This is a genomic window from Pedobacter sp. AC190, from assembly GCF_979258025.1.
The window spans coordinates 1,614,803-1,730,145 of sequence record NZ_OZ409824.1 but is presented as its reverse complement, the minus strand read 5'-3'; the positions used below and the strand labels follow the sequence as shown (position 1 = coordinate 1,730,145).

General features: G+C 39.9%; 92 protein-coding genes, 1 tRNA gene and 2 pseudogenes (1 of these 95 cut by a window edge). 64 read left to right on the top strand and 31 right to left on the bottom strand.

What is annotated here, in order from left to right; genetic code table 11:
- Both ACZZZI_RS07540 and ACZZZI_RS07535 read left to right on the top strand, forming a co-directional pair.
- A protein-coding gene (locus ACZZZI_RS07540; RefSeq protein ID WP_316762479.1) for a RagB/SusD family nutrient uptake outer membrane protein crosses the window boundary here: on the top strand, positions 1-1,163 show its 3' portion. 271 nt of this gene lie to the left of the window's left edge; only the last 1,163 of its 1,434 coding nucleotides appear in the window; its start codon lies off the left edge, out of view; the stop codon is at positions 1,161-1,163.
- Positions 1,164-1,311: 148 nt separating this feature from the next.
- The gene (locus tag ACZZZI_RS07535; protein ID WP_463489072.1) at positions 1,312-3,078 is read left to right on the top strand and encodes a S8 family peptidase; all 1,767 of its coding nucleotides are present in this window, start codon (positions 1,312-1,314) and stop codon (positions 3,076-3,078) included.
- A gap of 25 nt (positions 3,079-3,103) precedes the next feature.
- On the opposite strand, the gene ACZZZI_RS07530 is transcribed toward ACZZZI_RS07535, so the two are convergent.
- From ACZZZI_RS07530 to ACZZZI_RS07515, 4 genes are all read right to left on the bottom strand, one after another.
- Entirely contained in the window at positions 3,104-3,886 is a 783-nt protein-coding gene (locus tag ACZZZI_RS07530; protein WP_463489071.1) for a polysaccharide deacetylase family protein, read from the bottom strand.
- Entirely contained in the window at positions 3,886-4,818 is a 933-nt protein-coding gene (locus ACZZZI_RS07525; protein WP_463489070.1) for a glycosyltransferase family 2 protein, read from the bottom strand. The genes ACZZZI_RS07530 and ACZZZI_RS07525 overlap by 1 nt, the downstream gene beginning before the upstream one ends.
- Complete coding sequence (locus tag ACZZZI_RS07520) at positions 4,815-5,999, bottom strand: glycosyltransferase family 87 protein (RefSeq protein ID WP_463489069.1); 1,185 nt, start codon at positions 5,997-5,999, stop codon at positions 4,815-4,817. The genes ACZZZI_RS07525 and ACZZZI_RS07520 overlap by 4 nt, the downstream gene beginning before the upstream one ends.
- A gap of 82 nt (positions 6,000-6,081) precedes the next feature.
- Complete coding sequence (locus tag ACZZZI_RS07515; RefSeq protein ID WP_344765434.1) at positions 6,082-6,972, bottom strand: LysR family transcriptional regulator; 891 nt, start codon at positions 6,970-6,972, stop codon at positions 6,082-6,084.
- A gap of 75 nt (positions 6,973-7,047) precedes the next feature.
- On the opposite strand from ACZZZI_RS07515, the gene hutH reads away from it, so the two are divergent.
- Both hutH and ACZZZI_RS07505 read left to right on the top strand, forming a co-directional pair.
- Positions 7,048-8,595, top strand: a complete 1,548-nt coding sequence (gene hutH, locus ACZZZI_RS07510; protein WP_463489068.1) for a histidine ammonia-lyase — start codon at positions 7,048-7,050, stop codon at positions 8,593-8,595.
- Positions 8,596-8,606: 11 nt separating this feature from the next.
- On the top strand, positions 8,607-10,610 hold the full coding sequence (locus tag ACZZZI_RS07505; RefSeq protein ID WP_463489067.1) for a urocanate hydratase: 2,004 nt from the start codon (positions 8,607-8,609) through the stop codon (positions 10,608-10,610).
- Between the two features lie 144 nt (positions 10,611-10,754).
- Here ACZZZI_RS07505 and ACZZZI_RS07500 read toward each other — a convergent pair whose 3' ends face one another.
- The 7 genes from ACZZZI_RS07500 to ACZZZI_RS07470 all read right to left on the bottom strand — a co-directional run bounded on the left by ACZZZI_RS07500 (position 10,755) and on the right by ACZZZI_RS07470 (position 20,397).
- Positions 10,755-12,281, bottom strand: a complete 1,527-nt coding sequence (locus ACZZZI_RS07500) for a DUF4394 domain-containing protein (RefSeq protein ID WP_463489066.1) — start codon at positions 12,279-12,281, stop codon at positions 10,755-10,757.
- 44 nt (positions 12,282-12,325) lie between these two features.
- Positions 12,326-12,646: a hypothetical protein gene (locus ACZZZI_RS07495; protein WP_316762462.1), complete on the bottom strand. Its 321-nt coding sequence runs from the start codon at positions 12,644-12,646 to the stop codon at positions 12,326-12,328.
- Positions 12,647-12,758: 112 nt separating this feature from the next.
- Positions 12,759-15,890: an efflux RND transporter permease subunit gene (locus ACZZZI_RS07490; protein ID WP_463489065.1), complete on the bottom strand. Its 3,132-nt coding sequence runs from the start codon at positions 15,888-15,890 to the stop codon at positions 12,759-12,761.
- A gap of 28 nt (positions 15,891-15,918) precedes the next feature.
- Positions 15,919-17,016, bottom strand: a complete 1,098-nt coding sequence (locus ACZZZI_RS07485) for an efflux RND transporter periplasmic adaptor subunit (RefSeq protein ID WP_463489064.1) — start codon at positions 17,014-17,016, stop codon at positions 15,919-15,921.
- 5 nt (positions 17,017-17,021) lie between these two features.
- On the bottom strand, positions 17,022-18,293 hold the full coding sequence (locus tag ACZZZI_RS07480; RefSeq protein ID WP_463489063.1) for a TolC family protein: 1,272 nt from the start codon (positions 18,291-18,293) through the stop codon (positions 17,022-17,024).
- 56 nt (positions 18,294-18,349) lie between these two features.
- On the bottom strand, positions 18,350-19,702 hold the full coding sequence (locus tag ACZZZI_RS07475) for a sensor histidine kinase (protein WP_463489062.1): 1,353 nt from the start codon (positions 19,700-19,702) through the stop codon (positions 18,350-18,352).
- Entirely contained in the window at positions 19,702-20,397 is a 696-nt protein-coding gene (locus ACZZZI_RS07470; protein ID WP_463489061.1) for a response regulator transcription factor, read from the bottom strand. Before ACZZZI_RS07470 ends, ACZZZI_RS07475 begins: the two co-directional genes overlap by 1 nt.
- A 185-nt stretch (positions 20,398-20,582) precedes the next feature.
- On the opposite strand from ACZZZI_RS07470, the gene ACZZZI_RS07465 reads away from it, so the two are divergent.
- Positions 20,583-21,662 (top strand): calcium:cation antiporter, encoded by a 1,080-nt coding sequence (locus ACZZZI_RS07465; RefSeq protein ID WP_316762447.1) that lies wholly within the window; start codon positions 20,583-20,585, stop codon positions 21,660-21,662.
- Between the two features lie 9 nt (positions 21,663-21,671).
- Here the strand turns inward: ACZZZI_RS07465 and ACZZZI_RS07460 are convergent, their stop codons facing one another.
- Positions 21,672-25,727 carry a two-component regulator propeller domain-containing protein gene (locus ACZZZI_RS07460; protein WP_463489060.1) on the bottom strand — a complete coding sequence of 1,352 codons (4,056 nt, stop codon included), beginning with the start codon at positions 25,725-25,727 and terminating at the stop codon, positions 21,672-21,674.
- A gap of 358 nt (positions 25,728-26,085) precedes the next feature.
- Here ACZZZI_RS07460 and ACZZZI_RS07455 point away from each other — a divergent pair, with 358 nt between their 5' ends.
- From ACZZZI_RS07455 to ACZZZI_RS07430, 6 genes are all read left to right on the top strand, one after another.
- Positions 26,086-29,385, top strand: a complete 3,300-nt coding sequence (locus tag ACZZZI_RS07455) for a SusC/RagA family TonB-linked outer membrane protein (RefSeq protein WP_463489059.1) — start codon at positions 26,086-26,088, stop codon at positions 29,383-29,385.
- Between the two features lie 18 nt (positions 29,386-29,403).
- On the top strand, positions 29,404-31,164 hold the full coding sequence (locus tag ACZZZI_RS07450) for a RagB/SusD family nutrient uptake outer membrane protein (RefSeq protein WP_463489058.1): 1,761 nt from the start codon (positions 29,404-29,406) through the stop codon (positions 31,162-31,164).
- Positions 31,165-31,386: 222 nt separating this feature from the next.
- Entirely contained in the window at positions 31,387-33,333 is a 1,947-nt protein-coding gene (locus ACZZZI_RS07445) for a heparinase II/III domain-containing protein (protein ID WP_463489057.1), read from the top strand.
- Between the two features lie 43 nt (positions 33,334-33,376).
- On the top strand, positions 33,377-34,567 hold the full coding sequence (locus ACZZZI_RS07440; RefSeq protein ID WP_463489056.1) for a glycoside hydrolase family 88 protein: 1,191 nt from the start codon (positions 33,377-33,379) through the stop codon (positions 34,565-34,567).
- A gap of 19 nt (positions 34,568-34,586) precedes the next feature.
- Entirely contained in the window at positions 34,587-35,813 is a 1,227-nt protein-coding gene (locus ACZZZI_RS07435; protein WP_463489055.1) for a DUF2264 domain-containing protein, read from the top strand.
- Between the two features lie 94 nt (positions 35,814-35,907).
- On the top strand, positions 35,908-37,791 hold the full coding sequence (locus ACZZZI_RS07430; protein ID WP_463489054.1) for a glycoside hydrolase family 35 protein: 1,884 nt from the start codon (positions 35,908-35,910) through the stop codon (positions 37,789-37,791).
- Between the two features lie 95 nt (positions 37,792-37,886).
- On the opposite strand, the gene ACZZZI_RS07425 is transcribed toward ACZZZI_RS07430, so the two are convergent.
- The gene (locus ACZZZI_RS07425; RefSeq protein WP_344765476.1) at positions 37,887-39,386 is read right to left on the bottom strand and encodes an acyl-CoA dehydrogenase family protein; all 1,500 of its coding nucleotides are present in this window, start codon (positions 39,384-39,386) and stop codon (positions 37,887-37,889) included.
- A 624-nt stretch (positions 39,387-40,010) separates the two neighbouring features.
- Here ACZZZI_RS07425 and ACZZZI_RS07420 point away from each other — a divergent pair.
- From ACZZZI_RS07420 to ACZZZI_RS07405, 4 genes are all read left to right on the top strand, one after another.
- A complete protein-coding gene (locus tag ACZZZI_RS07420) occupies positions 40,011-40,769 on the top strand; it encodes a ThuA domain-containing protein (RefSeq protein WP_463489053.1) in 759 nt (252 codons plus the stop codon).
- A gap of 16 nt (positions 40,770-40,785) precedes the next feature.
- Positions 40,786-42,525 (top strand): glycoside hydrolase family 9 protein, encoded by a 1,740-nt coding sequence (locus tag ACZZZI_RS07415; RefSeq protein WP_463489052.1) that lies wholly within the window; start codon positions 40,786-40,788, stop codon positions 42,523-42,525.
- A gap of 125 nt (positions 42,526-42,650) precedes the next feature.
- Entirely contained in the window at positions 42,651-43,424 is a 774-nt protein-coding gene (locus ACZZZI_RS07410) for a carbonic anhydrase family protein (protein ID WP_463489051.1), read from the top strand.
- Positions 43,425-43,607: 183 nt separating this feature from the next.
- Positions 43,608-44,489: a hypothetical protein gene (locus ACZZZI_RS07405; protein WP_463489050.1), complete on the top strand. Its 882-nt coding sequence runs from the start codon at positions 43,608-43,610 to the stop codon at positions 44,487-44,489.
- A 215-nt stretch (positions 44,490-44,704) separates the two neighbouring features.
- Here ACZZZI_RS07405 and ACZZZI_RS07400 read toward each other — a convergent pair whose 3' ends face one another.
- The gene (locus tag ACZZZI_RS07400) at positions 44,705-45,523 is read right to left on the bottom strand and encodes an SDR family oxidoreductase (RefSeq protein WP_463489049.1); all 819 of its coding nucleotides are present in this window, start codon (positions 45,521-45,523) and stop codon (positions 44,705-44,707) included.
- 73 nt (positions 45,524-45,596) lie between these two features.
- On the opposite strand from ACZZZI_RS07400, the gene ACZZZI_RS07395 reads away from it, so the two are divergent.
- On the top strand, positions 45,597-45,959 hold the full coding sequence (locus ACZZZI_RS07395; protein WP_344765486.1) for a winged helix-turn-helix transcriptional regulator: 363 nt from the start codon (positions 45,597-45,599) through the stop codon (positions 45,957-45,959).
- 109 nt (positions 45,960-46,068) lie between these two features.
- On the opposite strand, the gene ACZZZI_RS07390 is transcribed toward ACZZZI_RS07395, so the two are convergent.
- The 7 genes from ACZZZI_RS07390 to ACZZZI_RS07360 form a co-directional block, all read right to left on the bottom strand.
- A complete protein-coding gene (locus ACZZZI_RS07390; RefSeq protein WP_463489048.1) occupies positions 46,069-47,172 on the bottom strand; it encodes a hypothetical protein in 1,104 nt (367 codons plus the stop codon).
- A 10-nt stretch (positions 47,173-47,182) separates the two neighbouring features.
- The gene (locus ACZZZI_RS07385; protein ID WP_463489047.1) at positions 47,183-47,812 is read right to left on the bottom strand and encodes an ABC transporter ATP-binding protein; all 630 of its coding nucleotides are present in this window, start codon (positions 47,810-47,812) and stop codon (positions 47,183-47,185) included.
- 648 nt (positions 47,813-48,460) lie between these two features.
- The gene (locus ACZZZI_RS07380; protein WP_463489046.1) at positions 48,461-48,934 is read right to left on the bottom strand and encodes a hypothetical protein; all 474 of its coding nucleotides are present in this window, start codon (positions 48,932-48,934) and stop codon (positions 48,461-48,463) included.
- A gap of 1,459 nt (positions 48,935-50,393) precedes the next feature.
- Positions 50,394-50,810, bottom strand: coding sequence for a bleomycin resistance protein (locus tag ACZZZI_RS07375; RefSeq protein WP_231491308.1), 417 nt, complete (start codon positions 50,808-50,810; stop codon positions 50,394-50,396).
- A 59-nt stretch (positions 50,811-50,869) separates the two neighbouring features.
- Positions 50,870-51,094, bottom strand: coding sequence for a GDCCVxC domain-containing (seleno)protein (locus ACZZZI_RS07370; RefSeq protein WP_082018558.1), 225 nt, complete (start codon positions 51,092-51,094; stop codon positions 50,870-50,872).
- Complete coding sequence (gene merTP, locus ACZZZI_RS07365) at positions 51,084-51,692, bottom strand: mercuric transport protein MerTP (RefSeq protein WP_231491309.1); 609 nt, start codon at positions 51,690-51,692, stop codon at positions 51,084-51,086. Before merTP ends, ACZZZI_RS07370 begins: the two co-directional genes overlap by 11 nt.
- Positions 51,689-52,081, bottom strand: a complete 393-nt coding sequence (locus tag ACZZZI_RS07360) for an ArsR/SmtB family transcription factor (protein WP_039474454.1) — start codon at positions 52,079-52,081, stop codon at positions 51,689-51,691. The genes merTP and ACZZZI_RS07360 overlap by 4 nt, the downstream gene beginning before the upstream one ends.
- A gap of 222 nt (positions 52,082-52,303) precedes the next feature.
- Here ACZZZI_RS07360 and ACZZZI_RS07355 point away from each other — a divergent pair, with 222 nt between their 5' ends.
- The 40 genes and pseudogenes from ACZZZI_RS07355 to ACZZZI_RS07160 all read left to right on the top strand — a co-directional run bounded on the left by ACZZZI_RS07355 (position 52,304) and on the right by ACZZZI_RS07160 (position 94,059).
- A complete protein-coding gene (locus ACZZZI_RS07355) occupies positions 52,304-52,687 on the top strand; it encodes an HYC_CC_PP family protein (RefSeq protein WP_425339063.1) in 384 nt (127 codons plus the stop codon).
- Positions 52,688-52,820: 133 nt separating this feature from the next.
- Positions 52,821-53,069: a heavy metal-binding domain-containing protein gene (locus tag ACZZZI_RS07350; RefSeq protein ID WP_039474446.1), complete on the top strand. Its 249-nt coding sequence runs from the start codon at positions 52,821-52,823 to the stop codon at positions 53,067-53,069.
- A gap of 46 nt (positions 53,070-53,115) precedes the next feature.
- Complete coding sequence (locus ACZZZI_RS07345) at positions 53,116-54,390, top strand: efflux RND transporter permease subunit (protein ID WP_039474443.1); 1,275 nt, start codon at positions 53,116-53,118, stop codon at positions 54,388-54,390.
- Positions 54,387-56,279 (top strand): efflux RND transporter permease subunit, encoded by a 1,893-nt coding sequence (locus ACZZZI_RS07340; RefSeq protein ID WP_039474440.1) that lies wholly within the window; start codon positions 54,387-54,389, stop codon positions 56,277-56,279. The genes ACZZZI_RS07345 and ACZZZI_RS07340 overlap by 4 nt, the downstream gene beginning before the upstream one ends.
- A gap of 4 nt (positions 56,280-56,283) precedes the next feature.
- Entirely contained in the window at positions 56,284-57,519 is a 1,236-nt protein-coding gene (locus ACZZZI_RS07335; protein ID WP_463489045.1) for a TolC family protein, read from the top strand.
- Positions 57,494-58,762 carry an efflux RND transporter periplasmic adaptor subunit gene (locus ACZZZI_RS07330; RefSeq protein WP_039474437.1) on the top strand — a complete coding sequence of 423 codons (1,269 nt, stop codon included), beginning with the start codon at positions 57,494-57,496 and terminating at the stop codon, positions 58,760-58,762. The genes ACZZZI_RS07335 and ACZZZI_RS07330 overlap by 26 nt, the downstream gene beginning before the upstream one ends.
- A complete protein-coding gene (locus ACZZZI_RS07325) occupies positions 58,755-59,969 on the top strand; it encodes an efflux RND transporter periplasmic adaptor subunit (RefSeq protein ID WP_052266075.1) in 1,215 nt (404 codons plus the stop codon). The genes ACZZZI_RS07330 and ACZZZI_RS07325 overlap by 8 nt, the downstream gene beginning before the upstream one ends.
- 286 nt (positions 59,970-60,255) lie before the next feature.
- Positions 60,256-60,693, top strand: coding sequence for a hypothetical protein (locus ACZZZI_RS07320; RefSeq protein WP_131538574.1), 438 nt, complete (start codon positions 60,256-60,258; stop codon positions 60,691-60,693).
- 108 nt (positions 60,694-60,801) lie between these two features.
- Entirely contained in the window at positions 60,802-61,290 is a 489-nt protein-coding gene (locus ACZZZI_RS07315) for a DUF3347 domain-containing protein (RefSeq protein WP_039474432.1), read from the top strand.
- A gap of 115 nt (positions 61,291-61,405) precedes the next feature.
- A complete protein-coding gene (locus ACZZZI_RS07310) occupies positions 61,406-61,978 on the top strand; it encodes a DUF3347 domain-containing protein (protein ID WP_231491311.1) in 573 nt (190 codons plus the stop codon).
- 7 nt (positions 61,979-61,985) lie between these two features.
- Positions 61,986-62,462, top strand: a complete 477-nt coding sequence (locus ACZZZI_RS07305; protein ID WP_463489044.1) for a heme-binding domain-containing protein — start codon at positions 61,986-61,988, stop codon at positions 62,460-62,462.
- Between the two features lie 12 nt (positions 62,463-62,474).
- On the top strand, positions 62,475-65,258 hold the full coding sequence (locus tag ACZZZI_RS07300; protein WP_082018555.1) for a multicopper oxidase domain-containing protein: 2,784 nt from the start codon (positions 62,475-62,477) through the stop codon (positions 65,256-65,258).
- A gap of 12 nt (positions 65,259-65,270) precedes the next feature.
- Positions 65,271-67,808 (top strand): heavy metal translocating P-type ATPase, encoded by a 2,538-nt coding sequence (locus ACZZZI_RS07295; protein ID WP_039474424.1) that lies wholly within the window; start codon positions 65,271-65,273, stop codon positions 67,806-67,808.
- A gap of 195 nt (positions 67,809-68,003) precedes the next feature.
- Positions 68,004-68,333, top strand: coding sequence for an ArsR/SmtB family transcription factor (locus ACZZZI_RS07290; protein WP_039474421.1), 330 nt, complete (start codon positions 68,004-68,006; stop codon positions 68,331-68,333).
- A 38-nt stretch (positions 68,334-68,371) separates the two neighbouring features.
- Positions 68,372-68,941 (top strand): DUF6428 family protein, encoded by a 570-nt coding sequence (locus ACZZZI_RS07285; protein ID WP_463489043.1) that lies wholly within the window; start codon positions 68,372-68,374, stop codon positions 68,939-68,941.
- 7 nt (positions 68,942-68,948) lie between these two features.
- A complete protein-coding gene (locus tag ACZZZI_RS07280) occupies positions 68,949-69,440 on the top strand; it encodes a GNAT family N-acetyltransferase (protein ID WP_039474415.1) in 492 nt (163 codons plus the stop codon).
- A 4-nt stretch (positions 69,441-69,444) separates the two neighbouring features.
- A complete protein-coding gene (locus ACZZZI_RS07275) occupies positions 69,445-69,864 on the top strand; it encodes an arsenate reductase ArsC (protein WP_039474411.1) in 420 nt (139 codons plus the stop codon).
- A gap of 3 nt (positions 69,865-69,867) precedes the next feature.
- Positions 69,868-70,947, top strand: coding sequence for an ACR3 family arsenite efflux transporter (gene arsB, locus ACZZZI_RS07270; protein WP_131538571.1), 1,080 nt, complete (start codon positions 69,868-69,870; stop codon positions 70,945-70,947).
- A 27-nt stretch (positions 70,948-70,974) separates the two neighbouring features.
- Positions 70,975-71,712 carry a metallophosphoesterase family protein gene (locus ACZZZI_RS07265; RefSeq protein WP_463489042.1) on the top strand — a complete coding sequence of 246 codons (738 nt, stop codon included), beginning with the start codon at positions 70,975-70,977 and terminating at the stop codon, positions 71,710-71,712.
- Between the two features lie 91 nt (positions 71,713-71,803).
- Positions 71,804-72,550 (top strand): annotated as a pseudogene (locus ACZZZI_RS07260) (TonB-dependent receptor domain-containing protein); the annotation flags it as partial.
- The gene (locus ACZZZI_RS07255) at positions 72,522-72,902 is read left to right on the top strand and encodes a type 1 glutamine amidotransferase family protein (RefSeq protein WP_463489041.1); all 381 of its coding nucleotides are present in this window, start codon (positions 72,522-72,524) and stop codon (positions 72,900-72,902) included. The pseudogene ACZZZI_RS07260 and the gene ACZZZI_RS07255, both read left to right, overlap by 29 nt.
- Before the next feature lie 13 nt (positions 72,903-72,915).
- Complete coding sequence (locus tag ACZZZI_RS07250; RefSeq protein ID WP_463489040.1) at positions 72,916-73,479, top strand: DJ-1/PfpI family protein; 564 nt, start codon at positions 72,916-72,918, stop codon at positions 73,477-73,479.
- Between the two features lie 790 nt (positions 73,480-74,269).
- Positions 74,270-74,590, top strand: coding sequence for a DUF6660 family protein (locus ACZZZI_RS07245; protein WP_131538569.1), 321 nt, complete (start codon positions 74,270-74,272; stop codon positions 74,588-74,590).
- Between the two features lie 104 nt (positions 74,591-74,694).
- Positions 74,695-79,076 (top strand): annotated as a pseudogene (locus ACZZZI_RS07240) (CusA/CzcA family heavy metal efflux RND transporter).
- A gap of 10 nt (positions 79,077-79,086) precedes the next feature.
- Positions 79,087-80,319: an efflux RND transporter periplasmic adaptor subunit gene (locus ACZZZI_RS07235; RefSeq protein ID WP_039474397.1), complete on the top strand. Its 1,233-nt coding sequence runs from the start codon at positions 79,087-79,089 to the stop codon at positions 80,317-80,319.
- A 150-nt stretch (positions 80,320-80,469) separates the two neighbouring features.
- Positions 80,470-82,662, top strand: coding sequence for a heavy metal translocating P-type ATPase (locus ACZZZI_RS07230; RefSeq protein ID WP_463489039.1), 2,193 nt, complete (start codon positions 80,470-80,472; stop codon positions 82,660-82,662).
- 3 nt (positions 82,663-82,665) lie between these two features.
- Entirely contained in the window at positions 82,666-83,988 is a 1,323-nt protein-coding gene (locus ACZZZI_RS07225; protein WP_463489038.1) for an NRAMP family divalent metal transporter, read from the top strand.
- Between the two features lie 31 nt (positions 83,989-84,019).
- Positions 84,020-84,673: a phosphatase PAP2 family protein gene (locus tag ACZZZI_RS07220; protein ID WP_039474392.1), complete on the top strand. Its 654-nt coding sequence runs from the start codon at positions 84,020-84,022 to the stop codon at positions 84,671-84,673.
- On the top strand, positions 84,663-85,406 hold the full coding sequence (locus tag ACZZZI_RS07215) for a ZIP family metal transporter (protein WP_039474389.1): 744 nt from the start codon (positions 84,663-84,665) through the stop codon (positions 85,404-85,406). The genes ACZZZI_RS07220 and ACZZZI_RS07215 overlap by 11 nt, the downstream gene beginning before the upstream one ends.
- Before the next feature lie 9 nt (positions 85,407-85,415).
- On the top strand, positions 85,416-86,102 hold the full coding sequence (locus ACZZZI_RS07210; protein ID WP_052266086.1) for a DUF1345 domain-containing protein: 687 nt from the start codon (positions 85,416-85,418) through the stop codon (positions 86,100-86,102).
- 24 nt (positions 86,103-86,126) lie between these two features.
- Positions 86,127-86,303: a DUF2188 domain-containing protein gene (locus tag ACZZZI_RS07205; RefSeq protein ID WP_167335378.1), complete on the top strand. Its 177-nt coding sequence runs from the start codon at positions 86,127-86,129 to the stop codon at positions 86,301-86,303.
- Between the two features lie 82 nt (positions 86,304-86,385).
- Positions 86,386-86,631 carry a hypothetical protein gene (locus ACZZZI_RS07200; protein ID WP_039474385.1) on the top strand — a complete coding sequence of 82 codons (246 nt, stop codon included), beginning with the start codon at positions 86,386-86,388 and terminating at the stop codon, positions 86,629-86,631.
- Entirely contained in the window at positions 86,628-88,580 is a 1,953-nt protein-coding gene (locus tag ACZZZI_RS07195) for an LTA synthase family protein (RefSeq protein WP_039474382.1), read from the top strand. Before ACZZZI_RS07200 ends, ACZZZI_RS07195 begins: the two co-directional genes overlap by 4 nt.
- Positions 88,581-88,587: 7 nt before the next feature.
- Positions 88,588-89,280, top strand: a complete 693-nt coding sequence (locus ACZZZI_RS07190) for an HD domain-containing protein (protein ID WP_052266071.1) — start codon at positions 88,588-88,590, stop codon at positions 89,278-89,280.
- A 9-nt stretch (positions 89,281-89,289) separates the two neighbouring features.
- On the top strand, positions 89,290-89,748 hold the full coding sequence (locus ACZZZI_RS07185) for an MgtC/SapB family protein (RefSeq protein ID WP_231491317.1): 459 nt from the start codon (positions 89,290-89,292) through the stop codon (positions 89,746-89,748).
- 12 nt (positions 89,749-89,760) lie between these two features.
- The gene (locus ACZZZI_RS07180) at positions 89,761-90,552 is read left to right on the top strand and encodes a phosphatase PAP2 family protein (RefSeq protein ID WP_082018554.1); all 792 of its coding nucleotides are present in this window, start codon (positions 89,761-89,763) and stop codon (positions 90,550-90,552) included.
- A 468-nt stretch (positions 90,553-91,020) separates the two neighbouring features.
- Positions 91,021-91,413 carry a hypothetical protein gene (locus ACZZZI_RS07175; protein ID WP_156131433.1) on the top strand — a complete coding sequence of 131 codons (393 nt, stop codon included), beginning with the start codon at positions 91,021-91,023 and terminating at the stop codon, positions 91,411-91,413.
- 115 nt (positions 91,414-91,528) lie between these two features.
- Positions 91,529-93,001 carry an ArnT family glycosyltransferase gene (locus ACZZZI_RS07170; protein WP_039474376.1) on the top strand — a complete coding sequence of 491 codons (1,473 nt, stop codon included), beginning with the start codon at positions 91,529-91,531 and terminating at the stop codon, positions 92,999-93,001.
- Between the two features lie 66 nt (positions 93,002-93,067).
- Positions 93,068-93,862, top strand: a complete 795-nt coding sequence (locus tag ACZZZI_RS07165; protein WP_463489037.1) for a bestrophin family protein — start codon at positions 93,068-93,070, stop codon at positions 93,860-93,862.
- A 32-nt stretch (positions 93,863-93,894) separates the two neighbouring features.
- Positions 93,895-94,059 carry a hypothetical protein gene (locus tag ACZZZI_RS07160; RefSeq protein WP_463489036.1) on the top strand — a complete coding sequence of 55 codons (165 nt, stop codon included), beginning with the start codon at positions 93,895-93,897 and terminating at the stop codon, positions 94,057-94,059.
- A 185-nt stretch (positions 94,060-94,244) separates the two neighbouring features.
- On the opposite strand, the gene ACZZZI_RS07155 is transcribed toward ACZZZI_RS07160, so the two are convergent.
- Positions 94,245-94,439, bottom strand: a complete 195-nt coding sequence (locus ACZZZI_RS07155; RefSeq protein ID WP_463489035.1) for a hypothetical protein — start codon at positions 94,437-94,439, stop codon at positions 94,245-94,247.
- 25 nt (positions 94,440-94,464) lie between these two features.
- Positions 94,465-94,851: a hypothetical protein gene (locus ACZZZI_RS07150; protein ID WP_039474370.1), complete on the bottom strand. Its 387-nt coding sequence runs from the start codon at positions 94,849-94,851 to the stop codon at positions 94,465-94,467.
- 663 nt (positions 94,852-95,514) lie between these two features.
- Here ACZZZI_RS07150 and ACZZZI_RS07145 point away from each other — a divergent pair.
- On the top strand, positions 95,515-97,530 hold the full coding sequence (locus ACZZZI_RS07145) for a heavy metal translocating P-type ATPase (protein WP_082018553.1): 2,016 nt from the start codon (positions 95,515-95,517) through the stop codon (positions 97,528-97,530).
- A gap of 624 nt (positions 97,531-98,154) precedes the next feature.
- Here ACZZZI_RS07145 and ACZZZI_RS07140 read toward each other — a convergent pair.
- The 4 genes from ACZZZI_RS07140 to ACZZZI_RS07125 form a co-directional block, all read right to left on the bottom strand.
- Positions 98,155-99,381: a hypothetical protein gene (locus tag ACZZZI_RS07140; RefSeq protein ID WP_231491320.1), complete on the bottom strand. Its 1,227-nt coding sequence runs from the start codon at positions 99,379-99,381 to the stop codon at positions 98,155-98,157.
- Entirely contained in the window at positions 99,378-99,824 is a 447-nt protein-coding gene (locus ACZZZI_RS07135) for a QcrA and Rieske domain-containing protein (protein ID WP_090985871.1), read from the bottom strand. Before ACZZZI_RS07135 ends, ACZZZI_RS07140 begins: the two co-directional genes overlap by 4 nt.
- 2 nt (positions 99,825-99,826) lie before the next feature.
- Positions 99,827-101,029 carry a di-heme oxidoredictase family protein gene (locus ACZZZI_RS07130; RefSeq protein WP_463489034.1) on the bottom strand — a complete coding sequence of 401 codons (1,203 nt, stop codon included), beginning with the start codon at positions 101,027-101,029 and terminating at the stop codon, positions 99,827-99,829.
- A gap of 596 nt (positions 101,030-101,625) precedes the next feature.
- Complete coding sequence (locus ACZZZI_RS07125) at positions 101,626-101,844, bottom strand: hypothetical protein (RefSeq protein ID WP_231491322.1); 219 nt, start codon at positions 101,842-101,844, stop codon at positions 101,626-101,628.
- A gap of 397 nt (positions 101,845-102,241) precedes the next feature.
- On the opposite strand from ACZZZI_RS07125, the gene ACZZZI_RS07120 reads away from it, so the two are divergent.
- Together ACZZZI_RS07120 and ACZZZI_RS07115 are read left to right on the top strand one after the other, a co-directional pair.
- Positions 102,242-103,696: a recombinase family protein gene (locus ACZZZI_RS07120; protein ID WP_231491323.1), complete on the top strand. Its 1,455-nt coding sequence runs from the start codon at positions 102,242-102,244 to the stop codon at positions 103,694-103,696.
- Between the two features lie 17 nt (positions 103,697-103,713).
- Positions 103,714-103,917 carry a hypothetical protein gene (locus tag ACZZZI_RS07115; RefSeq protein WP_231491324.1) on the top strand — a complete coding sequence of 68 codons (204 nt, stop codon included), beginning with the start codon at positions 103,714-103,716 and terminating at the stop codon, positions 103,915-103,917.
- Positions 103,918-104,071: 154 nt separating this feature from the next.
- Here ACZZZI_RS07115 and ACZZZI_RS07110 read toward each other — a convergent pair.
- Positions 104,072-104,145: transfer RNA gene (locus tag ACZZZI_RS07110), tRNA-Met, on the bottom strand.
- Positions 104,146-104,435: 290 nt separating this feature from the next.
- The gene (locus tag ACZZZI_RS07105) at positions 104,436-104,909 is read right to left on the bottom strand and encodes a VOC family protein (protein ID WP_463489033.1); all 474 of its coding nucleotides are present in this window, start codon (positions 104,907-104,909) and stop codon (positions 104,436-104,438) included.
- 304 nt (positions 104,910-105,213) lie between these two features.
- Between ACZZZI_RS07105 and ACZZZI_RS07100 the strand changes: the two genes are divergently transcribed.
- The 3 genes from ACZZZI_RS07100 (at position 105,214) to ACZZZI_RS07090 (ending at position 108,414) form a co-directional block, all read left to right on the top strand.
- The gene (locus ACZZZI_RS07100; protein ID WP_316761967.1) at positions 105,214-105,594 is read left to right on the top strand and encodes an START-like domain-containing protein; all 381 of its coding nucleotides are present in this window, start codon (positions 105,214-105,216) and stop codon (positions 105,592-105,594) included.
- Positions 105,595-105,624: 30 nt separating this feature from the next.
- Entirely contained in the window at positions 105,625-107,052 is a 1,428-nt protein-coding gene (locus ACZZZI_RS07095; protein WP_344765499.1) for an LptF/LptG family permease, read from the top strand.
- A 150-nt stretch (positions 107,053-107,202) separates the two neighbouring features.
- Positions 107,203-108,414, top strand: coding sequence for a bifunctional 3,4-dihydroxy-2-butanone-4-phosphate synthase/GTP cyclohydrolase II (locus ACZZZI_RS07090; RefSeq protein WP_316761961.1), 1,212 nt, complete (start codon positions 107,203-107,205; stop codon positions 108,412-108,414).
- Positions 108,415-108,469: 55 nt separating this feature from the next.
- Here the strand turns inward: ACZZZI_RS07090 and ACZZZI_RS07085 are convergent, their stop codons facing one another.
- Positions 108,470-112,858 carry a translocation/assembly module TamB domain-containing protein gene (locus ACZZZI_RS07085; protein WP_463489032.1) on the bottom strand — a complete coding sequence of 1,463 codons (4,389 nt, stop codon included), beginning with the start codon at positions 112,856-112,858 and terminating at the stop codon, positions 108,470-108,472.
- A 116-nt stretch (positions 112,859-112,974) separates the two neighbouring features.
- Between ACZZZI_RS07085 and tsaD the strand changes: the two genes are divergently transcribed.
- Positions 112,975-113,976 carry a tRNA (adenosine(37)-N6)-threonylcarbamoyltransferase complex transferase subunit TsaD gene (tsaD, locus tag ACZZZI_RS07080; RefSeq protein ID WP_463489031.1) on the top strand — a complete coding sequence of 334 codons (1,002 nt, stop codon included), beginning with the start codon at positions 112,975-112,977 and terminating at the stop codon, positions 113,974-113,976.
- 64 nt (positions 113,977-114,040) lie between these two features.
- Positions 114,041-114,244, top strand: coding sequence for a hypothetical protein (locus tag ACZZZI_RS07075; RefSeq protein ID WP_316761953.1), 204 nt, complete (start codon positions 114,041-114,043; stop codon positions 114,242-114,244).
- A gap of 71 nt (positions 114,245-114,315) precedes the next feature.
- Here the strand turns inward: ACZZZI_RS07075 and recA are convergent, their stop codons facing one another.
- A complete protein-coding gene (gene recA, locus ACZZZI_RS07070) occupies positions 114,316-115,329 on the bottom strand; it encodes a recombinase RecA (RefSeq protein ID WP_056094982.1) in 1,014 nt (337 codons plus the stop codon).
- Positions 115,330-115,343 lie beyond the last annotated feature (14 nt).

Below are 115,343 nucleotides of genomic sequence, written 5' to 3'. Positions count from 1 at the left end.
ATGGTTATCAATTTATCGAAAACTCAAGTTCTTCTGAGCCATTGGATTATTGGACATCAAATTATAGGGTAATTGCTAATGCAAATCAGTTTGAACTAAATATTCCTACATCTGCGCTTACTGATGTTCAAAAAAGCGGTTATTTGGCAGAAACCAGAGCCCTAAGAGCAGAGGCTTACTTTTGGTTAGTACAATGGTATGGTAAGCCATATACGCTAGATCCAGAAGCCTTAGGTGTACCTTTAGTTTTGGCGCCGCTTGGTCCAAACGATGCCTTATCTGGAAGAGCAAAGGTTAAAGATGTTTATGCTCAAATATTGTCTGACTTTTTATATGCGGAGGCAAACATTCCAGCTACAAAAACAAGTGTTTATAGAATGACTAAAGGTGCTATTCAGGGCTTCTTGGCCAGGGTTTATCTTACCATGGGCGATTATCCAAATGCCAGTAAATATGCAAAATTAGCTCGGGCGGGTAAACCACTTGGAACTGGTGCATCTTTATTGACGGGTTACATCAACCCATCATCAGAATGGATTTATGCTTTAAATTCAAGAACAGATGATAACTCTGGGTTTTTAACCGTAAACTCGTTTTATGATCCTTTCGATATTGGTTATTCTAGTTTCAGAGCTGCAGATAACTTCTTTAATTCATTTGCAGCAAACGACATCCGTTTACAGCAATTTAAAGTAAATGGTGTAATTGGTGCAAGAAGAGGGCAGGAAGGATTTTTAATTAATAAATTCGATTTCTCTACTACTCCAGCGCAAAATCAAGTGATCATCAGATCTTCTGAAATGTATCTGATCGAGGCAGAAGCCGAAGCTAGACAAGGCGTAGCAAATGAAGCAGCAGCTAAAACTGCTTTACTGGCTATTCAACAAAGAGCGGGCGTGGCAACAGCACCATCAGCAAATACTGGCCAGGCATTAATTAACGAAATTTTGGTTGAAAGAGGTAAAGAACTTTATGGCGAAGGATTTAAATTCTTCGATTTACTCAGAACCAAAACTCCTGTAGTTAGAACAGCAGGAAACGGACACTGGGCAATTGTGAATTTCCAGCCAGGTGACAATAAATTGGTATTACCTTTACCACAAAGTGAGTTAAATGCAAATCCGATTTTAAAAGGACAACAAAATCCTGGATATAGTAACTAATTTATCATGCTTTAATTATAAAAAGGGTTATCTCATTTTGAGATAACCCTTTTGTGTTTTGTAAATTTTTCAGTCTGTTAAAAAATGCTAAATTTTTCAAGCCAAAGGCAATAAAACCGTATTATTGTAGTACCACGTATATATTGCTATGATGAATATTGGCCTGAAAAAGATTGTTTTAATTGCGTTTTTAATAGGTGTAAACACCGCAAGTTTTGCACAAAATAAAAACGTTAAACTGCCAGCTAACTGGTTTAATCTGGACTTGGCTGAAAATGGTTTTTTCGGCATTAGCACAGATAAGGCATATCGCGAAATTCTTAAAGATAAGCAGCCTAAGCAAAAGATAATTGTAGCGGTAATCGATGGTGGAGTTGATACCAATCATGAGGATTTAAAAGATGTTTTGTGGACCAATAAAAAGGAGATTCCAGGTAACGGAATTGACGATGATGGTAACGGTTACATAGATGATATTCATGGATGGAATTTCATTGGTTCTAAGAAGGGTAATTTAGAATTTGATAATCTCGAACTTGTAAGATTACTTCGGATTTATACACCAAAATATCAGTCTACAACAAATTTAACCCCTCTGGATAGCGGACAAAAAGAAGAGTTTAGGCTTTATAAAAAAATGGTTGGCGATTTCGGCAAAAAATATGATGATGCAAGTCAAACGTTTTCCGTATTGATAAAAATTAAAAAAGTTATTGATTCTGTAGCTAAAATAAATAAGGTAGAGATTCCGACTTTAGAAAACATAAGTAATTATAAAGCTGATGATGAAGAAGAGGAACAGGTAAAAAAGATCATTTTCAGAGGATCAAAAGACGATGGGGGTTTTGAAAAGTTTTATAAGAATATTAAAGACGGTTACAAGCAGTATGATGCCATGCTGAAATATAACCTGAACCCCAAATATGACATGCGTGCTGAATTGGTCGGGGATGATTACGCCAATTCTAAGCAGCGAGATTACGGAAATAATGATGTAAAAGGCCCTGATGCACAGCACGGAACACATGTTTCGGGCATAATTGGTGCAAATCGGGGCAATAGCCTGGGTATTATGGGCGTAGCGAATCATGTAAGCATTATGGCCATTAGAGTTGTGCCTACGGGTGATGAACGCGATAAAGATGTTGCAAATGGAATTCGTTATGCAGTTGATAATGGTGCTAAAGTAGTAAATATGAGCTTTGGTAAAGCTTACAAATGGGATAAGAAAGCCGTAGATGAGGCGATAAAGTATGCCGAAAGTAAAGATGTTTTATTAGTGCACGCTGCAGGGAATGATGCAAAAAATAATGATGTAGAGGAGAATTACCCGAATAAATATTACGATAGTCCAGAAGCTGAAGCATATAAAATAGCCAACAAAAAACCAGTTTTGGCTGATTTTACACCACCAAAGCCAATGGCTGGAAATGGCATGGGGATGAGACCAGGTATGGATAGAACGCCTGTTGTAAAACCAGTTCCTTTAGATTCTGCTAAATACAAACTTCCACATGCAACGAATTGGATAGAGGTTGGGGCGAGCGCCTATAAGGATGATGAAAGCTTAAAAGCCGAATTTTCTAATTATGGGAAGTATAATGTAGATGTTTTTGCGCCAGGCTTTTTGATTAATTCTACGGTTCCAAATAATCAATACGAGGAGTTGGATGGAACAAGTATGGCTTCTCCAGTTGTTTCGGGTTTAGCGGCTTTAATTTTAAGCTATTATCCACAATTAAAACCTGCTCAGGTTAGAGAAATTATAATTAATTCGGTTACCAAGGTATTGCACAAAGTAAAAAACACAAACGACAAAGGGCAAAATGTACGAGTACCTTTTAGTGAACTTTGTATAAGCGGTGGCATTGTAAATGCTTACAATGCGCTAAAACTTGCAGAAACTTATAAGTAGCTTTCAGTTAAAGTGTTAGATGCAATTATTTTGCTGTTATTGTTTCAATAAAATTTTGAAAGGTACCAAAGGGATAATTTTTAGATTTCATCCAACTGATTAAATTATCCATTCTTTGAATCATTTTAACGCCAGTGTTTTTTCTCACATAAGCAGGAAAGCCAAAACGTTCAAAATCATCTAAATCTGTAAATTCCCAAGGGTGAAAATACACGTTAAGGTATCGATCTTTTTTATAGGTCCAGCTGACTAAGAATTTATAAATGCTAAGGGGTAGATTATGGAACGATAACCAAAATAAAGGGAATCGAACTAATGGACTAACAGATGCTGGAATTTGAAGCACATTTTCCTTTGTGAAAAAGGTTCGAGATATATTAAAGTTGTTGTATCTGCCTGGTAAATAAGTTGGATTGATGGAGGTGTTGTAAGTATAGCCTGCTTTTTCAATTTCTTGCTCATCAACAGGCATCATTCTGGCCATTCGGTAACCTGTAATTTCCTTACCAGAAAGTTCTTCTAATTTAAGTTTAGATTGTAAAAGATGCTCTGGTTTAAAATCAGAATGGTAATAACCATGTGAAGCTAATTCATGGCCTGTTTCTGTAATTCGCTTAATTAAATCAGGAATGTTTTCTGCGAAAGTTACGGTGCAAAAAAATGTTGCTTTAACCTGGTGTTTATCTAATAAGTCTAAAATAGCAATTGTTCCTGCTCTGGAAATCGCAATCTGATCAGCAAAGGCGATGTCCTTTCCATACTCAAAAGGCATGTCGAATTCTTCGATATCAAAACTTAAAAGAACCATTATCTAACTGGAATATTTGTTGAACGAATAATATAATTTGGTCGGTTTTTAGATTGCATAAACATTTTCCCTACATAGATACCAATAATGCCTAAAATGATTAATTGTAATCCACCAAAGAAAACAATTGTCATAATTACAGAAGCCCAACCCGAAACTTCTACATTATTAGCAAATGCATAAATAATATACGGAACATAAAGCACCGATGCCATCGATAATATAAAGCCTAAATAAACAGCTGTGTACAATGGCTTGATACTGAAAGAAGTAACGCCATGCAAGGCAAGATTAACCATTTTTTTGAATGTGTACTTGCTTTTGCCAGAAAAACGGGCCGCAGGATTATAATGAATTGCAATCTGTTTAAAACCTAACCATTTAACGAGGCCCCTTAAAAAAGGTTCGTTCTCATGGAAATTACGGAATACATTAACAACCTTTTGATCCAGTAAACGAAAATCTGCCGCACCTGGTTCTAATTCGATATCGGATAACCAGTTTAAAGTTTTGTAAAATAAACTGGATGAACTTCTTTTACCTTTTGATAAATTTTTATCTTCTGCTCTTATGGTGTACACCACTTCAAAGCCTTCTTCCCATTTTTTTAGCATATCAGGAATCAACTCAGGTGGATGTTGCATATCGCAATCCATAGAAATTACACAGTCGCCATAGGCATGATCCATCCCTGCTTTTACGGCTAACTGATGGCCGAAGTTTTTAGAAAACTCGAGAAAAAATACGTTATCTGTAGTTGCTGCATACGCTCTTATTTTTTCGAGTGTATGATCTGCGCTGCCATCATCTACTAAAATAATTTCATAGTTATAATTTAAGCTAGAAAATACGCTTTTAATGCTTTCTGCAATTACAAAAACATTGTCGGCTTCATTGTAAGCAGGAATAACGATGGAAACTAATTTCTTCATTTATCGGAAATCAAATAAGATTCAAAATCTTGTTTCATCATTTGATAGATAATAGTTAGCCAAATGATGGTGCAAGGTAGAGCTTTGAGTGAATATAGACGAATAAATTCTTTAACAGGTTTTGGGAAAATATCTGTTGGCGATAGGCTGGTAAGCAATAACGCAAATACAAATAATGCAATTACCCAAGGTCGCTTTGGATTTTGCTGAACGATAAACCAAATGGCTACACCTGCAAATGCGATGATGTAGGTTGGTGATTCTGATCCACTACTAAAAATTACCGTAAAAATTAACGTTGATGCCAGCAGCATTAAGCGAAAAGCAAGATTTTTATATTGTTTAATTCTTAGATAAGGTAAAGCAAACAGCAATAATCCGCCTATTAAAAATGGCCCGTTTGGCATGTTAATATTGCCTGAAATCCTCCGTGCCATGCCCATAACTGAAATGTCTTGAAACGAAGTTAAGGAAGCGTTTAAATCATTTTTATGAACTAAAGAGTTATACCAATCTCCATAAGATTGAATGATAAAGGCGGGAGAAGAAATTGCCATTGGTAATGCGAAAAGAACGGTAAAGGCAATTATTCCTGAAATGATAAATTTCACTTTGTTTTTGGTGAAAAAGAAGAAGGCCAGACCTACAATTCCATATAATTTAACAAGGGTGCCAAAGGCGATAAAAAATGCTGATTGGATTTCTTTTTTCTTTAACAGGTATGAAAAACTGAGTATGATAACACCAGTTAAGGCGATATTAAACTGAAAACTAAATAAAGCTGTTAAGGTTTCGTGAGCGCAAATCCAGGCGATAACAGCCCGTTTATTTAAGGATATTGGCAAACTGTAAATTCCCCAAAGTAATATTGATATGTTGGCGACATTCCAGAGTACCATCCCTAATCCATCGGGTAATAGCGCAAATGGCGCTATAAAAACCGAAAACAACGGGCCGTAATGGTTGCTGTCTAAATATTGAGGGTAATTATTATATAAATTCTGAAAATCTATTGTATGCCAGTAAACATATTTAAAAATGAGGTAATTATTAAAAGTATGGTGTACATATTGCTTACAGCCAGCTATAATTGCCAGTAGGAGATAAACGATAGCGATGCATTCTTTTTTTAAGAGAAACGCACCAATAGATTTAATATTGATGTTTTTAGCAGGGTTCATTATGATTAGTGTTGCAATATAAGAATTTTAAAATTGCAGGTGTAGATATGAAAAGCGCTGGTAAACAGATGATGATTACAACTTATCCTTTGTTAACGAACAAATCCAAAACATTTTTTAAAACAGGATTTCGGTTTGAGTCTTTCCAAATCATATATAATTCTGTTCGTTGAGGAATGTGGGTAAGCTCTACAAACTTAACATTTTCCTTATAACCATATTGTAGTGCTGTTGGTACAATGGCAATTCCCAGTCCTTCTTCCACTAATTTATAAATGGTTAATGCATTTACCGATTTATGGAAAGTTTTAGGTTGAAAGCCATGGTCTTCGCAAATTCCCATAATCAAATCATAATAAAAAGGACTATCATCACTAGAAAAGAAAATAAAGGGTTCGTTAGCGATCTTTTTTACGGCTTCAAAACTGGCCTTATTCATTGGGTGGTGTTTTGGAAGAACCAAAGAAAATGTATCCTGATGAATGAGGTGCTTGGAAATTCCAGTTTTGAACTGGTGAATTCTTACGAAACCCAAATCAATCATATCTTTATCCAAAAGCTCGATTTGCAGTTTATTAGGCATTTCATCGAGATTCGTTCTCACACCAGGGAGTGTTTTGTTCAGCTTAAAAATTAATTCGGGTATTATTTTTTGTGCGGCAGAACCTAAAAAGCCAATTCTAAGTTCACCTTGATTACCAGCCTCAATATTTGTGAGTTCCTTTTTAATATTTTCTACATGACTGAACAAAAGATCTACTTCTTGTTTTAAGTAAATGCCAGCTCTGGTCAGTTCAACCTTTTTCTTGGTGCGATCAAAAAGCTCAACATTCAGCAATTCTTCCATCTGCTTAATTTGCCTGCTCAATCCAGGTTGAGATATAAAAAGCTTATCCGCAGCCTTTCTAAACCTTAATTCTTCTGCAAGTACCTGGAAATATTTTAAATGTCTAAGCTCTAATTGATAACTCATGGTTATTGAACGTTGATTAAATTGGTATTTATAGGTATCAAATATAGATGTTATTTTTGTTTAAATCTTTGCTATATGAATGTAAACCAGTTTTTTAATTACGGAATAGATAAATTAACATCGGCAACTGCACTTGCAATTTGCAGAGGCGAATTATCGGGTGTTTTAAACGATGATACCAGAGCGAAAGTAATAGAAAGCAGTAAGGTTGTGGAGCGGATTGCAGGGGCTGGAGCAGCTGTGTATGGCGTAAATACTGGCTTTGGGCCACTTTGTACTTCCATGATTTCGGAGGGTGATACTCGTAAACTTCAGGAGAATATACTCAAAAGCCACGCCGTGGGTGTAGGTGAACCGATAAGTACAGAAATTTCTCGCTTAATGCTTATTTTGAAACTTCAGGCTTTGGCTCAGGGCTATTCTGGGATTAGACTAGAAACTTTAGAACGGATGATCTGGTTTTTGGAAATTGGTGCTACTCCAGTTGTCCCAAAACAAGGTTCAGTTGGCGCATCTGGCGATTTAGCGCCGCTATCTCATTTATTTCTACCATTAATCGGACTTGGAAAAGTAACCTATAAAGAAAAGGTAATTTCGACAGCAGAACTGCTAAAAGAACATGATTTGTTGCCCATAGCGCTTGGTCCGAAAGAGGGTTTAGCCCTAATAAACGGAACCCAGTTTATTGCGGCACATGCTGTAATGGTTGTCGATCGGATGTATAATTTGCTGATCTCTGCTGATGTGATTTCAGCTATGATGATTGAGGGCTTGTTAGGCTCTAAAAAACCTTTCCATCCAAAACTCCATCAGTTAAGACCTTATTTTGGAAATATCAAAGTTGCAGAAAGAATCAGCACACTTTTAGAGGGATCGGAAATTGCCGCATCGCATTTAAATTGTGCAAAAGTTCAGGATCCATATTCTTTAAGGTGTATTCCTCAGGTGCACGGTGCTTCCTGGAATGCGTGGACACATTTAAATGAAGTGCTCGAAATAGAACTTAACTCGGTAACGGATAATCCAGTAATATTTAGTGATGACTTAACCATTAGCGGAGGTAATTTCCATGGTCAGCCGCTGGCAATGCCTTTGGATTACGCCTGTTTAGCGGCTTCAGAAATCGGAAATATCAGCGATCGCAGAATTTATTTATCCTTAGAGGGAAATACGGATAATGTACCGAAATTGTTGATGAAAGAAACAGGCTTAAATTCAGGATTTATGATTGTGCAATATACTTCTGCAGCTTTGGCGAGCGAAAATAAAGGACTTTGTTTCCCTGCAAGTGCAGATAGTATTCCAACTTCGCTGGGGCAGGAAGATCACGTGAGTATGGGCTCCATCAGCGGCCGTAAGGCCTTACAGGTTATTGAAAATGTGCAGAAAATATTAGGCATAGAACTTTTCTGTGCTGCCCAGGCTGTAGATTATCACCAACCTATGAAACAAGGTAAAATATTAGCGGCTGTACATGATTTTGTAAGAATGAAGATTGAACACCTTGAGCAGGATCAGATTATGTACGATATGATGGAAACTTCGATAAACATGGTTAAAGATGACGAGATTGTAAAAGTGGCAGAAAAGGCAGCGAAAGAAAATAACATATCCTTTCTATAAAATAGACTCAAATGAATTTTAAAGAGCAGATATTAAACGGTATCCCATCGGTTTTACCGAATAAGAAAATAAGAGATTCGAAACTTAGCCATGCACCAGTAAGAAAGGCGGTATTAAATGAAACCGAAAAAAAGCTGAGTTTACGTAATGCTTTGCGCTATTTTCCCCAACAATGGCATTCGGAATTGGCAGCCGAGTTTCTGGAAGAACTGAACAGTTTGGGGCATATCTACATGTATAGGTTTATGCCTGATTACGAAATGTACGCAAGGCCAATTGAAGAATATCCTTGTAATTGTAAGCATGCGGCTGCAATTATGCTTATGATTCAAAATAATTTAGACCCAGCAATAGCACAACATCCACAAGAGTTAATTACTTATGGAGGAAATGGCAGTGTGTTTCAAAATTGGGCGCAATATTTAATCGCCATGCAATACCTGGCCATCATGACTGATGAGCAGACGCTTAATATTTACAGCGGTCATCCGCAAGGCTTATTTCCTTCATCAGCAGCGGCGCCAAGAGTTGTAGTTAGTAATGGCATGATGATTCCGAATTATTCTTCACCATCAGATTTAGAAAAATTTAGCGCATTAGGTGTAACCCAATATGGACAAATGACCGCAGGTTCGTACATGTATATTGGTCCGCAGGGAATTGTGCATGGAACCGCAATTACCTTGATGAATGCTTTTAGAAAAAAGGGTTTTTATGGTTTAGCTGTTGCTGGAAAAATCTTTTTAACAGCAGGTTTGGGCGGTATGAGCGGTGCGCAAACTAAAGCAGGCAATATTGTAGGTTGTATTACCGTTTGTGCAGAGGTAAATCCGCAAGCTGCAGAAAAAAGAAAACAACAAGGCTGGGTGGATGAATTGGTTGATAATTTAGAAGCTTTGGTTTCTCGTGTTTTACTCGCTCAAAGCAATAAAGAAACCGTTTCCATTGCATACATAGGTAATGTAGTTGATGTTTGGGAAACTTTTTATCAGAAAAACATTGAAGTTACCATTGGTTCAGATCAAACCTCTTTACATAATCCTTTTTCGGGGGGCTATTACCCAACAGGTATAAGTTATGCTGATGCCAATATAATGATGGCCGAAGATGCAGCGTATTTTAAAGTTTTGGTACAGCAATCGTTAAAACAACAAGCGAAAAGTATTGGAGAACATAGTAAACGTGGCACTTACTTTTTCGATTATGGAAATGCCTTTTTATTAGAATGTAGTCGGGCAGGAGCCGATGTTTTGGCTCCGAATAAGGTTGATTTTAAATATCCTTCGTACGTAGAGGATATTCTTGGGCCGATGTGTTTCGACTACGGTTTTGGCCCCTTCAGATGGGTGTGTGCTTCAGGAAAATCAGAAGACCTGGAAATAACTGACCAAATTGCCAGAGATGTTATGGAGGAAATAAAGGTAAATGCGCCTGTAGAAATTCAGCAACAGCTTCAGGATAATATCAACTGGATTATTGGCGCAGCCGAAAACAAACTTGTTGTTGGCTCTAAAAGTAGAATTTTATACGCGGATGCGGAGGGGAGAGCAAAAATTGCCTCTCGCTTTAATGATGCAATAAAAAACGGACAATTATCTGCTGCTGTTATTTTAGGGAGAGATCATCATGATGTAAGCGGAACGGATTCGCCTTTTAGGGAAACCAGTAATATCTATGATGGAAGTCGTTTTACAGCCGACATGGCTATTCAGAATGTAATTGGTGATAGCTTTAGAGGTGCAACCTGGGTTTCCATTCACAATGGTGGTGGTGTAGGTTGGGGCGAAGTTATTAATGGTGGTTTCGGAATGGTGTTGGATGGAACGGCGCAAGCTGCTGCAAAGTTGAAAAATATGCTGTTTTTCGATGTGAACAATGGTATTGCCAGAAGAAGCTGGGCCAGAAATAAAGAAGCTCGTTTCGCCATCGAAAGGGAGATGGAAAGAACACCAACGTTAAGAGTTACACTCCCGAATTTGGTTGAAGATGCTGTAATTGATCAGCTGATCAAATAAGTAAAAAAATAAGACTGCATTATAAATTCAATTTGTAATCCTGAACTTGTTGAATGACTTAAGAAAATATTAAGTGTTTCGATAAGCTCAACAGGATTAGGTTTTTAGAAATTTATAATACAGTCTTTTTAATATATTAATTATTTATAAGCTAATACCTAAGGTAAAGGCTCTGGCTGGAGTTGCAATTGTGCCTAATGCGGTAGCTGCTCCAGTAGTTAAATTCACGGTATAAATTTTCTGAACACCAGCTACAGTAAATAATCCGTAAGCAGTTCCTGATGTTGAGCCAATATCAAAACCATTTGCGGCCTCCACATTAACGCCAAGCGCACCAACATCTACTAAAGTACCTAAGTTCGGCGGATCTTGTTTGTATAGTCTATCCGTTTGCGAATCAATATCAAATAGTACAGTGGTCGTAGCGCCAGCAACGTTATTCGTATAGGCTGCACCCGTAATATTTGCTGTAGCCATCGAAATGTTGCCATCAACAATTACGGTACCATCTGCTGGATTAAAACGTAGATTCTGGCCTGTGTTGCTTACAATTCTAATTCTATCAACTGTTGGATTAAAATCAAATCCAAATGAAGTTCCGGAAAGTAACGTAGTTAGAGGTGCCGTGCCTACCAAAGCAGCAACGCCTGATGATGCGTTAATTGTATAAATTCTGCTGGTACTGCCAAGTGCAAATAACTGACCATTAACCGGGCGCATATCTAAGCCAAGAATAGTTTCTCCTGTTTGAATTCCAGTAATTGGTTTCGAAATTGACGTTGGTGTTGTAGCAAGCGGATTGAAAATTAAAAGATCGTTTGTTGCTGATATGGCGTAAGCCACAGGTTCTGTCGGAATTGCGATTCCAGTAATCTGTTGAGTGAAATTACCAATTTTAGCTGCTTTTCCACTGGTTAAATCTATCGTGAAAAGTGATGAAGTACCTGCAACAGATAATGCCGCAAGCGCAGAAGTTCCATCTGGATTAATATCAAATCCACTCGCATCCTCTACATCAAAACCAAGACTTCCAACTTCAACCAGTTTACCATCATTAGGTGGATCTTGTTTGTGAAGTTTATCATTAGCTACATCAATACCAAATAAAACAGTAGTTGTTGCTCCTGCTTTATTTTGTGTGTAGGCAGAGGCCGTAATTTTTGCATTTGTTACGCCATTAATTGCGCCATCGGTTGCGGCAACAGCGCCTGTTTCTGGATGCAAGCGCAGGTTCTGCCCTGTTGATGTAACCAATCTGATTCGATCAACGGTTGGATTAAAATCAAATCCAACAGAAGTGCCCGTAAGAGCAGGTGTAAATGGCGTTGCAGAAACAGCTCTCGAAATACCTGTTTTCGGATCGATAATATATAAACGGCTGGTGCTCCCCACGCCGTAAAGTTGTCCCGTTGCAGGTCTGAAATCAACACCTAAAATGGTTTCGCCAGTTTGTAAACCCGATAAAGTTACCTGTGAGGTAATACTCGAAGGATTTTTAGCATTAACCAATAGCAATTTGCCATCAGCAGTTAGTGCGTAAACGTTTAAATCAGGACCTGGAACTATCGTTTCCTGGTCGTTATAACCTTTGTCTTTTTTGCAAGATGAGAATATGAAGGTTAAAGATAAGGTACATAGTACCGCTATCAGTGCATGTTTAGTTTTAAGCATTTTTAAAATTTTTTATTTAAGGAATTGTTTAATTATTCGAAAAACTAAAAATTTTTAGGAGGTTGCTGTAAAACTTTTGAATAAGTGGTTGGGAGATTAGGATTGTTTTTAAGGTAGCTGATTTTACTTTGGTGAAGGAAGGCAAAATTGGTAAAGTGAGTTAAAATAAATTCGCCAGGTTTAACTTTACCTTCGTTTCCATTCTTTTCTTCACTTCCAGTTTCTATTTTTTCGCTTTTATCTTTTTCTAAATCTTCTTTTGATGAAATTGAGGTGGCAGGGCTTATTAACGACGATGTTAACTTTGCGCTTACGCAAAGCAAGAGAAAAAATGAAAGCAGAAATAGAAAGGAAAACTTTCCCATAGAGTAGCAGCTTGTAACCATACTTACGACTTTACGGAATAATTGGTTTTCCTGAAGATTATTTTTCCTAAAAAAAAGCCTTGAATAAAATTCAAGGCTTTCAGATAACAATTTATTGAATTGTTGAGGCGTTAAGTTTTTCAACTTTTTTGCGGTACGACCAGTAGAAAACGATCGGATAAACAAAAAGATTAAATATGGTATTGGTTATTAAACCACCGATAACTACAATGGCTAAAGGCTTTGAAGCTTCAGATCCAATTCCAGTTGAAAGTGCTGCGGGCATTAAGCCAATTGCGGCCATCATGGCGGTCATTAATACAGGCCGAAAGCGACTGGCAATTCCATCTTTCATGGCATCAGTAAAAGTCCATGTTGGATGGTGTTTTAAGGTTACGATATTACTTTTAAATCTGGTAATCAGAATAACTCCATTTTGCACACAGATTCCAAATAAGGCAATAAAGCCAATGCCAGCAGAAATGTTAAAGTTTACACCTGCAATTAATAGCGCCATTATACCGCCTATCATTGCAAAAGGAACGTTATTCAGTACAAGCAAGGCATCGCGGACATTCCCGAACAGTACAAATAAAATGAAGAAAATAAGCAATAAACTTACTGGTACGGCCTGAGATAATCTTGCGGTAGCTCGTTGTTGGTTTTCAAAATCGCCTGCCCATTCTAACTTATATTCTTTAGGCAGTTTAATTTTTGCGTTTACCTTTTCCTGTGCTTCCGCAATAACACTACCCATATCTCTACCCCTGATCGAGAATTTTATGGCGCCATAACGTTTGTGCTTATCCCTGTAAATTATGCTTGGGCCTGTAATTTTTCGGATGCTTGATATTTCGCCTAGCTGAACAGTTGAACCAGATATTGTTGGAACCTGCAATTTTGCAATGGCACTTTCATCATTTCTAAAATCTTCGGGATATCGGATGATCAAATCGAATTTTCGTTCTCCCTCATAAATTTTTGTGGCAGCTTTACCGCCGATTGCCATTTCAATTACCGAGTTTGCATCAGACGTGCTTACGCCATACAAGGCCATTTTCTTCTGATCGAGGTTGATTTGTAATTCTGGCTGACCAAGATTTCTTAAAATCCCTAAATCTTCAATTCCATCAACTGTTTTTAGAATCTCTTCGATTTTTTCTTCTTCTTTTTCCATGAATTCGAAATTATCGCCGAATAATTTGACTACAATCGAACCTTTAACACCAGAAACGGCTTCCTCAACATTATCAGAAATAGGCTGTGAGAAATTTAAACTTATTCCAGGGAAACCTTTTAGTTTCTCCTGCATACGTTCGATCAGCTGCTCTTTACTTTGCTTGCGTTTCCATTCTTTTCGGGGATAAATATCTACATGAAATTCCATATTATAGAAGCCTGTAGCATCGGTACCATCGTTCGGCCGGCCTGTTTGCGACATTACCTGTTTAACCTCGTCAAAACTCAAAAAGATTTTACGCATATCATTCGAAAGCTTTTTGGTTTCATTAAGCGATATACTCAATGGCCCCGTTGCCCGAACGTAAATGGAGCCTTCATCCAAACTTGGTAAAAATTCGGTACCCAAAAACTTAAAACTGAAAGCCCCAAAAACTAATATGATAATGGAAATGGCGAAGGTTAATCTTTTCTTACTGAAACAGGCATCGTAAAATTTCAAGGTAATTTTTGTAAGCCATTCTAAAAAGATGTTATGTTTTTCTTTTACATTTTTTTTGAGCAGCAAACTCGCCATTGCAGGAACTAAAGTAAAGGTGAGTATTAAGGCGCCTAAAAGCGCAAAACTTAGTGTCCATGCCAATGGCGAAAACATTTTACCTTCTACTTTTTCGAAGGTAAAAATTGGGAGTAATCCAGTAATAATAATCAGTTTGGCAAATACAATCCCCTTACCATTCTCTAGCGAAGCTTTTTTAATAATGCCTAGTTTACTTATTTTGTTAAATCGCTCCATGCCAATTTTCCTGGCCTGGTGATCGAGAGCAACAAAAATTCCTTCGACCATTACGACTGCACCATCGATAATTATTCCAAAATCTATCGCACCCATCGATAATAAATTCGCAGGCATTCCTTTCAATTTTAAACATATAAAAGCAAAAAGCAATGCCAATGGTATAATGATGGAAACGATTAGAGTTGTTCGCCAGTCGGCCATGAAAAGGAATACAATGAGGGTTACAAATATGATTCCTTCCAACATATTGCCCATCACGGTATGTACCGAATAATTAACCAAATCCTCACGATCGTAAAAGGCATTAATTTTTACATCTCCTGGAAGGATATTGTTATTGATGTCGGCAATTTTATCCTTTAAACGGGCAATTACTTCACTTGGATTACCCCCTTTTCTCATCACCACAATTCCTTCAACCACATCGGGGTCATTATCTCTCCCAACCTGTCCGAGTCTTGGCAAGGCCGATTCGGCAACTTCGGCAATGGTTTTAACATAAACTGGTGTTCCGTTAATGTTGTCAACCACCACATTTCTAATTTCATCGATGTTGTTTAAAACGCCGATCCCCCGAACAACATAAGCCTGGCCGCCTTGTACAATTACATCGCCGCCAACATTAATATTGCTTTTAGATACGGCCTCGAATAATTCGGTAGCACTAACTTTGTACTGTATGGCTTTTTGCGGGTCAACCGTAATCTGATAAGTTTTTACTTCGCCACCGAAACTAACCACATCGGCAATTCCAGAAACAGAAAGCAGTTCGCGTTGAATCGCCCAATCCTGCAAAGTTTTTAACTCCCGAACCGATTTTTTATCGCTACTTAAAGTGTACCTGAAAATTTCACCTGTGGGCCCGTAAGGTGGCTGTACTTCTGGCTGAATGCCTTCGGGTAAATCTGCTTCTTCCAGGTGATTATTTACCTGAACCCTGGCTTCTGCATAATCTACATCATCTTCAAAACTTACTTTTACAATGGATAAACCAAACAGAGAAGAGGAGCGGATACTGGTTCGCTTTTCTGTTGGATTCATGGCAATCTCTAAAGGCCTGCTTACAAATTTCTCTACCTCCTCGGCACTTCTGCCTGGCCATTGTGTAATAATGGTAATGTTGGTATTGGTAACATCTGGAAATGCATCAATTGTAGTGCTTTTAAAACTTAAATAGCCTGCAACAATTAATACAAAGGTGCTAAAGAAAATGAAGTACTTGTTTTTAAGCGCAAAGCCAATAATATTTTTAATGAATTTATTCATTATCTGAAATTTATAGGTTGATGAAAAATTATTGACTTTTAAGGCTTTCGAAAAGAAAAACCTGTTTCGATGCGATAATTAGATCACCAGCATTTACACCACTAGTGATGTACGTTTTATCGGCCGTTTTTCTGCCAATTTGTATTTCCCTAATGCTTACCTTTTTATTTTGATCCAGTACAAGCAAGTAATTTTTGTTTTCATCAAAAATTACGGCGCTGGAGTTTACAACGGGCAAATTGCTGTTTGTACTTGCCGAAACTTTTACTGTACCCAACATGCCTGGTTTTAGCAGAAAATCGGGATTTGATATAACCACTCTGGCGCTCATTACTTTAGTGTCCTGATCGATCAGGTTGTACAGTTTATCGATTTTCCCTGTAAAAACCTGATCAGGATAGGAAAGTGTAGTCAGTTTTACAGCATCACCAGTTTTTATTCTTGAAATATCTGATTCGTAAACATTAATCATGGCCCAAACATTCGATAAATCTGCAATTGTAAAAAGGCTTTTATCATGATCAGGTCGTAATTGCATGTTGGTGGTTACATTTTTTTCGATAACAAAACCTTTAATGGGCGATTTAATGGCGTAAAATCCATTTTTGCTGCCGCCATTTAACTTTAGTACAGCAGTTGAACGTTTAGCTTCTGCTTTTTTAACCTGATAATCGTTTTTTGCATCTTCCAATTCCTTGGCAGAAGAAAGTCCGCTTTCATATAATTGTTCGGCTTGTTTCATGGAACGTTCTGCGCCCTTTAATTCTGCATTGGCTGCAATAACCTCTTTGTCGAAACCTGCCATTTCCGAGCTGTTAACCGTAGCCAATAACTGCCCGCCCGAAACTTCATCGCCCAATCGAACCGCAACCTGGTTAACTATTCCGCTCACCATAGGGAAAAGCTCAGAACGACGCTCTTCATTTGCCGTAATTTTAGCCGAAAACATCAGGTCGGTTTTATTATTCGCCTGTTCAACCGTATCAATAACCAGGCGGTTGAGAAGTGAATCGGTTATGGCAAATTTTTCGACTGGAGTTTCGGTTTTGTGCTCGCTGCAGGCAAAAAATAAGGCAGTTGAAGAAATAAGAATGCCTTTAACGATGTTTTTATGGAGGATTTGCATTTTGATTATTTAAAGATGTTTGAACCTGTAACGAAATTGATTTCTGCCCTCGAACTCATCAGTTCGTATTGAAGTTTATTAAGCTGAAGTGTGTTGTCTTTGTAGGATTCGTACAAATCGAGAAATTCAATTAAGCTGATGTTTCTTTCCCTGAAATTTTTAATTAAACCTGTGATTAGTTTGTTGAAATCGGAACTAAAATCTGGATCAATTTCCTGTAAACTCTGCTCATTTCTAACGGCGGTTTTATAGCTGTTAAAAACTTCGTTTTCGAGGATTAATTCTTGCCTTTTGATACTTGTATTTGCCGCATCTATTCCAATTTTAGCTTTCTTGATTTCACCCTGATTTCTATTGAAAAGGGGGATTGGAATTTTTAAACCTAAGCCAGTATATTTTTCGGGATAGTTACCCTTCAAATCGTAGCTTAAAGAAAGTTCGATATCGGGAATAGCCATTGCTTTTTGAAGTTTGAGATTGGCTTCATTATATAATAAATCTGTTTTAGCTAATTTTAAATCCGAACGGTTATTTCGTGCCGAATCTAACAGATTGTTGTAACTGATGTGGGTAATTAACGACTGATTATGATTAACTGCCTGCAACATTAATGTTATTGGAGTAGCAGGCTGAAGGCCACACATTAACCTTAAATCCTTAAAATTATCTTCCAGTTCGTTCAATAATTCGGTGCGTTCTGCTTTTAAACCAATTAATAATGATTTAATTCGGATCACATCTTTTAAGGCAATATTGCCAACCTTTAACTGAATGTTGTAGGCTTCTAAAAGTTGATCGGTAGATGCGATTTGATTCTCGTAAACTTTAAGCGATTGCGAGGCAAAATAGCTTTTGTAAAAAGTATTTTGAAGCTCAAATTTAAGCGTTCGCATTAAATCGAAATACTCAAATTCGGCTAACTGTAAGCCAGTTTTTGCCAGTTTAATGTTTTTATTTCGTTTACCTGCCAGTTTAACGAGCTGAGAAATTGAAGCTGCATATTGTCCGCTTTCGTAAGAAGTTTGCAGGAATTTTTTGGTTTCATGGTTATAGAATAAATTCTCATATTCTAATTGCGGGTTATCGAAAAGTTTGGCCGTAATAATTTCTGCTCTGGCACTTTCAATTTGATAATTGCGAAGTAAAAGTTCGTAGTTATTTTTCAGGAAGAGCTTTTCAGCCTGAATTAAATCTAAATGTAAAGTGTCGTTTTGTGCAAAAATATTGCTCGCCGATGTAGCGAAAAGAAATAAAAGCAGGAATTGTATTCTTCTCATTCGGCAAAGCTATTTTTACCGAATTAAAGTGGAATTAAATCGAAATTAAAAGCAGATTAAACTTGAGGTAGTGTGATGGTAAATGTTGTACGGCCTTGCTCAGAACGCGTAACGTTTAGATTTCCCTTAAAAAGGTGGATAATTTTTTGCGCCATGTATAAGCCCATTCCTTCTCCTTTTTTGCCGCTTTCTTTTGATGTTGTGTAAAATGGCTTAAATATTTCTTCCTGTTTTGTAGCTGATATGCCTATGCCCTGATCTGTTATGTGAATGGCGCAGGTAGAATCTGTATGGTTAAGTTCGCAGATCACGGCTTGGTTATCTGAAAACTTAAATGCGTTAGAAATAATATTATCAATTGCAATTTGAAGTAAAACAGGATTTGCAGAAACCTTAAGCGCCCCTGGAGTAGTACCTTTATCGGTAAAAGTAAATGGAAACATTTTTGAATCCCGCCATTCTAACTCAATATCTTTAAGTAGCTTATTTAAACTAACTGGAAATAGCTGAGCATTAATTAATTCTACATCCATTTTTGCCAGAGTTAACAGACCAGTAATTATATCGTCCATTTTCTCTGCATCTTCCAGCATATCTGCAATTGCTTTTTTGTATGATGTGTTTTCCCTTTCTTTCGAAAGGGTTAATTCAGCGTTCATCATCATTCTGGTAATCGGCGTTTTAAGCTCATGCGAGGCATTGGCTACGAATGTTTTTTGGAGGATAAAGGCTTGTTCCAGTTCTTCCATTAAATGGTTAAAGCTTTGGGCAATTAAATTAATTTCATCTTTATTTTCAGTTTCCCGAACCCTGAAAGCCATATTTTTTGAACCAATCTGTTTTACTTCGAGCATAAAAAGATTTAAGGGTTTGAGCATTTTTTCGGCTACCCACCTGCTTAACAATAATACCAGAATGGAGATGAGCAGAAAGGTAAAAATCATAATTTTCAATAGCTTGCTTAACCTGTTTTGCGAACCTTGATCTGCTGCGGAAGCAAGAATTACAAAATCGCCCTGGTTATCTTTATAGAAAATTCCAACCACCTGGCGGTTCCCATCGCTATATTTTAAACGCCCATTTTTCCGAACTTTGTTAATGGTTGATGTGGTCCAGTACTGGGCAGAATCACTAATAAATGTTGCCCGATTTTTTTCGTCGTAAATACGGATCACCTCGCCGTTTAGTTTTTGCAGGTATTTATGTCGAATGGTATTTAAAGCATCTCGGCTTATTTCGTCGGCTTCTAAATACAGTTTGGCGGTAACCATTGTTCGGTCGGTTAAGCGCTCAAAAAAATCTGCCTGCAAAAATTTCATAAAAGTGAAATACACCATACACAAAACCGCAAAGAGCATAGATGTGCTAATTAGGGTAAAGTACAATGCAATTCGGTCTTTTATTTTCATTATTTAAGAATATAGCCCATATTAATTTTAGTATGAATTAATTTCCGTTCGAAATCTTTATCGATTTTCTTTCTTAGAAAGTTAATGTAAACATCGATAACATTGGTGCCTGTATCGAAGTTAATATCCCAGGCTTGTTCAGCAATAAATTGACGCGATAACAAACGGTTTGGATTGCGAAGAAAGAGTTCGAGTAAGATAAATTCCTTTGCGCTAAGGTTTATTAACTTTCCCGCCCGGGTTACTTCTTTGCTGTAAGTATCCAGGCATAAATCCTGATAAAACAGTTTGTGTGTTTCGGTACTTGCTGGCGAAGCATTACGGCGAAGTAAAGCAGCAACCCTAATCAGCAGCTCTTTTAAATGGAAGGGTTTAACCAGATAGTCATCAGCCCCAGCTTCAAATCCAATCACTTTATCGTCAATTGTACCCATTGCGGTAAGCATTAAAACAGGCTTGTTTATTTGATTATCGCGTAATTGTTTACAAAGCTGGATACCGTTAATTCCAGGCATCATGATATCGATAATGAATAAGTCGAAGTCTTTTTCTAAGAACAATTCAAGCGCTTCAATTCCGTTAAAAGCAAAATCCGCTTCATAATCATTTTCCTCGAAGGCAGTTTTTAGCAGTTCAGCAATTTTTTGATCATCTTCTGCAATTCCTATTCTTGGCATAAAAACAAAAGTAATCATCTGATTTTAAAAGACGATGTGTAAGTTTTTTGATCGCGTATAATTAAAATAAAGTTTGCGATATGCTACAAATTCTATAAATCGCTAAATCAATTTGTTTACATTACATATTTTACCGACTTTATCTTTCAAGAATAGTAAAAACCTTAATGCACTTTTAGTGTTAAGACTGAAACTTATAGCTTATGACCAATAAGATTACTTTACCCATTTGGACCATGTTAATTCCTGTTTTGGGGATTGTTGTATACCTGTTAACTAACCTGGATTTGGGTGTTTTTATAAAAGTTGTTTTGGCCTTTATGTTAATTGGTAGTGTTTTGGCTTCGGTTCATCATGCAGAAGTTATAGCCCATAAAGTTGGCGAACCTTTCGGAACAATAATACTAGCAATAGCCATAACAACTATTGAGGTTGCGCTTATTGTTTCTTTGATGCTTAGCGGAGGAGATGCCGTAAAGGAGTTGGCAAGAGATACTGTTTTTGCCGCTGTGATGATTATTATTACGGCAATTGTTGGTATTTGCCTTTTAAAGGGAGGCATAAAATTTAAGGAACAAGTTTACCAGTTGCAAGGTGTAAATGCGGCTTTAATAACGCTTATGGCTATTGTTGTGCTCACGCTAATATTACCAAACTTCACCATTAGTGGCCCAATAGGCGAGTACAATACCAACCAGCTTATCTTTGTTTCGGTAATATCATTAGTTCTTTATGGTGGTTTTATTTTTGTGCAAACCCACCGTCATCGCGATTATTTTCTGCCAAAAGATTCGAAATCAGAAGATGATCATGCACCAGAGCCAAATAGAAAAACGGCAACAGTTAGCTTAATTTTTTTATTACTTAGTCTGGTTTTAGTGGTGTTAATGGCTAAATACCTGTCTTACGATTTAGAAAACATTGTAATCAGTGTAGGTGCTCCAAAATCTTTAGTAGGTGTAATAATTGCGGCCATTGTACTTTTGCCCGAAGGCCTTGCAGCTTATCGTGCAGTTAAAATGAATCGTTTACAAACCAGTCTTAATCTTGCCCTGGGTTCTGCATTAGCCAGTATTGGTTTAACCATTCCAGCTGTAGCCATTGTTTCTATTTTTATGAATATGCCTTTAGTATTGGGTGTTGATGCAAGATCTACTGTACTACTTTTACTTTCGATGATTACACTTGTTTTTACACTGGCAACAGGAAAAACGAATGTGCAGCAAGGGATTGTATTGCTCGTAATATTTGCCTCCTATTTATTTTATACTATTGTGCCTTAAGGAAATTAACTAGTTCGGGTTATTTGTTTTCTGCAAAAACTCACTTGGGGTTTTTCCAAACTGCTTCTTAAACTCGAGGCTAAAGTATTTTCTGTCGTTAAAGCCAACAGCATAGGCAATTTCAGAAATGTTTCCAGCATTTTGCTCTAATAGCTGTGCGGCTCTTTTTAACCTTATAAATTTTATAAAGTCGTTTACCGATAAATCGGTTAGTGCCCTTATTTTTTTATATAGAATTGGTTGGCTCATCCCGATTTCAAAAGCTAAGGCAGGTACGTCGAAATTCGGATTGGCAATCTGATTTTCAATAATGTTAATGATCTTTTCTACAAAGTTTTGCTCTGTTTTATTGATAATCATATTTTTAGGTTCGAGCATTACAACCTGCCCAAATTTTTGCCTTATTGTTTCTCTGGTAATTAACAGATTATGAATATTTAATTCTAAAATTTTTAAATTAAAAGGCTTCATAATGTAGGCATCGGCGCCATTTTCGAAGCCATTTAATTGATGTACATAAGCCGAACGGGCAGTTAAAAGCATAACAGGTATATGGCTTGTTCTTTCGTCTGTTTTTAATCTTCTGCACAGCTCAAGCCCGTCCATATTTGGCATCATTACATCACTCAAAATCAAATCAGGAATTAACTCTAAAGCAGCAGCTAAACCTTGTTGTCCATCTTCACTTTCGTAAATATTATAGGTTTTATTTAGGGCATTTTTAATAAAGTTCCGAACATCAATGTTATCCTCAACTAATAAAACACTGTATTTCTTTTGCGTTTCCGAAACTACAGGATCTGAAGAATGGATTGATAAATCTTCGGAAACAATAGGACTAATATTTATGGCGTAATTTTTAGCATCATCATAATAAACATAATCAGACATTAATTCTGACTGTTTAAAGTGTTTTACACCTTTTCTTAGTTTAATATTAAAACAAGTACGGCCGTGTTTTACATCTGTTTCGGTTTCGCTTTCAATTTTAATTTCGCCGTGATGTAACTCTGTTATGCTCTTTGATAGTGACAAGCCTAAACCAGTTCCAATATTTGTACTTGGATTAGCCTGATAGAAATTTTCAAATAAGTTTCCCTGTTTATCCAGCGGGATTCCTTTGCCATTATCGCTAATTTCTAAATAAACATTATCGGTATCCTGTTTAATTTTTAAATTAATCTCGCCGTTTTTTTGTGTAAACTTAAAAGCATTCGACAATAAATTAAACAACACCTTTTCTAATTGAATTTTATCGAAATAAAGCACTATTTCTTCATCATCTGCCGAAAAATTATAGTCTATTTGATTTGTTATGGCCCAGTTTTGAAAAGCGAGAAAGATTTCCTTGCAAAATTTAACAATATTTCCAGGGCTAACCTGTAAAGTCATTTTTCCACTTTCAGCCTTTCTAAAATCCAATAATTCGGTAATAAGATTCATTAGCCGATCTGCATTATTCTTTATAGGCTGCAAATCTCTGCTTAATTCTGGGTTATCTACAGCGCTGTCGATTAGCTTTTCTAACGGGCCAATAATTAGTGTTAAAGGAGTTCTGATTTCGTGAGAGATATTGGTGAAGAATTCCAATTTATGCTCATTAATTTCTTTTTCTTTTGATAAAACTGCTCTTATTAATAAATACCTAACCAGTACAAAGAGTATGGCCGCAATAAAAAGTAAATAAATTAAATATGCCCACCAGGTTTGGTAAAATGGTGGCAAAACTTCAATCTTAAGTTGGGCGGGCTTTGAAGTCCAAACGCCATCGTTATTACTCCCTTTAACTAATAATGTATAATTACCTGGTGATAAGTTGGTATAACTTGCCGAAGGCGTATTTACGTAATTCCAGTTTTTTTCGAAGCCAGTTAGTTTATAAGCATAAAGGTTTTTATTGGGTTTTATAAAATTTAATACCGTAAAATCAACCGAGAAAACATTTTGATCAGATTTAAAAGTGATGGATTGCGTATCGCTGATATTTGTTTTAAGCAAACCATCATCATCATTTAGTTTGATAGATCTATTAAACAATTTTAAATCAGTAAAAACGGCTATTGGTACTTCTTTGTTTTGCTTTACCGCCTTCGGGAAAAAACTAATCAAGCCATTTAGGCTGCCGAAGAAATATTCCCCATAACTATCTTTAAATAATGATTTGTAATTAAACTCATTTCCTGGCAAACCATCTTTGATGTTATAAATATCAAATGTTTTTTTTTGCTGATTGTACTTACAAAGACCATTATCTGTACTGATCCATAAATTATTGTCTTCATCCTCTAAAACGCCTACAATATTATTACTTGGTAAACCATCAACTGCTTTAATTTGAGTATAAATATGCTTTTTTGTATCCAGCTTGAACAAACCGTTTCTAAAGGTGCCGAGCCAAAAGAAACCTTTCTGATCTTCGGTGATACAGCTTATATTACCGTAAGGAAGTACAGCTGGATGATCTGCCCTTCGTGAAATAAATTTACTGGATTTGTTTTTAAGTTGATGTAAGCCAGAATTTGTAGCCACCCAAATGGTTTGCATTGAATCTTCATAAATAAAAAAGACAGCATCGTGTCGACCATTTAGCCTGTTTCTAATAAACTTTCCCGTTTCGGTATTAAAGCTATTTAGGCCGTTATTTGTACCTACCCAAAATCGGCCCTGGCTATCTTCGAAAATTGAGGTTATTTCATCGTTACTTATTGATGATGTATCATTTCTCTTGCTGGTAAATCGGGTAAAAGTATTGGTTTCAGGATTAAAAAGATTTAAACCACCGAGATGTGTACCAATCCATATTCTGCCCTTTTTATCCTTAATAATTGATTTAACAAGGTTTGAACTTAAACTATTCGGGTTATTGGGACTATATATATAATGAGTGAAGGTATTGGTTTGCCTGTTTAAATAATTAAGCCCTTCACCTTCGGTACCAATCCATAAATTGTGTTTATTATCTTCTGTTATAGAACTTACTACATTACTATTTAAACCTGCTTTCGAGCTACTGTACACCTTAAATGGCGTGTAGTTTGGATAAACCAGATTCACGCCGCCATAATAGGTTCCAACCCAGATAATCCCTTGTTTATCCTGAAAAATGTCGTACACAGAATTCTGGCTTAAGCTGGAACTATTACCAGGCTCATTCTGTATATTACTGAAAATCCTGGTCGCTGGATCGTAAATATTAATACCATGTAAAGTGCCAATCCAAAGCTTGCCTGTTTTATCTACAATAATTTTTCTAATGTTATTACTGCTGATACCAGCAGAATTAAGGCTGTTGTAGGAGTAAGTAACGATGTTTCCAGTTTTGAGATCAAGCTTATTTAAGCCAGTTTGTTTTGTTCCAATCCACAAATTATTCTCCCAATCTTGGATAATACTGGTTATATGGTTATCGATCGCTTTATTAATCTGATCGCTGAAAGATTTAAAATATTTAAACTTAGCTTTTCCTTTTTCAAATGTTATGTTCATTAAGCCATCAGTTGCACTTAGCCAGATTGTTCCTGTGTTATCTTCAGTAATCGCGTAAATTTGCTGCGGATGGTTTTTGTCGTTAAGAAACCTCGTGAAAAGTGAATTTTTTTTAGATTTTAGAAGATTTAATCCATTCGCGGTGCCCACCCACAAACGGTTCTTACTATCCTCGTAAATGCAGTTTATTTTTGAGTTACTTATGCTGCTTTGATTATTTTCCTGATAAATAAAATGATCGAAATTGTCTGCTGATTCGTTGTATTTGTTTAGTCCATAAGGTGTTCCAATCCATAAAGTGCCGTCTTTAGAGCGTGTAATTGAAGAAATATACTCCGAGTGGCTAAGGCTTTTTTCCTCATTAGTTTCTTTTTTATAAATTTTGAAATTTCTGGAGTCGTATTTATTCAAGCCAAAACGCGTTCCGAACCAGATAAAACCTTTAGAATCTTGCGCTATTGCGAGGACTGAACTCTGGGATAATCCATTTTCTACATTAAGGTATTTAAAGGCAACAGGTTTTTGGGCACGCGTAATACAAAGACAGAATAAGAATAATAGGGTTATATGAAATCGCATGCCTTTGAGGTAAGGTAGGTTAGTTAAACTGAATAAAATTACAATTATGTTTTTATTAATAAAATGAATTAACAAAGGGAAAGACGTTTTAACGTTTTAGCCATCCATTTTCCCTAATTGTAAGGCATTAATATTTCGTGTTTAGAATTTTACCCCTATTCTTTTAGGATTTTACCCCCTCCATTAAGCCTTAAAGCCACAAATTTGAACCAACCAAATATTTTGAAGCAACCAAACTTCTAAGCTTATATCATTTTTTTGTAGCGAGTAAATATAAATTCGAGCCGTTTCTTTTAGAGTTGTGCCAAAAATTTTGCGATCAAAACTTCAATAAACCATATAACCAAGTAAACAAAAAATGAATAAACTTTACAAAAATCTCAAAATTGGAGAAGCAAAATCGAGTCGTTTTTACGGCTCTGCAAAACTATTCTCTTTAATTATGCTTTTGAGTTTTATGGCATTTACGGCCTCTGCTCAATCCATAAAAATTTCTGGAACAGTAAAAGATTCGAAAGGGGAGATCATCCCTGGAGTAAGTGTAAAAGTAAAAGGAACTTCAACGGCCACAGTAACATCTAGCGATGGTAAATTTTCATTAGCTGTACCATCATCGCAAAGCATACTTATATTTTCTTTCATCGGTTACGATACAAAGGAAGTAACTGTTGGTAACTCTACCAATTTGGTGGTTACCATACAAGATCAGAATAATAGTTTGAATGATGTTGTGGTTGTGGGTTATGGGGTGCAAAAGAAAGTAAATGTTATTGGTTCGGTAGCAACGATCGATGCTAAAGCGATAGAAAATCGTCCAGTAACCAATCTTTCCTCTTCTCTAGGCGGTTTAAGTTCTGGTGTTTCTGTAAGGCAGGCATCTGGTAAGCCTGGTGCTGATGGGGCAACTATAAGGATTCGGGGAACGGGAACACTAAACAGTAACAATGCATTAATTATTGTAGATGGTATAGTAGGCAGTATGGATGCTGTAAACCCTAATGATGTAGAAACCATTTCTATTTTAAAAGATGCAGCAGCAGCTTCTATTTATGGGTCGCTTGCCGCTAATGGCGTAATTTTAATTACAACAAAAAAAGGTAAGCAGGGAAAAACGACTGTAACCTACAGTGGTCTTGGTTCGGTTGCGAAACCTGCTAATTTACCAACCTTTGTTACGGATTACATTACCCATATGAATTTGGTTAACGAAGGTTACAGGAATTTAGGGCAAACACCAATTTATACAGACGCAACAATTGCACTTTGGGCGGCGGCAAATGCAAATCCTGATGGCTTGACAGCCCAAGGGATTCCAAATTATATCGCTTATCCAAATACCGACTGGGGTAAAACTATTTTTGAAAATAATTTTGCTCAACAGCACAACCTTTCTTTAAATGGAGGTAATGAAAATACACAATACTTATTGTCTGCTTTCTACATCAACAATCCTGGTACTATGGCTAATACGGGTTCGGATAAATATAACCTGCGTATTAACCTTCAATCGAAAGTAGCTAGTTTTTTAACCGTTGGAACGCAAACTTTTGCATCAAACCAAACTTTCGGTCTGGCAAGTACAGATAACGCATTTAACTTTTTGCGCCAAACTACGCCCGGTGTTTACCCTGTTTACAATGGTAGATATGGTTTTCCTGCAGCTGCAGAAGAATCTTCAACAGCGAATAATATATCTCAATATTTGTATAGTAATGGTGGAGCCGATAACGAAACCAGAATAAACACAACCGTTTTTGCAAGATTTGATATTGTAAAAGGCTTAAACTTTGAAACCCGATTCAATTATCAAACCCGTCAGGAAGAATCTAACTCACACTCAAATACATTTGAAAAATGGAATTTTGCGACAAATACATTAAAGCAAGCGGCAACAACTCCAGATCAATTAAGTACCAGCTATAATTTTAACAAAAACTATTCATACACGATTGATAACATTTTAAATTACAAAACTACAATAGCAAAAGTTCATGATTTAGGTGTTTTGGCTGGTTACAATCAGTATTATTATAACTATTATAACTTTGGGGCAAGTAAAAAAGGCTTAATTGATGAAACCATAACCACCCTCGGTTCTGCAACAACATTAACTTCTGCAGCAGGCGATGAATATGACTATGCATTGCGTTCTTATTTCGGAAGATTAAATTATGCCTTTAAAAACAGGTATTTATTAGAGGGTGTTTTTAGATATGATGGTTCATCAAGATTCTCAGCTGAAAACAGATGGGGGTTCTTCCCTGCATTATCTGCAGGATGGCGTATTTCTGAAGAGCCGTTTATGGAAGGCCTTAACAAATACATAGGTAATCTTAAATTAAGAGCATCATGGGGTAAAACAGGTAACAATGCATCTGGTAATTACGATTATCAGGCCGTATACGGTGCTACGAATTACTCTTTCAATGCCATCCAGTCAACTGGTTTGGTATCAACCAAATTTGCCAACAACGATTTAAAATGGGAAACCACAACCACAACTAACATCGGTTTAGATGGTAACCTGTTTAAAGGTGCGCTAACCTTCGAAATCGATTTGTATAAAAAATATACGGATGGGATTTTATTTACCCCAACAATTCCTTTAACTACGGGTAACGCAACTGCAGCAACGCAAAATATTGCCGAAGTATCTAACAAAGGTGTCGAAATAACACTTGGCTATAATGGTAAACTGGGCGAATTTAGATACGGTGTTTCTGGAAACTTTGCCTACAATTTTAACAGAGTTGCTAAATATAAAGGTTTGCTCAATGCAGGTTATACAACTGATGCATCAGGCACTAGAGTTTACACTTCAAATTTAGGGAACATTTCTAGCGGAGGAACAAACAGAATTTTAGAAGGACACGAAATAAATGAATATTACCTGCAAACTGTTTACAAAGGAACGGGTAACTATTTTACCGATGGAAAAGTTAATGTAAATGGTGGTCCGAAAGATGGTATGATCCGTACACCAGGCGATATGGATTGGTTAAATGCCATGATTGCTGCTGGTTATAAATTTCAACCAACCGATGGCGTGAGCAAAACAAAAACTTATTACGGCGATTTAATTTATGCGGATAACAATGGCGATGGATTGTATGGAAATTCTTTTGATGCGCAGTTTCTAAATAAATCTTCAACACCAAGATATAACTATGGTTTTAATCTAAATATGTCGTACAAAAATATCGACCTGTCTATGTTATGGTCTGGTAGTGCAGGTATGTGGTACTACTGGAATGCAACGGGTTACAACAACTCAATCGTATCATTGGGTAATGCCGTGAGTACATTAATTGCCAATGATCATTATTATTATAATGATGCTAATCCAAATGATCCCGCTAATAACATTACGGCGCACTACCCTCGTTTAAAAAATACGACTGATGCCCAAAACGCTGCGGTGAGTAGTGATTTCTATTTATACAACGCATCTTATTTAAAATTGAAAAATTTACAGATTGGTTATACCATTCCTGAAAAGATTTCAAAAAAAGCCTTAATCAGCAGAGCTAGAATTTACGTGTCGGGAGAAAACCTTTGGACGATCACCAATTATCCTGGTTTAGATCCAGAGATCGGAGCAGGCGTAGGTTACCCAACGATGCGCCAGTATTCTGTAGGATTAAATGTTACTTTTTAACGATTTAGAAAGAAGAAAATGAAAAAGATATTAACTATAATATTTGCAATTGCTGTGCTAACAGGTTGCAAGAAAAATTTACTAAATACAGCACCATATTCTCAGGTTGCATCAGAAACGATGTGGACAACCGATAATTTAACCGATCAGGGAATAACTGGTGTTTACGCAATCTTAAGATACGGTTGGACTAGCGGTGGTGCTTCAGGTTTAGAGCTTTATCAAATGGATGCCTTAGGTATGACAGGGCAAACTAGTGGTGCCGAATCCCTGCTTTCTGGAACAATTACGCCAGCGAACGGATATTTTAGCTCCCATTGGCAAAACTTGTACGAAGGAATTCAACGAGCAAATGATGCCCTTAAAAATATTCCTTTAAAATCACCTTCCTCGCCAGAAAAAAAGGCAAGATATATCGCGGAATGTAAATTTTTGAGAGCTTATTTTTATTTGAGATTAAATCAGCTTTACAAAGGCGTGCCCATTTATCTAGAACCTTTTAACGCAGCCGAGGCAACAAAGGCACGTTCAAGCGAGGCCGAGGTTTGGGCACAGGTTGTTAACGATCTTAATGCCGCCATTGCGGAACCAAATTTACCTGATCGATATACTAGTGGTAATGCGCAATATGGCCATATCACAAAAGGAGCAGCTTATGCTTTACGCGGTAAAGCTTATTTGTACACTCAAAAATGGGATCTGGCTGCTGCCGATTTCAGCAAGGTTAAAGATGCTGGTTACACATTGTTCGCCAACTATTCTAACTTATTTAAAACAGCCAATGAACAATCTAGTGAAATGATATTTTCAATTCAAAATATCGGTGTTACGGGTTTTGGATCAGATACACAGTTTTATTGTGGTACCCGCTCTTCTTTCGGCTCTTGCTGGAATACCTATCATGTTTCGCCTAATTTGGTTGATTTGTACGAAAATGCCGATGGTTCTAAATTCGATTGGGAAGTTGCCATTCCTGGTTATTCGGCTTTAAGTGTAGCAGAACGTGAAGTTTACTTCTTAAGAAATAATTTAACTACTGCAGAAATTGCTGCGGCTACGGTTAGAGGTGCAAAAATGAGCCTTTATTTGCCTGCAGGTAACGAAGCTCGGTTGATTAAAGCTTATACAAACCGCGATCCACGATTGGCTGCGAACGTAATTACGCCTTATTCTACATACGTAGGTGTGTTTAGTGGCGCTAATGCGGTTGTAACTTCGAGGTGGCCATATCGTGCGGAAGCAGCAACCAATGGCGATTTACGTACCGATACCCAAAGCCTACTTTATTACCTATACAGAAAATATGTTTACGAAGGTACAGCAGAAACACCTGCAAGAGATTACGGACCAACGGACCTGGTTTTAATAAGATATGCAGATGTGCTTTTAATGTGGGCTGAAGCACTTAACGAACAAGGTTTGATTTCAGAATCAATTTCAAAGGTTAACGAAGTTAGGAGCCGTGCTGGCGTAGCATTACTTCAAAATACAAATGGTGCTTTACCTACATATGTTACTTCGCAGGCTGATTTAAGAGAACGCATTCGCAATGAAAGAAGAGTTGAATTCCCGAACGAAGGAATTAACTTCTTTGATGAAATGAGATGGAAAACCTGGAAAGAAAAAGTGTTTTATGCAGGTAATGGTGTAAAACAAGCCTGGGGAAAAGTGGTATATGCTTACTCGTTTAAGGGAGATTACCTTTACAATTGGGCAATTCCAGCTGTAGAGATAGAAAGAAATCCCAACCTGACTCAAAACCCAGGTTGGATAAATTAAGTTGGTTAGTTTGAGGTCGTCATTTGGTGATGACGGCCTTTTTTTAATTTTTAAAATGCACTAATAAAAATATTTACCTTTCATTTTTTACGGCTTGCAGTAAATTTTTTGCTTAAAAAAACTTTGCTATGAGGGTTTTCTCATCTGAGTTAAATGCTAACTGGCCGAATTGGGTTTATAATTTAAAATCAAAAGAATAATAGCTGATCAATCCCTTTGAATATGAAGATTTTTAAAAATAAATATACTTGGTTGCTTATCTTTTCGCTCTCTTTCCTTATAAATGCTAAAGCTCAGAATCAAGTAAAAAGAGATTGGTTAATTCAAACATATAATAAAGTTTATCCCAACGGAAATGCTTTTCCAAACTTGCCCGAATGGCAAAAACAACAAGCCATAAATTCATTAAAAACAATTCAGGCGCTGCCCGATAGCGTTAAAGACAAACTTATAAAGCAAGCAGAAAAGGCCATTGCTTATAATTGGCCATCACTTCCTGCTTCATTATATCTCGATTATAAATTGACAGGCACAAGGGTTAATTATGAAAACTTACAAAATGAACGTAGAAAAATATTATCGAATTTAGTTGCTGGAGAACTTATCCAAGACAAAGGAAAATACATCCCTCAAATTGTAAATGGCCTTTGGCTTATTCTGGAAGAAAGCACATGGGTAGCTCCCGCCCATATTGTGGTGCAAAAAGAAGGCGCTGATCTGGCAAATATCGAAAATCCTTATATCGATTTAAACGCATCAAAAACTGCCTTAACAGTGGCGGCTATTTACGGTGTACTCGCACCAAAGCTGGCGAACTATTCTAAAGTGATCAACCGAAGAATTTTATATGAACTTAATCGTCGAATTTTCGAGCCATACTTAAAATATGATAATTTTTGGTGGATGGGTTTTAAAGGAAATTCAGTAAACAACTGGAACACTTATGTAAACGCAAATTGTTTACAGGCGGCATTATTCGTTCTTGCTCCAGGCGATCAGCTGGATGCTTTAACCGTAAAACTTTTAAAGAGTACCGATAATTTTATAAATCAGTATCCAGAAGATGGAGGTTGCGATGAAGGCCCTTCTTATTGGGATATGGCTGGCGGAAGACTGATATGGTTGATAACCACACTTAATCAGGCATCCGACCATAAACTGAACTGGAACGATAAAGAGCTGATCCACAAAATTGGTGCTTATACATATAAGATGCAGATTGCAGATCGATATGTTGTAAATTTTGCCGATGCGTTTTCAAAATACGGACAAAATCCAGAAAGTGTTTATCAATATGGTTTAATGTTTAATGATGAAAAACTAAAAAATTATGCCGCCTTTCTGTTTAACTCCGAAAATAAACAGGTTTCATCTAACGATATCAGCGATTTTCTGGCCATCTCCAATTTGTATCAAGATCTGAAATCGACACCTGCAAAAGCACCATATCCATTATATGCAGCATTGCCCGATTTGCAGGTTTTTAATGCAAGGCAAAAGGCTGGCGATACACAAGGATTGTTTTTCGCTGCAAAAGGAGGGAGTAACGCAGAAAGCCATAACCATAATGATATAGGCAATTTTATAGTTTATAGCAATGGAAAGCCAGTCTTAATTGATGTTGGAGTAGGCGTTTATACCAGTAAAACTTTTAGCAGCAAACGTTATGAACTTTGGAACGTACAATCGCAATGGCATAATTGTCCGACTATAAACGGTGTGCAACAACACGATGGCAAGCAATATGTGGCCGCTAACTTTAGGTTTAACAATACAAGTAATTTGGCTACAGTTTCTATGGATATCGCGAATGCCTATCCCGCAGCGGCCGCTGTAGAAAAATGGAACCGAACAATCACCCTTAACAGGACAAAAAATGAAATAAGCCTCATCGATCAGACTGTGCTGAAAGAATATAAAGCCCCAACCGAGCTTAACTTTTTAACACCCCTAAACGTAGAAATAAAAAAAGGGAAACTTTTATTTCAAACTGGGTTAATACTCCATTTTGATGAGCATAAGTTTGAGGCAAAAATTGATGAACAACAAGTTGATGATGTAAGGTTAGCTGCTGCCTGGGGCTCTAAAATCTATCGGATTCGTTTAATCACTAAACTCAAAGAGAAATCTTCAGAATATAAGATTTTGATATCACAGTCAAAAAACTAATAACTATTAATTCGACCAATTGTAAAAACATACATACTTTAAAATGATTATAAAAAGAATTAGCCTTCTGGCAGTTTTAATTGTGCTTAGCTGCAATTTTAGCTTTGCGCAATCGCCAAAAAAACCAATGGTGCAGTTAATAAATGATGAATTCAAATTTGCCCTGGATCAATATAAATTTTTAGCAAAAAATATCCCTGAAGGTTTAACACCGCAGAGTTTTGAAAAAAATAAACCTGTAAACTATGATATAAAATGGTGGTGCAGCGGTTTTTATTCGGGTAGTTTATGGTACTTGTACGAGCAAACTAAAGATGAATCGGTTAAAAAAGAAGCAGAGAAGGCATTAAAGGTTATTGAGCCAAATCAAACTTATACAGGAAATCACGATCTGGGTTTTATGATGTATTGCAGCTTTGGAAATGCCTACCGCTTAACTGGAAAAGAAGAATACAAAACCATTATTAAACGTTCGGCAGAATCTTTAGCTACACGATACCGCCCAAATGTTAAGGCAATTCAATCGTGGAATAAAAATAAATATTGGGATTGTCCTGTTATAATCGACAATATGATGAATCTTGAAATGATGAATTGGGTAAGCGATAACGGCGGAAATCCGAAGTATAAAGAAATTTCAGTCATCCATTCCAACACAACTTTAAAAAATCACTTCCGCCCTGATTTTAGCTCTTACCATGTTATCGATTATAACCCTGAAACAGGCAATGTTAAGAGAAAAGCAACGTGGCAAGGTGCAGCCGATTGTTCTGCATGGTCTCGTGGACAAGGTTGGGCCTTGTACGGATATACCATGATGTATCGCTTTACAAAAGATGAAGTATATTTGAAACAAGCAAAAGGTATTGCGCATTTTATTTTAAATCATCCAAATCTCCCTGCCGATAAAATACCGTATTGGGATTTCGATGCACAAGGAATTCCTTACGCAAAACGCGACGCATCTGCTGGCGCTATAATCGCATCTGCACTTTTGGAACTTGGTCAATACACTTCGGGCACTGAAAAAAATGAGTTTAAATCTGCGGCCGAAACCATGATTTACTCACTTGCAAGTCCTGCCTATCGTGCAAAATTAGGCGAAAATGGCGGTTTTTTATTAATGCACAGTACGGGCGCCTATCCTTTAAACAGCGAAATAGATGTGCCTTTGGTTTATGCCGACTACTATTATTTAGAGGCTTTATTAAGGTTTAAAAAATGGTATTTATAAAAAATAATAATTATTGCTGATGAAATATAGTGTATCATTTTTTGCCTTGCTGATGTTGTTCCAGCTCGCATTAGCACAAAACAAGAAAAACAATACGGGTTTACAAGACCGTGCAATTTGGGTTAAGAGTTTATACAAAATTTCATACCCTGTTATTCATAATCTGGCTAACGAAACGCTAAAGAAAAATATGCCTTTAGAGAAGTTGCCTAATTATGGATTAAACCTAACAAAAGTTACCTATCTGGAAGCTTTGGGGCGAACTGCCGCTGGTGTTGCACCCTGGCTCGCCTTACCCGACGATGAAACCGAAGAAGGAAAAATGCGTAAAAGTTTACGCTTAGAGTTACTTAAAGGATTCGCAAATTCAGTGAATCCTGAAAGTCCTGATTATATGAACTACCGCACCGAAAGCCAACCCATTGTTGATGCAGCTTATGTAGCACAGGCCTTTATCAGAGCGCCAGAAGCACTTTGGGAGCCTTTGGATGATTTGACAAAGAAACGGTTTGTAGAAGAGTTTAAAGCATTGCGTACAAGAAGTGGAGCTTATAACAACTGGCTTTTGTTTTCTGGCTTAACAGAAGGTTTTTTATTAAGCATTGGCGAACAATACGATCCTGCAAGGGTTCAGTTTGCCGTAAATAAGATGAAAGAATGGTACGTTGGCGATAGCTGGTATAGCGATGGCGAAAAGTTTAGCATGGATTACTACAACTCTTATGTTATTCACCCGATGCTGGTCGATTTAATGAAGATACTGGTTGATAAAAAAAGAGCACCACAATCTGAATACGATTTAGTATTGAAAAGAATGGTTCGTTATTCAGAATACCTCGAACGCCTTATTTCTCCTGAAGGTACCTATCCCGCTTACGGTCGCTCCATAACTTATCGCACTGCTGCATTTCAGGCTCTGGCACAAACCGCATTGATGGAAAAACTCCCCGATTACGTTAAGCCAGCCCAGGTTCGCTGCGGTTTAACAAAGGTAATTTACAACCTATACAATGGTAATCAGAATTTTGATCAACAAGGCTGGTTGGTTTTAGGTTTTAATGGGCACCAACCTGAAGTGGCAGATATATACACGTCAACAGGTAGTTTATACATGGCAACATTAGGATTTTTAACACTTGGTTTACCTGCTGATCACAAATTTTGGACAGATGAAGCTGCTCCATGGACGAGCTTAAAGGCCTGGAAGGGCGAGCAGATAAAAAAGGATTATAAAGTGGAGTATTAATATAGACGATGTATTGTTTTATTAGTAAGATGTTCCGAAGTTTAGCCTTTGATATTAGATGAAAGATTATACGCTTTAAATAAATAATTGGTAGATGTTTACAAAGAAAGAAATGAAAATTGGTGCGGTTTTATTGATCATGTTGACGGGTTTTTGCTCAAATCTAAAAGCGCAAACCGCAAAGAAAGTACAATCGCACACTTTTGAAATCCGTGATGGCAGTTTTATGCTGGATGGAAAGTCGATTCAAATTCATAGCGGTGAAATGCATTATGCAAGAATTCCTAAACCTTATTGGCGTCATCGCTTAAAAATGATGAAAGCAATGGGTCTAAATGCTGTAGCTACCTACGTTTTTTGGAACTATCATGAAACCGAACCAGGTAAATGGGATTTCAAATCTGGAAATAAAGATATTGCGGAGTATATCAAAACTGCACAGGAAGAAGGACTGTTTGTTATCCTGCGTCCAGGGCCATACGTTTGCGCCGAGTGGGAGTTTGGAGGTTATCCATGGTTTTTAGCAAAAGTTCCAGGAATGGTTATTCGTGGAAATAATGATCAATATCTTGCTGCTACAAAAGCGTACTTTACGGCTTTGTACGGACAGGTAAAAAACTTATTGGTAAGCAATGGCGGGCCGATTATTATGGTTCAAGGCGAAAATGAATTTGGGTCGTATGTTGCTCAGCGTAAAGATATAAGCCTCGAAGAACATAAAAAATACAGCGCAGCAGTTTTTCAGCAACTTAAAGATGTAGGTTTTAATGTGCCCTTTTTCACATCAGATGGGAGCTGGCTTTTTGAAGGCGGTGCTTTACCTGGCGCTTTACCCACAGCAAATGGAGAAGATGATGTAGCCAAACTTAAAGAAACAGTTAATAAGTTTAATGGCGGAAAAGGGCCATATATGGTCGCAGAGTTTTATCCAGGATGGCTTGACCATTGGGCAGAGCCTTTTCCAAAGGTCAGCTATAAAAGTGTAGCAAAGCAAACCAGGAAATATCTTGATGGTGGTGTATCTTTTAATTATTACATGGTTCATGGCGGTACAAATTTTGGTTTTACTTCTGGAGCAAATTATGATGGTAAACATGATATCCAACCTGATTTAACCAGCTATGATTATGATGCGCCAATAAGCGAAGCAGGCTGGGCAACGGTTAAGTATGATACTTTAAGGATGATGCTGAAAACAGCAGAAACGCCAGTAGTTCCAGCAAAAATTCCTGTAATTGCTATTCCAGAAATAGCGTTGTCTAAAGCTGTTGATCTGGAAGATCTGAAAAGCAAAATTACCCCCATAAACGATGATAAGCCATTAACATTTGAAGAATTAAATCAAGGACATGGTTATGTTTGGTATAGCAAAAAGTTTAATCAGCCTATCAGCGGAAAATTAGAGCTTGCTGGCTTGCGTGATTATGCAATTGTATATGTAAATGGCGTTAAAGTTGGGGAGTTAAATAGTTATTATAAAAACTACGAATGCGACATTGATATTCCCTTTAACGCAACTTTAGATATCGTTGTAGAAAATATGGGGCGTATAAATTATGGCTCAAAAATCATAAACAGCACAAAAGGCATTATTTCTCCTGTTATAATTAACGGACAAACCATAACAGGAAACTGGGACATGTATAAACTCCCAATGAATACAATTCCCGATTTGGCTGCTATGAAAAACTCTGCATCAGTTGGCAGACCGACACTTTATCAAGGCAGTTTTAATTTAACTAAAACAGGCGATACTTTTCTGGATATGAAAGACTGGGGAAAGGGCATTGTTTTTATTAACGGGATAAACATTGGCCGTTATTGGAGTGTGGGGCCGCAGCAAACATTATATGTTCCAGGCTGCTGGTTAAAAACAGGAAAGAATGAAATTGCCATTTTTGAACAAAAGAACGACAGTATTCACAAATCGGTAAGTTCGGTTTTACAACCAGTACTTGATAAGTTAAAAACTGAATAGTATATATTCTAATGTTATTTAAAACAAAAAATAGGTGCTGAATTTTTATTCAGCACCTATTTTTTTATGTAAACTTTAATCTTTTTTCAATTCCATTAAGCAAAATCGAGCCACAAACTACCTACCTGATAATCTGTAATCGTTGCAGCTGTATTTTGAAAGCGCAAAGCAGCAACTAGCGAGGCCACTTCTTGTTTTATCATTATAATACAGTTTTCGGCAAGTTCTTTTCTAAAACCTTTCTCCTGAAGATCGATAACATATCCAGCACAAATAATTCTGGCAATTATTTTTCCAAGATCTACCAGCTTTCTTTGCGGCAAATGTTCGTCAAGACTAAAGTTAATTTCTTCTTTAAAGTAATCAGCAACCTTAATGGTTAATGAGAATTCCTTAAGATAAGCGTAAAGCTGTGCCTGTTTTTGTTTTTTCATGGCTTTAGTTACCATTTCTGCTATTTGGGCATATAACATTTCGTTCGATCCCTCAAATATTTGAAACGGACGACTATCCATAATGCCACGGCCACCAATATGACTGGTACGGTAACCTTTTGCACCCGATAGCTGAACCAGTAATTGTGCGCTTTCCTGCATTAAATCAGTTACAACAGTTTTCATGGTGTTGGCTTCCAGGCCTTCGGTAGCCAGGTTGTTTGCTATACCACTTATTGATGAACTTCTGGCGCACATGGCCGAACAAATGGTATATGCAGCCTGAAGTCTGGATATTTGATGCTGAACATTATCCATACAAAGCAAATTGCCCGTACCAACTTTTCTGTTGTAACAATGTGTATAGGCCTCATCAAGCATACGCTTTATAAAACCCATACCCATACCTGGAAACTGCATTCTGCTTCGGTGTAATATGTCGAGCATCATTTTTATTCCAGTAGTTTCAGGCTGAAGTTTGTAATTTTTTGGAACCTCAATATCCAGTTTATTTAAGCCGTATGGGATAATATATAAGCCTGCATTATCATAATATTCTTCTACAAAAATTTGTTGGGCAATTTTCGAATCATCAGAAATAAAGAAATCAATATCTCTTGATAAAGCACCATCGTTACTTTCATTTCTTGTGGCTATGATCCAGTAATTGGCCATACCCGTAAGTCCTTGCCAATGTTTTGTACCTTTAATTTTATAACCATCGGCAGTTTCCTTGTTAATGGTTCTCATATTTAAGGCATCGCTACCATAATCTGGTTCGGTGATCATCAAACCACCCATGTTTTGTTCTTTCAGAAAACGATCGAAAATACCTTGTTTAATTTCACTGTTCCCGTACTTAGAAAGTGGCTCCAGGAAAAGGGCAATGTTTATTCCAAAAGTTAAGGATAACGATAACGACTCGTATGATGCAGCAGAAAGTATTCCCAAACATTCTTTAACCAAACTTCCTCTTCCGCCATATTCTTTAGGGATGGCAACAGATAATGGCACATTATCCATAATTCCTTTAAGCAATTCTGGTGGAAGCCCTCTTTGAAGACTTAACAGATCAATATTATATTCTTGCTGAAATAGATGTTTTAATCGTTGCTCAAAATTTTCGAGAAATTCTGGGAATCTTTGGTTAGGGTCTATCATGTTTTTTACTGCCGTAAGCTTTTTATATATTTAATTTGAGGTCGCTTTTAAACACAAAATCCTCATCACGAGCGTGTATCACTTCCATCGATTTTTTATAATTCGTGGATTTCTTCTTCAAGAAATCCTGTAGAGCGGTTTTTAATTTTTTACAATTGCCTCATTTACAAATTCATTGTTTCTAATTTCTTTAATGATATTTGTGTTAACGATCAAAAGTGCTGTAAAATAGAAAAAAGAATCTAATAATATGAATCCGCTTAATATGAGGCGTAAATTCTGTTGCCTAAATTGTTTTTTTAAGCTGGATAATCCGCCTGAATTCTAACAGCTTTATTTTATAAATGTTTGAGCTCATTTACGCAAGTGAAAGATTTATTGTTTTTTTCGATTCGGGTAATCGCATTAATGCGCTGGAACAGCCAGCCAGTTAAAATTTCTTTTCTGGCGCTATTTGCCAGGCTGTTAATTATTTAAATCTTAATTATTGGTTTAAAGATGATTTATTTACATCGATTGAAATTAGCTTAAGATTAAAATGAACGTATTATGCTTTAATATTATTATTCAGAAAAGGGAAATTTCTTAAATTCAACTGATAAGTTCTTTTTAGTAATATTAATTATGAGAAAAATACTCATTTTATCCCTTTGTTTTCTTGGATTTTGGTACGCAGCCACGGCTCGGCCTGCCTTTAAGGTATTGGTTCTTTACGAACAGGGTGGTAACCACACCGAATATTCTAAGGCGGCGAGAATCTGGCTGGATAGCCTTGCGTCTAAAGAATCGTTTGCGATTACTTATGTGTATAATACAAAATCCTTTGATGATGAGTTTCTCCGTAGTTTTAAACTAATTATCCAGCTCGACTATCCTCCGTATGCCTGGAGTCCAGAAGCGATGAAAGCATTTCGGGCCTACATTGAAGAGGGAAAAGGTGCCTGGATAGGTTTCCATCACGCTACCCTGCTGGGCGATTTTGATGGCTACAGCATGTGGCCGTGGTTCAGTTATTTTATGGGCGATATTGTTTTTAAAAGCTACATTCCAGGTTTTGCATCTGCAGAAGTTCAGTTAGAAAAACCTGCACATCCCATATTTAAAGGAATTCCCGAGAAGTTTGTAGTTAAAAGAGAAGAATGGTACACCTATAACCAAAGCCCGAGGGCTCATGTCGAGGTTTTAGCAAATGCGAATGAAAATTCTTACGTGCCAGCTCAGGTTCCAAAGATGGGCGATCATCCAGTGATCTGGAGTAATCCTAATGTTAAATCCCGAAATTTATACATTTTTATGGGGCATGGTGCCGATCTGTTTGACAATGCTTACTATAAGAAACTCTTCAAAAATTCCATTCTATGGGCTGTAACTCCATATTTATAATACCAGCAAACTTAACATGAAACAAGCTTTTTCAATCCTATTGTTGTTTTTATCTTCCTTATGCAGTGTTCTACACGCAAAAGTTATCATTTGTGTAAACCAGATCGGATATAATACTGGTTCATCGAAAGATGCCATAATTGTAAGCGAATATGGCGACAGTTTTAATCAGAAATTTGAGATCATCAATCAAAGTAACCATCAATCCGTATTTCAAGGTATCATAAAAAAGGAAGGAGCATTTACAGAATGGGGAAAAAAAAGCTATTATTCAATAGATTTTTCTGCATTAAAAACGGCAGGTAAATTCTATATTAAGATCATTGCTGCAGATTCACTCCATTCTCCTGTCTTCGAAATCGGTGAAAATCTACTTGCTCAAAAAACATTGCCTGCGTTAATGCATTATTTCAGAAATCAGAGAGCTAATACACCACAGGAACTTGGGCAAGACAAAAACGTATTGCTGTACGGTTCTGCAAAAACGGTTGATCTTACGGGCGGTTGGTGCGATGCTTCTGGAGATGTGAGTAAGTATTTTTCTCACTTATCTTATGCGAATTTCTTTTCTCCTCAACAGATCCCATTGGTAACCTGGAGCCTGATTGATGCATCTGAAAGAATGCCCGAGCTTTTAGGAAAACTTAAACTAACCGATTCCATAAGGGACGAAGCGGTTTACGGAGCAGATTACCTGCTCAAGTCGCTTTCTGAAGAAGGGTATTTCTACATGATTGTTTTTAGTTATTTTAATAAAGATCCGAAAGCACGCAGAGTTGTTGGGCTCCATGCAAATAGTTTAACAACAGATGAATATCAATGCGCATTTCGCGAAGGGGGAGGCATGGCTATTGCCGCCCTGGCAAGAATTTCAGGGTGGTCTATGCTCGGGAAAAATCAAAGAACGAATTATTTGGCTGGAGCCAAACGGGCATACGAACACCTTAAAATTAATAACCTTAAATATTGTGATGATGGAAAGGAGAACATAATAGATAACTATTGTGCGCTAATGGCAGTAAGTGAACTTTTTAAGGTTACTAAAGACGAATATTACCTATCGGAAGCCCGTGGGTGGATGCAAAAATTAGAAGCTCGGTTAAGTCCTTCAGGTTATTTTATTTCTGATGATACTGGTCGTCCTTTTTTTCATGCATCTGATGCTGGTCTGCCTGTTATTGCATTAAACAGATATCTAAAACTGGAGAAAGACAAGCAATATAAAAGTCGTGCTCAAAATATAATCAATGCTAATTTAAACTATCAATATCGCATAAGCACAGAAGTGAGTAATCCTTTTGGCTATCCTCGTCAAACTTTTAGAAATTCTGCAGGTATTCAAAAGTCATTTTTTATCCCTCATGAAAATGAAACTGGCTGGTGGTGGCAAGGCGAAAACGCAAGACTTGCCTCTCTTGCATCGGCAGCGCTGGTAAAAGAAAAAGATAAAAGCCAGCATACATTTGCAACGCAACAACTAAACTGGATTTTAGGATTAAATCCCTATCAAATGTGTTTTATGTATGGAATGGGCGAAAATAATGTGCCTTACATGGCCTCAAATTATGGTCATGGTTCGCAAAAAGGTGGCATATCAAATGGGATCACTGGTCGTTCCGAATCAGGGTTAGGCGATGGCATTGATTTTAAAATCGAAGATAAGGGAAACGAATGGCGCTGGACAGAGCAATGGCTTCCTCATGCGGCGTGGTTTCTTCAAGCCATTACAGCCATGAACGCTGAAACTGATAAGTGATAGAGTCGCTTATGGATAAATTGTTAACACAAAAATAATTTTACTGCCTGTAGCTGGCAAATGGTAATTGTAATGAGGCTAATGTTTGGTTTTTTTTATAATTTTAATGATCAATCCCGCCTTTTATGAAATCATTGTTTTTTGCCTTCCTAGTCTTTTCTGCAATCATCTTAAATGCATGTCAGCAAAATAAGTCGACCGTAAATACAGATCAACTTGATCAGGAAGATACGCTAACCATTGCGGCAGACGATGTATTAATCTCAGATGTTTTAACAAAAGAAGAGCAATCAAAGCTCCAGCCTGTCGATGTGCTAAAACGCCTGGAACAAGGTAATCTGGATTTTACAAAGGATAATCTAACCATCCGTAATACCACAGAAAGAGTAAGGAAGGCTTCGCTGGGGCAATATCCGAAAGCAGTTATACTTTCATGCTTAGACTCCAGAGTGCCAGTAGAAGATGTTTTTCATAGTGGAATAGGAAACCTTTTTGTTGCGAGGGTGGCTGGTAACATCATCAATGATGATATTTTGGGAAGTATGGAATATGCCTGCAAAGTTTCTGGAGCTAAGCTTGTAATGGTATTGGGCCACGAATATTGCGGAGCAATCAAATCTGCCATAGATGGCGTAAAATTGGGTAATATCACAACATTGCTCAAAAAAATTAATCCCGCGGTGATCAGTGCTAAAGCTAACTTTAAAAGCGAAGCGGTTTCTTCCAATCCGTTATTTGTGGAGGCTGTTTGCGATGAAAACGTAAAGCTATCCATCCAGGAAAGTCGAAATAGAAGTACGATTTTGAGAGAAATGGAATCAAAAGGAGAAATACTCCTTGTTGGAGGAGTTTACGACATGAAATCAGGGAAAGTCGAAATATTTCAAGCCCGTAAGTAATCAATCATTTTTGATAATTCCCAATATGAAAAGACAACGCATAAATCAATGTTTGAAAATTATAAACTGCATACGGTTTTTGGCTTTTTCGCAAATTGACTTGATTCTTCCAGCTAAGTTGTTCAAATTCGCCATTGGATTTCAAACCCTCAAACCATAATGCGCCCTAACACAGATAGACTGATGGCATTTATCCCATCCAGAATTGCAATTTTCACTTTTTTATTGGTGTTGCTTGGCCTCGGTGCATCAGCACAGAATGCGCCAGTTAAGGTTGTTCCGGCTGAGCTTAGTGAACTATCTGGACTGTTTATCTCCAAAGGCAATCTGATTTTTGCACATAATGACAGTGGCGACACTTCGCGGTTCTTTGCCATCGATGCTAAAGGCAAGTTGATCTCCACATTATATTTCAAAGGAGATCCCTCCATAAAGCGGTTAGGTGTAACTGATTGCGAAGATATAGCTGGCGGCCCTGGCCCTGTAAAGGATAAGAGCTACATCTACCTGGGCGATATCGGCGATAATGGTGGCAAACGTCCTTATGTTACGGTATATCGATTTGCAGAGCCGAGCAAGCTCTCTGGTAACATGCAGATTCAAAATGATGCTGTCCACCTCAAATATCCAAATGGTCCGCAAGATGCCGAAACTTTAATGATCGACCCTATTTCGAAAGAATTGATCATCGTTTCGAAGCGACAGGATACTGTTGGAATATATTCAGCTCCGCTTTTTTTCAAAAACAAGGATACTTTAACAATGAAAAAGCAGGGAAGCCTATATCTACCTGGCAGGGGCTTGTTAAAGTATGTCGTAGCTGGTGACATATCCCGTGATGGGCGGCAGATTCTATTGAAAACCTACACAGGTGTTTATTATTGGCAGCGAAATGGTAAAGAATCAATTTCCGAAACTTTACGTCGCAAGCCCACAAATCTGCCCTATACCTTAGAGTCACAGGGAGAGGCTATTGGCTTCACTCCAGATGGAAAAGCCTACTACTGCATCAGCGAAGGAAAAAATGCTGTGATCTATCGTTATAATATTCCCAAACTTCCATAGCGGGTTTTAAACCTGCTTTTCGGTAGGCTCCTCAAGGCATGTCGAAACAAAAATAAATTAGGGTTTTAATTCTGAACAAGTTGGAGCAATATTGCTTAGGATATAAAATACCCTTTAAGCAAAAAAGCCCATCTTTCGATGCGCTTTTAGCAGTAAAGTGAACCTGCGGAAGTTTGAACTTTTATGATGACTCTTGAGCTGTAGTTATAACGAAATTAGCCAAAATTAGCTGCTATGGTTTCCAAATAGTCTTCTATAGGTACAGAATTGCGTAAGTTAACGAGATAGTTACCCGATGCGCCTATTATGGTGCGAAATTTTTTGCTTTCACCAGAAGCCAGCCTAAAAATAGCATTAACGATAACCATTGGATCATCCCTATGTTCATCCCCGGCATTGGCAAACAGGTTTTTTAATTTACGGGTCATTTCATCATAGGCCGTGATTTCAGGATCTGTGTTCCAAGTTACGTTATCTACAAAATTATTATCCTTAGAGCCACCTTGTTCTATTAATCGCAGTTCAATATTCAACGGTTTCAGTTCGTAATAAAGTCCTTCGATGAGGCCCTCTAGCGCAAATTTAGACATGTTATACAGTGAGCCTAACGGAGCAGCGGTTGTTACGCCCATAAATGAACTTATATTGATAAACATGCCGCCACCAACTTCACGCAAATGCGGCAAAAATGCACGAATTATATTTATCGGACCACGGGTGTTCACGGCAAACTGCCAGTCAATATCATTTTCTTTTGCCAGTTCTAAGGCGCCATAAGTTCCCATGCCAGCATTATTCACTATTACATCTATTTTCCCAAAAGCACTTATTGCCTGTTTAGTCGCATTTTTTACTTGTTCTATATCGGTTACATCCAACTTAAAGATTTTAATATTGCTATAAGTTGTTAACTCGGTTTCCTTTTCAGGGCTCCGCATGGTAGCGGCTACATTCCAGCCTTGTTGGGCAAAGTATTTGGCGGTTAGTTTTCCAAGTCCGCTGCTTGTTCCAGTTATAAAAATTGTTTTTGCCATTATATTAATAATTTGTTATCAAAGTTATTTAGAAAATGATATAACTTTGTAACCAGTATCACAGAGTATACCAATGAAAGACACAGAAAATATTTTAAGCAACCCCAGAGATCAAGCCGAAGAAGTACGGGCTTTGCAGGATACCATATATGTAATCGGAGGGAAATGGCGCCTACCTATCATCAACTCAATCTGCAACGGCAATAAACGTTTCAGAGAAATAGAGCGGAGTATCCCTGGCATTACCACGCGTATGCTGTCCCGAGAGCTTAAGGAAATGGAACTGAACAAAATTATCAAACGGACCGTGTATCCAGATTCGCCCGTTTTAGTAGCGTATGAGTCAACTGAGTATTGCACCACCTTCGGCAATATTATCCTTGAAATGATAAAATGGGGAATTGAGCACCGGAAAATGATAATAGATAAGGATTGATGATAAAAGCCTACTGCATTTCGTTTCTCCCCTTTGTGTTCAATTTAGATAATAGCTTAAACCATCTTATTATTCCCTTGGCTACAAAACTTTACAATGAATTTTAATTCTAGTCAATGCTTTTATTTTTGCCATAACTTTGTTTAAAGATCATGAAACCGGCTAAAAAAGCTATAGGAGGGATTAAATAATAAAAGTTATAAATAATGAGTAAAAATGACAGATTAAAGAAAAGAAAAAACCAAATTAAATAGCTCTTCATTACACTGCCTGTGTAATACATTAGTGCCCGTAAAAATAGGATCATCGATAGCCCAACGATTATAAGTTGTATACTGTAAACAGCATTGAAATTAATAATTAACCATGCGATTTCTGGAAGTAAAATAAATAGATAATTAGTTGAAGGTCCAAGCCATTTTAGCCATAGTGGAAATGGGAGGTTATGAATAAAATAAAGATACCTCTCATTGAAGGTATATTCATTAAAAATGATGATGATATGAGAGGATACGATCAATAACACAACCATCAGTAATGGCCTTTTTATATCTGTTTCATTTTCAAATAAGTTTATAACCAATACACTAATTACAATAGAGATAACTTTAGTAAGAACGAAAGCCATTTTACCTCTGTCCAACAAGTTCAAGAAATAAAGAATATGAATGCCTTTTTTAAAGGGTAAATTGATAATATATCCTATACGTGAATTGCGCTCTTCTTTAAACCTATTAAGCTTTCTGAAACTTAAATAGGCAAGCATTTGATTGATAAATAATACAAATAGACTTAAAGCTATTGGGATAACATAATATTGATAGGAAAACCCAATTATTATAGAGAAAAGGCTATATAACCACAATGGAATCATTACCTTGAAGTGTACGACGAACCAAGCGATGAATTGCGCCCTTTTTGAAGCTGCGTTCACACTATAGAAAATGAATTCGTTGGCTGGAAGCTGAATCTGTTTGATGAAATATTGCCAGATTTTAAAGGCATAGATTAAAGTAGCGATTATAAACATACCAACCATTAAAGGGTTGCTTACAACTGCGATGGTTATGGCAAGGTTCCATTTGGTTACCTCGTTAAGTTCTACATCTCCAAGTGTATTGATATAGAAGCAATAGATCAGTATCGTAGAAAAAACAAACAATATCGTTGCACCATTTTGTCTGTAGAAACCATTTGAAAAGATTTTTATCATTAAAAGATATTTATGATATTGTTATTTTGCCATCCACCAAATTCATTATACTGTAGCCGTCTAAATCTAGTCCTTCCAAATTCTGGTGCGAGGATATAATAAAACTTGTGCCTTTATTCGTATTATAATCTATTATCAATTTACTTAGTTTGAGTATGGATGATCGGTCCAAGGTTATCATTGGCTCATCAAGGCATATCAGTTTCGGACGACCTAAAAATGAAAGGAGTAGGGATAGCTTCTTTAACATCCCACTTGAATAGGAGGCTATAGGATCGCTAATAAAGGCATTCAATTCCATTGAATCTATTAATTCTTTTGCTTGTCCATCTGGAGCATCCTTTGCACGCTCAAAAATTTTAATCATTTCCAGGCCAGTAAGAAAATCGGGGAATAAGGACTCTGCATCCCCAAAATTTACCAACTGTTTATAGGATATACCATTTTTTCGGAGATTGATTCCGTTCAGGAATATATCTCCCTGGAAGTTGATGAATCCAGTGACACATTTTAACAGCGTGCTTTTTCCTGCACCATTAATGCCATTAAGAAAATAAATTCCCTGATCCATCGAGAGGTTATCAATGCTTAGAATGTTTCTTCCATTGTATGATTTGGAAAACCTTGTGAATTGCAACATTACAAAATTTTTTAGAAGATTATATTTTCATTTTATACCAATGTCTCATCTCAAACTGATCTGCTTAACGCTTCTTTTATCTTCCAATAACTGCAGATAAGTCCTTTTCTCTGCGTTCTCAACGTTCTATTCAAGTGGGCTACGTGAATTCCTTAAACTAAGTTGCTCTTATAATTTATATCGATATTAAATGAGGTTCGATAAAGTATAGATTTAGCTTTAACCGACATAAGTTTGTTTTCATGTATGACGGATTTGGAGAGTAGATGTTACAGCAGCATTATTTAAGCAAATTTCATATTGGTCTTAAATCAAGTAAGTTTGAATTTGGCGCTTAACTAAAACTTGGTTTTTTATTTTTTGAGGACTGTTGGTTTAGCGTACGCACAACGTTTAGGGGCTTTGTAATGGTGGAGCTATCGAAGTACAAAGGCTACTATAGTTCAATTACGGTTTGCTGGCCTGATTGAATAAGAAGAAAGCTTAAAGTCCTTTTATCCCAAACTTTTTGTGACATCATTTTTGTGTTTTTAATAAAGTTTTTTCCTTAAATACTAAGTGCAATGCGGAGAATAGCTGTCTTTATGTCCGCATTTTTTGCGGAGAATAATCTTGAAAATGCGGAAGATAACGACAAAATGGAAACCTTCAGGGCAGTAGAACTGTAATGAGTAGAGATGCTGATGAACCAAATCCAGATAATAACAGTCGCTCTGCGGGCGTAAGTGGCAGAAATAGTGCCAACAGGTTAATAGCGGTCATTACCACAGCGAGGATTAAAAAGCGGCGGCGTGCGAAGGCATGCCATAGCCCGGTGAAATGCAGACCGACGATTAATCCTACTGTAGGAAGGAGTAGGTGCCCTAAATCCCGTGCAGTGAGCCAGGTTTGCGAAAACATGATGGCGATGACCTCTGCGATCACGGCGGCCATGTAGTAATTCCAACGTGGCTTTTGCCGTGGCGGTGTAGCCTGGCGCCTAACAATCCAGATGCCCGTGGCGGCAAATATAAAAATGCCTAGAATCTGGAGAATTGTGGCGGCTGATCCAGTCACAGCATCAACACCAACCCACCACCAAAGCAGGCCAAAGACAAGGCCGATTAGTGCACCTATTTTCATATTTCAGTCTCGCTAACCGACTCAAACCTACATATCTTCATCATCCCCACTAAAGAAGCATCGATCTGAAGAAATATATACATCGAATCCAATTCTTTTTTCATGATTTCAGGTTTAATCTTTCGTTTATTTTGATCGATAATATCAGTGTAAATACTTTCCTAAATTATCCTATGCAACTTTTAGCTAAAATATGCAATTAAAAATACCGTACTTAAATATGCCCGAATTATTGCAAACAAGATATGGATTATTGTTTCAAATGTCTTGCCTTTCCATAATAGCGAAGCGTATTGAAAAAACTGGATAAATAACCTGAGCACCCAAAATATACCTAATCCTAAAGATATCTCTTCTTTCTTAAATTTGTCTGGCTTAACTGAGGTGCCGAAGTTAGGCATAATACACCCATGAGTAGGATAGTCAGGGCAATGAAGAATGTATGTGCACAAACCAATTTATTTGACCCCTTTGCACCAATTTTTAATTATTTGTAAGTGCCTTGAAAATAGTGTGTTATAGTATATTTGTTATTGGCGAGACAGGGTCAATCTACTCCGGTTTATCCAGTTGTCTACCAGTGGTGCAATTTGTAAGGTATTATGCACAAAGAAAAATATTAATGTTGCCCATATTGACTACATATTACCACATACCACTAATTTCTTGGATCAAAAGGTGAATTCATATCGTGCGATTAGTATTTTAGCCAAACACGGGATTCAAATCGACGAAAAAGAAGCTGCTATGATTCTAAACTTGATGTACATTGTTGCAACACTTACAGTGGCTTAAGTAAGTCTCCAAAACCATATATCCTTAAAGAAAAATCGAACGCGAAAATAACGCTTTAAAGTTGTTTTAAAGCGTGTTTTTAGTCTGGAAGATAAATAAGGCTAAAGAATTTTCATTAAAAATCGAACTGTTCTTGTTGAGGTGCTAATGTTTTGACTAACAGATTTTTATGGGTATAAAAAAGGAAACAACAAAGATATGCTGTTTCCTTATGGTAAGTCAATCCGCGGAAGTTCGAACTTTTATGAGCATTGCGAAGCGATAGTAAACTTTGAAAAAGTGGTGAAGAATAAAATTGAGGGGCAGTATAGGAAAAAGAAATTATTGTAAGTGTTTTTCTGTATCTGTTGATGACAAGCTAAGGCAGGATGAGACATCTTTCAGGTTCAGGTTTTACCTGTTCAGAACAATATGGATTATATACACCTAATTGTAGGCTATTTCTGTTTCCATTTGGCAGACACCTAAACTTTGTAGCTTATTTTTCTATCGTCCTAAATTGAAATATTTATCTAAATCATTCTTTATAGATCATTATAAAAAGAACAATTGTGGTTTTGGCCATACTATTATTTACAGCTACCGCCTTTGTCCAAATACATATAAGCCATCATTAAATACGCCAATATAAATCAGGTACTTCCCGGAGCTACATTAAAGACACTCAACCAATTTCCTCATAAAATGTAATAAGGTTTCCGTGAAGATCAAGTATCGAGAAATCCCTATGCCCCCAATGCTGTTCTTCGATGTCTGAATGTTCATTGTGGAGCACTCCCTGTGTTTTATACTCTTGATGTAGTTCATCGATTCCCTCTACCTCTATCCTGCAGCTCGCTGTCCCTGCTAGAAATGTTTCTGCGCCGCTCCAGATTGGCTTTAGAAAAAGCATTATGCTTCTATATTTCCAGCTCCGGTCACAAGATGCCCATAGGTGAATTTCGATTCCACCCCGTACAACTATTGCGAATGTTTCCTCTTTGTGACGCGTAGTGAAACCCATCCTGTTCTCATAAAATTCTACAGCCTTCGCTATACTTACAACCGGCAGTGCCGGAATGCTTTTTTTAAATCCTATCATAAAAATTTATCTATTTTCCAGCATTCGATAAGCGCTTTTTTTTTGCTGTTCTAAAAGAATTATTTGGCAGAACAGCAGGTTCTGTTTTCCTGTATCGGTGGACACTTTACTGTTCCGTAACTACAGAAGACACAGCAGTCACCCTGTAATGGTTTTAAGCGCTCGTGACAGTTTTCACATTCGTAAAAATACTGGCAGGCATCCGTAGGCATTGACTCTTCCTTTTGATGCTGGCAAAGTGGGCAGGTGATTATTGATTGCAGGAATATTGTTTTAGTTGACATCTTTTTTTTTGCTTTTTACTTTATAACCGGTTTCATGTTCGATGGAAGAGACTAACTGCACAATTGATATCTGGGTACTGTCGAACTTTACAAAGGATTCACCTTTTAAATATGAAGTTCTGACTTCCAGCACACCCTTTCTTTCCCGCAAGGCATGATTTACATGACCTTCACAAGAAGAACAGCTCATTCCCTGAATTTGAATAACAGTCTGTTGAACATTGGAGTTAATGCTAATTTCTTGTTTTGGCAATTTCTTTTGGAGGAACTTTGCATAATACGGAAAAGAAGCCAGCACGATTGAAAGTGCTGTTACTATCCATAAGAAGCCTTTGGATTGCAGCCAGTTTTTCCTTTCCGGGCAACCACATCCATCTTTTGGAGTGGGTTTATATGCCCTGTAAAAGGCAAAACCTAAAATCAGGGCAGTTGCCATTAACAGGTATGGCCTTAAGGGAGCGATCCAACTGAACATGGATAAGGTACTTCCCGTGGTACCCAGCAGTGCCAATAATGGAACAATACAGCAAAGGGAAGAACTGAGTGCCAAAAGTATTCCCGAACCTATGAGTTTGTTGTTATGTTTTACTTTGCTCATACTGTTTCAATTAAAGCATTGGCTTGATTAATCATAGTAAAGAAAGGCTGCATCAGTCTTAGGTGTTCATTCCGAAGGGAATAGAATATTGTCTGACCGTCTTTTCTGAATCCTATAATATTGCCATCTTTCATCTTACGCAGATGTTGAGAAACTGCCGGGATGCTCATGCCAAGGATATCACTTAGATCACAGGGACACAACTCCTTTTCCTGTTGCAACAGATAAAGTATTTTCAGGCGGACTTCATTTCCAGCTAAGGATAATATACCCGACAATTGGGAAAAAGAGTATGCGTTTTCCTTGATCTTGTTTCTGCATCCATTAATCTGCATCGGGTTTGCTTTTTCCCGGATACAGTTACTCAGATTGTCCGTGTTTTTTATCATCAAGGGCTAAAGGTATGGGTATATAATTATTTAAGCAAATGCTTAAATACTGTCTTTTTGATTTTTTTTATACGGAAAGTATATGATTTGTTTTGACGGATACTTTGAACCTGACCGACTGCAATCATAATCTTATAACATTTTCCGGAAATTATATAAACCTGTAATCTGATTTCAGGTTAACTTTACTTAGTTCATCTAAAATATTCTTATATTAGAATTGTGAAACGTACAGCAGTCATAATAATAACAGTGATCTACATGCTATCCTCTTTAGGGATGGCTGTAAACCGTTTTTATTGCTGTGGAAGACTGGCTTCAGTAAAACTTATCCTTGCTTTACCAGACCAGAACGATGTTAAGGCCAAAACAAAGGATAACTGCTGTAAGAACGAAAGGAAAAGCCTTAAAATTAAGGACACCCATTTCAGTGCTGATGTGGTGACCTTGGATGTTCCTATGCCAGCGGTCCTTCCCGAACCTATACGGTTTTCACAGGTAAATCTCTTTACTGATCGCGCCGACGTTCAGCCTTATCAGGCCAATGCCCCGCCCAGGCAGCCCGAGACACCGATCTATATCCTCAACTGCACTTACCGGATTTAATCCTCTTTTCTGCCTTTTCCTCTCTGGAAAAGATTGCGGAGCATTCCGTTTTTAATCAATTTTCTTAATTATAAATCACGCGTAGGCCATTGTTTGGCTCTATGCCATTATTCAATTCCTAAAATTCCAACACATGAAAAAATTAGTTTTTGTGGCATTTGCCATGCTGTTTTCTGGTATCTCCCTATTTGCGCAGACACCCGCCAAGCCCACCAAACAGGCTACCGTAAAAACAAAAAAGGCTGTTGTGCCCAAAGTGCAGTACACCTGCACGATGCACCCGGAAGTTTTAAGCGATAAGCCCGGGAAATGTCCCAAATGCGGCATGACGCTCGTAAAAAGGGAAGCGCCTAAAAAGCAAACAGGTAAAATGAAAATGTAAGTTCATCATGCCCGGAACGGCGTGTTCCGGGCCAATTATAATTAAGATGATCAATCAACTTATTTCCCTGTCCTTAAAGAACAGGTATATTGTCCTGCTGGTCGCAATAGCCTTATTTGCATGGGGCAGTTATGCCATCCGCGAAAACCCAATCGATGCCATACCCGATCTTTCGGAAAACCAGGTAATCGTTTTTACCGAATGGCAGGGCCGGAGTCCCCAGATCATGGAAGACCAGGTGACCTATCCCTTGGTGAGCAACCTTCAGGGCATTCCCAGGGTCAAGGCGGTCCGTGCTACATCCATGTTCGGGATGAGCTTTGTTTATATTGTTTTTGATGATAAGGTAGATGTCTACTGGGCACGGAGCCGTGTGCTTGAACGGCTAAACTATGCACAACGTTTATTGCCTGAAGGTATTACGCCAACACTTGGCCCTGATGGAACTGGGGTTGGGCATGTGCTTTGGTATACCCTTGATGCGAGGGGCATAGATCTTGGCGAGCAGCGCGCACTCCAGGACTGGTATATCAAGCTCGGCCTGCAGACGGTTCCCGGCGTAAGTGAAATCGCTTCCTTCGGAGGGTTTGAAAAACAGTACCAGATCAATATTGACCCACATAAACTCAATTACTATAACATTCCTTTATCCCAGGTACTTAAGGCCGTCAAGAGCAACAACAACGATGTCGGTGGCCGCAAGTTTGAAATGAACGGAACCGGCTACATTGTCCGTGGCCTCGGTTATATCAAAAGCCTGAAGGATGTTGAGGATATCTCGATCGGCACGATAAAAAGTGTTCCTGTCAGGGTACGCGATATTGCCACCGTTCAGATGGGCGGAGACCTGCGCCTGGGCATCTTTGATGAGAACGGCACAGGTGAGGCCGTTGGGGGGATCGTGGTGATGCGTTATGGCGAAAACGCAGACCAGGTTATCCACGCGGTCAAGGACAAGATGAAGGAGATCGAGCGCGGACTGCCTTCAGGTGTAAAGTTTAAGATTGCTTACGACAGGAGTGAACTGATCGAAAGCGCCATCAGCTCGGTAAAGCATACACTGATCGAGGAGATGATCACCGTATCCATTATTGTCATCCTGTTTCTGTTCAGTTGGAGAAGTGCCCTGAGCATCATCATCCAGATACCCATTACCATCGCAGCAAGCTTTATCCTACTCAATGCATTTGGCATCAGCTCCAACATTATGTCCCTGACCGGTATTGCACTTGCCATAGGCGTTATTGTAGACAACGGCATTGTCATGGTCGAAAATTCACACCGCAACCTATCCATTGCACAAGAAGAAGAAACGTTATGACCACATCCGAAAGAATCAAAATTATAGAAGCCTCCTGCAAACAGGTTGGCCGGGGTGTCTTTTTCTCAACCCTGATCATTGTCGCTTCTTTTCTGCCGGTATTTTTGCTCGAAGGGCAGGAAGGCAAGCTGTTTGGCCCGCTGGCATGGACAAAGACATTTATACTGGCCATAGATGCTGTTCTGGCAGTAACACTGGCACCCGTGCTGATCTCGTTTTTTCTAAAGGGAAAGCTAAGGACTGACGCGCATAACCCATTGAACCGAACCCTTGAAAAAATCTATCAGCCCATCCTCAGCTGGTGCATGAAATGGAGGAAGACAACAATCGGGATCAATATCATTGCACTTCTGATCAGTGTCCCATTGCTGCTCAGTCTGGGCAGTGAATTTATGCCCCCGCTTGACGAAGGATCGATCCTGTTTATGCCGGTAACCCTGCCCGATATTTCCAATTCGCAGGCCAAACAGTTATTGCAGGTACAGGACAGGATCATTAAAAGTGTACCCGAAGTCAAAAATGTACTGGGCAAAGCCGGCAGGGCAAATACAGCCACGGATAATTCTCCAATCAGTATGGTAGAAACGATTGTTCTTCTAAAGCCCAGGAGCGAATGGCGCAAGGGCATTAAAAAAGAAGACATCATAAATGAACTCAATGCGAAGCTTCAGATCCCCGGGGTGGTAAACGGATGGACCCAACCGATCATCAACCGCATCAATATGCTCTCTACCGGTATCCGTACCGACGTAGGTTTAAAAGTTTATGGGCAGAACCTGGATACCCTCTACGCTTTATCCGGCAGGATGAAGCAGGCACTACAGGGACTGAACGGGGTCAAGGATCTATATGTGGATCCGATTACCGGCGGGCGCTACTTGGATATACAGGTTGATAAGGAAGCAATAGGAAGATATGGACTCAGTGTAGACGATGTAAACCAGGTGGTAGAAAGTGCCCTGGGCGGCATGAACGTTACGCCAACCATTGAGGGCCGGAGGCGCTTCAGCGTAAACCTAAGGCTGGCACAGGATTATCGGAGCAGCCTGGATGAGATCAGGCGCACACTGGTGCAGACCCCATCATTCGGGCCTGTCCCGCTATCTTCGGTTGCCCATATTACCATCAGTGACGGGCCGGCGATGATCCAGTCAGAAAACGCACTGCTGCGCGGAACGGTACTCTTTAATGTACGTGGCCGTGATCTGGGCAGTACAGTCAAAGAAGCGCAGGATAAACTGAACGGTATGGCGAAAACCCTGCCCAAGGGATATTTTATAGAATGGAGCGGACAGTACGAGAACCTGATCCGTGCCGAACGTACGTTGAAGCTCGTTATGCCCATTGTGCTGCTGATCATTTTCGCCTGCCTGTATTTTGCTTTTCATTCGATAAGGGAAGCCTTCTTCAGTCTTATCTCTATCCCCTTTGCCCTGATCGGCGGGGCATATATGGTTTATTTTTTTGGTGTGCATTTATCTGTTGCTGTTGCAGTAGGTTTTATTGCCCTGTTCGGTATTGCCGTTGAAACGGGGATCGTGATGGTCATATACCTCAATGATGCCATGCAGCGGCTGGTCGCGGAGAAAGGTAATTCCAGCGAAACAATCAGTAAAGAAGACCTGCGGACCTATGTGATGAACGGCGCGGTAAAGCGGCTGCGCCCAAAACTGATGACTGTCTGCGTCGCCCTATTTGGTCTGGTTCCGGTATTATGGGCTACAGGGACAGGAAGTGACGTGATGCTGCCGATCGTGCTTCCCATGATTGGCGGTGTATTAACCTCTTCAACGCATATACTCCTTGTTACCCCACTCATTTTTCTAATGGTCAAAGAGCACGAACTCAGGAAGTATGGCAAACTGGAAGTGCTGGACGTAAAAGAATAAAGCCATGAAAATAAATCATCGAATAATATACGGCCTATTGTTGTGTACCCTTAGCTTAACGGTTAAGGCACAGCAGGAATACCTATCATTGGACAGCGTGCTGGCAAGGGTTGCGGCCAACCCCTTATTGCGGACTTACGACGCGCAGATCAATGCGCAGAATGCCTACGCGGGCTCTGCCAGAAGCCTGGATGCCCCAAAGCTGAGCGCAGGACAGTACCAGACGCCTTATCAGCTTAAGCCCGATGGCGGTTCCTTTATGGTTACTGCCGATCAGATGTTCACCAACCCGGCCAAGCTCCGTGCAAAGGAAAACTACATGAAAAGCATATCCAGGGTTACCGCCGAAGAAAAGAAATACATGAACAACCAGTTGAACGCACAGGCCAAACAATATTATTTTGAGCGGGCAATCCTGGAAAAGAAACTGGCACTTTTGGATAACACCAGTGGCTTACTGGAATACATGTTAAAGGCTTCCAATATCCGGCTTACCTATGGAAAGGAAAAACTGGATAATATCTATAAGACCAAAGCTGAACTGTTTCAACTGGACAATAGCCGGGAAGAAATTAAAAGTGAAATCAAACAGAAAAATATCCTGCTCAATACACTGATGAACCGGGACAAGGGGCAGGATTTTATGGTAGACACGAGTCTTGTGGTCAGGGATTATGCGGCTACAGTGACCGATACGGCTACACTTGCATCGGTACGGAGCGATATCAGGGGGATTGATCGCAGTATAGAACTGCAACAGCTTAATGCCAAAGTAGAATACAGTAAACGTAAACCCGACTTCGGGCTGCAGGCGGGACATATGTTCAGTTATGGCGGGATGCCCAACCAGTACATTTTAATGGGTTCAATCACCATCCCAATTGCACCCTGGTCTTCCAAGAGCTATAAAGCAAACCTGAAGGGCAATCAATACGAAATAGATCAGCAGCGCGAACGCAAGATCTCGCTCCTCAACCAGGCAGAAGGAGAGCTGGCTGGACTGAAGGCTGCATGGACAGGTAAATCCAGGCAGTTGAAAAACTACCGGCAGAACATTATTCCCGCCCTACAGAACAGTTATAAAACATCGCTCCTCGTCTATGAACAGAATACCGGTGAACTGCTGCCAGTACTGGAAAGCATAAAAAGTCTGCAGACAGCAAGGATAGATGCTTTAGAACGGTTAGGGGAAATATTATTAATACAGGTAGCTTATGAAAAAGAAAATGAAATGCATTAAGATCATATTACCGGTCATTCTTTTTGGTATGTTGCTGATCGCCGCCTGTTCCAATCCTAACCAGGCACCGGTCGGGTCTCAATCCAAAACCGCTGTACAATATACCTGCCCGATGCATCCACAGGTACTGGAGGATCATCCTGGTAATTGTCCGATCTGTGGGATGACACTGGTAAAAAAAGCAGGTCAGGCAAGCGAGGGTTCGGGCATCAGCTTAAAAACAGTTTTGGAGCCTGTTAACAGTACGGTGATCTCCTCGGTGGCTTTTGCCTTGCCCCAAGAAAAAGAAGTGGCCACGCAGGTCTCCGCAGAAGGTTATCTGGATTTTGATACCCGGACATTTAACAATATCGCCTCGCGTTTTTCCGGACGCATCGAAAAGGTGTACATCAAATTTGCCTTTCAGAAGATCCATCCGGGACAGCGCATCTTTGATATATACAGTGCAGATATGGTAACCGCTCAACAGGACCTGATCTATATCGCAAAGAATTCTTCAGGCGAAACCGAGTTGCTCAGGGCTGCTAAGCAAAAACTATTGCTGCTTGGAATGACAGCTGTCCAGGTTGAGCAGGTAGTCAGAACGGGCAAAGCATTTTATAGCTTACCAGTATACAGTGCCTACGAAGGGCATGTCCATGATGCTGCACATAGCCAGATGGCTGGGGCAGTGGGTTCAGACCAAGGCCCTGATTTCAGTCGTAACATGCCCCTTGCTATAAAAGAGGGGATATATGTAGAAAAAGGACAGACTTTGTTCAATGTTGTTGACCCCCATAGGCTGTGGGCCATTATCAAGATTGACAGAAATTCACTGGCCAGCTTACAGTTAAATCAACCGGTTAAGATTACACTACCCGATCTGCCAGGTAAAACGCTATATGGGAAAGTAGATTTTATTGAACCTACCCTTCAGCAAGGTGACAAAACAGTTAGCGTCAGGGTTTATCTGGACAATATGGAACATCAGCTGAAGGTAAACAGTTTAATCAATGCCTCGATAGGGACGGGAAAATCCAAAGGGCTTTGGATACCGAGGTCTGCTCTGCAGGATCTTGGGCAGACAAAAATAATCTGGTTAAAAAAAGGCGGCTCATACTATGCACATAGCGTAAATATTGGGACTTTCAATGGGAACGAAATACAGATAACAAGAGGCCTTTCCGCAACCGATACGCTGGCAGTAGATGCAGGGTATTTAACAGACAGCGAGAGTTTCATCAAAACAAAGGGTCATGAATAATATAAAAAGAATTAACCTGAAAAGGATCTGTGTCTTGCTGTTTGTGGTGCTTTCAGTAAGTATATTCAACAGCTGTAAACAAAAAGTACAGCCGGTGGTAAAAGTAAAAAGCAAATTTTACTATACCTGTTCGATGCATCCACAGATACATGAAGACCATCCGGGCAACTGTCCGATCTGTGGTATGAAGCTGATCAAAGTTGAGCTTACTGGTTCAGGGAATTCAGCCACGGAAAAAATAACATTAACCGCAAGTCAGATCCAGTTAGCCGGAATAATGGTTGATACAGTAAGGAAAGAAAATACAGGGGGTGAAAAACTGCTGACCGGAACTGTTGTTACAGATGAAAGTAGGGCAGAAGAGATCAGTGCAAGAATAGCCGGACGGATACAGCGTTTATTTGTTAGGTCTGTAGGAGAGAAAATAACAATTGGTCAGGCAGTGTATTCCATTTATAGTGAAGACCTCTTATCGGCCGAAAAAGAATACCTTTTGGCAAGACAGCAACAGAAAGTTTTAAATAATCCCGATGTAGATTATGAGGCCCTGATCAAGACAGTAGAGCACAAATTATTATTGTGGGGGCTGAACACCGCCCAGATCAAAAGCCTTTCTTCTTTATCCAAAGCATCGGCAACAGCTACCATATACAGTAAGGTCAATGGAACGGTAAGTGATATAGCGGTCCATGAAGGTGACTATGTAACCGAAGGGATGGCTATATTAAAAACCCAAGGGTTGAACAGTCTATGGATAGAGGCGCAGTTATATGCCAGCGAAAGCGGAAACTATAAGGAAAATGACATGGTGAATGTCTCTTTTCCAGACCTGAACGGACAGGTTATTAAAGGTAAGGTCGGATTTTTAAATCCTGAACTATCAGATGAATCTAAGGTTGTGCTCATCCGGATCGCAGTTCCAAATACGCAAGGGCTGATCAGGCCGGGGATGTTGGCATACATTTCCATTGATAATGGAAAACAGAATGCTGTTGCTGTGCCCAGATCTTCAATACTCGCAGGAGGTAAAGGCAATAAGGTATGGATCAAAAATAGTGATGGAAGTTTTTCTGGAAGAAAGGTCAGTACCGGAGCAGGGAACGAGGGTTATGTGCAGGTATTGTCCGGCATTTCACCAGGTGAAATAGTGGTCACAACTGGAGCCTACCTGTTGGAGAGTGAATCGATATTTAAAAATGGAGGGTAAGGTTATGATTTGGTGCGTCATATGTTATGGATAAATACCCATGGTAAGTAAAATTTGGCATAGTATGTAACTTGATTGCGCTAAATACTGTCTGGACTTTGTAGAAAAGCAAATCCAGCATTTGACAGGTCGGAGTCGGCGAAACGAAATTACTTTTCGAGGGGCCGAAAAATATTGAAACAAGTTCAATGTCAGAAATTTGAGGTGATTTTCTAATATAATTATATAAAAGATATGGAAAATTATATAAATTTAATTTCGCATCTTTATATAGATTTGTAGTCTGATGAAAACCAAAGCCATCTTTCTTTTAGTGATTTTTCTGCTCAACACTGTTGTTGGCTTTGCCTGTGCAGTTGGAATGGAAAGAGATAATCATGGAGAAAGTGATGTACATGTTTCCTCTAAAAAGAATAATCACAAACATGATCATCAGCATAAAGGGGCACATGTGCATAAACACAGCGCTTCAAATGGACCGAATCTTTCAAAAGAAGAACCCTGTTGCAAGACTCTGGTCAACGACCTTGTGGTTCAGGGGAAGCTTGTTCCCCAAAGCGTTAAAAACCAGGTTATCCTACCTGTTCTATTGCTTCCAGATTATCATTACAATTTTTTAATTCCTTCTGTCAAACTGGTTCTCAAAAAGAGTGTTTACGCCGGACAGCGGGAGCGGCCACCCAATAGGGACATCCGGATAACCATCAATAGCTTTCAGATATAAGATTTCACCACGAATTACCAATAGAGCCCGTGTTACATTGACATGGTGCCTGACTTTCGCGCGGACAAAACTCCTGCGGAAATAGCGTAAACATTTAATCTTAAAATCATGAAAAAAATATTTCTTCTGGTTGTCCTATTGGCAATCGTTTTCACTGGCCGCGTCATTGCGCAAAATAGCCAGACACAGTCACTTTTAACTTCTTATTACGATATCAAAAATGCATTGATAAATGCAGATGCGACAGTCGCCGCCTCAAAAGCCGCTGAGTTTTCCAAAGAGTTGGTCAATATGGACATGAAATCAATGGCAGAAGCCGATATGAATATATTTATGGGTTTGAAGGATAAGCTTGCCTTTGATGCCAAACACATATTGGAGAGTAAGGATATTGCCCATCAGAGAGAACATTTCGCAACTTTTTCTGCCAATCTTTTTAAACTGGCGAAAGCGGTTAAACTCACCAAAGCGCCTGTTTATTATGCCTACTGTCCGATGAAAAAGAGCTATTGGCTTTCTGATAACGCTGGCATCAAAAACCCTTATTTCGGTAAGCAGATGCTGACCTGTGGTGCAGTAAAAGAGACTATCAAATAATTCATATTGTTATTGAACGGACATTTAGCATTGAGATGTTTTGGTCCGTTCAATATAGCTGTGCATATATTCTACATACAGCTCGAAATAATTTATTCAAAATATATCAATAACAATGAAAACATTAATATATAGCCTTCTGGGCCCACTATTTTTCCTTGCCGCCTGTACAAATGGCAAAAATGAAAAGCAAGATTCTGCTGTAGCGGATTCCACGACCAAAAATGTTTCTAGGGAAACCAATAAGGTAAAAAAAAACCAAACGGCTGCGCTTTTATCCGGCTATCTGAAACTGAAAAATGCCCTTACCACGGACGATGATAAACAAGCTGCTGCCGCAGGCAGTGAAATAGTCGCAGGGTTCGCCAGTTTTGATGAAAAATCATTGACCTCGGAGCAGGCCAGGGCATATAGCGATATTCGGGATGATGCCAAGGAGCACGCAGAGCATATCGGTTCCAATGCAGGCAATATTGCCCATCAACGTGAGCATTTCGATATGCTGAGCAAAGACATGTACGACATGATCAAGCTCCTTGGCACTGACAAGCCCCTGTATGTTGACCGTTGTCCCATGTACAACAACAACAAGGGTGCGATGTGGGTGAGTGAGGTAAAGGAGATCAAAAACCCTTACCTTGGAAAAACGATGCCGACCTGTGGTACTGTTAAGGAAGAACTGAAATAGCACAAAAATGACGGGCATAAAGAAAATCTTTCTTGGGCTATTAGTTATCTTCCTGCTTATGCAGATCTTACAGCCTGCACGCAATAAAAGCGCGCAGGTTATGCCTCAGGATATATCCACACTTGTTCCTGTGCCTGATGATGTACAGGGGATACTTAAAAAATCATGTTATGACTGTCATAGCAACAACACAGAATATCCATGGTATGCCTATGTTCAGCCGCTTCACTGGTACCTTAACAGTCACATACGATCGGGAAAAGAGGAGCTAAACTTTAATGAATTCGCCGGCTATACCTTGCGAAGGCGTCAGAACAAACTTCGGGCCATAGAAAATAGCTTAAAAGATGGTACAATGCAGCTTTCTTCTTATATCATGATCCACAGAAATGCAATATTAGATCCGAGGGAAAAGTCGATACTCATAAAGTGGGTACAGGATTCAAGGGATAGTTTGACCAGAAAGAATCTCACTGCTCTTTAAATTAACAAAGAAATGAAAAATATATTAACAGTCTTTTTATTGATACTCTATTCTGTGGTTTCCGCCCAGGATATGAAGGGAATGAAAACGGACAAGAACGGCAGTGCTGGTCAGTCCAGGGTGATCTATACCTGTGTGATGCACCCGGAAATACAATCGGAAAAACCCGGGAACTGTCCAAAGTGCGGAATGAAGCTTATCCTGCAGAAAGGTAAAGCGGATAAGGCAAAGACAGCTGATCTACTCAATAAGAAACAGGAAGCAAAAAAGGGGGCTATGGAAGTCATGAAAATGCCGGCAGAAAAATTGGAAAGTAAGCCGAAACCAGAATCAGTAACCTATACCTGCCCAATGCACCCCGAGATCCATGATTCCAAACCTGGCAACTGTCCCAAATGTGGGATGAAGCTTGTTAAGGAAAAGCCCAAGGCTAACCCTGAGAAGAATGGGGAAATAAAGGAAAGTTCCAAAAAGAGTGAGGATATGGGTGATATGGCGGGCATGGCAATGGATGATAACGGTTCTGACATGGAAAATATCAAAACTGCAAAGGCTAATTTGGGCCCGATTAGAACCGTTTCGAATAAATTTCCGCCACGCACCGTGCGTTATGATCTTTACATAGCCGATACAACGGTAACTTATGGAAAAAAATCAAAGCGGGCAATTGCGGTAAACGGACAGATTCCTATGCCGACACTGACCTTTACGCAAGGCGATACCGCACTGATCTACGTGCATAATAATCTTGACGAGGAAACCGCACTGCACTGGCACGGACTTTTTCTTCCGAACAAGATGGACGGTGTTCCTTTTCTGACCCAAATGCCGATCAAACCGCACGCTACTTACATCTATAAGTTCCCCATCGTCCAGCATGGAACGCACTGGTACCACAGCCATAGCGGCCTTCAGGAACAGATAGGTATGTATGGGGCATTTATAATGAACAAACGTACGGAGTGGGATATTCCAACCCTTCCAGTAGTCATTAGCGAATGGACAGATATGAAGCCCGAGGAGGTTCATAGAAGCCTGAAAAATGCCAACGACTGGTTTGCAATCAAAAAAGGGACTACCCAGAGTTATGCAGAAGCGATCAGGACCGGACATTTTAAAACAAAGGTAGCCAATGAATGGAAGCGCATGAATGCCATGGATGTGAGCGATGTGTATTATGAAGCCTTTCTCATCAATGGGAAAAATCAGAACGAACAGCCGCAGTTCAAGGCTGGGGACAAGGTAAGGCTGCGTATTGCAAATGGGGGTGCCTCAGATTATTTCTGGCTTAAATATGCAGGGGGCAAGATTACCGTTGTGGCGACTGATGGAAATGATGTGGAGCCTGTAGAGGTCGACAGGCTGATTATAGCGGTTTCCGAAACCTATGATGTAGTGGTCACGATTCCGGAAAATAAGAGCTATGAATTTTTGGTCACTCCTGAAGACCGTACGGGATCAGCATCGCTATGGCTGGGCAAGGGAGAAAAGGTGCATGCAGAGAAAATGCCCAAACTGAAATATTTTGCCGGAATGAAGATGATGAACGATATGATGGATATGAGCGGCAATATGGTACAGATGGAAGGCATGAAGATGCAGAACCAGCTTATGGATATGAATACGGTGATGTACCCGGAGGTAACCGGCGAAGAAAATCCGAAAACAGAGAAAAAAATGAAAGGGATGCCGGGTATGCAGATGTCTGTTGACAAGACCATGGCAGGGATGAATATGGAGGCAGAAACCGCCGATATCGTTACTCTGAACTATAATATGCTTCGAGATCCAAAGAAAACAACCCTGCCAAAAGGCCCATGGAAGGAACTCAAGTTTGACCTTACGGGAAATATGAACCGTTACGTCTGGACGCTGGATAACAAAACTGTTTCTGAAAGCGATAAGATACTGATAAAAAAGGGCGAAAATGTTAGGATAATCCTTTACAACAACAGTATGATGCGCCATCCTATGCACCTTCACGGCCATGACTTCAGGGTAATTAACCGGCAGGGAGAATATGCCCCAATGAAGAACATTATCGACATCATGCCCATGGAGCGGGATACCCTTGAATTTGCAGCAACAGAGCCAGGAGGCGACTGGTTCTTCCACTGCCATATTCTCTACCATATGATGAGCGGTATGGGAAGGGTATTCAGTTATGAGAATTCTCCGCCTAATCCCGAAATTCCGGACCCCAAGCTGGCACAGCGAAAACTTTTCAGTGATGACAGGGCATTTCATCCAATGGCACGGGTTGGGATTGAAACAAACGGAAGTGATGGTGAGTTTATGCTCGCCAATACCCGTTACCGCTTTACCACTGAATGGCGGATTGGGTTTGACAAGGAAATGGGCTATGAAAGTGAAAGTCATTTTGGAAGATATATCGGGCGAAACCAATGGCTATTGCCCTATGTCGGATGGGATTTTAGAAAAAGAACGGTTGATCCCTTGGACAAGAATGTTTTCGGGCAATCACTTTCGCCGGGAAACAATCTTTTCGGGCAGGGAAATACCAAAAATTTCAGGCAGGTATTTCATTTGGGAGTTCAATATACCCTACCGCTGTTGATCGTTGCAGATGCTTCCCTCGATCACAAGGGGAATGTCAGGTTTCAGCTGATGAGGGAAGATATCCCTGTTTCCAAAAGACTGCGCTTCCAGTTTATGGTCAATACCGATAAGGAATATATGGCCGGATTCAGGTACATCGTTACGAAGTACTTTGGGCTTTCAACACATTACGACAGTGATATGGGCTATGGCGCCGGATTGACATTAAGCTACTAACAAATCAAAAACATGGAACACACCTATAAAATAACCGGAATGAGCTGTCAGGGCTGTCGGAGCAAAGTTGAAAATGTGCTGAATGCGATTGATGGCGTTTCTGCACAGGTAACCCTTGAACCTGCTGAAGCCGTCATAACTATGCAAGAACATATCCCCATAGAAAAGCTGCAGGAGGCTCTTTCTGCCGCCGGACATTATGGTATTGAAATGGCAGTTCAGGGAAAACATGTTCTAAATTCGTCAGAACATCATAATCAGGATCATTCAGCCAATGAGCAAAGTCCCGCGGCTCAAAATGATGATAAAAATGAAGAGGGAGGCCTGTTTTATTGTCCTATGCACTGTGAAAGTCAGAAGACTTATGATAAGCCAGGTCACTGCCCTGTATGCGGGATGGACCTGGTAAAACAGCCTGCCAAGAAACAGGCATCTCAATTTACCTGCCCCATGCATCCCGAGATTATCAGGGACAAATCAGGATCATGTCCGCTCTGCGGAATGGACCTGGTGCCTACTGGGACAAACCTTGAAGAAGAAGATAAAACTTATGAAACCCTGCTCAAAAAGTTCAAGATAGCAGCAGGTTTTACCATACCCATTTTTGTTATAGCCATGACTGAAATGATTCCAAATAATCCATTGTTTGATCTATTGGAACTTAAATACTGGAATTGGGTTCAGTTTTTTCTTTCTATTCCGGTGGTCTTTTATGCAACCTGGATGTTCTTTCAGCGGGCATGGCAATCTATAATAACCTGGAAACTGAACATGTTTACACTGATTGGGATTGGTGCCGGGGTTGCCTGGGGCTTCAGTATTGTTGCCCTTCTATTCCCCGGAGTTTTTCCTGATCAGTTTAAAACACATCATGGCACCGTTTTCGTTTATTTTGAGGCGGCAACCGTGATTCTTACGCTGGTACTGCTCGGTCAGCTTTTGGAAGCCCGGGCGCATGGCAAAACCAACAGCGCCATTAAGGAGCTGTTGAAGCTGGCCCCTAATTCAGCAACAAAAGTGGTTGGGGACAAGGAAATATCAGTATCTATTGATGATATTCAGAAAGGAGATCTGCTGAGGGTCAAGCCTGGTGACAAAATTGCGGTGGATGGTAGTATTAAGACCGGGGAAGCTATAATTGATGAATCAATGATCACAGGAGAACCCGTTCCTGTTGAGAAAAAAATAGGCGACAAGGTAAGTTCAGGCACCATCAACGGCAATAAGACTTTTGTGATGCTTGCCGAAAAAGTGGGCTCAGAAACACTGCTGTCACAGATCATCGAAATGGTCAATTCCGCCAGCCGCTCAAAAGCGCCCATCCAAAAGATGGCGGATAAAATCTCAGGTTATTTCGTGCCTGTTGTGGTATTGATTTCCATCGCAACGTTCGTGGTGTGGGCAGTATACGGCCCCGATCCAGCCTACGTTTATGCTTTTGTAAATGCAATCGCGGTATTGATTATTGCATGTCCATGTGCGCTGGGCCTGGCTACCCCAATGTCCGTAATGGTGGGAGTAGGGAAGGGCGCCCAGTCTGGGATACTGATCAAAAATGCGGAATCCCTTGAGAAAATGAATGCGATTGATGTAGCGGTCATCGACAAGACGGGTACGGTTACAGAAGGTAAACCTTCGGTAGAAAAGGTGGTCAGTGTAAATCCAGATTTTTCTCAGAAGAATATACTCGAAAAAATTGTGGCTTTGAACAGCAGCAGCGAACATCCATTGGCTCAGGCAACTTTGCGTTATGGGGAGGAAAACGAAATATCCGTTAAGGCTATATCTGACTTTGAGGCCGTTACCGGGAAGGGAGTAACAGGCAGTCTGAATGGGGAAAGACTGGCTTTGGGGAACCAAAAACTGATGGAGCATGTTAAAGCGGTGATTGATCCAAGTCTGGCCGAGCAGGTTAGTGCCGCTCAAAGGCAGGGTAAAACAGTTTCTTATTTGGCGGTTGAAAATCAGGCAGTGGGGTTTGTCGTGATTTCGGATAAGATCAAGCCTTCCAGCGCAGCTGCGATTCTAAAGCTCCAGCAGGAAGGCATCAAGGTGATTATGTTTACCGGAGACAATGAGGATACAGCGAGGGCAGTAAGCTCAACTTTAAATCTGGATGGTTTCAAAGCTCAGATGTTACCGGAAGATAAGCTGAATGAAATAAAAAAACTACAGGCCCAAGGCAAAAAGGTAGCCATGGCAGGTGACGGCATCAATGATGCCCCTGCACTTTCCCAGGCTGATATCGGGATTGCGATGGGCACGGGAACGGATGTAGCGATCCAGAGCGCCGCGATTACATTGGTGAAGGGAGATTTAAACGGGATCGCAAAAGCAAGGTTGTTAAGCCATAACGTTATGGCAAATATCAAAGGAAACCTGTTTTTTGCCCTGGGATACAATATATTGGGCATTCCGATAGCGGCAGGTATTTTATATCCGTTTTTTGGAATTTTACTTTCTCCAATGATCGCTGCACTCGCGATGAGCTTTAGCTCGGTTTCAGTTATATTAAATTCCCTGAGATTGAGAAATGCCAAAATCGACTGATATTTTTTAATTAAGAAATAAGGTAGATGCTGTTACCGATGGACGTTATTGAAGTACCTAATAGATCGCAGGCTTTGGTTTTTTCAAGCGGATGAAAACGTAAAATGCAGCTTTTTGATTTTCTAGTCAGCACAAATAAAAATCAAATTAATTTTGGGTTATTGATTTTATATCGTAATATTGCGATATAAAATTATGGGACTTACAAGATCAGAAATATTCACCGACGAGCAGAACCAGCTTTCCACACTGCTGAAAGCAATTGCGCATCCTGCCCGCATCGCCATCCTGCAAAGGATCCTTATATCCAATACCTGTATCTGCGGGGATCTGGTAGAGGAATTGGGCTTAGCACAGGCAACCATTTCGCAACACCTTAAAGAACTTAAAACAGCCGGGATCATTCAGGGAACGATCGAAGGCGTGAGTGTCTGCTATTGTATCAACCCTAAAACCTGGAAATTATTGGAAGAACAGTTGGGTACATTCTTTGGCTCGTACAAAGGCGAAACCAGCTGCTGCTAACCTTTTTTTATTTATATCAATCGTTAAATTGCAATATTATGAACAATGCAGAATTGACTAACTGGCAAACATTCAAAGCCACATTAGAACAACATCCAGAACTGATCCTTCAATTCCAGTATGCGGAAGGTAAGTGGGTAGACGCTTCATACCATATTACCGAAATCAAACAGGCACCGATCGTATCTGTGGATTGCGGAGGAAAAATGAATACCTGGACAGAAATTATCGTACAGCTTTGGGAGCCATCCGTACAGGAAAGCGAAAGGGCCATGCAGGTTAGCAAAGCGTTGTCGATTGTAAGTCTGGTAGAAAAATCTTTACCACTTAACCCCCTGGGAACCGTTAAGATAGAGTTTGGAAACTCACAGTTTGATACCAGACAGATGTATTCCGGCGAATTTTTGATCGATGGCGATAACCTGATCGTTAACCTGATCCCTGATTTTACGCAGTGCAAAGCAATCGGACGTGGGGGAAGTTGTGGAACAACAGAAACAGGGGAAGAATGCTGTGCACCAGCGGTGAAAGAAGAAAAACCAAAATTACAGATGGTAAACCTTGCTGGGGCGGGACAGACCTGTGAACCCGGTTCGGGCTGCTGCTAATCAGCGTATGGAAATTATAGAATTACTCCCCTTGCACTGGGAAGAGGTTAGAATTATTTATCTACAAGGTATCGCCACTAAGCAGGCTACCTTTCAGACCGATGCCCCGGCATGGGAAGAATGGGACAAAGGCCACCTGGCTGGTCTCCGCTATGTTGCTATCATTGATGGTAACGTGGCAGGCTGGGCAGCTTTAACCCCTGTTTCAGGCAGATGTGTCTATGCAGGGGTAACAGAAGTGAGCGTTTATATACATGAAGGCTATCGAGGTAAAGGGATAGGTGGGGCGCTATTGCAAAAGCTGGTTACCGAAAGTGAGGCCAGTAACATCTGGACGCTGCAATCAGGCATCTTTCCTGAAAATACGGGTAGTATCGCCCTGCACGAAAAGCTTGGTTTTAGAGAAATCGGTTATCGCGAAAAGATCGGCAAGATGGACGGGGTATGGCGGGATACAGTGCTGATGGAACGAAGAAGTAAAATAATAGGACAAGAATAAAAACATGAAAAAAATATTAGTACTCTGCACAGGAAACAGCTGTAGAAGCCAGTTGGCAGAAGGTTATTTAAGGCATTTTGCCGGAGATCAGGTGGAAATATACAGCGCAGGGATTGAAACACATGGCGTAAATCCAAAAGCTATCGCAGTCATGGCAGAAGATCATATCGATATTTCGGGACATACCTCGAACCATGTAGATGAATATGGCGGAATTGATTTTGATGCAGTAATCACTGTTTGCGATAATGCCAATGAAGCCTGTCCTTTCTTTCCGGGAAAAGTAGACCGTTTCCACAAGAATTTCCCTGACCCTGCAAAGGCTACAGGAACGCCAGAGGAAATGATGGACGAATTCAGAAGGGTACGTGAGCTGATCAAAGCCTATTCAGCAGATTTTGTAAACCAGTATATAAACAGATAAACCATGAGTGCAAACAATTGTGCCCCCGTTGAAGAACGAAAAAAACTGGGATTCCTTGACCGTTACCTGACCCTATGGATCTTTATCGCGATGGCGATAGGGGTTGGCATCGGCTATTTTATCCCATCATCTTCCGGTTTTATCAATTCCTTTTCCAGCGGTACAACCAACATCCCACTGGCCATCGGCCTGATCCTGATGATGTACCCGCCACTTGCCAAGGTAAAATATGAAAATATGGGCGAAGTGTTTAAGGATACCAAAGTGTTGAGCGTTTCCCTGGTGCTGAACTGGGTGGTCGGTCCGCTGTTGATGTTCTTTCTGGCCATTACTTTTTTAAGGGACTATCCTGAATATATGGTTGGCCTGATCCTGATCGGGCTAGCACGTTGTATCGCCATGGTGGTGGTATGGAACGAGCTGGCAGAAGGTAACCGCGAATATGCCGCTGGCCTGATCGCATTGAACAGCATCTTCCAGGTATTGTTATACAGCGTGTTTGCCTATATATTCATTACCGTATTGCCACCTTTCTTTGGCCTGAAAAGCCTTGAGGTAAATATAACCATTGGTGAGATCGCAAAAAGCGTGGGCATTTATTTAGGATTGCCATTTGCAATGGGTGTTATCAGCAGATATGCACTGATCAAACTCAAAGGTGAAGACTGGTTCCAGAACAGGTTTATCCCATTTATATCTCCTATAACCCTGATCGCTTTGCTGTTTACCATTGTCATTATGTTCAGCCTGAAAGGTAACCTGATCGTACAGATACCAATGGACGTGGTTCGTATTGCCATACCGCTGGTGATCTATTTCTCTATCATGTTCATCGTCAGCTTTTTTGCAGGCAGGTATTTCGGGGCAGATTATTCTAGAAGTACTTCCATTGCCTTTACTGCCACTGGTAACAATTTTGAACTGGCGATCGCCGTGGCCATTGGTGTGTTTGGAATCAATTCGGGACAGGCATTTGCCGGAGTAATCGGACCTTTGGTGGAAGTACCCGCATTGATTGCCTTGGTTAATCTGGCCTTCTGGTTCAGGAAAAAATATTATACCACAACAGAGGCTACTAACTAACAAACAATTCTAAACACCTTTTCAGATATGAGAATTGCATTATTTTCTGACGTCCATGCCAATTTCCCCGCTTTTGAAGCCATGCTGCAAGATATGGACAGCCAAAAGCCCGATGCCGTATATTGTCTGGGGGATCTTGTAGGCTACCATATCTATCCCAATGAAGTCATTGATGAAATCCGCAGAAGAGGGATTGCAACCTTAAAAGGCAACCATGACGAAAAAGTTGAAAATATCATTACCACTCCTGAAAGTTTAAATGAACCGGAAAAAAAATATGCTTATCACCTGATTCGTGAGGATAACAGGGAATATCTGACAACGCTTCCGGCACATATCAGGTTAGAATATAAACTGAACGGTGAAAAACTAAACCTTGTTTTTGCGCACGGCAGTACCAGGAGCATAGATGAATATATCCTGATAGACACAGATGCAGACTATGTTTTGGAAATGCTTAAAGAAGCTGAGGCAGATCTGCTTTTTGTCGGGCACTCCCATAAACCGTATCACCGAATCTTAGAGACACGAGATGGACGGCTTAAACATTTGATCAACCTGGGATCCGTCGGAAAGCCTAAAGACGGTGACCTAAAGGGATGTTACGTTATAGTTCACTTAAATGCAGGCAGTTCCACAACCGATAAAAATAGTATCGAAATTGAATTCAGACGTGTTGAGTACGATGTGGAAGCATCCGCCATAGCTATCATAAACAGCCCCCACCCCGATGAGTTCGCTGATGCCTTGAGGCTTGCAAAATAGGCATAAGGGATATACCGAACCTTATTTTTGCAAAAATTAGAAGACATTGGCAAATTCTTGGTAAACGGATGTATTAAGCCTTACCCCAAAATTTGTTTTGAGCTATAAATTAGACCAGGACATGCTCTTATATGGAAGCTATGCACGAGGTTTCCGTGCCGGGGGATTGAATACAAATGCTACCGATCCGGCTCAGGTTCCTTATGCACCGGAGAATTCAGACAACTTTGAGATCGGTTGGAAGAATATGTTCTTTGATCACAAGCTAAAGCTTAACCTGACTGCATTTTATCTAGAACAGCACAATCAGCAGATTAGTACTGCAATGGATGGCATCAACGCACTCATCTTAAATGTGGGTGAGATGCGAAATAAGGGTCTGGAACTGGAACTTACTGCGTTGCCTGTTAAAGGCTTGCAGATCGACTGGAATGCAAGCTTTTCCCGCGCACGTTATTCCTCGCTGTTACTTTATAGTGCAGATCAAAATGCAGTGGTTAACTTCAAGGGAAACCAGCCAATTAATACTCCACCCCTTAGTTCTATGCTTGCTGCACAATATACCTACAATTTTGCCAGAAGTAAACCAGGGCTATCTGTTTTTGGCAGGGGAGAGTATCGATACTTGGGCAGGTTTTATTTTGATTTTATTAACGGCCTGAGCCAGCCAGGATACACTCTTTTTAACTTCAAGACAGGTATTACGACTAGGAGATTTGAGCTTAGTGGCTGGATGAGAAACGCATCCAACGCGAAGTATGTAGCCTACGGCTCATTCAGATCCTTCATGCTTGGAAGCCCTAAAACTTATGGAACAACATTTACCGCAAAATTTTAATTCTATCCAAATGAAGAAAGTAATTTTAGCTGCATTGCTGACAATTATTATGGCAGCTTGCACAGATAAAAAAAAGGAAACAAAACAAGACGGTAAAGGTGCAGAAAAGCAAAGGATTGATTTTCCTGCACCTAAGTCAAAGATAAAAACTGTGGGTATTCTGCTGTATGATAATTACGCGTTGCTGGATGCAATGGGTCCATATAATATATTTAGTGAACTGATGGGAGCAAAGGTGTTCTTCGTCGGCCGTCATAAGGGAATGATCTATACTTCCGGTATGAGCGTGCAATGCGATAGTTCCATTAATGAGGTCAAGCAACTTGATATTCTGGTCATCCCGGGGGCTTAACAGATCCTATTCATTGACAAAGGATACTACCTTGCTGACTTGGATCAGGAACATCGACAAACGCTCGAAATACACAACCAGCGTATGTACCGGTGCATGGTTACTTGCCGCAACAGGACTATTAAAGAACCAACAGGCTACAACACACTGGTACGGGAAATCATTGTTAAAAGATGAGTTCGGGATTAGTTCTCAAAATAAGCGTTACGTAAAAAGTGGTAAGTACTGGACCAGCGCAGGTGTTTCTGCCGGAATCGACATGAGCCTTGCAGTGATAAAGGATATCATGGGCGAAAAATATACGCAGATGGTTATGCTAGATCTGGAATATGATCCCCAGCCACCAGTTAAAGGTGGAAGAACGGATAATACTGACCCCTTCGTTGTAAAGGACATGAAGGAAATGTACGATGGGGGAATGGAAACTGTACTGCATCCTCAATCAATGAAAACTGGCTATGCTATTGATAATAAGGCCGACCCAGTTTGTCAGATGGCCGTGGCTTCTAGTGTTAGAGATACAGTCCATTATAAGGGTAATATCTACGGCTTTTGCTCGGGCAGCTTCCAGGTTTAAGCAACATCCAGCAGCTTACAACCAGTAATAAATTTAGCTTTTGACCTGCAAATTGTAATCACGCTCTATATCTATTAGGTCTTAAGGCATAAATTAACAAAAAACAATTATAGATTTTCACCTCTCGACTTAGAGAGGTGGAAAATTGCTTTATTCGTTTTCCGTCTTAAATCCTAAAATAAGTGAAATAAAAAGTACATTATTCACTTGCCTTTTCAAGCCAATCCGCAGCCCATCAATGCAAATGATAGACCAGCTTAAATGTGAGCGGAACCTCGCAATGAAAATACTGATGCGCATAAATTATTTAATTTTTTTTGCACAGATCGCATAATACACCTATAGGTAAAGGGGCTGGATATTTGATGTTTTATCGGGTCCTATTGCAAAAGTTAATCGTGTAGCTTAAAAAGCGACCTTCGTTACTAACGCAATCTGATATTTTATATTTAACGCTATATTTATTAACTTTTATTGTCCGAAAATTTTTTTTACTTCTTTCCATCTCAAAAAACTCACAAGTTGGTTATTTTCACTATTATCTTCAATAAACTGATAGTTATCAGTTTTTCTTCAGTTCAATTTTTTGAGAAAATGTTTTGATTTAGGTGGTTGATAAAGAGATAAAGCGTGTTATTTGCCTCCATAGATAGCCCGCAGTAATTAAATTATTAAATATTTAAATTCCTTTTGGGTGCATCCCGACACAGCACATTAATTTTCTATCTCGTTTTTTAACATAAAATTTGTATTTGCAAATAAATGCATATATTTGCTTAAATTTTTCAGAATGAAAAAATATATTCTGTTTTTATCCTTCATTATCGTATCTATGAGCTGCATGCCTTGCAGTGACATATTTGCTATGGGTAAAATGTCGAATATTCCTTCTACTGAAAAGAGTGTATCCACACATTCTAAAAGTGATCAAACCAGCGATTTATGCTCTCCATTCTGTGTTTGTTCTTGTTGTAATACAACATCTGAAGTTTTACTTATCAATAGTCTTGTCATCATTTCTACATCTGTGAGCACTGAATTTGATGAGGCTTACAAGGGAGAGGTTATCTCATTGCCTTTATCTGTTTGGCAACCGCCAAAATTAAGTTAAAAATCGATTTTCATTTCGATGCTGATTTTTGCCTGCATAATTGTTTGCTGGGCAATCTCTTGCGTTGATCTGTTTTTTTTATTTTTTACTTAATTAAACAAATAATGCTGAAAAAAATTATTCAGTTTTCCATAGCGAACAAGCTAGTTGTAGCACTGTTTACATTGGGCCTGATCGCATGGGGAATTTATTCCCTAAGACAACTTCCTATTGATGCTGTACCCGATATTACCAATAATCAGGTTCAGGTCATTACCCTTAGCCCATCACTAGCTACCCAGGAGGTAGAAAGACTCATTTCCTATCCGGTAGAACAGACCATGTCCACCATACCTGAGATCGAACAGGTACGTTCCATTTCTAGATTCGGACTCTCTGTAGTTACCATCGTTTTCCATGATGATGTTGACATTTATTGGGCCCGTCAGCAAGTAAACGAAAAGTTAGCTGAAGCCAAAAATAATATTCCCTCAGGACTTGGCAATCCTGAAATCTCACCGATATCAACAGGACTCGGGGAGATTTACCAATATGTAATCCATGCCAAGCCTGGTTTCGAAAAGAAATTCAATGCCCGTGAACTCCGAAGCATACAGGACTGGATTGTAAGGAGACAGCTTCTGGGAACTCCGGGCATTGCCGAGGTCAACAGTTTCGGAGGCCTTCTAAAACAGTATGAAATTGCCCTAGATCCCGATAAACTAAGAAGTTTAAACCTGAGCATCAGTGATGTTTTTGCTGCGCTTGAACAAAATAACCAGAATACCGGGGGGCTTATATAGACAAAAAACCTAATGCTTATTTTATCAGGAGTGAGGGCTTGGTCGGTAATCTCGATGACATTAACAAGATCGTTGTCAAAAACAATGCAAATGGTATACCCGTGCTCATACATGATATTGCCACCGTGCAGATCGGAAGTTCTATCCGCTATGGCGCTCTGACCCGGGCGACTAAACAAGGTGAAGGAGAAGCTGTCGGAGGCATTGTGATGATGCTGAAAGGTGCAAATGCAAACAATGTTGTTAAACAGGTAAAGGAAAAAATTGCTCGTATCGGCAAAACCCTCCCTCAGGGCGTAACCATTGAACCTTTCTTGGACAGAAGTGCACTTGTTGACCGGGCCATGGGCACGGTTGCCAAAAACCTGATCGAAGGAGCGTTAATTGTAATTTTCGTTCTGGTCTTGTTCCTTGGGAATTTCAGAGCCGGACTGGTGGTTGCATCGGTCATCCCGCTTGCCATGCTATTTGCGATTTCTATGATGAACCTTTTTGGGGTCTCGGGTAATCTGATGAGCCTTGGTGCGATTGATTTCGGACTCATTGTGGATGGCGCGGTAATTATCGTGGAAGCTACCATGCACATACTTTCGGAAAACAAATTGGGCAGGGCATATACCCAAACCGAGATGAATGAGCAGGTTGAAAAATCTGCCGTAAGGATGATGAGCGCTGCTGCATTTGGACAGATCATTATTCTGATCGTTTATCTTCCTATTCTTGCCCTGGTAGGTATTGAAGGTAAGATGTTCGGACCGATGGCACAAACGGTATCATTCGCCATCATGGGTGCCTTTATATTATCACTTACCTATGTGCCGATGGTGTCTTCTATTTTCTTGAGTAAGAAGGGCGCACATAAAAGGAATTTTTCAGACCGTATGATGGATTTTTTCCAGCGTAAGTATTCTCCGATGATCAAGGGTGCGCTGAACAGACGTTTTCTAGTCGTTGCATTCTCTGTTGTGCTGTTGGCCATCAGTGTTTTCATATTTACGAAAATGGGAGGAGAGTTTATTCCCACTTTAGAAGAAGGCGATTTCGCGGTAGAGACCCGGTTATTGACCGGTAGTTCGCTATCACAGACCATTGACAAAGTAAATCAGGCGTCCAAGATCCTGGTTGAAAAATTTCCTGAGGTTAAAGAAGTGATCGGAAAGGTTGGTGCAGCAGAAATTCCCACAGATCCCATGCCCATGGAAGCCTGCGATCTGACGATTGTATTAAAGGATAAAAAAGATTGGACAACAACCCACGATAGGGAGGAACTGGCAGAGATGATGAGCAAGGCACTTGAAGAAGTTCCCGGCGTTAGCTTTGGTTTCTCTCAGCCGATCCAGCTCCGATCAAATGAACTGATCTCCGGGGTAAGACAGGATATCGGGATAAAGGTCTTTGGCGATGACCTTGAAGCACTAACCAGCATTTCCCAAAAGATAGGTAAGATCGTTTCAGGTGTGGAAGGAGCAAAGGATCTGTACCTTGAACAGGCAACCGGTCTTCCGCAGATCGTCGTAAAAATCAACCGTGATCGCATCGCCCAATATGGGCTGAGTGTAGGCACGGTCAACCAAGCTCTTAACACGGCATTCGCAGGTCAGTCCGCCGGGCTAGTCTATGAAGGTGAACAGCGTTATGATATCGTTGTGCGTCTTTCCCAGCAAAATCGTCAAGGGATAGATGATGTTAAAAACGTATACGTAACCGCACCGAATGGCAACCAGGTACCACTGGATCAGCTGGCACAAATCGAATTCAAGATCGGTCCAAACCAGATTCAGCGGGAAGATACCAAGCGAAGGATTATCGTAGGCCTTAACGTCCGCGGTCGGGATATCCAGAGTGTGGTTACGGAGATTGAATCCAAGATCAATCAGCAGATCAAGCTTCCGGCAGGATACTATATCACTTATGGCGGCCAGTTTGAAAACCTGAAGGAAGCAACCTCAAGACTCTCTGTCGCAGTACCTGTAGCGCTTTTACTGATCCTACTGTTGCTATATTTCTCTTTCGGGTCTGTGAAACAATCCATACTCATCTTCTCGGCTATTCCCATGGCGGCAATTGGTGGTATACTTGGCCTTCTTTTAAGGGGAATGCCTTTTAGTATCTCAGCAGGCGTAGGTTTCATTGCGCTCTTTGGGGTGGCGGTACTAAACGGAATTGTTCTGATTACGGAATTCAACAGGCTCAAGAAAATGAATAAATACAGTATCCGCGATATTGTACTCGAGGGAACTTCCATACGTTTGCGACCAGTGTTGATGACTGCAACAGTTGCCTCTCTTGGATTTCTTCCCATGGCGATATCAAGCGCAGCAGGTGCGGAGGTGCAAAAGCCGCTGGCTACCGTCGTGATCGGTGGATTGATTACCTCAACAATATTAACCCTAATCGTACTTCCCGTGCTTTATACTTATTTTGAAGGTTGGAAAAGCAAGAAAACTGCCCTTCCAACAACTGTAGTTGCCATTGCAATGTTCATCGGACTGCTTTCAATGTCTCCTCAGACGCAAGCGCAGACCATTCCCAATCAGGGCATGAGCCTCGAACAGGCTCTGAACACCGCTTTGAACAATAATCAGGCTGTCAAGTCCTCTACCCTGCAGATTGGCCGTCAACAGGCACTCCGCGGATCTTCAACGGATCTGGGGAAAACGACTGTCGAACTACAGTACGGACAGATCAATACCATTAAACGTGACAATAACTTCTCAGCATCCCAGAACATTCCCTACCCTGGGCTATTTAAAAGCCAGCGTAATCTGTATGATGCGCAAATCAGGGGAGCGGAGATCAGCCTGCAGGTGACCCAGAGGGAACTGTCCTACCAGGTAAAAACTGTATACGCCCAGCTGGAGTATTTTATTGCCCTTCGAAAACTTTACAACAGTCAGGACAGTGTATATAGCAATTTCCTGAAAGCGGCCTCACTAAGGTTTCAGGCAGGGGAAACCAATCTGCTGGAAAAAACTACAGCTGAAACCCAATACAATGAGGTACGCAACCAGATGAGCAAAAACGAAGCTGATATTTTAGCTTACACAGCTGAACTTAAGCGTTTACTTAATACCCGGGAACAAATCAGCATTATGAATGCTGAATTTACTCAGGTATCCTGGAACATCAATCCAACCGATACCGTAACCGCTGAAAATCCAATTCTTGCACTTCAGGCCCAGCAGATTCAAATTGCCGATAAAGCCATCAGGCTGGAACGTTCACGTTCAGGTCCCGATTTCAGTGTTGGTTATTTCAATCAATCCATTATTGGTGCCCAGAACGTTGGCGGCCAGGACCTTTATTTCAATGGTGGCAAGCGTTTTCAGGGTGTTTCAGCTGGAATATCCATTCCACTTTTCTTTAAACCCTTTGCCTCCAGGATAAAGGCGGCAAAGATTGATAAACAAGTAGCAGAAAGTGATTTTGTCCTCTCCCAAACTGACCTGCGCGGGCGGTATGAGCAGGCTTTTCAGGACCTCCAAAAGAATTCCAGAAGTATAGCCTATTATAAGAATAGTGCCCTTCCAAATGCCAACTTGATTTTAAAACAATCTCAAATTGCCTTCCAGGCAGGGGAGATCGGTTATGTGGAATATCTTCAGGCCCTTAGAACTTACTCAGATATCCGTTTCAACTATCTGGAAGCCATCAACCAATACAATCAATCCGTATACACATTACAGTACCTAAAAGGTCAATAACAATATTAAAATGAAAAAATTATTTAAAATCCTAAGCCGATTATCTTATGTAGCCGCACTAGCGGTGCTTCTCTCTTCCTGCGGTAGCAAGGAAAAAGATGGCGCTGGAACGGAAGGCGCTGCGGATAGTACGGCAACTGAAGAAAGCAATTCTGTAGAGCTCAGCCAGTCACAGTTCAAGACTGTGGGTGTAGAACTTGGAAGTCCCGAACTCCGCGCACTCAGCGGTATGCTCAAAGTCAACGGATTTATAGACGTTCCCCCGCAAAATCTGGTTAGCATAACGACCCAGATGGGCGGCATCGTAAAATCAACTCCATTATTACAGGGAACAAAGGTAAGTAAGGGCCAGGTGATCGCTATACTTCAAAACCAGGAATTTGTTCAGATGCAGCAGGACTACCTTGAAAGTAAGAGCCAACTGGAGCTGTCAGATTCAGAATACAAAAGACAGCAGACTCTTGCTCAGCAGAACGTTAATGCACAAAAGACCCTGCAGCAGGCAAAAGCAGCTTATCAAGGGAATCTTGCCAGGGAAAATGCGTTGAGACAACGCCTCCAGCTTATCAACATCAGCCCCTCTACGCTCACCGCCAATAACATCCGCAGTCAGGTGAATATCTATTCCCCAATCAGCGGATATGTAACCAAGGTAAACGTGAATACCGGAAAATTTGTAGCACCCAACGATGTAATGTTTGAGATCGTCAACAGTTCAAACCTTCACGTCGAGCTAAATGTGTTTGAGAAGGATGCACAGATGGTCAAAAAAGGTCAAAAGGTACTTTTTACACTGACCAATGATTCAACCCAACGGACTGCAACCGTGCAACTGGTGGGCGGTGAGATCAATACCGATAAAACAGTGACCGTTCACGCGATTGCCCAGGGAAGTACGGGATTTATACCTGGTACTTACCTGAAGGCTTTAATCGAGACCGGTACCATGCAGGTTACCGCCTTGCCTTCTGCAGCGGTTGTAGACTTTGAGGGTAAAAAATACATTTTCGTCAAAAATACAGCAGATAAAAAAGCAAATGAACCTGCGAAAGCGGAGAACGGGGCTACAACGGCAAGCAGTGGAACAGTGCACCATTTCGAAATGGTGGAAGTGACAACAGGAATATCCGATGGTGGTTATATTGAAGTAACCATGCCCGCTGGAAGAGATTTCGCGGGTAAGGTCGTATTAAAGGGAACTTACGATCTCCTGTCCAAAATGAAGAACAGCGAGGAAGAGTAGCTTCCCGGACAGATATTTTTCAGTACACACAGTTGAATAAGGTGCCTCGTTAGGGAGGCATCTTTTTAAAGAAAAATATGATCCCAAAAAGGCGATAAGTATACCTCAAGTTCTTGCACTGAATATCCAATTAAATCAATCTACCCCGACATGGAAAACAAGAATAAAAAATCTGAAACTAAATCAACTGGCAAAAAGCCCGTAATCCGGGAAAAAGGTCCGGATGCCAAAGAAGTTAAAAAGGAGGAGACTCAGCAAGACAGTAAAACTGCAAAACGCATCACTCCGGAAACGCAACCTAATAGAAAAAAAGAAACGACTAAGAAAAAGGATTCAAATAAAGACCATACTAATGAAGAAGGCGAAGATCATGAACATGGCGGGATTTTCGGTAAAAACACCGAAATGATCTTTGCCATCATCTGTGGGGTGGCCTTAGGGACAGGATTTGGGATTTCCTTCATCGAAGGTGTGCCAGAATGGGCAAGCCTGGTGCTCTACATAACGGCCTATTTCTTTGGTGGTTTCTTTACGGCCAAGGAAGCTGTGGAGACCATACTGAAAGGTGGGTTTGAAATTGATTTTTTAATGCTGGTTGCAGCAATAGGCGCGGCTATTTTGGGTTCATGGGCTGAAGGTGCACTGCTGCTGTTTTTATTTAGCTTGGGACATGCCCTGGAGCATTATGCTATGGGCAAGGCCAGGAAAAGTATCGAAGCTTTGATCAGCCTCGCACCACCTACAGCTCTGGTAGTCAGAGGTGGTAAAGAATCCGAAGTGAGAATCGAGGAACTCGAGCTCGGGGATGTCATTATCATTAAACCAAACAGCAAGATCCCGGCAGATGGGGTTGTTGTGAAGGGGGAAGGTAGCGTTAACCAGGCGCCAATCACAGGGGAAAGTGTTCCTGTAGATAAATCTCCCGTTCCTGACCCCGATACCGACTACACCACCGATAAGAAGATTAAGCCGCAATTCCGCGTTTTTGCAGGAACCATAAACGGCGCTTCGGTTCTTGAAGTAAAAGTCATTCGCGAGGCTAAGGACTCCACCATTTCCCGTTTGGTGAAAATGGTCAACGAGGCGGAAAAACAAAAATCACCTACCCAGCTTTTTACCGATAAGTTCGAAAAATATTTTGTTCCAACAGTATTGGTGCTGGTAGCACTACTATGTTTTGCCTTTTTGGTGATCGATGAACCGTTTAGCAAAAGCTTTTACAGGGCAATGTCGGTATTGGTGGCCGCAAGCCCATGTGCATTGGCAATCTCTACGCCTAGTGCGGTGCTCAGTGGCGTCGCCCGGGCAGCACGTGGTGGCGTTCTGATAAAAGGCGGCAGACCTCTCGAGGATCTGGGTGCACTTAATGCCATTGCATTTGACAAAACCGGCACACTTACCGAAGGAAAACCCCAGCTCACAAACGTCATTCCGCTCAACGGTGTTGATGAGCAGGATTTAATGGCTATCTCCATAGCCGTAGAGAAACTAAGCGATCACCCGCTCGCCGAAGCTATTGTTAAGGGGGCAGGTGAGCGAATGAAGAAAAAAACGCTTCCCCAGGCCCATAACGTGAAAGGGATCACGGGTAGGGGCGTTCAGGCAGAGGTGGACGGCAAAAAGGTATTCATTGGGAACAAAGCGCTCTTTGAAAAAGATGGCATTCCGGACGATATCAGAAAGCAGGTTGAAGATCTGGAAAAGGGTGGACATACTTCGATGCTGGTCAGAGTGGAAAAGAATTTCATTGGTATACTTTCTCTCATGGACGTTCCCAGGGATGAAGCCAAGAATGTGCTTAAAGAGCTTTCCGAGCTAGGGATCAAAAAGATGATCATGCTTACCGGTGATAATCAACAGGTTGCCGAGGCGGTAGCCAAGCAGATTGGGGTAACCGAGGCCTGGGGGAACCTGATGCCCGAGGATAAAGTGAAGGCGGTACAGAAGCTTGCCAAATCAGAAAAGATGGTCGCCATGGTGGGGGATGGCGTGAACGATGCTCCAGCCATGGCCAAAAGCACAGTTGGGATCGCTATGGGTGCTGCAGGATCTGATGTAGCACTGGAAACGGCCGATATCGCCCTGATGGGCGACAAGCTGGAAAGCCTTCCCTTTGCTATCGGACTCAGTCGCAAAGCTAAAGGTATCATTAAGCAGAACCTATGGATTTCCCTTGGCGTTGTTGGTGCTTTGATTCCCTTGACTATTGCAGGGATCGCCACAATCGGTCCTGCGGTGATTGCCCACGAGGGTTCAACCCTTGTTGTTGTATTCAATGCGCTAAGGCTTCTCGCTTATAATAATAGCTATAATAAGAAAACTCCAAAAGGGAAGAAAAAATAAAGCATGGTTAAAAAGGTTAAAAAATTCCTGAAGGCCCTTGGGCCGGGCATCGTTACCGGTGCGAGTGACGATGACCCATCAGGTATTGCCACCTATTCGCAGGCTGGAGCGAAATATGGCCTTGCAACACTTTGGACAGTGATCATCACATTTCCCCTGATGGCAGCAATTCAGGAGATCTGTGCTCGGATCGGGCTGATCACAACGGTCGGCCTGACCACTACGCTTAAAAACCACTATCCCAAATGGGTACTGTACCTGATGATTATATTCAGTGTTCCCGCTATTGTGCTAAACATAGGCGCTGATATCGCTGGAATGGGCGCAGTGGCACATCTTATATTTCCTGGTATCCATGCCATAATTTTCAGTGTGCTGTTTACCGGGATTCTGCTATTTTTTATCATCTACCTGCCTTATTCAACATTCGTCTCGGTGTTAAAGTATCTGTGCCTGACACTAATGCTTTATATTATCGTTCCCTTTTTTACCAAGCCCGATTGGGCAGCCGTGATGAAGGCTACCTTTATTCCAACTATCAAATGGAACAAGGAGTTTATTGGCATGTTGGTAGCGATTCTGGGAACGACCATATCACCATATCTTTTTTTCTGGCAGACTGCAATGGAAGCTGAGGATGTAAAGTCTGTAAAAAGGCAGATGATGGTCAATAAAAGACTGGTCAGTATCAATGGGGAAAAACTCACAGGCGAGGAACATAAGAAAAAAGAAAACAAACTCCTCGGACTACTCATCAGCAAGATGTCGCTGGACGTGAACCTGGGTATGTTGCTTTCCAACATGATTATGTTTTTTACCATCCTGGCTACCGGAACTGCTTTGTATAACCAGGGTATTCGTCAGATCGATACCGTGGAGCAGGCTGCCAAAGCACTTGAACCCGTTGCAGGGAAAGCATCTTACCTTCTTTTTGCCCTCGGGGTGATCGGAACAGGGTTTCTTGCAATCCCCGTACTCAGCGGAAGCTTGTCCTATATCATCTCTGAGACATTCGGATGGAAAGGCAACCTGGACAGGAAGTTCAATCAGGCAAAGCCATTCTACGCAGTTATTATTGTATCGGTAATTCTGGGCTTACTAATGAACTATATTGGAATCAGCCCCGTGGATGCACTGCTCTACACGGCTATACTTTATGGTGTGACCTCGCCGGTGATCATTGCCATATTGTTGCACATTTCCAATAACCGAAAGGTTATGGGAGAATTTACCAACGGCAGAATTTCCAATATCCTTGGCCTGGCAACATTTCTGCTGATGGCAGTATCGGCAATATTCCTGATCTACCTCCAATTTACCTCATAAATAACAGGCAGCCACAACCTTCGATAAAAACATGAAAGATAAGATTCCATTTCCGGTTCTAATTACAGGCTTAGTTTTTTTAGGTCTGATGGCTATGTTTACGTTTGCCGATACCCATATTTTAAGCTATCTTAAAAACCAAGATGAGCTTCTGCTTTTTCTGGCCAATGAAAAGCATTCTCGTTTCTGGGACCTGGTATTAAAGGAGTCAGCTAGCTTTTGGTTCTGGATACCCTTTTATTGTTTCCTCTTACTAATGCTACTCGCTTATGACCGGGTCAGATTCTTAAGAAAAGTCATTTTTATTCTTATTTATTTATTGGTTTCAATAGGAAGCCTGACGGCTTTAAATAGGATTTTTGGTCATCTGAGGCCCCTATACGACCAATCTTTCAAAACCGAACTTAAAATCAGTATCAATGGTGCGGGTGAGCTTTACGGTTGTCTTCCGATTCCTTCTATTGCAGCAGGTCTCGCGATTCTCATGGTCCTGTTCTTTGGCAGGCGCCATTTGATTCTAAATGGGGTGATTGGACTTTGGGCTTTGCTTTACATGTATAGCAGGGCCTATAATAGCTGGAACTATCCCAGCGAAATTATTTTCGGTGCAGGCTTTAGCCTCGCCCTTGGATATCTTTCCTTTTATGCCTATAACCTTTATTTAAAAAAGAGCTATGCAGGTTAATCAACTGATATCAGTTAATATACTGCTGTTTGCAGTCGTTCCGGTTATTCTGCTATTGATCGGAGGCATGATTGTTACCTGGAAAAAGCCAACAGTCGCGCTGCAGAGTACGATCCTTCACTTCGCCGCGGGAGTGGTCTTTTCTGTGGTTGCAGTGGAACTTTTGCCTGATATGATCAGGATCCATGATACCACCGCAATCATAATAGGCTTTACCCTGGGTATTTCGGCCATGCTAGTCATCAAATGGTATACCGCCAGGCTTGAACTTAAAATGGGCGGATCAAATGATGGAAAGCTTTTGCCATGGGGAATGCTAATTGCAGTAGGCATTGACCTGTTGCTGGATGGGCTTCTCCTCGGGATCGGATTTGCAGCAGGATCAAAAGAAGGAACCCTGCTTGCACTGGCGCTTGCCATGGAATGCCTTTCGCTTGGCCTTGCGGTAGGAACCAGGCTGACCAAACTTGGAAGTTCCAAAAGCAGGCTGATGCGCATCCTTTTGATTTTTGGACTCGTTTTTTTATTGGGAACCGCAGGTGGTTTTTTCATGCTGCATTTTACAGGAGAAAAAGTGTTAGAGCTCGTGCTCTCCTTTGGCAGCGCAGCCTTATTGTTTTTAGTTACTGAGGAACTGCTGGTGGAAGCCCATGAAGAAAAGGACTCCCCATTTTTCACAGCCGCCTTTTTCGCCGGATTTCTATTATTTATGGTTCTGGGACTCATCATTTAATCAATGCCAATGCAAAACGTAAAAAAAATCAGCCAACTCGATGCCCATCATAAGCTTTACATCTCGCTTGGTGTTGCCATTACTGCCCTCGGAATATGCTATGCTGTGGAACTGGAGAATTCGCTCAGGTGGATGATTGCATGGCTTAGTTATGCGCTCACGAGCATCATCCTTGTCTGGATAACGATTCGTTCCGCTCATCCCAGTCAGATCAAACACGATGCCCATGCCCAGGATTCAAGCAGAACATTTATTTTTTTATTTGCCGTTGCCGCTGCTTTCGCCAGTCTTTTTTCCATTATCATGCTGCTGCGGGAGAATTCTGATAAGACTGATCAGAGCATGTTGACGGAGATCATCGTTCCCCTGCTTTGCGTGGTCAGCTCGTGGTGGCTTGTCCATACCGTCTTTACGATGCGATATGCACATTTTTATTACTGTGACATCGACCATGAGAAGAAAGGGAAAGTAGAAAAGCCGGGCGGACTCATCTTTCCTGGCGGGCAAGATCCGGATTACATGGACTTTGTTTACTTCGCCTTCGTGGTTGGAATGACCTTTCAGGTATCCGATGTAGAAATTTCCGCCAAACGTATCCGCAGACTTGCCTGGATGCATGGGGTACTTTCTTTTGCTTTCAATACGGTCATTGTGGCCCTAACAATTAATGTGCTCTCGGGCATGGTTCAAAAATAATTTAAACAACAAAAAATATATAAAATGGCCTGGACAGAACAGAATTTTCCGATGGAAATGAAAGACCTCGACCCAAGGGTGAGAGAGAAAGCACTAGAGATTGCCAATGAACTTAAAAATACAAGAGAAGTAAGCGAACTACATATAGTGGAAGTCGCCATCAACAGGGCTCAGCAATGGTTCATGAACCTTGAGGGGTAATAATAACCGATCAAATACAATATGATTTAAAAAGTGGTCAGGAGTTCAGAAATCTTCGGGCCATTCAAAAGAATTTAATCAAATGCAGAACAAAAGAAACATAAAGGCCCGGCCCGCTGCTGCCGGGACTGGCGGAAACGCCGCAAGGAAGAAAAAGTTGAAAACCCCAAGGACTTCCATATATCGAATGGTTTTTTATTGGATAATGACACTGCTCCTTATGCTTGGCGTTTATTCGAAAGCTAGGCATTTTTTCAGGATCCACTGGAACAAAGATAAAAAGCCAATAACCCAATCAGCCTCCCCCAATCAAAAAACCGAAAAATGATAAGATCTATTTTCATCAAAAGTCGCTACAGCCTCCTGCATTATTTTATGCTAAGTTTTCTTGTCGTCTCCAGTTTCTTCAGGATCATTTTAATCGCGATGTCCTTCAGCAAGGGAGGGCTCAAAACCATAGACATATTTACTGCACTTGCAAAGGGCGTGGTTTTCGATCTGGGGGTGAGTATCTATTTTTGCTTATTTTATGCCGTTTATCTGCTTTGCCTTCCCCAAAAATGGAACGGGTCAGCTTTTGACCGCACCTTTACCAGGATATTATTGTTTCTAATGGTACTGATATCGGTATTCTCTTTCTTTGCTGAATTTACCTTCTGGCTGGAATTTGAAAGCCGCTTCAATTTCATAGCAGTAGATTATTTGATCTACACTTACGAGGTACTGCACAACATCAATGAGTCTTACCCACTCCCGCTTTTAATTGCAGGCGTTGTACTCATTTCCCTGCTATGGAACTATCTCATGCGTGCAGCCTTCAGGATCAGTTTCCGTTCAGTTACCCCTGTTCTCCACAGGTTTTTATTTACCCTACTGATTGTTTTGATGGCAATATTTTATGGCCAGAAGGTGGACAATTCCTGGGCCGAGCGTAGCAGTAACCGATATGTAAGCGAAATTTCCAAAGCGGGGATATATTCATTCATTGCAGCGTTCCGCTCAAATGAGCTGAACTATGACCAGTTTTATCCCATGACATCAGAGATGGTCGCATTTAATACCACAAGAAAAGAGCTGTCATCTCCATTGGCAAGATTTATGCCAGGGGAAGGTTCGATTCGCCGAATCGTTTCCAATGGCAATGGCCAAAGCAGATCGAACGTGATCATGGTGGTAATGGAAAGTTTTAGTGCGGATTATATGGGAACCTTTGGTAATGCACAGGGACTTACGCCAACACTTGATACCCTCGCAAAACAAAGCGTTTTATTTAAGCGGATGTATGCCACTGGCACACGAACGGTACGCGGTATGGAAGCGCTTTCCCTAGCCCTTCCGCCAACCCCTGGAAACAGCATTGTCAGAAGAGAAAATAATGCAAATCTAACCACCATTGGAAGTATATTTTCTAAACGCGGGTATTCAACTTCTTTTTTTTATGGTGGGGATGGCTACTTCGACAATATGAATCAGTTCTTTGGTAACAATGGATACGAGATAACCGATAGGGGCCGAAAACTAACAGTGGGAGATACCTATAAGGTAAAACGAACGATCCTAAAGGATGATCAGGTTGCCTTTGAAAATGCCTGGGGCATTTCTGACGGGGACCTGCTTTCTGCAGTGATCCGTGATGCGGACAAACGTTTCCAGACAAAAAAGCCGTTCTACGATTTTGTGATGACCACATCCAACCATCGTCCTTTTACCTATCCCGGAGGAAAAATTGATATCGCCCCGGGAACGGGGAGGGAGGGGGCCGTGAAGTACACTGACTTTGCCATCGGTGAATTTTTAGAAAAAGCCCGGAAAAAACCTTGGTTCGACAATACGATATTTATATTCATTGCTGATCACTGCGCTGAAAGTGCAGGGAAAAATGAAATCGATATCTCCCGGTACCATATTCCCGCTATGATCTATAATCTTAAAGGACAGGTCCCTTTGACAATTTCAGCCCTCTGTTCTCAGATCGACCTCTACCCAACCTTGTTTGGATTGCTCAAATGGGATTTCCAGGGCAATAACTATGGAATGGATGTACGCTCAGTAGCCTATCGCCCAAGGATCATGCTGGGGACCTATCAAAAACTTGGCTATCTCCGCAATGACACGCTTGTGGTACTCAGCCCACGAAAAGCCCCCCAGAGTTATAGGTACGATTTCACTACAAACGTACAAACGCCCGTAAAGACGCCAAAAAAGATAAGTCTGGAAGCCATCTCGCTATACCAGAGCGCCTATCATCTTTTTAAAAATGGTGGATTAAAACAATAACAATCATATGAACAATTATTTTTTATTGCTAATTGGTTTGTTTTTAGGGATACTGGCGCTCTTAATAGGAAACTATTTTTTCAAGTTAAGAAGGAAAAATGTATTTGATCTGCTTTTGGAGGAGACCGAGGCTTACGTTAGTCAACTCTTTCAACAGCACTGGCATACCGATCTGGTATACCATGACCTCGAACACACAAAGCTTGTAGTTAGCCGAACACGCGAAATTGCTTCGAACTACCGCCTGGACAAGCTCCGTGAGTTTGTACTCTTCGCCGCAGCTTGGTTTCACGACACCGGGCAGCTTTTGGGCAGCCCCGCTGGTCATGAAGAGAGAAGCGTGATTTTAATGCGAGAGTTTATGCTCGATAGAGGAATTGAACTAGATGTTATTTTCGATATAGCGGCTTGCATTCGGGCAACTACAATACCTCATGATCCCAGGAATACGATCCAGGAGATCATCTGTGATGCGGACACCTATAACCTTGGAAACGAGGAATTCCTGATAACTGATGAGAAGGTGGCAAGAGAGGTCAATAAAAGAAGCGGAATGGATTTGACAGAATGGGATAATAAAACACTCAACTTCTTAACTGCACATCGTTTTTTTACTCCATACTGCAGGTCTTTACTGGCAACAGGAAAACAAGCAAATATTGAAACGGTCAAAGCGCGGATAAAGAAAAAACAACACTAAAAAATGGAAATGGAAAACGAATGGGATATAATCCTAAGGCTTCTTGTAGCTTTCATTCTTGGATGCATCATCGGTCTTGACCGTGAAAAACATGGCAGGAGTGCCGGAATACGTACTTATGCCGCGGTGTGTCTCGGCGCCGCACTCTTCACCGCCATTGGCGAGCATATGGGGGACACAGCGGCAGCCTCTAGAATCATTGCCAACGTTCTGGTGGGCATTGGTTTTTTGGGTGCAGGAATCATTTACAAGAATGATCAAACCAACACTTCACAAGGCCTCACTACCGCAGCTACCCTGTGGTGTACCGCGGGAATCGGTGTGGCCGTAGGACTTAACATGTTCCTCATCGCAGTAGCTGCTGCCCTGGGAATCTATTTCTTGCTGAGTCTTCATCACCAGAAATGGTACGTAAAATGGAAAAAGAAATTTAAACATGAGAATGACTCGCATACCGCTGATGATTAAAATATATATAAGATGAGTTTTTTTAGAATATTATTTTGGTTGCTGTTCACATTCCTGCATCCCTTTGCATCCTTTTCACAAAAACCAGGGGATACGTTGCTGATGAAAAAACAGACCCTTGCGGACGGCATAACAGAACACGGCGACTTTAAGATTCGGATGTCACCAATAGTGGGAGCTGCAGCCTCAGCAAGTATAGTTTACGGATTTGTAAAGCTGGGAAGCCACGAACTCACAGACCTTGATATTGCCGCCAGGCAGGAGTTTGCACTTGAGCATCCGCACAATAAGTTTAGGATAGATGACTATCTGCAGTTCGCCCCCGGGGTATTGGCGCTAGGCCTGAGCACGGCTGGCATACAAGGAAGAAATAAAACCATTGACCAGGCCGGGGTCTATCTGCTGAGCAATATCATACTTACCGCCACCTGCCAATCCCTTAAAAGGATCACCCAGGTGACCAGGCCGGACGGATCCAGCAACGCATTTCCTTCAGGGCATACCGCAGAGGCATTCGCATCGGCAGAACTGCTCAGTCAGGAATATAAGGAAAGATCAGTTATTTACCCCATTTCAGGCTATGCTGCCGCAGTGGCAACCGCATATTACCGGATGTATAATAATAAGCACTGGCTCAGTGATGTTGTAGCAGGAGCAGGGATAGGTTTTCTTTCCACGCGGGCATCTTACTGGCTATATCCAAAGATTAAAAAAATCTTTACACAAAAGGAAATCGGGCGTTCAGTAGTAATGCCCAGCTACAGTCACGGAGCAATTGGAGCCGGTATGTTCAGTTACTTTTAAAAACAGTGCGGTTAGAATATAATTTCGTTACCGCTGCAATTTCAAAATAGGTTGCACCGCTGCGCGTAAAGTCAAGCGTAGAATCGCAATAATGCACAGGATGCTGAAAACATCAAGCAATAAACAAAATAAATTAAAAGTAGGACATCTTCTTATAGTACTTGTTAGGCTATAAAGTTACCAAAAAAAGGTGATAAGCACAGGAGATTTCCAGTAAAAATAGATTAAGGAATTCATGAGAAAAAATAAAAAGAACCCATATACCCAAGCAGTCCCTCTCCATGTCTCTGGCCGAAGAAAAATGCTACTCAGGGTGTTGATTATAGCGGCAGTGACACTCTTTACAATACTTTTATGGTTCATGGCCTTGATATCCCCTAAAGGACATGGGCATAAGGGTCGTATTGAAAGTAAGTCAGTTCCAGGTTCAAATCGATCGCGGTTGAAAGCAATGTAAATAAATTCATTATGAACTTCCGCCTGGTCTACACCGTTCTTTTACTTGCATTCAGTTTCCTGCTGGATCAGTGCCTCGTGCTCGAGAATCCACACAATAAAATTTCACAGTATAATCAGCGTGCTAAACACGGTGCCGGGGAGTTTGAAACTGTCCTGCATGCCATCATTTTATCTTCAAGCCATCAGGAAGTTAATCAGGAAAAAGATAAATTTAGTTTCGACACTTTCAGAACACTCAACCATCCGTATTTTTTTCTGACCTCCCACCTGTTGCAGGCGAAACCGGTTCTCCAAAATTCCTCAATACGTACTTATTTTCTTAAATCTCCCTGTTTTCGAGGACCACCGAAATCCGTTTATAATACTTTGGCCGGCCTCTCTGACTTGCAAAGCATGTCTTAAGGAGAACTTTCAAACCCCTTGCCGCGGCGTTACTGGCCAATATTACTTTTTACATAACTGTTTACCCGAACAGCAGGCCTAATGTTGCCTGCCGTCTAAATCTTTTTTACATGTCATGCGAAAAAACCTAACTGCCGGCCTATCTCCAGCTGTTTTTTATATGCTATGTGCTATCCTGGTCATTCGTGTTATTGCTGTGTTTTCAATGGGACCAATGCCGCAGGATGCGTATTACTTTTTTTATGCCAGCCACCCCAGTCTTTCCTATTTTGACCACCCTCCGGCCATTTCCTGGTTAATCAGGATTTTTACAGAAATTTTTGGCAAAAATCCAACTGCCATTAAGCTCGGGGATTCGGTACTCACCGTTCTTACCTCCATTGCCGTTTTCAATCTGTCACTTCGGTTCTATCCTTCAGGTCAGTCAAAAAAAGTAATTGTGCTATTTTTATCCACCTTAATGGTAAGCATCCTTTCCTTGATTTCCACCCCGGATACCCCGCTGCTTTTCTTCTGGGCACTTGCCCTTTGCAAAATCCATGATGCAGTGTTCAGAAAAAGAAAAATAGACTGGATTTATGCCGGTATACTTATGGGACTCGCTTTTGATAGCAAATATACAGCCGTCTTCCTTCCTGCAGGAATGTTCATTTTCTTATTGTTTTCCTCCTCAAACAGGAAACAACTTCTGACCATATGGCCCTGGCTATCAGTGTTGCTGATGATAATGGTTTCTTCACCGGTGATTATATGGAACTGGAATAACAACTTTGCATCTTTCGCTTTTCAGGGTACAAAACGCATGAATTCTGTTTCTGAACTTCAGTTTAGCCCAAGGTTTATCTTTGGTCTCTTTGGCCATCAACTCGCGCTGCTTATCCCTGTCGCTTTTGCCTTTTTGTTTCGCGCTACTTATCTGATGTTCAGCCTGAAAGAAAAAGGTAGATTCAAGCTTTCTGCAGGGCAGATCTTTTTGCTCGCTTTCTTTCTGCCCATTTTCATGATTTTTCTCTCGCTCTCGCCTTTTTACTGGGTAAAGATTAACTGGATGATGCCGGCTTATATCACAGGCATTATTCTGGTAGGTGGGATAATCCCGGACCGTTGGATAAAGATTCAGCTTATCATTTCACTGATTATCCATGCAGGGCTTTTCGTGGAGATAGTATTCTATCCCGTACCGGTTCGTTCAGATGATACATGGGTAGGATGGGAAGAACTCCATAGGAAATCACAAATCCTTAAAACACAATATAAAGCCGACTTCATCTTTTCTGCTGACAGTTATAAAACATCAGCTGAACTCAATCTCTTAAGCCGGGAATTTATATATGGGCAAAACGTGATCGGCGAGCACGCACTACATTTCAGCTACATTGGAACGGATCTTTCCAAGCTAAAAGGTAAAAACGCAATATTTCTGGATTCAGAGCCATCGTTTAAAAACCTGGCAAGGAAAGCTGGAGATCCACCTGCAATAAATGGCCATTTTACAAGTGTCAGGCAGCTCCGGCCAATTGTAATTTTCAGAAACGGAAGACCGGTAAGAAAATTTCTGGTCTATTTCTGCCAGAATTATATCCCTTGAAGAGTCGGCTAAATCAAATGCCAAACACCAATTAAAATTCTTTTTGCAAAACGAAACAACCATAAAATGAATTTGCAAAGTGAAAGCGGAAACTATATATTTATTTGGATAATAACAAAATATCAATCACTGCACAACGTGCATTTCATGCTAAATAGACAAAATAAGAACATGCTTATAAATAAAAAAATATCAGTGCTATACTTCATTAGGTTAATAAAATGGGATATCATAACAATTGGAATATATGCCATAGTTGCTGGAACGCTCGATCATTATGGTTTCTTCGAACAAATTAAAATCCCTTTGGCGCTTTCTGCCTTTGTGGGTACGACCCTTTCGCTCTTGCTTGCTTTCAGGACCTCGCAGTCTTATGAACGCTGGTGGGAAGCAAGAGTGGTTTGGGGCGCAATAGTGAACGATAGCAGGACACTGATAAGGCAATTGACCCTATTCCTTCCAAAACACAAGGATAGAGCTGATTTACTTGAATCATTTGCGACTCGTCAGGTGATCTGGTGTTTTGCGCTCTCAGAGTCGCTGAGGAAGACTGCTCCTTCTACAAAAGTGAAGAATTATTTTATCAAGCATAATCTCAACAGTGAAAACCAAGCAAATTTATTACTCATCCGCCACAGCTCAGCGCTGGCCTCGGCCAGTGAACGTGGTCAGATGGATCCCAACAAAGTTGTACAAATCGATTCCACCATTGCCCGCCTGTGCGATTCAATGGGAAAATGCGAACGAATTAAAAACACGATCTTTCCACGCTCATATAGTGTACTCATTCATTTTCTGATCTATGTCCTAATGACTATTATGCCTTTTGGACTGGAAGATGAAACACCAGTTGTAGAATAATGTTGATATTTCTCGTTCCGATTCTCTTTATTATGATCGAAAAAACAGCAATCATTATGCAGGATCCATTCGAAAATGTTCCCACCGATACGCCGATGACAGCAATCTGCATGACCATAGAGCGGAATCTGATGGAGATGATAGAACACCCACCGATGGCGCAGCCAAAAGCTGATAACACATACTTTATTATGTAATGGCAATATCAGGAATTTTCTACAGATATTAGATGGTTTATTTTATTGGATACAAAACTGCCAAGGCCCCTATTCAGACAGGGATACTGATAATAGATGAGGTTGATCTTTACAAACCTATTACTTTGATAGTTAATAAGTGGAAAGGAATATCGGCTCGCACATTCCTTTCCAAACTGCCATAATTAACTTTTTTTTGTGTTCTTATGTTCATCATCGTTATGGTGTTCAGCCTCAGAATGGTGTTCTTTCTCTTTGTGATGTTCCATTTCATTCGCATGCTCAGGCCCTTCATGATGCTCTTTGTGGGGGTGATGCTCCTGATGTTCATGGTGTGCCGGATGCTTTTGACTCTCTTTTTTTGAATTTTCTGTGTTCATGACTTTAAATTTTAGTGATTAAAAATTATTTACCAGAGCGCTTGATTTTAGAGGTGTTTTTGAGAAAAAAAGTGTCAGCAAATGCTTTCATCACCCTATCTAACTGGATGGTAGGAAAGTGATGGCTTTTTGTTGATAAGTTTATTGCGTTGAGCTTACGTATACCTTTATTTATTGGTAATTCTAACCTCCATCGGCCAGCCACGAAGACTTTGTTTGTTGGATGACCGTCATCATCGAATAAAGAAAACCCTTTCCAGCTTTTTAATTTTTGAATTGTGTTTGCCAGTAGTACATCAGAGGCCGAAAGCCCGGTTTCCAGGGCTATAGCCAAATTAATATTATCCCTGTAGCAAAATCGTATAGTATGAAGGTATAGGGCAGCCGGAATAACAGTTTCCACATTTTTCATTATAAACTGATGTTTTGTTATTATAAAAACAACAGTGAAGCGAATTAGTTTAAAAAATGTTGATGTATTTTCGTGCGAATGGGAAGACTGCTGCTGACCCTTGGTACTTAATCTATAACCAAAATAGTGCAACGAAAAAGTGTGTCTTCCAATCTGTGAGGCATTGTTACTCACGTTTTATCATGACTTATATAGGAGCGCCGGCAGCTATTTATGTATGGTGAGCGTCAAGTTTGATAATATCGGTATAGCTGTAAAGACTTTCTGTTAATATTGATTATTATTCTCCGGCCTTTTATTTTATTTTTGTGTGAATGTTTCTTTTATCAGTATTTTGAAACCTATGTTCGAAAGTTATTTTGATTTTTGTCTGGTTACACTAAAGTTATTCCGGGCAGGGTAAAAGATAGAAGTAAAATAAAAAACTCCGATAAAATAGATCGCCACAGACTTACATTTTCAATTCCTGGAATGAAGTAAGCCATTGTAGGCCAAAGACGCTGTTTGACAATACCTCTGCCGTACGCTTCTCAGCACCAAGGCTTCGAATCGGATAGGTTGAAACTGAAGATAGACAATGCACAGCACCTTGTTATCAGAGTAATATTTGGCATGATACATGGAGAGGTTTATCACTGAAAAAGTACAATAAAAAATCATATTATGAAGGACTGTTGCGAAAACGATGATATTAAGGCAGAAGCACCGAAAAATAATATTCGGCAAACTGCTCCAGCTTATAAGGCGGAAGCCGGCGCGCTTCATATTAACGAAGATAGCGTTGCGGATCATGATCGCAAAACGGGTGCCGGTGATAAGCCACAATGGCAACAGCATCTTGGACTGCTATCGGGCCTGGCGATATTGATATGCGTTCTGGTGATGGACTATGGATTTAATATTAAACTTTCTAGATGGGTTTCATTAGCCGTCAACAGTATCGCCTATCTTCTCGCTGGATGGGGAGTACTTGTTTTAGCTTTTAGAAAAGCGATAAGGGGGGATATCTTCAATGAGTTTGTGCTGATGAGTGTGGCAACCTTAGGCGCATTCTTTATAGGGGAATATTCCGAAGGTGTTGCTGTAATGGTCTTTTACTCAATTGGTGAATGGTTCCAGGATGCAGCAGTGGACCGTGCGAAAGCAAGCATAAAAGCCCTGCTGGACATAAGGCCCGATAAGGTTACCGTAATCAGAGATGGGAAAGCTGAGCTCGCTGGCTCTGCTGATGTAGAGCTCGGAGATACCATACAGGTGAAAGCTGGTGAAAAAGTTGGATTGGACGGCGAGCTACTCTCAGAAAAAGGATCCTTTAATACCGCTGCATTAACTGGAGAGAGTCGTCCTGACAGTAAATATAAAGGTGAAACCGTGCTGGCAGGAATGATCAATATAAACACCGTCTCAGAGATCAAGGTAACTGCACTGTTCAGGGACAGTAAGCTTAGCAGGATTCTGGAAATGGTACAGGATGCATCCTCAAGAAAGTCGCAGACGCAGCTTTTTATTTCAAAATTTGCAAAGATATATACGCCCATAGTTTTCTTTTTGGCCTTAGCGCTAGCGCTGGTTCCGTATCTGTTTGTTGAAAATTATGTCTTTAATGACTGGCTTTATCGCGCGCTGGTATTTCTGGTGATCAGCTGCCCATGCGCACTTGTCGTATCTATTCCTTTAGGATATTTTGGCGGGATTGGCCTGGCTTCGAAAAATGGGATTCTATTCAAGGGAGGTAACTTTTTGGACGTAATGACCAAGATAGATACCATAGTAATGGATAAGACGGGAACATTGACCAAAGGGGTTTTCAAAGTTCAAAAAATAGTGCCCTCAGGGCTTGCCGAAAAAGATTTAATCAGACTGGCAGCAATTCTGGAAAAGAATTCAACCCATCCCGTTGGACAGGCAATTATTGAATATGCAGGAAAGGACGCAAGCGAGGGCACTGCAACTTCAATTGAAGAAATATCCGGACACGGACTTAAAGGAGTAGTAGATGGAAAGCATGTGCTCGCAGGGAACCTTAAGCTACTAAAAAAATATAAGGTGGATTTTCCAAAGGATGTTGAGGAGATCTTAGATACCATTGTTGTGATCGCGGTGGATGAAAAATATGCCGGTTATATTACTATAGCAGATGAAATAAAAGAAGATGCGGGAGAAGGTGTTAAGCAGATGCAGGCCTTAAATATAAGGACTGTTATGTTGTCCGGCGACAAAAAAGCTGTAGTAGATCAGGTTGCAAACAGACTTAATATTGACTATGCTTTTGGCGATCTTTTGCCTGAAGGAAAAGTAGAAAAGATGGAGGCTTTGATAAAGGAGGGACGCCATATTGCTTTTGTGGGCGACGGGGTAAATGATGCCCCTGTAATTGCCCTGGCCGATGCGGGTATTGCCATGGGTGGGCTTGGAAGTGATGCAGCCATTGAAACGGCTGATATCGTAATACAAAATGACCAGATAACAAAGATTGTTTTAGCTTTGAAGATAGGCAAGCTGACCCGTAACATCGTCTGGCAGAACATTATTTTGGCAATGGCAGTGAAGATCGCCGTGCTCTCTCTTGGGGCCTTCGGTGTTGCGAATCTCTGGGAGGCTGTAATTGCAGATGTGGGTGTAGCTTTCTTAGCTATTCTCAATGCAGTAAGAATACAGCGTAAAGAGATTGGGCAGTAAAAACCTGTAACGCATACGATGTAGAGCAGCTCATGCGGCACTTATTACCATGCAGAGTCCTATTGTGAATCCAAACAGAGCATCGATAACATTATTTTGGCGCCTGATTGAGAGTACCGCCAATGCATACCAAACAGTACGCGACTGATTTTACAGTCCAGAAAATTTGTGTCGATCTAAAAGTTTCCCAAAGTGCGGGTCAAAGGAAACAAATTGCCAGGTCAGTCACCTCCAGAAATGGAATCCGTAGATAGGCTTCTTTGGCACCTTCTAACAAATGGTGGGCAGGGTCAAGAAATATAGCTCTAATTGGGGCATTCCCAATACTCAAATTACTTTATTGCATCCTCATTGGCATCCATTTATTCGTTTAGGTTAAAAATTCCTAGGAAGATAAGAAAAGTTCGCAGTCGGTTTGTTAGCCTGTCTCTGGGTACTCGGCAGCGGTTGCACCCGCTATTGACGCAGGATGGTTTTTCAGTTTTGCTACTCATCCACGAAATCGTGTTTTTGGGACACAAACCGTCCATTCCCTGGGGTTTGTTGATAAATGCTGCCTGCTGTGGCCTCTCAGATATACATCGGGAAATCCTCTTTAGATTCCGGCTAAAATAGATGACAGAATTAAAAATAGGTTGATACACCTAACTGGAATGCTCCGGTTCTGGCAGCCGGGTTTCCAAGAATATCCTTCTGCCACTGTTTTCGGTAGGAAAACCTCAGTACAGTCTGTTGCCTCGGCCTGAAACTGATGCCGGGCATTACGCTGAAAAGCTCATCACCAATATTCCCACCGGTCTCCCTGAATTTCCCTACATTCCAGTCCACATACTCTACCCTGCAGGCTAAACTTACAACAGAATGCTGCCAGCCCAGAATCGTTTTTTTGATCACAGGTTGAACTATATCCATATATCCCCCCATCTGACGGCTCCCGAACTGCTGGGAATAGGTATCGGGAACATCTACCCTGATCCATGCCCACTCAGCGGTGATGAAGGTCTTAAGTTTGGGAAGTGTCGTGTTAAAGTCTATGGCAAAAACATTTAGCCTGCGTTTGTCATCGATAACAATCCCGTCCGACCGCCATTTATTGTAAACACCCCCCATATAGGATAGGCCGAGTTCGCCTATATTGTTCCTGCGTACCGCAACTTTTCCCGTTAGAAGCGGCTGCCCGCTTGCAATTTCTTCAAACCTTTCCGGATTCCTTTTTGAGGCAGCCAGAGAGGTTCTGTTTTCAGGGTTTGCAATAATGGAATCGTCAAAGCTGCTTGTGGCATATAACTCGTAGCCCAGCATCCAGTCACCGCTATAGTTCTTGCCATAAATCCCGAATCCTGCACTGCTCCAGGTTGCAGGCAGCATCTGTGTCATGGCGATCGGACGGTCGGTGAATTCCCATTTAGGACCGTCATGGTTCTGGTTGAATGCACCAATGGGATTCAATATCATTCCACCCCTTAAATTAAGCAAGGGGTGCAATTCCAGATCCAGCGCAGCAAATTCAACCGCTATCTCTTTTTCAGCAGGTTCAAATTCGATCTCGGAAAGGAACTTGATGCGCTTGGAAATGGTTGAGGCTACAAATAGCGTCATTCTTCTGAACTGGAACTGCTGTCCTTCAGAGATCCCCTCTGTACCCTGATACTGCCAGTTGGCCTCCATATATCCGCCCACCGACACCGGAAGTTTTCCCACGGCAATAAAAGGCCGTTCATAAACTGCATCCATGTTGAGTGAGTTTTTTGCGGTATCACTGGGTTTGGCCCTTAAAAGTTTCGGGTCGATCTGGGCAAAAGCCATCTGACCGATACCAATAGATATGATAAGCGTAAAGAGTTTTTTCATACTGCCTTCAGTGAAATTTTGATCCTGGTTTTTTCTATGGTAATGGGGAAAGTTCTTAAGTTTGCTTCTGCCGGACCATTTGTCATTCTGCCCTTATTGTCAAATTCACTTCCATGGGCCGGACATTGAAGCCTGTCTCCGAAAGCCTGGAGCTCGGTTCCCTGGTGGGTGCACTGCATCCATAGTGCAGAATAATTCAGTTCATCATGCCGGTAGATACAGATGGGATATCGGAGCAGGTCATTGCTGACTACAATGTATCTTTTGAACTGGACATTTTTTCCCTGTCTGAGTTCAAAGTCCTTCATTTCTACGACCAGGTTATCCCCTGCAATCTCGCCCGTCGCCGGCACCAGGCTGCTGCATCCACTGATCAACGTGGTGATCCCAAGGCCTCCAAGGCAGGCCATTCCACAGCCTTTTATAAAATCTTTTCTTTTCATTTCTATAGTGATTCTAAAAATCTCAGCATGGCATTTTTTTCTGCCCCAGACAGCTGGTTGAACCTGTTGCGGCTTGCAGATGCCTCTCCTCCATGAAGGGTTACCGCCTCTTCGATGCTTTTTGCCCTTCCGTCATGCAGCAGATGATAAGATCCCCCCTGCGAGTTCATCGAAAGTCCCAATCCCCATAGCGGCGGGGTTCTCCATTCGGAGGTTTTTGCCGATCCTTCCGTATAACCATCGTCCAGCCCAGGCCCCATATCATGGAGCAACAGGTCGGTATAGGGATGGAATTCTTTGTTGGACAGAGCGGCCACCGGAGAAAAACCTGTTTTTAGGGTAGGCTTGTGACAGCCTGAACAGTTAATCTTTTCGAACAGTTTCCTGCCAGTTTCAACTTCCGCATTCCCCGCATCGCGCTGCATGGGTGCTTTTAGCGTCTGTAGATAAAACACCACGTTATTCACTGTAAGTGTGGGGATTTCAGGGTCAATCACCATCCGCGTATAGGCATCCACAGGATCAAAGCTTGAAGTGATCCCGATATCCTGGTTGTAGGCATTCACAGTCTGGTGGAGCAGGTTATATGCTGCCGCCTTTTTTCCAAAACGATGGATATATTTTCCCTTCAGTACAATAGCATTGTTAATCGCCTGAACATATGTGGGAAGTATTGCGTAATTCGGGATACCAGAAATGCCGTCATTATCCAGATCCTGGGGGTCAGCCATAGCTAGTATATCTGCATCAGCTACCAGTTCGAGAAAGCCAAGGCCGGTATTAGCAGGCGGTGTAAATTTTGAAAAGGTGGCCCCTGATGGGATTTGCTCAGGTTTGTATCCGGGAATAGCCCTGTTCTGCAGTTGTGGGCCTCCCTGGTCCAAAAATTTATTGCCTGTTTCATCGGTCTGCCCGAAACGGACCAGCGTAGTAAAAGGATGGCCTTTGCCGTCACCCGCATGGCAGCTTCCACAGCTGGTTGCAACAAAGCCTGGCCCAAGGCCGTTCTCAGGACTAAATATCTCATTGTTGAAGGCCGCGTCTCCCAAAGCGAACCGTCTGAGCTGTTCATAGCTGAGTCCTTCTACCGGGCCATCAAGAATTTCATCCTCTTTTGGAGAAGAAGGGATTATCTTCTCACAGGACACCATTATAGCAACCAGGCTCATAAGTGAAAGCAGGACAATGGGTAATCTTTTCTGCATGTTATCTGATTTTTTGTAAATCTAATAATAAAAATAGAAAAGACTAAAAATAAATTTAGATTTATCTAAATTTATTTTTAGATTGATTTTAACGGTGTCGGAATTATAATGCACGGCTCCCAAAGTGACCTACTTTTTAACATGAGCACGGAATGCAATATTATAAATCGAAACAATAAATCATCTATCACTTTCAAATCAGGAACTTGACCGGATAGGGTATTTTGTTGGCGGATGCTACGGTTTATCCTTTGTAAATAGACGTAATAAGGCAAGGCAATCGTGCCGAGATTCGGAATTTTAAAATTCTTTTTGAATTTTGGTTGAAAAGTTTGGTTTTAGGGCTGGAATACGGTTATCCTAGATAAAAAACAATACTCGGGATATTTGGCCCTTAAAAAAAATAGAAGAGTAAATACCTAAAACCTCGAGGTTATGCCCTTTATCTTTTGGATGAAGCCAAAAAATTAAAACCAAAATTGCTTTTTTAAATTGTGCCCATGGCTTAAAATATATACTAGTCTAAAATATTGATGTTAGAATATCGGATTAGTTATCTTTATTTGGACAAAAAAGTGGCTCCCATCTCCTGGATCCTATTCAATTTTGAATCTGTAAGGGTAGTTATATTCAAGTCTTGTTAAAATATTGACTAATCCTCCATGAAAACCTTGGGGTAACTCTCCATCTTTCTGAAGGTTATAGGTAGAAATAGTAAGTGTGAAACCATTCATGGCAATATCTATCTTCGCTGGGTCTTGCTTTTTGTGGATGTTTCCATGCTTGAAAAGGTTTTTCGCTAGGGTAAGTAACATCAATGGTATGAGTCTGTATTCTCGGGCAGCTTTAGAGTGAGTGAATTCTACTAAAACCCTCTCCTTAAATCTTAATTTATAAATCCTGATAAGGGATTCTAATTGCAATATTTCCTCAATACGAAATGGCTGTTGATTGATGTGACTTGAATTAACCGCAAATCGGATTAGTCCAGAAAGATCAATTACCGCCCGAGCTGCACTAGCTGGGCATTTCGGCAAAAATGGCCAGCCGTTCCGCGTTCAAACTGTCACCCCATTTCGCTTTAAATTCACTACTGAATTGGTTGGTCAAAGCTACCGAAATCTCTAGATATAGCCTATAGTTCAAAATTTTCAAAAAATGAATATTCTTGGCTTTTGATCGTTAAATACACATACATAAATCTTGAATGTTATGAAATCAGCTTATCTATATGTTCGTGTAAGTACTGACGAACAAAAAAGAAGAGGCTACTCACTCCCAGAACAGGAAGATCGATTGATAAAATACTGCGAATCGAACAACATCTATGTAAAGGGAATCTGTAGGGAGGACTACTCTGCAAAAGACTTCAATAGACCAGAATGGAAAAAGCTAGTTTCCGAATTGAGAAAAGGCAGGGGAAAAGAAGAAAATAATATCATTTTCATCAAATGGGATAGGTTCAGCCGTAATATCCAGTATGCCTACGAGATGCTGGGCATTCTCAGAAAGCTCAATGTGTCGGCAATGGCCATAGATCAGCAAATAGACCTATCCGTTCCAGAGAGTTCTGTAATGTTGGCCATCTACCTCTCAGTCCCAGAGGCGGAAAACACGAGACGTGCGATGAATACCTTAAATGGTATTAGAAAGGCTAAGGAAATGGGCAGGTATCCTAATAAAGCTCCCGTGGGATATGTGAACATGTCATCATTGGACGGTCGTAAGATTATAGTTCCCAAACAGCCGGAAGATAGCATCATACGATGGGTTTTTAAGCAACTCGCAAAAAATATCTATAAAATAGGTTATTTAAGTGAAATGGCACTGAACAAAGGCTTGAGAAGTACGACTTCAAATTTTTCCAAACTTATCCGTAACCCAGTTTATTGTGGCCTGATTCCGCTTAAGCTAGGAAATGGGGAGATTGTTATGATAAAAGGAATACATGAGCCACTGATACCCGAAGCCCTTTTTTACGAGGTGCAGGATGTCATCAATACCAAAAGAAAGGTTAGTACGATAAGGACCGATTTCAGATCCACTTTTTTTCTTACGGGTTTTCTGATCTGTCCGCTATGCGGCAAGAGGCTTACGGGAAGTTTTTCCCAAGGCAATACTCGAAAATATGCCTATTATCATTGCCGCCAAGGGTGTAGGGCAAGGGTAAGGGCGGATAAGCTAAATGACAGCTATAGGAACCAGCTCCAGAAATTACAGTTATCGGAAATGGTAGGTGATCTATTCGTCGCTATTCTTGCAGACTGGAATGTTGATACGCAAAAGACAGGATTTCTTTACGAAAGACAAGCACTTCGGCGTCAGTTAGTCGAGCAGGAGACAATGCTATCCAGAGCGAGGAAACTGTTTGTAGAGAACATATTGAAATACGACGACTATAGCGAAATGAAAAATGAATTTCGAAGGATTACTGGGGTTATAAAGAAAGAGCTGTCTGACGTTGCCATCAAACTAAAGACAATCGAAGAGCAACGGCGGCTTGGCTTCCGGACTTCGATAGATGTATTTCGGGGCTTTGATAATCTCGATACAGCGGATAAAAAGCAATTGGTCAGCTTATTTCCTCCAGTTGGAATAGACTTGAATAAAAGCGAGGTGTCTTTAGGCCATGATGTTGCGCTTTCGAAGGTAGTGGTTTATAAATAGCATAATGGGGAAATCAGATGGATTTTATAGACAGAAAGGTTTCGGGAAGTAATGCCATTGCGTTGCTTGCCAAAAATGGAATAGAGGTTGATGATGAAGAGGCTGCGGTAATACTGAGTTTTTTATACCTCATTGCCAAGATCCATAACAGAAAATTGGTACTGGAGGATGTTGAGATCGGTAAGGAAAAGTCGAACACGTCAAATAGTTACCTGGCGTAGCCTTAATACGTTTTTTTAGGCCCAAATTTGTTTTGGTATAGGTTAGCTGGTTGGAAAATGTCGAACCGGTAATGGGAGGGGTACAACTAATTGTTGTATAGTGGTTTATGGGTATAAAAAAAGGAAACAACGTAGATATGCTGTTTCCTTAAGGTAGCGGGGAGCAGGATCGAACTGCCGACCTCAGGGTTATGAATCCTGCGCTCTAACCATCTGAGCTACCCCGCCGGGTAATATCTACTTATAAATGTAAATATTGGTATGGTTATTTTTTCGAGTTGCAAATATAGAATAAATTACCTTTCTGAAGAAAAATAAAATAAAATTTATGTAACCTTTTGTAAATCTAATGATTATGGGAATGACTAGGGCGGTTTTTTCAGTTTACCTGAAAATTATAGTGTTATATATGCTGTTGCCTAATACAATTCAGCGATAATTAACTGCCGTTGCATTAATTCGATCAGGCATGAGGCTGTAAATTTGCTTATTATCCAAAACTAAACACTTTGCCTTATCTAATCTTTAGGTTCCCAAAGTTCAATTTTGTTGCCTTCCATGTCTAGGATATGTACAAATTTTCCGTAATCATAAGTTTCTATTTTATCAACAACGGTTACACCATCTCTTTTTAATTCAACAACCAGCGCTTCCAAGTCAGCCACTCGGTAGTTAATCATAAAATCTTTTGCAGAGGGTTCGAAATATTTTGTTGTTTCGGCAAACGGAGTCCATTGTGTAGAACCTTTTTTAGTTGAGTCTGTTGTTGATGCACCCCATTCAAAAGTCGCACCGTAATCGTTTGTGTTTAGCCCAAGATGATTTTTGTACCATTCTCTAATTTTCTTAGGGTCTTTGCATTTAAAGAAAATGCCACCAATACCAGTTACTTTTTCCTTTATTACTTGTTTTTTGTTTAGGATAGAGTTGGATGCGAAACCAAATCCAAATGATATCGCCAATGCTAAAACTATTAATATCTTTTTGATCATCTGCTGGGTGTTTTATTTTATTAATCTAAGATAAATAAGTTTTTACGGCTTTTCATTTACAGTCCAGGTTGCTTGTTCAGCAAATTCGTTTTTTGCTATAAAGCCTTCTTTGTCATTTTTTGAGGAAGATAGCTGCTCCAATATACACTAAGCAGTCGAATAATTTTCAATAAACAAGTGTTAAACCTACTTGTATCGCAAAAAAAGCAGATGAAAATTATATTGTTGCAGATGTAGAATAAATTACCTTTCTTTAGAAAAATAATATTAAAAATAGTCCGGATTTATTCTGGTTTGTACTAATATGGCTGATAAGAAAAAATTTACATTAGAGTACGAAGTTAGATCGTCACCAAGAATATTATATAGCTTTATAAGTGAGCCAAACGGCTTATCACAATGGTTTGCCGATGATGTAAATTTTCGCGACCAGGTTTACACCTTTACATGGGATGATGAGCAGCAAAAGGCAAAACTTGTTTCTATAAAAGAAAATAAACTGGTTAAGTTTAAATGGCTGGATGATGAACCGCAATGCTATTTCGAGATGGAAATTGTGCAGGACGAACTAACCAATGATGTTGCCTTAGCCATAACCGATTTCGCAACCGATGATTTGCTGGCAGAAAAGAAATTAATTTGGGATAATCAGATCGATTATCTGATCAGCGTTTTAGGTGCATAATATTTATTCTGCTTTGTTTACCTTTGTAGGGTGAAAAAGATCCATATTCTAATAATTAAAACATTCATCAGGCCCTTTATTACTACTTTTTTTGTAGTGATGTTTATCCTCTTAATGTTTTTCCTTTTTAAATATGTTGATGATCTTATTGGGAAGGGCTTTGAATGGTACACCATCCTGGAGCTTATGTATTATCAATCGATGGTACAAATATCGATGGCATTGCCCCTTTCCGTACTGCTTTCTTCCATCATGACCTTTGGTACTCTTGGTGAAAACTACGAACTGGTTGCTATAAAATCTGCCGGTATTTCGCTCCAAAAAGCCATGCGTCCGCTTATCGTACTAATTCTAATGTTAACGGTAAGCTCATTCGTTTTCTCCAATTATATTCTGCCGAAGGCGAACCTTAAGTTTTATTCGCTGATGTTTGATGTTAGGAACAAAAAACTGGCATTTTTAATTAAACCAGGTGTCTTTAACAATAGTATTCCCGATTATTCTATCCGTGTTGATAGTAAAGATGAAGATGGGAAAATGTACGGAATTATGATTTATGATCATAAAGGTACCAACGGTATTCCTAAGGTTATTCTTGCTAAAGAAGGCGAGATGAAGAAATCGAAAGATGGAGTTTACTTAGTATTTAACCTTAAAAACGGAGTAACTTACGAAGAGCAATCTAATAGCAATGGGGTTTACAATCCGAGGCAGATCTTATCCAGAACCAGATTTAAAGAAACCGAGCCTAAGTTCGATATGAAATCTTTCGATTTGCAGAAGACAGATCAGAATGCCTTTGGTAATAGTACGGTAATGCTTAATTTAAAAGGAATTGTTAAGAAACGCGATTCGCTGACTAAGCAAATGGATACCCTTAACCGTAATACCGCCAGAACACTTGGTAATAATTTTAAACAGAATAATCTTGCAGCAGGCTACACCAAGTTAAAAGTTGTTCCTAAAAAGATCGATAATGTTATGCTCAAAAGCATTCCAAATGGTTCAAGATTGGCTAGTATTCAAAATGCCTCAAATACAGTTTCAGTAATCACACAGAGTTTATCTAACGGTGCACCGCGACAGGAAGATCTGAATGGTGAAATTATTTTTACCAGTGTAGAATATCAACGCAAGTTTACTTTAGCCGCATCGTGTATTTTATTGTTTTTCATCGGGGCGCCACTTGGTGCAATTATTAGAAAAGGGGGGATGGGTTTGCCTGTTGTAATTGCCATCTGTTTCTTCCTAATCTACCATATTGTTACCACTGTGGCCGAAAAATCAGCCAGAGAAGGTTCAATTAATCCAGTTTTTGGTATGTGGATTGCTTTTATCCTGTTAACGCCACTTGCTGTATTTCTTACCTATAAAGCCACAGTAGATTCGGCCTTATTTGATGTAAATTACTACAAGCAGTTTTTTATCAAACTTTTCAAAATTAAGCAAAGATCTTAGGCTATATTTCCTTTACTTCTAAATGATATATTCTTAATTATATTCTTTAATAAGGTTGTACATTTGTATATAATTAATGGCGAATAATATAGGCTTAGCATATTGTTTTGAAAGCTTTTAGCCGTTAAATAATATTGTACTTTACATAAAATGCAAACAAAATTAAATACCATACAAGAGGCTATTGAGGATATCAAAGCCGGTAAAGTTATTATCGTTGTTGATGATGAAGACAGAGAGAATGAAGGCGATTTTTTAACTGCTGCAGAAAATGCTACACCCGAAGTAATCAATTTCATGGCAACTTACGGTCGTGGTTTAATCTGTGCCCCTTTAACTGAAGAACGTTGTGATGAACTAAACCTGGATTTAATGGTTGGTAAAAATACAGCCGCTTACGAAACTAATTTTACAGTTTCTGTCGATTTAGTTGGGCATGGTTGTACAACGGGCATTTCAGCAAGCGATCGTTCTAAAACAATGCTTGCCTTGGTTAATCCAAATACAAACCCCGATGAATTAGGCAGACCTGGACATATTTTTCCTTTAAGAGCAAAAGATGGTGGCGTAATTAGAAGAGCAGGCCATACAGAGGCTGCGGTTGATTTAGCCAGACTGGCAGGAATGAAACCAGCAGGACTTTTAGTCGAAATCTTAAAAGAAGATGGCGAAATGGCTCGCTTACCTGATTTGTTTAAAATAGCAGAACAACACCAGCTTAAAATTATTTCTATCGAAGATTTAATTGCTTATCGGTTGGGCATTGATAGCCTGGTAAAACAGGAAGTTACCATTGACTTGCCAACTGCATGGGGCGATTTTAAAATGACGGCTTATACCCAGCTTGATAATAATGCAACACACCTGGCCATTTCTAAAGGTGAGTGGAAGGAAGGAGAGCCTATTCTTGCTCGTGTTCACAGCTCTTGTGTAACAGGTGATATTTTTGGCTCTTGCCGCTGCGATTGCGGACCTCAACTACATAAAGCCCTTGAAATGATTGAAAAGGAAGGCAAAGGTGTTGTAGTTTACATGAATCAGGAAGGTCGTGGTATTGGACTAATCAACAAACTACGTTCTTATAATTTACAAGATGCAGGTTTTGATACCGTTGAAGCGAATATTAAATTGGGCTTTAAGGGCGATGAACGCGATTACGGTGTTGGTGCTCAGATTTTAAGATCGCAAGGGGTAACCAAAATGCGCTTAATGAGTAACAACCCTACAAAACGTGCAGGCTTAGTTGGCTATGGTTTAGAAATTGTAGAAAACATTCCGATCGAAATTGAAAGTAACGTACATAATGAGCGTTATTTAAAAACCAAAAGAGATAAAATGGGTCACTCCATTATGAAAGGTTAAAAATATGATCTGTTACCAGTAATCGGCTTTATAATCGATTACTGGTAACAGAAAATTATCTTCTCTGATTATTTTTACTCTGATTAATAATGGCTTCTTTATTAATCGATTTATTAGTTTTAACAGGTTGTTCTGCCTGTTTCTTTCTCAGGTTTCTCCGATAAGCACCTGTAAGTTTCTGAAGAAATTCTTTAAACGTATCAAACTGTTGCGTGTACACCAATCCGATTGAGGTTACATTGGCTGTTGCACTTATGCCGCTATTTAAGAAAATACTTTGTTGGGTTGGTGGTTTGTTGGCCAGTTTACCTGTTAAACTTCCATCTTTTTTAATCAGGAATAAAGCTTCAACCTCACTACCTACATTTCGGTCTGCAAAATCAATAACGGTGAAGTCATTTAAGCTGTTTCTATCAACAATCCCTGCATTAACAATTAAGCGGTCGTTAAAGAATTTAAACGAAGCATTTGCCTCACTCAGCGATTTTACATTTAAATCGACAAAGTTTAAGTTTAATGATGATAGGACATTATTAAACTGATTAAACACCAATTCGGTTGCCGTACTCGATACGCTCGAGCTCAATTGTTTTCCGATAGATTCACCACCATTTCCAGGAGCAAAACTTCTTCTGATAATTAAACTAAAGGCCTGTAAATTCAGGTTATTCTGATCACTAAAATAAGTTTGCAACTCTTCTTTAATGGCAGGCTGGGCAGGGAAATTAATATCCAGTTTAATATCTGGTTGTAATAATAAACCAGTTAAACCCATTTCAACCTCGGTATTTACCCTTTGGTTTGCATTACTACTTGCATCTCTGTTCGCAGCTTTATACAACTCGTTTAAGTTCGCTCTCAGCGCATAAACCGCTTTTAAGTTTATTTGCGCTGCGGTCGGGTTACCTGTCCAGCGGATGGTGCCGCCTTGCCTGATTTCGAACTTCTTATTAATAACCTCTTGAGCCGTAAAGTCGAAACTTCCCGTTTCGATAATATAATCGCCCGACATTTCGAAATCGCCTAAACTGTTAATGTTCAGATTTAATTCTGCATTACCTTTTCCACTTAGGTTGCCCAGGGTGGTAAAAATATTTGCTGTCGTATTAGGATCTATTGTTAATTTAAAGGTTAATGTTAAACCGTCGAAAGTGGTAGCTTTTTTAACAACCTTAGCCGAGTCTAAACTAATAAAGTTAATGAAATCGTTATCAGAAACCGTTTCAGAGCTATTTAAAGGTAAATTGAATACCGTTCCTTTTTCTGTTTTGGCCTTAATATCAATCTTCATCTTACTTGTCGGGCCCTTAAAGCTAAATTTACCCGTACCATAAGCTTTACCAAAATAAACCGAGTTATCCTTGTTGGTGGTATTCAAGGCCATTAAGCTTTCTGCGTTAACGGTAACGTCTAAAGTTGGATCATCAATATTGTTTAAATCTACCGAGCCATTAGCTGTAGCTTCGTGTCCTTCAAGGTCATTTAACTTAAAGTCATCCAGACTAATTACACTATTTTCTACATTTACCTCATCGGTGATTACATAAGTGGTCTTGAGATAATTAACCATTACTTGTGCCTTATCTAGCGAAAGTGTACCGTTTATCTTTGGGTTATCGAATTTGCCTTTTACAGTTAAGTCTGATGATACATTTCCCTTTAAATTGGAAACAAGTTGCTTCACAAATGGCTCAAAAATGGTCAGTTTACTCTCATCCATTTTAACATTTAAATCGATTTCTTTTTCTTTAAGATCTAAATTACCAGTTAACTTAAATGTTTCGGAGTCATCGGCCATAATGCGTGTATAAACATTAATCCGATTTTTTTCACTATTAAAAGATGAGGTATCGGTAAGCGTACCAATGTATATATCATTAAAATTTAACGAATCGATTTTTACATCATCAATTACCCTGGGCACTTTTAAAATCCCATATAAGTCGGTTTTTCCGTTAACATTTCCTGCCAGCTTAACACCCGAGCCTTTTGTAAAGGGGTTAATTGTTTTTAAATTGAAATCTTTAAATCCAACCTGAAGCAAATCCTTTGGATCTTCAGAAATTAATCCATTAACGGTAATTTGCTGATTGCCATTTTCCAAATCGAAGTTCTTGATTTCGGTTTTGCCATTATTTAAAATGATACGTACCTTCTCCTCAATCCGCCATTCTTCGTTGTTAATTTTTAGTATGGATGGTAAAACACTCAATCTTGCCGTAGTGTCCTGGTTTTTGGTAAATTCAACCAAACCATTTAAATCGAGCTGATTGGCTTCATCAGAATTAGACATTTTTAAGTTGAAGGCCAAACTATCATTTCGTAGGATGTTGGATATATTCACATCCTTAATAAATAAGCTATCGTTAAGCTGTACCCGATCGGAAGTTATGTTTAACTGAAGTTGTTGCGGAGTAGTGTTTTCATCGACAATGATATTATTTACCACAACACCCTGATATTTTAGGTTTTTAATAAAGCCATTTAATGTAGCCGTATTATTTCTCGAATCGAAATTCCCGATGAAATTTGCCCCTTCATTAATCTCCAAGCCTGGTGAAATTAACTGGGCAAGCGGCTCGAATTTTTTAATTTTTAAATTGAATTCAAAAATCTGTTCATTGTATTTTATAATCTTGGTTTGGAAAGACGGAATATAAGTTTTAGCGATTGCTTTGTAATAAGAACCAATAGAATTTAGGTCGTACTTCCCGTTAATACTGGCATCCAGAATATCTGATTTGATGGTTAAATTTCTGGCAACGCCTGTTCCGTTTGCGCTAAGCTCTACCGAATCTATACTATAGGTGCCTTTAGGGTTTCTTAAGGTAATTTCTTGTATCCGCAACCTGCCCTCGATGTTATTCAGGTTTGTTCCCGAAAAATTAGTGTTAAACTTCGCATCAACCATTAACGAATCTTTTAAAAGATTTAAGGCTTTTAATCGGGCACCAGTAATCGTTGCATTAAAATTAAATACAGGTAATTTAGGATTTAGGTTTACTCCACCATCAAAAATCAGTTTAATGTTTTTATCGTTTATACTTAATTTCCCATCAAAATATTTTTTATCGAAAGTTCCATCAACCTTAACATTTCTGTAACGGTAATTGTTAAAATCTATGTATTCCACATCGCCGCTCAGTTTTTCTGAAAGGTGTTTAAGTTCTGTGCCGCGGCCTTTAACATTTAATGATGATGTTATACGTCCTAAACTTTTTTCATCCAGTAAATTACCTAGATTAAAATCGAAAGTTTTTACACTGCCGGTATAGGAAGGCACATCGTTTTTATCAATTTTCATGTTCACATCAGAAACGATTCTGCCCAGCTTGGTTTTGAATTCACCATAGGCAATAAAATCGTTTTGAAAACCAGTAAAACTTCCGTTGAAGTTAATATTGCCGAATTTATCGACAATGGATGGAATTAATTTTTTCTTACTTCCTGTTATTCCACCTAAAACTTCATCCAAATCTCTTTTGTTGGTTCCAGCCATTTCGATTTTTAAATCCATAAAGGTTTCTTTCCATTTCGGAAGTCCTTTTAATATGAAATCGCCTTTTATGTAGGTTGCTTTACCAGATTTTATGGAGAGTTTTTTAGCTCTCAGGTTATTAACCAAACCAGTTATTTGACCATCTACATCAACATCCAGCTTCATCTCATTCATTTCTGGCGCAAAAAATGCAACATCTCTCGATGTAATGTGGCTATCCTTGAAAATCGCTTTCATCCTAACATTATCAATGTAGTGGTTAAAATCTTTAAAAGATTTAAACTTCATTTGAAAATAATTCGTCAGCCTACTTTGATTGGTTAGCAGTAATAGGTTTTTAAGTTCGATCGCGTTCGAATCTACGGTTGTTTCAGCAGTAAGATTTTTTAAGTAAAAACCACTTCTCTCCCTTAGCGTTAGGTTTTTAATATTAGTTTTAAGTAAGTGGTCTTTAAAATCAAAGCCTTCAAAAATTCCGCTTAATTCTCTAACGTCAACATTTTCGAAATTTACACTTTTGCCTTGTAAAGAATCTTTTGCTTTGTAATTTCTGTATTTAAAATTTAGCTTGTTGATAATGATTCTTCCAAAATCCAATTTGTAAGGCTTTTTAGTTGGATCTTTTACAGTAGGCTTACCAGAATCGAAATAATTTATAATGAAATCGAGATTAGAAGAATTATCTTTGAGATCTTTTAAGAAAAAGGTTCCATTATTAAGTTGTATGGTATTAATATCAATTATCTTTTTGTCGATAGAAAATTGATTAATATCAACCATTAGCGTCGGAGCGTTTAACAATGTATCTTTTTGAAGATCCATTACCAGTAACTCTTCAAGCACGATGGATTTGAAAGGCTTAATATAAAGACTCTTAATTGAAACCGTAGTATGAAGCTCCTTTGATAAATAAGCAGCGGCTTTTTTTGCAAAAAAAGTTTGCACAGACTTAAATTGCAGTGAAAAAACAAGTAGCGCAAGCAGCAAAAGTATTGATGCAATTACCCAAAGGAGTATTTTAAATAGTTTTTTAATAATTTTGCAGCTTAAATAAAAATAATTTGTCTGTTATACTTGCTATCGAGTCTTCTTGCGATGATACATCTGTCGCTATTTGTAACAACGGCAAAATTACGGCCAATGTTATTGCAAACCAAACAATTCATGAAAATTATGGTGGTGTAATCCCTGAATTAGCTTCAAGGGTACATCAGCAAAATATTGTTCCAGCTGTAGCGCAAGCTTTAAAAAATGCAGGTGTCACAAAACAGGACATAAATGCAGTCGCTTTTACACGCGGGCCAGGTTTATTGGGTTCACTTTTGGTTGGGGTTTCTTTTGCTAAATCTTTTGCACTAGCATTAAATATACCGTTAATTTCTGTCAATCATATGCATGCGCATATTTTAGCGCATTTCATTGATGAACCTAAACCTAACTTTCCTTTTCTCTGCTTAACCGTATCTGGAGGACATACACAGATCGTTTTGGTTAAGGATTATTTCGATATGGAAATTGTTGGCGAAACGTTAGATGATGCAGCAGGAGAGGCGTTTGATAAAACGGCTAAAATCCTTCAGTTACCTTATCCTGGCGGACCTTTAATTGATAAGCATGCCCAATTGGGTAATCCAAAAGCTTTTAAATTTGCAGAGCCACAAATTGCCGATCTAAATTTTAGTTTTAGTGGCTTTAAAACTTCTATTCTTTATTTTATTAGAAAACAGGAAAAGGAAAATCCAGATTTTATTGCCGAAAATTTAGCGGATATTTGTGCCTCCGTTCAGTTTAGCATTATTCAGATTTTGATGAATAAGTTAAAGAAAGCAGCAAAAATGTATAATATTAATGAAGTTGCAATTGCTGGCGGTGTTTCTGCGAATTCTGGATTAAGAAATACTTTGCAGCAAACCGCAGATGAATTGGGTTGGAAGGTTTACATTCCTGCTTTTCAATATTGTACAGATAATGCAGGAATGATTGCGATTGCAGGCTATCAAAAATATTTGAAGCAGGATTTTGTAGGACAGGAAGTTTCGCCATTGGCGAGAATGGAATTTTAATTTGCTTAACGATCGAATTGGTTAAGCAGCTAATTGTTTATTAATAATATTAGATTTTTTATATATGACAGGTGCATCGTTAATATTTTGGATAGTTTGTGCAATTCCCTTAATCGGAATTTTATATTATCTCATCAGAAAAGATAAAAACAAATTGAAAGGAAGCTGGGGCGTAATTATTCTTGGCGCTTTGCTTATTGCAGCGATATTGGTAATTGTATATGTAACTAAAGATTTTAACGCCATTTTCAGTCAGGATACAAACTAAATCCAAATGGATTTTAAACAAGAATGGCCGTGATGATTATCACGGCCATTCTTGTTTAACTATAATAGAAACTATTTTTCTTCTAATTTATCGCCAGTTACTTCGGCTTTAATTTTAATTTCTAATTCTTCAGCTAATTCTGGGTTATCACTTAAAAGTTGTTTAACCGCATCTCTACCTTGTCCAAGTTTAGTATCTCCGTAAGAGTACCAAGAACCTGCTTTTTTGATAATACCAAAATCAACACCTAAATCTACAATCTCACCGTTTTTAGAAATCCCTTCACCAAACATTACATCAAACTCTGCAATACGGAAAGGTGGTGCAACTTTATTCTTAACGATTTTAACTTTAACACGGTTACCAGAAACTTCGTCAGAATCTTTAATTTGCGAAATACGACGAATGTCTAAACGAACTGAAGCATAAAACTTCAATGCATTACCACCAGTTGTAGTTTCTGGGTTACCGAACATTACACCAATTTTATCACGTAACTGGTTAATAAAGATACAGCAACAGCCAGTTTTAGAAATTGTACCTGTTAATTTACGTAACGCCTGACTCATTAAACGGGCATGTAAACCCATTTTGCTATCACCCATTTCGCCTTCAATTTCACTTTTAGGTACCAAAGCAGCAACAGAGTCAATTACAATTACATCAATTGCTCCAGAACGGATTAAGTTGTCCGCAATCTCTAAAGCTTGCTCGCCGTTATCGGGTTGAGAAATTAATAGGTTATCGGTATCAACACCTAATTTTTTAGCGTAAAACTGATCAAAAGCGTGTTCTGCATCTATAAATGCAGCAATACCGCCTTTTTTCTGTGCTTCGGCGATAATATGTGTTGCTAAAGTTGTTTTACCAGAAGATTCAGGACCATAAATTTCGATTACACGACCTTTTGGAATCCCACCAATACCTAAAGCAATATCTAAACTAATTGAACCAGTAGAAATAAAATCAATCGGTTCAATAGCGGTATCGCCAAGTTTCATTATGGTGCCTTTACCATAAGATTTTTCTAATTTATCTAGAGTTAATTGTAGGGCTTTTAATTTATCAGGATTTGCGCTTGCCATTTTTTTGTTATTTG

Excerpts from the sequence above, each read along its gene's own strand:
- ACZZZI_RS07535 (WP_463489072.1), top strand. The coding sequence starts at position 1,312 with ATGATGAATATTGGCCTGAAAAAGATTGTTTTAATTGCGTTTTTAATA.
- ACZZZI_RS07530 (WP_463489071.1), bottom strand. The coding sequence starts at position 3,886 with ATGGTTCTTTTAAGTTTTGATATCGAAGAATTCGACATGCCTTTTGAG.
- ACZZZI_RS07525 (WP_463489070.1), bottom strand. The coding sequence starts at position 4,818 with ATGAAGAAATTAGTTTCCATCGTTATTCCTGCTTACAATGAAGCCGAC.
- ACZZZI_RS07520 (WP_463489069.1), bottom strand. The coding sequence starts at position 5,999 with ATGAACCCTGCTAAAAACATCAATATTAAATCTATTGGTGCGTTTCTC.
- ACZZZI_RS07515 (WP_344765434.1), bottom strand. The coding sequence starts at position 6,972 with ATGAGTTATCAATTAGAGCTTAGACATTTAAAATATTTCCAGGTACTT.
- hutH (WP_463489068.1), top strand. The coding sequence starts at position 7,048 with ATGAATGTAAACCAGTTTTTTAATTACGGAATAGATAAATTAACATCG.
- ACZZZI_RS07505 (WP_463489067.1), top strand. The coding sequence starts at position 8,607 with ATGAATTTTAAAGAGCAGATATTAAACGGTATCCCATCGGTTTTACCG.
- ACZZZI_RS07500 (WP_463489066.1), bottom strand. The coding sequence starts at position 12,281 with ATGCTTAAAACTAAACATGCACTGATAGCGGTACTATGTACCTTATCT.
- ACZZZI_RS07495 (WP_316762462.1), bottom strand. The coding sequence starts at position 12,646 with ATGGGAAAGTTTTCCTTTCTATTTCTGCTTTCATTTTTTCTCTTGCTT.
- ACZZZI_RS07490 (WP_463489065.1), bottom strand. The coding sequence starts at position 15,890 with ATGAATAAATTCATTAAAAATATTATTGGCTTTGCGCTTAAAAACAAG.
- ACZZZI_RS07485 (WP_463489064.1), bottom strand. The coding sequence starts at position 17,016 with ATGCAAATCCTCCATAAAAACATCGTTAAAGGCATTCTTATTTCTTCA.
- ACZZZI_RS07480 (WP_463489063.1), bottom strand. The coding sequence starts at position 18,293 with ATGAGAAGAATACAATTCCTGCTTTTATTTCTTTTCGCTACATCGGCG.
- ACZZZI_RS07475 (WP_463489062.1), bottom strand. The coding sequence starts at position 19,702 with ATGAAAATAAAAGACCGAATTGCATTGTACTTTACCCTAATTAGCACA.
- ACZZZI_RS07470 (WP_463489061.1), bottom strand. The coding sequence starts at position 20,397 with ATGATTACTTTTGTTTTTATGCCAAGAATAGGAATTGCAGAAGATGAT.
- ACZZZI_RS07465 (WP_316762447.1), top strand. The coding sequence starts at position 20,583 with ATGACCAATAAGATTACTTTACCCATTTGGACCATGTTAATTCCTGTT.
- ACZZZI_RS07460 (WP_463489060.1), bottom strand. The coding sequence starts at position 25,727 with ATGCGATTTCATATAACCCTATTATTCTTATTCTGTCTTTGTATTACG.
- ACZZZI_RS07455 (WP_463489059.1), top strand. The coding sequence starts at position 26,086 with ATGAATAAACTTTACAAAAATCTCAAAATTGGAGAAGCAAAATCGAGT.
- ACZZZI_RS07450 (WP_463489058.1), top strand. The coding sequence starts at position 29,404 with ATGAAAAAGATATTAACTATAATATTTGCAATTGCTGTGCTAACAGGT.
- ACZZZI_RS07445 (WP_463489057.1), top strand. The coding sequence starts at position 31,387 with ATGAAGATTTTTAAAAATAAATATACTTGGTTGCTTATCTTTTCGCTC.
- ACZZZI_RS07440 (WP_463489056.1), top strand. The coding sequence starts at position 33,377 with ATGATTATAAAAAGAATTAGCCTTCTGGCAGTTTTAATTGTGCTTAGC.
- ACZZZI_RS07435 (WP_463489055.1), top strand. The coding sequence starts at position 34,587 with ATGAAATATAGTGTATCATTTTTTGCCTTGCTGATGTTGTTCCAGCTC.
- ACZZZI_RS07430 (WP_463489054.1), top strand. The coding sequence starts at position 35,908 with ATGTTTACAAAGAAAGAAATGAAAATTGGTGCGGTTTTATTGATCATG.
- ACZZZI_RS07425 (WP_344765476.1), bottom strand. The coding sequence starts at position 39,386 with ATGATAGACCCTAACCAAAGATTCCCAGAATTTCTCGAAAATTTTGAG.
- ACZZZI_RS07420 (WP_463489053.1), top strand. The coding sequence starts at position 40,011 with ATGAGAAAAATACTCATTTTATCCCTTTGTTTTCTTGGATTTTGGTAC.
- ACZZZI_RS07415 (WP_463489052.1), top strand. The coding sequence starts at position 40,786 with ATGAAACAAGCTTTTTCAATCCTATTGTTGTTTTTATCTTCCTTATGC.
- ACZZZI_RS07410 (WP_463489051.1), top strand. The coding sequence starts at position 42,651 with ATGAAATCATTGTTTTTTGCCTTCCTAGTCTTTTCTGCAATCATCTTA.
- ACZZZI_RS07405 (WP_463489050.1), top strand. The coding sequence starts at position 43,608 with ATGGCATTTATCCCATCCAGAATTGCAATTTTCACTTTTTTATTGGTG.
- ACZZZI_RS07400 (WP_463489049.1), bottom strand. The coding sequence starts at position 45,523 with ATGGCAAAAACAATTTTTATAACTGGAACAAGCAGCGGACTTGGAAAA.
- ACZZZI_RS07395 (WP_344765486.1), top strand. The coding sequence starts at position 45,597 with ATGAAAGACACAGAAAATATTTTAAGCAACCCCAGAGATCAAGCCGAA.
- ACZZZI_RS07390 (WP_463489048.1), bottom strand. The coding sequence starts at position 47,172 with ATGATAAAAATCTTTTCAAATGGTTTCTACAGACAAAATGGTGCAACG.
- ACZZZI_RS07385 (WP_463489047.1), bottom strand. The coding sequence starts at position 47,812 with ATGTTGCAATTCACAAGGTTTTCCAAATCATACAATGGAAGAAACATT.
- ACZZZI_RS07380 (WP_463489046.1), bottom strand. The coding sequence starts at position 48,934 with ATGAAAATAGGTGCACTAATCGGCCTTGTCTTTGGCCTGCTTTGGTGG.
- ACZZZI_RS07375 (WP_231491308.1), bottom strand. The coding sequence starts at position 50,810 with ATGATAGGATTTAAAAAAAGCATTCCGGCACTGCCGGTTGTAAGTATA.
- ACZZZI_RS07370 (WP_082018558.1), bottom strand. The coding sequence starts at position 51,094 with ATGTCAACTAAAACAATATTCCTGCAATCAATAATCACCTGCCCACTT.
- merTP (WP_231491309.1), bottom strand. The coding sequence starts at position 51,692 with ATGAGCAAAGTAAAACATAACAACAAACTCATAGGTTCGGGAATACTT.
- ACZZZI_RS07360 (WP_039474454.1), bottom strand. The coding sequence starts at position 52,081 with ATGATAAAAAACACGGACAATCTGAGTAACTGTATCCGGGAAAAAGCA.
- ACZZZI_RS07350 (WP_039474446.1), top strand. The coding sequence starts at position 52,821 with ATGAAAAAATTAGTTTTTGTGGCATTTGCCATGCTGTTTTCTGGTATC.
- ACZZZI_RS07345 (WP_039474443.1), top strand. The coding sequence starts at position 53,116 with ATGATCAATCAACTTATTTCCCTGTCCTTAAAGAACAGGTATATTGTC.
- ACZZZI_RS07340 (WP_039474440.1), top strand. The coding sequence starts at position 54,387 with ATGACCACATCCGAAAGAATCAAAATTATAGAAGCCTCCTGCAAACAG.
- ACZZZI_RS07335 (WP_463489045.1), top strand. The coding sequence starts at position 56,284 with ATGAAAATAAATCATCGAATAATATACGGCCTATTGTTGTGTACCCTT.
- ACZZZI_RS07330 (WP_039474437.1), top strand. The coding sequence starts at position 57,494 with ATGAAAAAGAAAATGAAATGCATTAAGATCATATTACCGGTCATTCTT.
- ACZZZI_RS07325 (WP_052266075.1), top strand. The coding sequence starts at position 58,755 with ATGAATAATATAAAAAGAATTAACCTGAAAAGGATCTGTGTCTTGCTG.
- ACZZZI_RS07320 (WP_131538574.1), top strand. The coding sequence starts at position 60,256 with ATGAAAACCAAAGCCATCTTTCTTTTAGTGATTTTTCTGCTCAACACT.
- ACZZZI_RS07315 (WP_039474432.1), top strand. The coding sequence starts at position 60,802 with ATGAAAAAAATATTTCTTCTGGTTGTCCTATTGGCAATCGTTTTCACT.
- ACZZZI_RS07310 (WP_231491311.1), top strand. The coding sequence starts at position 61,406 with ATGAAAACATTAATATATAGCCTTCTGGGCCCACTATTTTTCCTTGCC.
- ACZZZI_RS07305 (WP_463489044.1), top strand. The coding sequence starts at position 61,986 with ATGACGGGCATAAAGAAAATCTTTCTTGGGCTATTAGTTATCTTCCTG.
- ACZZZI_RS07300 (WP_082018555.1), top strand. The coding sequence starts at position 62,475 with ATGAAAAATATATTAACAGTCTTTTTATTGATACTCTATTCTGTGGTT.
- ACZZZI_RS07295 (WP_039474424.1), top strand. The coding sequence starts at position 65,271 with ATGGAACACACCTATAAAATAACCGGAATGAGCTGTCAGGGCTGTCGG.
- ACZZZI_RS07290 (WP_039474421.1), top strand. The coding sequence starts at position 68,004 with ATGGGACTTACAAGATCAGAAATATTCACCGACGAGCAGAACCAGCTT.
- ACZZZI_RS07285 (WP_463489043.1), top strand. The coding sequence starts at position 68,372 with ATGAACAATGCAGAATTGACTAACTGGCAAACATTCAAAGCCACATTA.
- ACZZZI_RS07280 (WP_039474415.1), top strand. The coding sequence starts at position 68,949 with ATGGAAATTATAGAATTACTCCCCTTGCACTGGGAAGAGGTTAGAATT.
- ACZZZI_RS07275 (WP_039474411.1), top strand. The coding sequence starts at position 69,445 with ATGAAAAAAATATTAGTACTCTGCACAGGAAACAGCTGTAGAAGCCAG.
- arsB (WP_131538571.1), top strand. The coding sequence starts at position 69,868 with ATGAGTGCAAACAATTGTGCCCCCGTTGAAGAACGAAAAAAACTGGGA.
- ACZZZI_RS07265 (WP_463489042.1), top strand. The coding sequence starts at position 70,975 with ATGAGAATTGCATTATTTTCTGACGTCCATGCCAATTTCCCCGCTTTT.
- ACZZZI_RS07255 (WP_463489041.1), top strand. The coding sequence starts at position 72,522 with ATGGAACAACATTTACCGCAAAATTTTAATTCTATCCAAATGAAGAAA.
- ACZZZI_RS07245 (WP_131538569.1), top strand. The coding sequence starts at position 74,270 with ATGAAAAAATATATTCTGTTTTTATCCTTCATTATCGTATCTATGAGC.
- ACZZZI_RS07235 (WP_039474397.1), top strand. The coding sequence starts at position 79,087 with ATGAAAAAATTATTTAAAATCCTAAGCCGATTATCTTATGTAGCCGCA.
- ACZZZI_RS07230 (WP_463489039.1), top strand. The coding sequence starts at position 80,470 with ATGGAAAACAAGAATAAAAAATCTGAAACTAAATCAACTGGCAAAAAG.
- ACZZZI_RS07225 (WP_463489038.1), top strand. The coding sequence starts at position 82,666 with ATGGTTAAAAAGGTTAAAAAATTCCTGAAGGCCCTTGGGCCGGGCATC.
- ACZZZI_RS07220 (WP_039474392.1), top strand. The coding sequence starts at position 84,020 with ATGAAAGATAAGATTCCATTTCCGGTTCTAATTACAGGCTTAGTTTTT.
- ACZZZI_RS07215 (WP_039474389.1), top strand. The coding sequence starts at position 84,663 with ATGCAGGTTAATCAACTGATATCAGTTAATATACTGCTGTTTGCAGTC.
- ACZZZI_RS07210 (WP_052266086.1), top strand. The coding sequence starts at position 85,416 with ATGCAAAACGTAAAAAAAATCAGCCAACTCGATGCCCATCATAAGCTT.
- ACZZZI_RS07205 (WP_167335378.1), top strand. The coding sequence starts at position 86,127 with ATGGCCTGGACAGAACAGAATTTTCCGATGGAAATGAAAGACCTCGAC.
- ACZZZI_RS07200 (WP_039474385.1), top strand. The coding sequence starts at position 86,386 with ATGCAGAACAAAAGAAACATAAAGGCCCGGCCCGCTGCTGCCGGGACT.
- ACZZZI_RS07195 (WP_039474382.1), top strand. The coding sequence starts at position 86,628 with ATGATAAGATCTATTTTCATCAAAAGTCGCTACAGCCTCCTGCATTAT.
- ACZZZI_RS07190 (WP_052266071.1), top strand. The coding sequence starts at position 88,588 with ATGAACAATTATTTTTTATTGCTAATTGGTTTGTTTTTAGGGATACTG.
- ACZZZI_RS07185 (WP_231491317.1), top strand. The coding sequence starts at position 89,290 with ATGGAAAACGAATGGGATATAATCCTAAGGCTTCTTGTAGCTTTCATT.
- ACZZZI_RS07180 (WP_082018554.1), top strand. The coding sequence starts at position 89,761 with ATGAGTTTTTTTAGAATATTATTTTGGTTGCTGTTCACATTCCTGCAT.
- ACZZZI_RS07175 (WP_156131433.1), top strand. The coding sequence starts at position 91,021 with ATGAACTTCCGCCTGGTCTACACCGTTCTTTTACTTGCATTCAGTTTC.
- ACZZZI_RS07170 (WP_039474376.1), top strand. The coding sequence starts at position 91,529 with ATGCGAAAAAACCTAACTGCCGGCCTATCTCCAGCTGTTTTTTATATG.
- ACZZZI_RS07165 (WP_463489037.1), top strand. The coding sequence starts at position 93,068 with ATGAATTTGCAAAGTGAAAGCGGAAACTATATATTTATTTGGATAATA.
- ACZZZI_RS07160 (WP_463489036.1), top strand. The coding sequence starts at position 93,895 with ATGATCGAAAAAACAGCAATCATTATGCAGGATCCATTCGAAAATGTT.
- ACZZZI_RS07155 (WP_463489035.1), bottom strand. The coding sequence starts at position 94,439 with ATGAACACAGAAAATTCAAAAAAAGAGAGTCAAAAGCATCCGGCACAC.
- ACZZZI_RS07150 (WP_039474370.1), bottom strand. The coding sequence starts at position 94,851 with ATGAAAAATGTGGAAACTGTTATTCCGGCTGCCCTATACCTTCATACT.
- ACZZZI_RS07145 (WP_082018553.1), top strand. The coding sequence starts at position 95,515 with ATGAAGGACTGTTGCGAAAACGATGATATTAAGGCAGAAGCACCGAAA.
- ACZZZI_RS07140 (WP_231491320.1), bottom strand. The coding sequence starts at position 99,381 with ATGAAAAAACTCTTTACGCTTATCATATCTATTGGTATCGGTCAGATG.
- ACZZZI_RS07135 (WP_090985871.1), bottom strand. The coding sequence starts at position 99,824 with ATGAAAAGAAAAGATTTTATAAAAGGCTGTGGAATGGCCTGCCTTGGA.
- ACZZZI_RS07130 (WP_463489034.1), bottom strand. The coding sequence starts at position 101,029 with ATGCAGAAAAGATTACCCATTGTCCTGCTTTCACTTATGAGCCTGGTT.
- ACZZZI_RS07125 (WP_231491322.1), bottom strand. The coding sequence starts at position 101,844 with ATGTTACTTACCCTAGCGAAAAACCTTTTCAAGCATGGAAACATCCAC.
- ACZZZI_RS07120 (WP_231491323.1), top strand. The coding sequence starts at position 102,242 with ATGAAATCAGCTTATCTATATGTTCGTGTAAGTACTGACGAACAAAAA.
- ACZZZI_RS07115 (WP_231491324.1), top strand. The coding sequence starts at position 103,714 with ATGGATTTTATAGACAGAAAGGTTTCGGGAAGTAATGCCATTGCGTTG.
- ACZZZI_RS07105 (WP_463489033.1), bottom strand. The coding sequence starts at position 104,909 with ATGATCAAAAAGATATTAATAGTTTTAGCATTGGCGATATCATTTGGA.
- ACZZZI_RS07100 (WP_316761967.1), top strand. The coding sequence starts at position 105,214 with ATGGCTGATAAGAAAAAATTTACATTAGAGTACGAAGTTAGATCGTCA.
- ACZZZI_RS07090 (WP_316761961.1), top strand. The coding sequence starts at position 107,203 with ATGCAAACAAAATTAAATACCATACAAGAGGCTATTGAGGATATCAAA.
- ACZZZI_RS07075 (WP_316761953.1), top strand. The coding sequence starts at position 114,041 with ATGACAGGTGCATCGTTAATATTTTGGATAGTTTGTGCAATTCCCTTA.
- recA (WP_056094982.1), bottom strand. The coding sequence starts at position 115,329 with ATGGCAAGCGCAAATCCTGATAAATTAAAAGCCCTACAATTAACTCTA.